87 protein-coding genes and 1 pseudogene are annotated in these 88,859 nt (G+C 59.4%); 42 read left to right on the top strand and 46 right to left on the bottom strand.

Annotated features, from left to right (window positions below):
• Positions 1-278: 278 nt before the first annotated feature.
• The 4 genes from AC3WWR_RS16000 to AC3WWR_RS16015 all read right to left on the bottom strand — a co-directional run bounded on the left by AC3WWR_RS16000 (position 279) and on the right by AC3WWR_RS16015 (position 4,440).
• Positions 279-1,043: an amino acid ABC transporter ATP-binding protein gene (locus AC3WWR_RS16000; RefSeq protein WP_007905492.1), complete on the bottom strand. Its 765-nt coding sequence runs from the start codon at positions 1,041-1,043 to the stop codon at positions 279-281.
• Between the two features lie 10 nt (positions 1,044-1,053).
• Positions 1,054-2,151, bottom strand: coding sequence for an amino acid ABC transporter permease (locus AC3WWR_RS16005; protein WP_020796719.1), 1,098 nt, complete (start codon positions 2,149-2,151; stop codon positions 1,054-1,056).
• Positions 2,152-2,161: 10 nt separating this feature from the next.
• Entirely contained in the window at positions 2,162-3,343 is a 1,182-nt protein-coding gene (locus AC3WWR_RS16010; protein WP_020796718.1) for an amino acid ABC transporter permease, read from the bottom strand.
• Between the two features lie 65 nt (positions 3,344-3,408).
• Positions 3,409-4,440, bottom strand: coding sequence for an amino acid ABC transporter substrate-binding protein (locus AC3WWR_RS16015; protein WP_020796717.1), 1,032 nt, complete (start codon positions 4,438-4,440; stop codon positions 3,409-3,411).
• A 468-nt stretch (positions 4,441-4,908) separates the two neighbouring features.
• On the opposite strand from AC3WWR_RS16015, the gene AC3WWR_RS16020 reads away from it, so the two are divergent.
• The 5 genes from AC3WWR_RS16020 (at position 4,909) to AC3WWR_RS16040 (ending at position 10,235) form a co-directional block, all read left to right on the top strand.
• Positions 4,909-5,565, top strand: coding sequence for an alpha/beta hydrolase (locus AC3WWR_RS16020; protein WP_033044035.1), 657 nt, complete (start codon positions 4,909-4,911; stop codon positions 5,563-5,565).
• A gap of 98 nt (positions 5,566-5,663) precedes the next feature.
• Positions 5,664-7,154 carry an ATP-dependent RNA helicase RhlB gene (rhlB, locus tag AC3WWR_RS16025; protein WP_033044034.1) on the top strand — a complete coding sequence of 497 codons (1,491 nt, stop codon included), beginning with the start codon at positions 5,664-5,666 and terminating at the stop codon, positions 7,152-7,154.
• 125 nt (positions 7,155-7,279) lie between these two features.
• Positions 7,280-8,224 (top strand): ornithine cyclodeaminase family protein, encoded by a 945-nt coding sequence (locus tag AC3WWR_RS16030; protein ID WP_492598871.1) that lies wholly within the window; start codon positions 7,280-7,282, stop codon positions 8,222-8,224.
• A 150-nt stretch (positions 8,225-8,374) separates the two neighbouring features.
• Complete coding sequence (locus AC3WWR_RS16035; RefSeq protein WP_168757254.1) at positions 8,375-9,502, top strand: NAD(P)/FAD-dependent oxidoreductase; 1,128 nt, start codon at positions 8,375-8,377, stop codon at positions 9,500-9,502.
• 91 nt (positions 9,503-9,593) lie between these two features.
• The gene (locus AC3WWR_RS16040) at positions 9,594-10,235 is read left to right on the top strand and encodes a helix-turn-helix transcriptional regulator (protein ID WP_008054465.1); all 642 of its coding nucleotides are present in this window, start codon (positions 9,594-9,596) and stop codon (positions 10,233-10,235) included.
• A gap of 137 nt (positions 10,236-10,372) precedes the next feature.
• On the opposite strand, the gene hmpA is transcribed toward AC3WWR_RS16040, so the two are convergent.
• Positions 10,373-11,554, bottom strand: a complete 1,182-nt coding sequence (hmpA, locus tag AC3WWR_RS16045; RefSeq protein ID WP_020796709.1) for an NO-inducible flavohemoprotein — start codon at positions 11,552-11,554, stop codon at positions 10,373-10,375.
• Positions 11,555-11,709: 155 nt separating this feature from the next.
• Between hmpA and norR the strand changes: the two genes are divergently transcribed.
• The gene (gene norR, locus AC3WWR_RS16050) at positions 11,710-13,260 is read left to right on the top strand and encodes a nitric oxide reductase transcriptional regulator NorR (protein ID WP_020796708.1); all 1,551 of its coding nucleotides are present in this window, start codon (positions 11,710-11,712) and stop codon (positions 13,258-13,260) included.
• Between the two features lie 105 nt (positions 13,261-13,365).
• Complete coding sequence (locus tag AC3WWR_RS16055) at positions 13,366-14,115, top strand: YkgJ family cysteine cluster protein (protein WP_020796707.1); 750 nt, start codon at positions 13,366-13,368, stop codon at positions 14,113-14,115.
• A gap of 59 nt (positions 14,116-14,174) precedes the next feature.
• Here the strand turns inward: AC3WWR_RS16055 and AC3WWR_RS16060 are convergent, their stop codons facing one another.
• Positions 14,175-14,432, bottom strand: a complete 258-nt coding sequence (locus AC3WWR_RS16060) for a hypothetical protein (RefSeq protein WP_492598872.1) — start codon at positions 14,430-14,432, stop codon at positions 14,175-14,177.
• A gap of 198 nt (positions 14,433-14,630) precedes the next feature.
• Between AC3WWR_RS16060 and AC3WWR_RS16065 the strand changes: the two genes are divergently transcribed.
• A complete protein-coding gene (locus tag AC3WWR_RS16065) occupies positions 14,631-15,605 on the top strand; it encodes a 2-hydroxyacid dehydrogenase (RefSeq protein ID WP_020796705.1) in 975 nt (324 codons plus the stop codon).
• A gap of 174 nt (positions 15,606-15,779) precedes the next feature.
• On the top strand, positions 15,780-16,289 hold the full coding sequence (locus tag AC3WWR_RS16070) for a DUF2165 family protein (RefSeq protein WP_042955299.1): 510 nt from the start codon (positions 15,780-15,782) through the stop codon (positions 16,287-16,289).
• Between the two features lie 12 nt (positions 16,290-16,301).
• On the opposite strand, the gene AC3WWR_RS16075 is transcribed toward AC3WWR_RS16070, so the two are convergent.
• A complete protein-coding gene (locus AC3WWR_RS16075) occupies positions 16,302-17,204 on the bottom strand; it encodes a DMT family transporter (RefSeq protein ID WP_020796703.1) in 903 nt (300 codons plus the stop codon).
• 138 nt (positions 17,205-17,342) lie between these two features.
• On the opposite strand from AC3WWR_RS16075, the gene AC3WWR_RS16080 reads away from it, so the two are divergent.
• Positions 17,343-18,218 carry a helix-turn-helix domain-containing protein gene (locus AC3WWR_RS16080; protein WP_020796702.1) on the top strand — a complete coding sequence of 292 codons (876 nt, stop codon included), beginning with the start codon at positions 17,343-17,345 and terminating at the stop codon, positions 18,216-18,218.
• Positions 18,219-18,347: 129 nt separating this feature from the next.
• Here AC3WWR_RS16080 and AC3WWR_RS16085 read toward each other — a convergent pair whose 3' ends face one another.
• The 5 genes from AC3WWR_RS16085 to AC3WWR_RS16105 all read right to left on the bottom strand — a co-directional run bounded on the left by AC3WWR_RS16085 (position 18,348) and on the right by AC3WWR_RS16105 (position 24,354).
• On the bottom strand, positions 18,348-20,774 hold the full coding sequence (locus AC3WWR_RS16085; protein ID WP_033038555.1) for a TonB-dependent siderophore receptor: 2,427 nt from the start codon (positions 20,772-20,774) through the stop codon (positions 18,348-18,350).
• 213 nt (positions 20,775-20,987) lie between these two features.
• Positions 20,988-21,977, bottom strand: a complete 990-nt coding sequence (locus tag AC3WWR_RS16090; RefSeq protein WP_033045644.1) for a FecR family protein — start codon at positions 21,975-21,977, stop codon at positions 20,988-20,990.
• Positions 21,974-22,540, bottom strand: coding sequence for an RNA polymerase sigma factor (locus AC3WWR_RS16095; protein WP_033045642.1), 567 nt, complete (start codon positions 22,538-22,540; stop codon positions 21,974-21,976). Before AC3WWR_RS16095 ends, AC3WWR_RS16090 begins: the two co-directional genes overlap by 4 nt.
• Positions 22,541-22,781: 241 nt before the next feature.
• Positions 22,782-23,192, bottom strand: a complete 411-nt coding sequence (locus AC3WWR_RS16100) for an HPF/RaiA family ribosome-associated protein (protein ID WP_008054445.1) — start codon at positions 23,190-23,192, stop codon at positions 22,782-22,784.
• Between the two features lie 214 nt (positions 23,193-23,406).
• Complete coding sequence (locus AC3WWR_RS16105) at positions 23,407-24,354, bottom strand: LysR substrate-binding domain-containing protein (protein WP_033039325.1); 948 nt, start codon at positions 24,352-24,354, stop codon at positions 23,407-23,409.
• A gap of 135 nt (positions 24,355-24,489) precedes the next feature.
• Between AC3WWR_RS16105 and AC3WWR_RS16110 the strand changes: the two genes are divergently transcribed.
• Positions 24,490-25,866, top strand: a complete 1,377-nt coding sequence (locus tag AC3WWR_RS16110; protein WP_083348239.1) for an L-serine ammonia-lyase — start codon at positions 24,490-24,492, stop codon at positions 25,864-25,866.
• Between the two features lie 301 nt (positions 25,867-26,167).
• Positions 26,168-26,485, top strand: a complete 318-nt coding sequence (locus AC3WWR_RS16115; RefSeq protein WP_020796696.1) for a DUF3509 domain-containing protein — start codon at positions 26,168-26,170, stop codon at positions 26,483-26,485.
• On the opposite strand, the gene AC3WWR_RS16120 is transcribed toward AC3WWR_RS16115, so the two are convergent.
• The gene (locus tag AC3WWR_RS16120) at positions 26,482-26,982 is read right to left on the bottom strand and encodes a phosphate-starvation-inducible protein PsiE (protein WP_008054441.1); all 501 of its coding nucleotides are present in this window, start codon (positions 26,980-26,982) and stop codon (positions 26,482-26,484) included. The genes AC3WWR_RS16115 and AC3WWR_RS16120 overlap by 4 nt on opposite strands.
• A 291-nt stretch (positions 26,983-27,273) precedes the next feature.
• Between AC3WWR_RS16120 and AC3WWR_RS16125 the strand changes: the two are divergent.
• A pseudogene (locus AC3WWR_RS16125) lies at positions 27,274-27,513 on the top strand (YebG family protein); the annotation flags it as partial.
• A gap of 161 nt (positions 27,514-27,674) precedes the next feature.
• Here the strand turns inward: AC3WWR_RS16125 and AC3WWR_RS16130 are convergent.
• Positions 27,675-28,694, bottom strand: a complete 1,020-nt coding sequence (locus tag AC3WWR_RS16130) for a Glu/Leu/Phe/Val dehydrogenase family protein (RefSeq protein WP_020796694.1) — start codon at positions 28,692-28,694, stop codon at positions 27,675-27,677.
• Between the two features lie 183 nt (positions 28,695-28,877).
• Between AC3WWR_RS16130 and AC3WWR_RS16135 the strand changes: the two genes are divergently transcribed.
• Positions 28,878-29,681, top strand: a complete 804-nt coding sequence (locus AC3WWR_RS16135) for a SirB1 family protein (protein WP_020796693.1) — start codon at positions 28,878-28,880, stop codon at positions 29,679-29,681.
• A 62-nt stretch (positions 29,682-29,743) separates the two neighbouring features.
• Here AC3WWR_RS16135 and maiA read toward each other — a convergent pair whose 3' ends face one another.
• The 3 genes from maiA to hmgA are packed head-to-tail and all read right to left on the bottom strand — an operon-like array spanning position 29,744 to position 33,004.
• On the bottom strand, positions 29,744-30,379 hold the full coding sequence (gene maiA, locus AC3WWR_RS16140; protein WP_020796692.1) for a maleylacetoacetate isomerase: 636 nt from the start codon (positions 30,377-30,379) through the stop codon (positions 29,744-29,746).
• Between the two features lie 12 nt (positions 30,380-30,391).
• Positions 30,392-31,696, bottom strand: a complete 1,305-nt coding sequence (fahA, locus tag AC3WWR_RS16145) for a fumarylacetoacetase (RefSeq protein WP_492598873.1) — start codon at positions 31,694-31,696, stop codon at positions 30,392-30,394.
• Between the two features lie 3 nt (positions 31,697-31,699).
• Entirely contained in the window at positions 31,700-33,004 is a 1,305-nt protein-coding gene (hmgA, locus tag AC3WWR_RS16150) for a homogentisate 1,2-dioxygenase (protein ID WP_020796690.1), read from the bottom strand.
• Between the two features lie 165 nt (positions 33,005-33,169).
• On the opposite strand from hmgA, the gene AC3WWR_RS16155 reads away from it, so the two are divergent.
• Complete coding sequence (locus AC3WWR_RS16155; RefSeq protein ID WP_020796689.1) at positions 33,170-33,964, top strand: IclR family transcriptional regulator; 795 nt, start codon at positions 33,170-33,172, stop codon at positions 33,962-33,964.
• A gap of 5 nt (positions 33,965-33,969) precedes the next feature.
• Here AC3WWR_RS16155 and AC3WWR_RS16160 read toward each other — a convergent pair whose 3' ends face one another.
• From AC3WWR_RS16160 to AC3WWR_RS16180, 5 genes are all read right to left on the bottom strand, one after another.
• Positions 33,970-36,411, bottom strand: a complete 2,442-nt coding sequence (locus tag AC3WWR_RS16160) for a dermonecrotic toxin domain-containing protein (protein ID WP_020796688.1) — start codon at positions 36,409-36,411, stop codon at positions 33,970-33,972.
• A gap of 186 nt (positions 36,412-36,597) precedes the next feature.
• Positions 36,598-39,153 carry a LuxR C-terminal-related transcriptional regulator gene (locus AC3WWR_RS16165; RefSeq protein WP_042955298.1) on the bottom strand — a complete coding sequence of 852 codons (2,556 nt, stop codon included), beginning with the start codon at positions 39,151-39,153 and terminating at the stop codon, positions 36,598-36,600.
• Positions 39,154-39,293: 140 nt separating this feature from the next.
• Positions 39,294-40,664 carry a DUF1329 domain-containing protein gene (locus AC3WWR_RS16170; protein WP_033039341.1) on the bottom strand — a complete coding sequence of 457 codons (1,371 nt, stop codon included), beginning with the start codon at positions 40,662-40,664 and terminating at the stop codon, positions 39,294-39,296.
• A gap of 24 nt (positions 40,665-40,688) precedes the next feature.
• A complete protein-coding gene (locus AC3WWR_RS16175) occupies positions 40,689-42,482 on the bottom strand; it encodes a DUF1302 domain-containing protein (protein WP_020796685.1) in 1,794 nt (597 codons plus the stop codon).
• Between the two features lie 369 nt (positions 42,483-42,851).
• On the bottom strand, positions 42,852-43,040 hold the full coding sequence (locus AC3WWR_RS16180) for a hypothetical protein (protein WP_083348235.1): 189 nt from the start codon (positions 43,038-43,040) through the stop codon (positions 42,852-42,854).
• A gap of 543 nt (positions 43,041-43,583) precedes the next feature.
• On the opposite strand from AC3WWR_RS16180, the gene AC3WWR_RS16185 reads away from it, so the two are divergent.
• Together AC3WWR_RS16185 and AC3WWR_RS16190 are read left to right on the top strand one after the other, a co-directional pair.
• Positions 43,584-45,227, top strand: a complete 1,644-nt coding sequence (locus AC3WWR_RS16185) for an S-type pyocin domain-containing protein (protein ID WP_492598874.1) — start codon at positions 43,584-43,586, stop codon at positions 45,225-45,227.
• On the top strand, positions 45,224-45,481 hold the full coding sequence (locus tag AC3WWR_RS16190; RefSeq protein WP_168757247.1) for a hypothetical protein: 258 nt from the start codon (positions 45,224-45,226) through the stop codon (positions 45,479-45,481). The genes AC3WWR_RS16185 and AC3WWR_RS16190 overlap by 4 nt, the downstream gene beginning before the upstream one ends.
• 50 nt (positions 45,482-45,531) lie before the next feature.
• Here AC3WWR_RS16190 and AC3WWR_RS16195 read toward each other — a convergent pair whose 3' ends face one another.
• The 4 genes from AC3WWR_RS16195 to AC3WWR_RS16210 form a co-directional block, all read right to left on the bottom strand.
• On the bottom strand, positions 45,532-46,443 hold the full coding sequence (locus AC3WWR_RS16195; RefSeq protein WP_020796681.1) for an SDR family oxidoreductase: 912 nt from the start codon (positions 46,441-46,443) through the stop codon (positions 45,532-45,534).
• Between the two features lie 372 nt (positions 46,444-46,815).
• Complete coding sequence (locus AC3WWR_RS16200) at positions 46,816-47,718, bottom strand: alpha/beta fold hydrolase (protein WP_020796680.1); 903 nt, start codon at positions 47,716-47,718, stop codon at positions 46,816-46,818.
• On the bottom strand, positions 47,718-48,503 hold the full coding sequence (locus tag AC3WWR_RS16205) for a class II aldolase/adducin family protein (RefSeq protein WP_020796679.1): 786 nt from the start codon (positions 48,501-48,503) through the stop codon (positions 47,718-47,720). Before AC3WWR_RS16205 ends, AC3WWR_RS16200 begins: the two co-directional genes overlap by 1 nt.
• A gap of 167 nt (positions 48,504-48,670) precedes the next feature.
• Positions 48,671-49,126, bottom strand: a complete 456-nt coding sequence (locus tag AC3WWR_RS16210; protein WP_033044534.1) for a flavodoxin — start codon at positions 49,124-49,126, stop codon at positions 48,671-48,673.
• A 102-nt stretch (positions 49,127-49,228) separates the two neighbouring features.
• Between AC3WWR_RS16210 and AC3WWR_RS16215 the strand changes: the two genes are divergently transcribed.
• Together AC3WWR_RS16215 and AC3WWR_RS16220 are read left to right on the top strand one after the other, a co-directional pair.
• The gene (locus AC3WWR_RS16215) at positions 49,229-49,693 is read left to right on the top strand and encodes a PAS domain-containing protein (RefSeq protein WP_020796677.1); all 465 of its coding nucleotides are present in this window, start codon (positions 49,229-49,231) and stop codon (positions 49,691-49,693) included.
• 67 nt (positions 49,694-49,760) lie between these two features.
• Entirely contained in the window at positions 49,761-50,366 is a 606-nt protein-coding gene (locus AC3WWR_RS16220) for a hypothetical protein (protein WP_020796676.1), read from the top strand.
• Positions 50,367-50,369: 3 nt separating this feature from the next.
• Here the strand turns inward: AC3WWR_RS16220 and AC3WWR_RS16225 are convergent, their stop codons facing one another.
• Positions 50,370-51,329 (bottom strand): MerR family transcriptional regulator, encoded by a 960-nt coding sequence (locus AC3WWR_RS16225; RefSeq protein WP_020796675.1) that lies wholly within the window; start codon positions 51,327-51,329, stop codon positions 50,370-50,372.
• A gap of 240 nt (positions 51,330-51,569) precedes the next feature.
• On the opposite strand from AC3WWR_RS16225, the gene folM reads away from it, so the two are divergent.
• The 6 genes from folM (at position 51,570) to AC3WWR_RS16255 (ending at position 55,425) form a co-directional block, all read left to right on the top strand.
• A complete protein-coding gene (gene folM, locus AC3WWR_RS16230) occupies positions 51,570-52,280 on the top strand; it encodes a dihydromonapterin reductase (protein WP_492598875.1) in 711 nt (236 codons plus the stop codon).
• Positions 52,281-52,298: 18 nt separating this feature from the next.
• Positions 52,299-52,874 (top strand): GTP cyclohydrolase I FolE, encoded by a 576-nt coding sequence (folE, locus tag AC3WWR_RS16235; protein ID WP_020796673.1) that lies wholly within the window; start codon positions 52,299-52,301, stop codon positions 52,872-52,874.
• Positions 52,875-52,876: 2 nt separating this feature from the next.
• Complete coding sequence (folX, locus tag AC3WWR_RS16240; RefSeq protein WP_020796672.1) at positions 52,877-53,248, top strand: dihydroneopterin triphosphate 2'-epimerase; 372 nt, start codon at positions 52,877-52,879, stop codon at positions 53,246-53,248.
• 81 nt (positions 53,249-53,329) lie between these two features.
• Positions 53,330-53,626: a DUF1244 domain-containing protein gene (locus AC3WWR_RS16245; RefSeq protein ID WP_492598876.1), complete on the top strand. Its 297-nt coding sequence runs from the start codon at positions 53,330-53,332 to the stop codon at positions 53,624-53,626.
• The gene (locus AC3WWR_RS16250) at positions 53,619-53,957 is read left to right on the top strand and encodes a HopJ type III effector protein (protein WP_432669010.1); all 339 of its coding nucleotides are present in this window, start codon (positions 53,619-53,621) and stop codon (positions 53,955-53,957) included. Before AC3WWR_RS16245 ends, AC3WWR_RS16250 begins: the two co-directional genes overlap by 8 nt.
• Before the next feature lie 217 nt (positions 53,958-54,174).
• Entirely contained in the window at positions 54,175-55,425 is a 1,251-nt protein-coding gene (locus AC3WWR_RS16255; protein WP_033042618.1) for a 2-aminoadipate transaminase, read from the top strand.
• 162 nt (positions 55,426-55,587) lie between these two features.
• On the opposite strand, the gene trxB is transcribed toward AC3WWR_RS16255, so the two are convergent.
• Positions 55,588-56,544: a thioredoxin-disulfide reductase gene (trxB, locus tag AC3WWR_RS16260; protein ID WP_033042914.1), complete on the bottom strand. Its 957-nt coding sequence runs from the start codon at positions 56,542-56,544 to the stop codon at positions 55,588-55,590.
• A gap of 314 nt (positions 56,545-56,858) precedes the next feature.
• Between trxB and cysZ the strand changes: the two genes are divergently transcribed.
• Together cysZ and AC3WWR_RS16270 are read left to right on the top strand one after the other, a co-directional pair.
• Positions 56,859-57,611: a sulfate transporter CysZ gene (cysZ, locus tag AC3WWR_RS16265; protein ID WP_020796667.1), complete on the top strand. Its 753-nt coding sequence runs from the start codon at positions 56,859-56,861 to the stop codon at positions 57,609-57,611.
• 40 nt (positions 57,612-57,651) lie between these two features.
• Positions 57,652-58,851: a glycosyltransferase family 4 protein gene (locus tag AC3WWR_RS16270; RefSeq protein WP_492598877.1), complete on the top strand. Its 1,200-nt coding sequence runs from the start codon at positions 57,652-57,654 to the stop codon at positions 58,849-58,851.
• A 118-nt stretch (positions 58,852-58,969) separates the two neighbouring features.
• On the opposite strand, the gene AC3WWR_RS16275 is transcribed toward AC3WWR_RS16270, so the two are convergent.
• The 3 genes from AC3WWR_RS16275 to AC3WWR_RS16285 form a co-directional block, all read right to left on the bottom strand.
• On the bottom strand, positions 58,970-60,073 hold the full coding sequence (locus AC3WWR_RS16275) for an NADH:flavin oxidoreductase (protein ID WP_492598878.1): 1,104 nt from the start codon (positions 60,071-60,073) through the stop codon (positions 58,970-58,972).
• Positions 60,074-60,289: 216 nt separating this feature from the next.
• Positions 60,290-60,772, bottom strand: coding sequence for a glutathione peroxidase (locus tag AC3WWR_RS16280; RefSeq protein WP_020796663.1), 483 nt, complete (start codon positions 60,770-60,772; stop codon positions 60,290-60,292).
• A 122-nt stretch (positions 60,773-60,894) separates the two neighbouring features.
• The gene (locus tag AC3WWR_RS16285; RefSeq protein ID WP_008054392.1) at positions 60,895-61,380 is read right to left on the bottom strand and encodes an FKBP-type peptidyl-prolyl cis-trans isomerase; all 486 of its coding nucleotides are present in this window, start codon (positions 61,378-61,380) and stop codon (positions 60,895-60,897) included.
• On the opposite strand from AC3WWR_RS16285, the gene AC3WWR_RS16290 reads away from it, so the two are divergent.
• The 3 genes from AC3WWR_RS16290 to yihG are packed head-to-tail and all read left to right on the top strand — an operon-like array spanning position 61,349 to position 64,738.
• Positions 61,349-61,675, top strand: coding sequence for a DUF3565 domain-containing protein (locus tag AC3WWR_RS16290; RefSeq protein ID WP_042955296.1), 327 nt, complete (start codon positions 61,349-61,351; stop codon positions 61,673-61,675). The two genes, AC3WWR_RS16285 and AC3WWR_RS16290, sit on opposite strands and share 32 nt — an antisense overlap.
• Positions 61,676-61,735: 60 nt before the next feature.
• Positions 61,736-63,835, top strand: a complete 2,100-nt coding sequence (pta, locus tag AC3WWR_RS16295) for a phosphate acetyltransferase (RefSeq protein ID WP_020796661.1) — start codon at positions 61,736-61,738, stop codon at positions 63,833-63,835.
• The gene (gene yihG, locus AC3WWR_RS16300) at positions 63,836-64,738 is read left to right on the top strand and encodes a 1-acylglycerol-3-phosphate O-acyltransferase, YihG family (RefSeq protein WP_492598879.1); all 903 of its coding nucleotides are present in this window, start codon (positions 63,836-63,838) and stop codon (positions 64,736-64,738) included.
• A gap of 114 nt (positions 64,739-64,852) precedes the next feature.
• On the opposite strand, the gene AC3WWR_RS16305 is transcribed toward yihG, so the two are convergent.
• The 4 genes from AC3WWR_RS16305 to AC3WWR_RS16320 form a co-directional block, all read right to left on the bottom strand.
• The gene (locus tag AC3WWR_RS16305; protein WP_492598880.1) at positions 64,853-65,923 is read right to left on the bottom strand and encodes a YopJ family acetyltransferase; all 1,071 of its coding nucleotides are present in this window, start codon (positions 65,921-65,923) and stop codon (positions 64,853-64,855) included.
• Between the two features lie 290 nt (positions 65,924-66,213).
• Positions 66,214-68,112 (bottom strand): sulfate adenylyltransferase subunit CysN, encoded by a 1,899-nt coding sequence (gene cysN, locus AC3WWR_RS16310; RefSeq protein ID WP_020796658.1) that lies wholly within the window; start codon positions 68,110-68,112, stop codon positions 66,214-66,216.
• A 9-nt stretch (positions 68,113-68,121) separates the two neighbouring features.
• Entirely contained in the window at positions 68,122-69,039 is a 918-nt protein-coding gene (gene cysD / locus AC3WWR_RS16315) for a sulfate adenylyltransferase subunit CysD (protein WP_020796656.1), read from the bottom strand.
• A gap of 250 nt (positions 69,040-69,289) precedes the next feature.
• Positions 69,290-70,048 carry a Nif3-like dinuclear metal center hexameric protein gene (locus tag AC3WWR_RS16320; protein ID WP_248678167.1) on the bottom strand — a complete coding sequence of 253 codons (759 nt, stop codon included), beginning with the start codon at positions 70,046-70,048 and terminating at the stop codon, positions 69,290-69,292.
• 103 nt (positions 70,049-70,151) lie between these two features.
• On the opposite strand from AC3WWR_RS16320, the gene algW reads away from it, so the two are divergent.
• Entirely contained in the window at positions 70,152-71,312 is a 1,161-nt protein-coding gene (gene algW / locus AC3WWR_RS16325) for a Do family serine endopeptidase AlgW (protein ID WP_020796654.1), read from the top strand.
• 61 nt (positions 71,313-71,373) lie between these two features.
• On the opposite strand, the gene hisC is transcribed toward algW, so the two are convergent.
• From hisC to AC3WWR_RS16375, 10 genes are all read right to left on the bottom strand, one after another.
• Complete coding sequence (hisC, locus tag AC3WWR_RS16330; RefSeq protein ID WP_492598881.1) at positions 71,374-72,426, bottom strand: histidinol-phosphate transaminase; 1,053 nt, start codon at positions 72,424-72,426, stop codon at positions 71,374-71,376.
• Between the two features lies 1 nt (position 72,427).
• Complete coding sequence (gene hisD, locus AC3WWR_RS16335; RefSeq protein WP_020796652.1) at positions 72,428-73,753, bottom strand: histidinol dehydrogenase; 1,326 nt, start codon at positions 73,751-73,753, stop codon at positions 72,428-72,430.
• A 125-nt stretch (positions 73,754-73,878) separates the two neighbouring features.
• Complete coding sequence (gene hisG, locus AC3WWR_RS16340) at positions 73,879-74,514, bottom strand: ATP phosphoribosyltransferase (protein WP_008018703.1); 636 nt, start codon at positions 74,512-74,514, stop codon at positions 73,879-73,881.
• A 127-nt stretch (positions 74,515-74,641) separates the two neighbouring features.
• Positions 74,642-75,907 (bottom strand): UDP-N-acetylglucosamine 1-carboxyvinyltransferase, encoded by a 1,266-nt coding sequence (gene murA, locus AC3WWR_RS16345; protein ID WP_020796651.1) that lies wholly within the window; start codon positions 75,905-75,907, stop codon positions 74,642-74,644.
• A gap of 22 nt (positions 75,908-75,929) precedes the next feature.
• Positions 75,930-76,169: a BolA family protein gene (locus AC3WWR_RS16350; RefSeq protein ID WP_020796650.1), complete on the bottom strand. Its 240-nt coding sequence runs from the start codon at positions 76,167-76,169 to the stop codon at positions 75,930-75,932.
• Between the two features lie 114 nt (positions 76,170-76,283).
• Positions 76,284-76,589, bottom strand: coding sequence for an STAS domain-containing protein (locus AC3WWR_RS16355; RefSeq protein WP_033044847.1), 306 nt, complete (start codon positions 76,587-76,589; stop codon positions 76,284-76,286).
• On the bottom strand, positions 76,586-77,239 hold the full coding sequence (locus AC3WWR_RS16360) for an MlaC/ttg2D family ABC transporter substrate-binding protein (RefSeq protein ID WP_020796648.1): 654 nt from the start codon (positions 77,237-77,239) through the stop codon (positions 76,586-76,588). Before AC3WWR_RS16360 ends, AC3WWR_RS16355 begins: the two co-directional genes overlap by 4 nt.
• 11 nt (positions 77,240-77,250) lie before the next feature.
• Positions 77,251-77,718, bottom strand: a complete 468-nt coding sequence (gene mlaD, locus AC3WWR_RS16365; RefSeq protein ID WP_008054374.1) for an outer membrane lipid asymmetry maintenance protein MlaD — start codon at positions 77,716-77,718, stop codon at positions 77,251-77,253.
• Positions 77,718-78,515: a lipid asymmetry maintenance ABC transporter permease subunit MlaE gene (gene mlaE, locus AC3WWR_RS16370; protein WP_020796647.1), complete on the bottom strand. Its 798-nt coding sequence runs from the start codon at positions 78,513-78,515 to the stop codon at positions 77,718-77,720. The genes mlaD and mlaE overlap by 1 nt, the downstream gene beginning before the upstream one ends.
• The gene (locus AC3WWR_RS16375) at positions 78,515-79,324 is read right to left on the bottom strand and encodes an ATP-binding cassette domain-containing protein (RefSeq protein WP_020796646.1); all 810 of its coding nucleotides are present in this window, start codon (positions 79,322-79,324) and stop codon (positions 78,515-78,517) included. Before AC3WWR_RS16375 ends, mlaE begins: the two co-directional genes overlap by 1 nt.
• A 274-nt stretch (positions 79,325-79,598) precedes the next feature.
• Between AC3WWR_RS16375 and AC3WWR_RS16380 the strand changes: the two genes are divergently transcribed.
• The 10 genes from AC3WWR_RS16380 (at position 79,599) to AC3WWR_RS16425 (ending at position 86,628) form a co-directional block, all read left to right on the top strand.
• Positions 79,599-80,573, top strand: a complete 975-nt coding sequence (locus tag AC3WWR_RS16380) for a KpsF/GutQ family sugar-phosphate isomerase (RefSeq protein WP_020796645.1) — start codon at positions 79,599-79,601, stop codon at positions 80,571-80,573.
• Positions 80,573-81,097 carry a KdsC family phosphatase gene (locus AC3WWR_RS16385; protein WP_020796644.1) on the top strand — a complete coding sequence of 175 codons (525 nt, stop codon included), beginning with the start codon at positions 80,573-80,575 and terminating at the stop codon, positions 81,095-81,097. The genes AC3WWR_RS16380 and AC3WWR_RS16385 overlap by 1 nt, the downstream gene beginning before the upstream one ends.
• A gap of 8 nt (positions 81,098-81,105) precedes the next feature.
• Positions 81,106-81,678, top strand: a complete 573-nt coding sequence (gene lptC / locus AC3WWR_RS16390; RefSeq protein WP_020796643.1) for an LPS export ABC transporter periplasmic protein LptC — start codon at positions 81,106-81,108, stop codon at positions 81,676-81,678.
• Positions 81,665-82,213 carry a lipopolysaccharide transport periplasmic protein LptA gene (lptA, locus tag AC3WWR_RS16395; RefSeq protein WP_033044848.1) on the top strand — a complete coding sequence of 183 codons (549 nt, stop codon included), beginning with the start codon at positions 81,665-81,667 and terminating at the stop codon, positions 82,211-82,213. Before lptC ends, lptA begins: the two co-directional genes overlap by 14 nt.
• On the top strand, positions 82,213-82,938 hold the full coding sequence (lptB, locus tag AC3WWR_RS16400) for an LPS export ABC transporter ATP-binding protein (RefSeq protein ID WP_008054366.1): 726 nt from the start codon (positions 82,213-82,215) through the stop codon (positions 82,936-82,938). The genes lptA and lptB overlap by 1 nt, the downstream gene beginning before the upstream one ends.
• A 184-nt stretch (positions 82,939-83,122) precedes the next feature.
• On the top strand, positions 83,123-84,616 hold the full coding sequence (locus AC3WWR_RS16405) for an RNA polymerase factor sigma-54 (protein WP_033044849.1): 1,494 nt from the start codon (positions 83,123-83,125) through the stop codon (positions 84,614-84,616).
• Positions 84,617-84,691: 75 nt separating this feature from the next.
• The gene (hpf, locus tag AC3WWR_RS16410) at positions 84,692-85,000 is read left to right on the top strand and encodes a ribosome hibernation-promoting factor, HPF/YfiA family (protein WP_020796640.1); all 309 of its coding nucleotides are present in this window, start codon (positions 84,692-84,694) and stop codon (positions 84,998-85,000) included.
• 12 nt (positions 85,001-85,012) lie between these two features.
• Complete coding sequence (gene ptsN, locus AC3WWR_RS16415; protein WP_151140482.1) at positions 85,013-85,477, top strand: PTS IIA-like nitrogen regulatory protein PtsN; 465 nt, start codon at positions 85,013-85,015, stop codon at positions 85,475-85,477.
• A gap of 2 nt (positions 85,478-85,479) precedes the next feature.
• The gene (gene rapZ / locus AC3WWR_RS16420) at positions 85,480-86,337 is read left to right on the top strand and encodes an RNase adapter RapZ (protein ID WP_020796638.1); all 858 of its coding nucleotides are present in this window, start codon (positions 85,480-85,482) and stop codon (positions 86,335-86,337) included.
• 15 nt (positions 86,338-86,352) lie between these two features.
• A complete protein-coding gene (locus AC3WWR_RS16425; protein ID WP_020796637.1) occupies positions 86,353-86,628 on the top strand; it encodes an HPr family phosphocarrier protein in 276 nt (91 codons plus the stop codon).
• Positions 86,629-86,812: 184 nt separating this feature from the next.
• Here AC3WWR_RS16425 and pmbA read toward each other — a convergent pair whose 3' ends face one another.
• The gene (pmbA, locus tag AC3WWR_RS16430) at positions 86,813-88,159 is read right to left on the bottom strand and encodes a metalloprotease PmbA (protein WP_492598882.1); all 1,347 of its coding nucleotides are present in this window, start codon (positions 88,157-88,159) and stop codon (positions 86,813-86,815) included.
• A 108-nt stretch (positions 88,160-88,267) separates the two neighbouring features.
• Here pmbA and yjgA point away from each other — a divergent pair, with 108 nt between their 5' ends.
• Positions 88,268-88,792, top strand: a complete 525-nt coding sequence (gene yjgA / locus AC3WWR_RS16435; protein ID WP_008054354.1) for a ribosome biogenesis factor YjgA — start codon at positions 88,268-88,270, stop codon at positions 88,790-88,792.
• Positions 88,793-88,859: the final 67 nt, after the last annotated feature.

Consider the following 88,859-nt stretch of genomic DNA (forward strand, 5'->3'; position numbering starts at 1 on the left):
CGGTTTAGCCGCGCTGGGCCATGGATGGCCCATCGCGGCGACCCACGGAGCAGGACCGGAGCGAGGGTATGCCGAGCATTAGCGAGGCACCGAACGCCAGGGGCAAGAGCCCTTGGTTACTTGGGGCCGGGCGGCGTTCCGTGCTTCCAAGTGACTCGCTGTAAGAGCGAAACCATAGGCCGCCGTTACCGCAGCAATGGATATACACCCAATCCAAATGCCACCAACCTAAAGAACAGCATTACTGCCGAGGCCGGTTTTTTATGGCCTGGGCTAGATCAATGCAAGATCTGGCTCAGGAACAGCTTGGTGCGTTCGTTCTGCGGATTGTCGAAGAAGTCGTTCGGCGCCGCCTGCTCGACGATTTCGCCCTTGTCCATGAAGATCACCCGATTGGCCACGGTGCGGGCAAAGCCCATTTCGTGGGTCACGCAGAGCATGGTCATGCCGTCTTCAGCCAGGCCGATCATGGTGTCCAGAACCTCCTTCACCATCTCGGGGTCGAGTGCCGAAGTCGGTTCGTCGAACAACATGATTTTCGGCTTCATGCACAGCGCACGGGCAATCGCCACGCGCTGTTGCTGACCGCCGGACAGCTGCCCCGGGTACTTGTGCGCCTGCTCCGGAATGCGTACGCGTTCCAGGTAGTGCATGGCGATTTCCTCGGCCTTGCGCTTGGGCATCTTGCGCACCCACATCGGCGCCAGGGTGCAGTTCTGCAGGATGGTCAGGTGCGGGAACAGATTGAAGTGCTGGAACACCATGCCGACTTCGCGGCGGATCGCTTCGATCTGCTTGAGGTCATTGGTCAGTTCCACGCCATCGACCACGATGCGGCCCTGCTGGTGTTCTTCCAGGCGATTGAGGCAGCGGATAGTGGTGGACTTGCCCGAACCCGACGGCCCGCACAGGACGATCCGCTCGCCCTGCTTGACGTTGAGGTTGATGTCCTTGAGTACGTGGAACTGACCGTACCACTTGTTCACGCCCTGCATCTGGATAATGCCTTCAGGGCTCACAGGCTTCTTGATTGCTTCGCTCATTACAGAACTCCTAACGCTTGTGGCCAGTGTCGAGCTTGCGTTCCAGATGCATGGAATAGCGCGACATACCAAAACAGAAAATCCAGAACACCAGGGCCGCGAACACATAGCCTTCAGTGGCCATGCCCAGCCATTTCGGGTCGGCGGCGGCTTGCTTGACGCTGTTGAGCAGGTCGAAGAGGCCGATGATGATCACCAGGCTCGTGTCCTTGAACAGCGCGATGAAGGTGTTGACGATGCCGGGGATCACCAGCTTCAGGGCTTGCGGCAGAATCACCAGGCCCATGCTGCGCCAGTAGCCCAGGCCCATTGCCGCGGCCGCTTCGTACTGTCCTTTAGGGATCGCTTGCAGGCCGCCACGCACCACTTCGGCCACGTAGGCCGACTGGAACAGGATCACGCCGATCAGCGCCCGCAGCAATTTGTCGAAGTTCATGCCTTCAGGCAGGAACAACGGCAGCATCACCGAGGACATGAACAGCACCGTGATCAACGGCACGCCGCGCCAGAATTCGATGAAGGTCACGCAGACCACGCGAATTGCCGGCATGTTCGAACGTCGGCCCAATGCCAGGACAATCCCCAGGGGCAACGCACCGGCAATACCGACGGTGGCGATCACCAGGGTCAGCATCAGGCCGCCCCATTGGCTGGTCGCCACTTGGGTCAGGCCAAAGACGCCGCCGTGCAGCAGGCACCAGGCAATGATCGGGTACAGCACCAGGAAGCTCAGGCCATACACGGCTTTATGATGAAAGCGCGAGATGAACAACGGTGCCACGCCAATGACCGCCAGCCACACCGTCAGGTCGACGCGCCAGCGCAGTTCCGGCGGGTAATAGCCGTACATGAACTGGCCGAAGCGCTGCTGGATGAACACCCAGCAGGCGCCCTCCTTCGTGCAGTCGGCGCGGGTGGTGCCCACCCAGTTGGCATCGATGATCGCCCAGCTCAGGATCGGCGGTATCACCAGGTAGATCAGGTAGAACGCGAACAAGGTCAGCAGGGTGTTGAGCCAGCTGGAGAACATGTTCGCGCGTATCCACGCCATCGGGCCGAAGACCTTGGCCGGCGGTGGCATGTCGGGTTTGAAAGTATGAGTACTCATGCGCTATTCCTTACCGCTCGATCAGCGCAATGCGCTTGTTGTACCAGTTCATCAGCAGGGAAATGCTGATGCTGATCGCCAGGTAAACGCTCATGGTGATGGCAATCACCTCGATCGCCTGGCCGGTCTGGTTGAGCACCGTGCCTGCGAACAGCGAGACCATCTCCGGATACCCGATACCGGCCGCCAGCGAGGAGTTCTTCGCCAGGTTCAGGTATTGGCTGGTCAGCGGCGGAATGATCACGCGCAGGGCTTGCGGGATGATCACCTTGCGCAGGGTCGGACCGTTGCGCAGGCCGAGCGAATGCGCGGCTTCGGTCTGGCCGTGGCTGACCGACTTGATGCCCGAACGCACGATCTCGGCGATGAACGCTGCGGTGTACACCGTGAGCGCCAGGGTCAAGGCCAGCAGTTCCGGGATCAGTACCCAGCCGCCGACGAAGTTGAAGCCTTGCAGCTTGGGCATTTCCCAGTGCACTGGCGCACCGAAGATCAACACGCACAGCGCCGGGATCGCCAGGAACAACGCCAGGCCAACCCAGAACTTGTGGAACGGCTCGCCCGTGGCTTCAAAGCGCTTGTTGGCCCAGCGGGTCATCAGCACGATGGCGACAATGGCCACGACGATGCTGATCACGAACGCCCAGAAACCATCGGCCATCAGCGCCGCCGGCATGTTCAGGCCGCGGCTGCTGACGAAGAAGGTGTCGCCGAAGTTGTGGCTGTTGCGCGGCCCCGGCATGGTCAGGAACACCGCGAAGTACCAGAACAGGATCTGCAGCAGAGGCGGAATGTTGCGGAAAACCTCCACGTACACGGTCGCCAGCTTGGCGATGATCCAGTTCTTCGACAGTCGGGCCACGCCGACGATGAAACCGAGGATCGTCGCCAGGATCACGCCGATGAAGGTCACCAGCAAGGTGTTGAGCAAGCCGATGACAAACACTCGGGCATAGCTGTCCGCTTCGGTGTAGTCGATCAGGTGTTGGGCGATGCCGAACCCGGCACTGCGCTCCAGAAAGTCAAAACCGGAGGTAATGCCCCGGTGTTGCAGGTTGGTCTGTGTGTTGTCGAACAGATACCAGCCTAGCGAGACCACCCCGATAATGGTGATGATCTGGAATACCCACGCACGCACTCGTGGATCGCTGAGGCTGAGCCTCTGCTTTGGTGCGCCGATTGAATTTTGCATGAAGTGCCCCGCAAAGAATGGAACAGAACATCACCCGGTGGTTGGCCCACCGGGTGATAGAACCATCAGCGCACTGGTGGTGCGTATTGAATGCCGCCAGCGTTCCACAAGGCGTTCAGCCCGCGGTCGATCTCCAGCGGAGTGCTCTTGCCGAGGTTTTTCTCGAACACTTCACCGTAGTTGCCGACTTGCTTGACGATCTGCACGACCCAGTCTTTCTTCACTTTCAGGTCTTTGCCGTATTCACCGTCAGTGCCCAGCAGTCGAGCGACGTCCGGGTTCTTGGTGGCCTTGGCTTCGGCTTCGACGTTTTTCGAGGTGATGCCGGCTTCTTCAGCGTTGAGCATGGCGTAGCCAACCCAGCGCACGATGGCCAGCCACTCGTCGTCGCCGTTACGCACGACCGGGCCCAGTGGTTCCTTGGAAATGGTTTCCGGCAGCACCACGTAGTCCTTCGGCGAGGCCAGCTTGCTGCGCTGGGCAAACAGTTGGGACTTATCGGAGGTCAGTACGTCGCAACGACCGGATTCAAGCGACTTGGCGCTCTCGTCGGAGGTGTCGAAAGTGATCGGGGTGTATTTCAGACCGTTGCCACGGAAGTAGTCGGAAACGTTCAGTTCGGTGGTGGTACCGGCCTGGATGCAGATGGTCGCGCCATCCAGCTCTTTGGCGCTCTTGACGCCCAGCTTGTTGTTGACCAGGAAGCCGATGCCATCGTAGTAAGTGATGAAGCCAGGGAATTTCAGACCCATGCCCGCGTCACGGGAGCTGGTCATGGTGGTGTTGCGCGACAGGATGTCGATCTCGCCGGACTGTAGCGCGGTGAAACGCTCCTTGGCGTTCAACTGGCTGAACTTGACCTTGGTCGCGTCGCCGAATACGGCAGCGGCCACGGCACGGCAGTAGTCTGCATCGATACCGACGATCTTGCCGGTGGAATCTGGAACCGAGAAGCCAGGCAGGCCATCGCTGACGCCGCACTGTACGAAACCTTTCTTCTGTACTGCATCCAGGGTCGCGCCCGCCTGAGCGAACCCACTGACGCCGAGTACCGCGGCTGCAGTCACGACTGCCAGGGTGGATTTCAACATCTTCATTCAAACCTCCAGTTTTGCTCTTGTTGTGTCGGAGCGTGAGTCCAGTCGCACCCTTTTGAGGCGTTGGTGACCCTTGTTGGCTTTTTATAGGGTCAACCGACGTAGGACCGTAGCCATGAGTCTAGTAGGAGAAAATCCATATAAAGGACAACTCACTTCTCACCAATCGGCCGAACGGGCTGTAGCCCTTTCTCGTTCGCGAAGCCCGTAGCGGCCATTGGCGAACATCCATTACCGGATTTTTTTGCTATCCCACTGCCAACAATGGCCTGATAGTGTTACCGACAGATGTGGGATTTTCGTACCAGCTTGCGTATAGCAAAGCCCGTACCACACCGACCGCTTAAGCGGTTAAGCGACAGGTCAATAGCAAAACTTGTAACCTTGCGACATCTTCGTAACTGATCAACCAGAGACGCCCTCAGACCTCGCACTCAATGAGAGCGCCCGCACATGTTTGGAGCAGCCATGACCAACCCTTTGATTCTTGAACCCATCAAGACCGCAGATGCCTGCGTTATCTGGCTCCACGGCCTGGGCGCCGATCGATACGACTTCCTGCCGGTGGCCGAAGCCCTGCAGGAGACTTTGCTCAGTACACGATTCGTCTTGCCCCAGGCACCGACCCGCGCCGTCACCATCAATGGCGGTTACGAGATGCCGAGCTGGTACGACATATTGGCCATGAGCCCGGCACGGGCGATCAATCGCGAGCAGCTGGAAGAGTCGGCCAACTGGATAATCGAATTGCTCGAACAGCAGCGCGCCACCGGAATAGACGCTTCGCGAATTTTTCTCGCCGGCTTTTCCCAGGGCGGCGCCGTGGTTCTACACACCGCGTTTCTGAAATGGCAGGGCCCGCTGGGTGGCGTACTTGCCCTCTCGACTTATGCACCGACCTTCAGCGACGCGCTGGAACTGTCCGCCAGCCAGCAGCGCATTCCGGTGCTTTCGCTGCACGGGCAGTACGATGACGTGGTGCAGAACTCGATGGGACGTAGCGCCTACGAGCATTTGAAACAGCGTGGTGTCACCGTGACATGGCAGGAATACCCAATGGGCCATGAAGTGTTACCTGAGGAAATTCGCGACATCGGCGTGTGGCTCGACGAGCGCCTGCGGTAAACAATGACGTTTAAAAACGCCCTTTGATCCATCCCTCTACGCCGCGCCCGATTCTTGCATTACACTGGCCGGCGTACATTCCTTAACCAATTGATGAGATGACCGTGCTCAAAGCACTCAAGAAAATGTTCGGTAAAAGCGAGACTGAGCAACTCGCGCCAGTCCCCAGCGCTCCTTCTCACGCCCCCAGCCACCGCACCGACGGTAGTCAGCCTGGCCGTACCGCTGCCGTCGCGGCACCGAAACATGAGCCCGCGAGCACGGCGGCCGTCCAACCTGCGGTGGTCACTGCCCCCGAGCAGCCACACAGCGAAACGCCGAAACCCGCCAAACCCCGCCGCGAACCGAAGCCCAAAGCGCCGGTCATCCCGTGGAAACTCGAAGACTTCGTCGTCGAACCCCAGGAAGGCAAGACCCGTTTCCACGATTTCAAACTTGCCCCCGAACTGATGCACGCCATCCAGGACCTGGGCTTTCCGTACTGCACGCCGATCCAGGCCCAGGTGCTGGGTTTCACCCTCGCCGGCAAAGACGCCATCGGCCGCGCGCAGACCGGTACCGGCAAGACTGCGGCATTCCTGATATCGATCATCACCCAGCTGCTGCAGACCCCGCCGCCGAAAGAGCGTTACATGGGTGAGCCGCGCGCGCTGATCATCGCACCGACTCGCGAACTGGTGGTACAGATCGCCAAGGACGCGGCGGACCTGACCAAGTACACCGGCCTGAACGTCATGACGTTTGTGGGCGGCATGGACTTCGACAAGCAGCTCAAGCACCTCGAGGCTCGCCATTGCGACATTCTCGTGGCCACCCCGGGTCGCCTGCTGGACTTCAACCAGCGCGGCGACGTGCACCTGGACATGGTCGAAGTGATGGTGCTGGACGAAGCCGACCGCATGCTCGACATGGGCTTCATCCCGCAGGTGCGCCAGATCATTCGCCAGACCCCGCCGAAGAATGAGCGTCAAACGCTGCTGTTCTCGGCGACCTTCACCGATGACGTGATGAACCTGGCCAAGCAGTGGACCACCGACCCGGCCATCGTCGAGATCGAGTCGCAGAATGTGGCCAGCGAAAACGTCGAGCAGCACATCTACGCGGTGGCCGGTGCCGACAAATACAAACTGCTCTACAACCTGGTCACCGACAACGGCTGGGAGCGGGTCATCGTCTTCGCCAACCGCAAGGATGAAGTGCGCCGCATCGAAGAACGCCTGGTACGCGACGGGGTCAATGCCGCGCAGCTATCGGGTGATGTGCCGCAACACAAGCGCATCAAGACCCTGGAAGGTTTCCGCGAAGGCAAGATCCGCGTGCTGGTCGCCACCGACGTGGCAGGTCGCGGTATCCACATCGACGGCATCAGCCACGTGATCAACTTCACCCTGCCGGAAGTCCCGGACGACTACGTGCATCGCATCGGCCGTACCGGCCGTGCCGGTGCCGACGGCGTTTCCATCAGTTTTGCCGGTGAAGACGACTCCTACCAGCTACCGGCTATCGAGGAAAAACTGGGGCGCAAGATCAGCTGTGAAACACCGCCGACGCATCTATTGCGGGCGGTTGAGCGCAAGCGGCCGCACTGAGCCCCCTTGCAGTAACAAGCGCAGCCGGAAACGGACTGCGCTTTTTTTTCGCCCGGAGATTGCCAGAGATATCTAAAAGTCCATAATAGACAAATTAGTTTACATTCCAGCGCCCGGAGCCGACCATGCCCAGCACCCCTTACGTGATCAATCAGACCCAGGCCCGCGAGTTGCTGGCACAGGTGGACGTGCCGCAAATCCTGTGCAAGCTATTCCGCGACCTGGCCGCCGGGCAAGCGGTGCAGCCGGCACAGCAACTGGTGGAGTTTCCACAGGGTGCCGGCGACTTCATCAATTACCTGGGCGTGCTGGCCGAAGACGGCGTGTACGGAATCAAGACTTCGCCATACATCGTCCGTGAACAGGGGCCATTGGTAACGGCGTGGACGTTGTTGATGTCGATGCAAACCGGGCAGCCGCTGATGCTTTGCGATGCGGGCGAACTGACCACGGCCCGCACCGCTGCAACCACCGCCGTGGCGGTCGATGCCCTCGCGCCGCACACCGCCAATCGGCTGGCAATCATCGGCAGCGGCAAAGTGGCCCAGGCGCACCTGCATTACGTGAAAGGCCTGCGCGACTGGCAAAGCATCAGCCTGTTCTCGCCGAGCCTGAGTGAAGACCTTGAAACGGTGAGCCTGCTGAAAACCATCGAGCCGCGCCTGACCATCGCGCAAAGTCTCGAGGCCGCCATCAGTGACGCGGATGTCGTCATGCTCTGCACCTCGTCCGCAGGTCCGGTGATCGATCCGTCGAGCCTGAGTAAACCGGCGCTGATCACCTCCATCAGCACCAACGCGCCACGCGCCCACGAGGTGCCGCCGCAGAGCCTCAATGACATGCAGGTATTTTGCGACTACCGCCTGACCACCCCGGGTTCGGCCGGTGAGATGCTGATTGCAGGCGAGCAGCATGGCTGGGATAAAAGTGCGATTGTTGGCGACTTGGCCGACCTGCTGAGCGAGAAAGTGCAGCGCCCCGACTATGAGCGTCATGTGTTCTTCCGCTCGATCGGCCTCGGTCTGGAGGACATTGCGCTGGCCCATGCCATCTACCGCTTGCACCCCTGACACCCCAGTCCACTTGTGGGAGCGAGCCTGCTCGCGAATACGATCTTTCATTCAACGTTGATGTTGACTGATACGACGCTTTCGCGAGCAGGCTCGCTCCCACAGAGAATCTCGACAACATTGGCATTTGCGCCCCATCAGGAGACGTTCATGAGCCAGGCAGACTTCATCATCATCGGCGGCGGGATTGCCGGCGCTTCCACCGGTTTCTGGCTGTCGCAGCACAGTCGCGTGATCGTGCTCGAACGCGAGTCCCACCCGGCCTATCACTCCACCGGTCGTTCCGCGGCGCTGTACACCGCCGCCTACGGAACACCTCAGGTGCGTGCGTTAACCCAGGCCAGCCGCGACTTCTTCGACAATCCGCCAAGCGGCTTCTGCGAACATCCGCTGCTGACCCCGCGCGGCGAGATGACCGTGGACTTTACCGGCGACCCGGCCGAACTGAACAATCAATACCTGAGCGCCAAAGCCACGGTCCCTGAAATGCAATTGCTGAGCGCCGATGAGGCCTGCGTGCGCGTGCCGATCCTGCGCCGGGAAAAAGTCCACGGCGCGATCTACGATCCGACCGCCAGCGACATCGACACCGATGCCCTGCATCAGGGCTACCTGCGTGGCATCCGCCGCAACCAGGGCGAAGTCCATACCGACAGCGAAGTCCTGAGCCTGAGCCGCGATGCCGCAGGCTTGTGGCAAGTACAAACCCAGGGTCAGACCTTCAGCGCGCCGGTCATCATCAACGCCGCCGGCGCCTGGGCCGACAAGATCGGTGAAATGGCCGGCGCCCGGCCCCTGGGCCTGCAACCCAAGCGCCGCGCGGCCTTCATCTTCGCCGGCCCCGAGGGCGTGGACATCCACCATTGGCCGATGCTGGTGAGCCTCGACGAATCCTTCTATATGAAACCCGATGCCGGAATGTTCCTCGGCTCGCCGGCCAACGCAGACCCGGTCGAACCCCACGACGTACAGCCCGAAGAACTGGACATCGCCATGGGCATCTACCAGATCGAGGAAGCCACCACCCTGACCATCCGCCGCCCGACCCGAACCTGGGCCGGCCTGCGCAGTTTTGTCAGCGATGGTGACTTGCTGTCCGGTTTCGATCCGCAGGTGCAGGGATTGTTCTGGGTGGCGGCACAAGGCGGCTACGGCATCCAGACCTCGCCCGCCATGGGCCAGGCCAGTGCCGCGCTCGTACGCGGTGAACCCCTGCCCGAACCCCTTACCCGCTTCGGCCTGAATGCCGGAATGCTGTCCCCTGCCCGCCTGGGTTGAATGTAGTCCTCAGGTGACGCGCCGATTCGATTGCGGCACACTTTCAGCGTCCTGGTTGACGGGGCGCTGAAGCTGCCCGGAGCCCCACTGTATGAACGCACCTGAACAAGATCCGGTCCTGAACGAGACGTCCCTGGACAACTTCCGGGCCATCGCCGATGCCATCGCCACGCTGTTTTTCCCCCACGCCGAAGTGGTGCTGCACGATTTGCGCACGCAAAAGGTCGACTACATCGCCAACAACCTGTCGAAACGGGAAATCGGTGACGACTCGGCCCTGGAGGACATGCTCAGCGACGATGTCAGCGAACGCAACATCGGGCCCTACGAAAAGCTTAATTGGGATGGTCAGAAGATTCGCAGTCTCAGCACCGTGTTGCGCGACCGCGAGGGACACCCGCTGGCGGTGCTGTGCATCAATCTGAATATTTCGCTGTTCGAGAATGCCAAGGCCGCGCTGGACTTGTTCCTGTCGCCGACCAAGCTGATTCCGCAGCCCGATTCACTGTTTCGCGATGACTGGCAGGAGCGGATCAACACCTTCCTCCACGCCTGGCTGCGCGAACGCCAACTGAGCCTGAACCTGCTCACCCGCGACCACAAACGAGAACTGGTACTGGCCCTGCACGCCGAAGGCGCCTTCAAGGGCAAGAGCGCATCGAACTATGTGGCCAATGTACTGAACATGGGGCGGGCGACGGTGTACAAGCATTTGAAGGAACTCAAAGGCTGAGCAACTGACACCAAGACACCGAAGGGCCACGGCCGCCAACGATAACGCGGGAAACCTGACACCCCGCCGCGACCTCAGGTTCATCTGTAGGAGCGAGCATGCTCGCTCCTACAGATGGCGCGTCCCCAGCCCCCTCGTTATTCCAGCGCCGCAGCCGGGCCGAAGAACTCGTAGCGGCTCTGCTTTTCCGGTACGCCCAACGCCTTGAGGTGGCGCTTGACCGCCGCCATGAAGCCTTTAGGCCCAAGGAAGTAAGCATCCAGGTCGCGCTCTTCGGGCAACCAGGCGGCCAGTTGTTCCTGGCTCAACAGCCCGACCTTGTGCGCTGCCGGGCTGACACCGTCATCTTCGGCATAGCAGTAGAAACGCTTGAGTTGCGGGTGACGCTCGGCCAGCCCGTCGATCCAGTCGCGGAACGCGTGGACGCTGCCATTGCGCGCGCAGTGGATGAAGTGCACCGGCCGCTCGGTTTCCAGCGCCGCTTCCAGCATGGCCAGGGTCGGGGTGATGCCGACGCCACCGCTGATCAGCACCAGCGGTTTGTCACTGGCGCTCAGGGTGAACTCGCCCGATGGCGGGAACAGCTGGATGCTCGCCCCTACATGCAATTGATCGTGCAAGTGATTGGAGGCTCGCCCGCCATCTTCACGCTTGACGCTAATGCGGTATTGGCCCTTGTTCGCCAACGCCGACAGCGAATAGTTGCGGCGAATCTCTTCGCCATCGAGGATCAGTTTCATGCCGATGTACTGGCCTGGCTCGGCGGCGAGGATAGGCCCCTTGTCAGCCGGTTCGAAATAGAAAGAGGTGATTTCCGCACTTTCCTCGACCTTGGCCGCCACGATGAATTCCCGCGCCCCGCGCCAGCCGCCCGGTGCCTGCTCTTTCTGGTCGTAGATGCTGGTTTCGGCACCGATCAGGATGTCCGCCAGTTGACCGTAAGCCGCTCCCCATGCCGCAATCACTTCAGGCGTGGCGATTTCTTCGCCCAGCACCTCGGCAATGGCCCGCAGCAGGCAGCTACCTACAATCGGGTAGTGTTCCGGCAGAATCTGCAGGGCCACGTGCTTGTTGATGATCTTGGCCACCAGGTCGCCCAACTGATCGAGCTGGTCGATGTGGCGGGCGTACATCAATACACCGTTCGCCAGGGCGCGCGGTTGGTCACCGCTGGCCTGGTGAGCCTGGTTGAACAGAGGACGGACTTGCGGATATTCGGACAACATCATCCGGTAGAAGTGAGTGATCAGCGCTTCGCCACCGCTTTCAAGCAATGGCACAGTGGACTTGACGATGGCACGGTCTTGAACGCTCAGCATAAGGTGACTCCTGGGTAACGGGTTTTTTTAACAGTTGCCTTAGACTTATCAGTTTCCGTGCCAACTATTAAAACATTAAAAATCAATTACTTAATTGCACAGTAGTCATTACGACACACAGCAGGTTATAGTCTTATCGACTACACGGAGTCACTATGACTGCAAAATCCTTGCTCACTGCGCTGTTGCCACTGGTGGCGGACCTGTCCCGCGAACTCCCCGAGGGCGAACGCTATCGACGCTTGCTGGAAGCCATGCGCGCCCTGCTCCCCTGTGATGCCGCCGCCCTGCTGCGCCTCGATGGTGAATGGCTGGTGCCGCTGGCTGTCGATGGCTTGAGCACCGACACCCTAGGCCGGCGCTTCAAGGTCAGCGAACACCCACGTTTTGAGGCACTGCTCAGCAGCACCGGCCCCACGCGGTTTGCCGCTGACAGCAATATGCCCGACCCGTATGACGGCCTGGTCGATGGCCTGGACGATCATCTGGAAGTCCACGATTGCATGGGTTGCCCGCTGTTTATCGATGAGCGACCGTGGGGCCTGCTGACACTCGACGCCCTCAACCCGGAACAGTTCGAACCGATCGAGCTGGATGCCCTGGAGGCCTTCGCCAGCCTCGCGGCGGCTACCGTCAACGCCGCTGAACGTATCGAGCGTTTGAACAACAGGGTCGAAGACGAACACCAGCGCGCCGAGGTGTACCGTCAGGCCAGCGGCCAGCAAAGCCGCGAAATGATTGGTCAAAGCAAAGCGCACAAACGCCTGGTGGAAGAGATCAACCTGGTGGGCGGCAGCGATCTGACGGTGCTGATCACCGGGGAAACCGGGGTGGGCAAGGAGCTGGTGGCCCAGGCTATCCACGCCGCCTCGCCGCGTGCCGACAAACCCATCATCAGCCTCAACTGTGCTGCCTTGCCGGATACGCTGGTGGAGAGCGAGCTGTTCGGGCACGTCCGCGGGGCCTTCACCGGGGCGCTGAACGACCGACGCGGCAAGTTTGAACTGGCCAATGGCGGCACGCTGTTCCTGGATGAGGTGGGCGAGCTGTCGCTGACCGTGCAGGCCAAATTGCTGCGCGTGCTGCAAAGCGGTCAGCTACAGCGACTGGGTTCGGACAAGGAGCATCAGGTCGATGTGCGACTGATCGCAGCGACCAATCGCGACTTGGCCGAAGAAGTGCGCAGTGGTCGCTACCGCGCCGATTTTTATCACCGGCTCAGCGTTTACCCGTTGCTGGTACCGGCACTGCGTGACCGTGGGCGAGATGTGTTGCTGCTCAGCGGTTACTTCCTCGAGCAGAACCGCTCGCGCATGGGCCTCAACAGCCTGCGCCTGAGCACCGATGCCCAAGCGGCGTTGTTGGCCTACGGCTGGCCCGGCAATGTGCGCGAGCTGGAACACCTGATCGGCCGCAGCGCGTTGAAGGCGCTGGGCAACTGCAAGGAGCGACCGAAAATTCTCAGCTTGAGTGCCGCCGACCTCGATCTGCCCCATGGCAACGTCGAAGTCAGCGCCGAGCAACCCACCGCTGCAGCCGTGGAAACGGTGACCGGGGATTTGCGCGAAGCCACCGAGCGTTATCAGCGCCAATTGATCGGCGCTTGCCTTGAACGACACCACCACAACTGGGCGAGCGCTGCCCGAGAGCTGGGCCTGGATCGGGCCAATCTCGGGCGGATGGCCAAGCGCCTGGGGATGAAATAGGCACCAGGGGCAATCGTTGCGAGTGGCGCATAACTTGCTTCGAGAGCCACCTTCGCGGCGACATTCTGTCGCCGCTGCCTGCCCCCGGATGCGACTGACCGCCCAATGAATACGACGTTTTCCTGTGTAGGCTGTGGCAAATGCTGCAATGATCACCACGTGCCCCTGACCCTGCAAGAAGCCCGGATGTGGGCGGCCGACGGTGGCCAGGTCATCGTGTTGGTGGAAGCCTTCCTGGGCAATGGCCTGGGCCTGTCGGCGCAGCAACGCGAGCACGCCGAACGGCGCTCGGCAGTGGTGCGCAGCGGCACCTGCGAGGCTTTCGTTGCCATCACTTTTGCCGCCTACAGCACCGGCGCCTGCCGCCATCTTGACGAGGACAACCTGTGCCGCATCTACGAGCGCCGGCCGCTGGTGTGCCGCATCTATCCGATGGAGATCAATCCGCACATTCCCCTGAACATCGCTGCCAAGGAATGTCCGCCGCAATCATGGGAACAGGGACCGCCACTGATTGTCGGTGGCGAGCTGGCGGACCCGCAACTGGCGGACCTGATCCAGCGCTCTCGCCAGGCGGATCGCGATGACATCCACATCAAGGATGCGATATGCGCGCTATTGGAGATTCGAACCACTGCACTCAAGGGCGACGGGTTTACCGCTTACCTGCCGGACATGACCGCGTTCGCCACGATCATCGACGAATTGGCCGGACAGACGTTACCGGCGTGGGAAAGCGAATGGCAGTTTCATGTGTCGGGGGACGATGTCGCCGGCCCCCTATTGGCAGCGGGTGCGCAGGTGGCGACCGAGTCGCCCGCTCACTATGCTTTCATTTCGTTGCGAACGGCTTGAGCCCACCAGGCGACACCTGTATTCGCCCCTTCGCGAAGCACACTGGATAAACCTGAGACCTAACGCTTGCCCATCGAACGGCGTGTCCCCGGAGGCGCCATCCCCGGCGTCTTGGTGTGGCCATTCTTGGCGCCGTTCTTGTACCACGGCTGGCTGGCGTCCTTGGTGGCCTGCAGCTCACCGGGCTTGAACGGGAACTTGAACGCCGGGATTGCGGTTTTGGTCTCGCTGTCAGCGCTGGAGTCGACGCTGTCTGGCAGCTCTGCCAGTTCGTCGCTCAAGGCGTCGGCTACCGGCGGTTGTTTCGGGGAAGTCATGAAAAGCTCCGGGTGATGCACACTGTGTCGGGCCCGTTCAGCGAGCCACGAAAGACGCCAGTATAGCGGAAGGGCAGGTACAGGCTTCAAGCTGCAAGCTTCAAGTTAAACGCGCTGCGGGTAGCTTTTAACTTGCGGCTTGGCGCTTGAAGCTTGTAGCTTTCCTTCCATTCTCTCCGCCCGACGAGCCCTGCGCCCATGAAAAAGACTGTTCTCGCCTTCAGCCGCGTCACGCCAGAAATGGTTGAACGCCTGCAACAAGACTTCGACGTCATCGTGCCGAACCCGAAAAAGGGTGATATCAACGCCCAGTTCAACGAAGCCCTGCCCCATGCCCACGGATTGATCGGGGTCGGCCGCAAGCTCGGTCGTGCACAACTGGAAAACGCCGCCAGTCTGGAAGTCGTGTCCAGCGTTTCGGTGGGCTATGACAACTACGACGTGGACTATTTCAACGAGCGCGGGATCATGCTCACCAACACGCCGGACGTGCTCACCGAAAGCACCGCCGACCTGGCCTTCGCTTTGTTGATGAGTAGTGCACGCCGCGTCGCCGAGCTCGACGCCTGGACCAAGGCAGGCCAGTGGCAAGCCACCGTCGGTGCACCGCTGTTCGGCTGCGATGTCCACGGCAAGACCCTGGGCATCGTCGGCATGGGCAACATCGGCGCGGCCATCGCGCGCCGAGGTCGGCTGGGCTTCAACATGCCAATCATCTACAGCGGCAACAGCCGCAAGACTGCGCTGGAACAGGAACTCGGTGCGCAGATGCGTAGCCTGGACGAGCTGTTGGCTGAAGCCGACTTCGTCTGCCTGGTGGTTCCGCTCAGCGAGAAGACCCGGCACTTGATCAGCCATCGCGAACTGGCCCTGATGAAGCCGAGCGCGATCCTGGTGAACATCGCCCGGGGTCCGGTGGTGGACGAGCCGGCACTGATCGATGCGCTGCAAAACAACCGCATTCGTGGTGCCGGGCTGGATGTGTATGAAAAGGAGCCGCTGGCCGAGTCGCCGCTGTTTCAGCTGAAAAACGCAGTGACCTTGCCGCATATCGGTTCGGCCACCCATGAGACCCGCGATGCCATGGCCAACCGCGCCTTGGCGAACCTGCGCAGCGCATTGCTAGGTGAGCGTCCACAAGACCTGGTCAACCCGCAGGTCTGGAAAGGTTGAATGAACGAAGGCACGTTGGGTTGGACGTGCCATTTTTTCATAACTTCAAGCGACGTGCTATTAAATAGTACAGACGACATAACTCGCAACGTAGTCTCCGACTGAACTTTCCCGAACAACTATAAACTTCGAGTCATTAAAAAAGCACCCAGCGTGCACTCGGAGAACACCCCAATGAATAAACTCACCACCGCCTCCGTGATAAGGCGGAGCAAAGTACTTATTGTTTTAACTGCTACATTATTCGGCTTGATGACGTTGGCCAACAATGTTACCGATTATGCGGCATACGCCGAATACATCGGGCGCATCATCAGCATGAGCGACACCACGGGCAACGACTCACGGCGCTACAGGTCCATTACGTCCAACATGTTTCATCATCGTTTTTACTGGGCAATCATTTCACTCGAAATTATTTTTACTTTTAGTTGCCTGGTGGGAACCTGGCAGCTCTATCGAAAACTCGACGCACCACGCAACGAGTTTCACGAAGCAAAAAAATTCGCGATCGCTGGCCTTGTGACAGGTATTTTTGTTTATCAGGCATTATACGTCACCATACTCAATGAATGGTTCGACATGGATTACTCCGTTCATCGCAACACCTATATTTGGGCACAAAACAATATTGAATACATGTTTTTCGGCCTGATCTTTCTCACGGCAATAAAAGACAGCTGAACAGCCTGCTGCTCAGGCCAGCTTCCCCGCCACGGGTTTGGTGCTCATGCCAGGCTTGCGAAACACCAACACGTTACCCAGCATGACCAGTACCAGGCCCACGAGTGCCGGGGGAGTCCATTGGTAGCCTTCGGCGAACGCCGAGACATTCAGCGCCACCACCGGAAACAGAACGGTGCAATAGGCTGCGCGCTCGGGGCCCATGCGCCCGACCAGGGTCAGGTAGGCAGTGAAACCGATGACCGAACCGGGAATCACCAGGTACAACAGCGAGCCGATGTAGCGAGCGTTCCATTCCATGTCGAACGGGATCCCCTTGACCAGGCACCATACCGACAACATCGCCGCGCCATAGGCCATGCCCCAGGCATTGGTCGTCAGCGGTTTGAGCCCGGCCTTTTGTTGCAGGCTCGACAGCATGTTCCCGGCCGAGAAACACAGCGTGCCGCACAAGGCCAGGCCAAGGCCAAGCAAGGTTTGCGGGCTGGCGGTGTGACCCGCCAGCTCGGGCCAGAACAGCAGGCCCAGACCGAGCAAGCCCAGCGCGCCGCCCATCAGCACATTGCGGGCGATTTTCTGAGCGAAGAACACCCGTGCATTCAGCGCATTCCACAGCGTGGCCGTGGAAAACACCACGGCGACCAGTCCGCTGGGGATCCACTGACTGGCGGTGAGGAAACACATGAAGTTGACGCAGAACAGGCATAACCCTTGCGCCAGGCAAATCAAGTGCCCGCGGCGGTTCATCAATTGCAGGCGGCGGCTAAGCAGCAGGATCACGAACAGCACCAGCGCCGCCAAGCCAAAGCGATAGACAATGGACACGGGAATCGCCACCACGCCCAGTTGCCATTTCAGGGCGATCCAGGTGGTGCCCCAGATCAGCACGGTCAGCAGGTACAACGAAAGGTTCATGGCAAAGGCTCCTTGATAGGCGACCAGTGTCCTGCGCCGCGTTGCGCCGCACTTGCATAATCTTGCGCTTTTGTCAGTCGACGGGCTGTCAGGCGAAGGCCTACGGAGTAGGATGCAAGGCGTTGGAGAGAAACGATCATGCCCGCACTGGAATCCCTGCAAGTGTTTCAAGCCCTCAACCGCTCGCCCAATGCTCGCCTGGAGCACAGCGCCGAGCTCGGTGACGGATTGGCAGCAGCCTTGTGGAACAACCACCACGATGCCCAGGACTACGAAGCGCCGAGCCACCACACGCTGTCCTGCTACATCGCTGGCGGCACCGGGACCTTCCGGCGCGACCAGCCCGGCACCAAGGGCGGTCCGGACAAGCTGTGCATCCTGCCGGCCGACCATCAGTCAGGCTGGGTGATCAATGGCGACATTCGCCTGGCCCACCTGTATTTCAGCCCGGAACAATTTGCCCTCGGCTGCGTCACCCTGCTCGATCGCGAGCCACGGCAACTGCAGTTGCGTGAGCAAACTTTTCTGGATGACCCACAACAGGCGTTGCGCTTTCGGCACTTGATCCGCCTCAACTGGGACGAACCGGGAGAACGTCTGCTCACCAGCAGCCTGGCCCATGAAATGCTCGCCCACGCCCTGCTCAGCCAGGTCAGCGTACGTCCCGGCTTGCGACTCAAGGGTGGCCTGGCCGCGCATCAGCGACGGCATCTAGTGGAGTTCATCGACAGTCAATTGGCTGAAGCCATCAGCCTGGGGCAGTTGGCTGCTCTGTGCGCATTATCCGAGTACCACTTTGCGCGGATGTTTCGTGAGAGCTTCGGTTTGCCGCCCCATCAGTATGTACTGGCGCGGCGCTTGAGCCGGGCGCGGGAGTTGCTGCGCAGCACCTCGCAGCCGTTGGGAGAGATTGCATTGGCGTGCGGGTTTGCCAGTGCCAGTCACTTCACCAATCGATTCAGGCAGGCGCTAGGTGGAACGCCGGGAGAATATCGGCAGGCGTTTTTGCGTTAATGCCGGGATATTCATTGCCTGTCAGGCCGCCATCGCTGGCAAGCCAGCTCCCACAGCTTTCGGTGTCGATTGCATACACAACCCTGTGGGAGCTGGCTTGCCAGCGTTGAACGATGACGCGATTTCTAATCAGAACTCCAGGGTGCTCGACAACGTCACCTGCCGCGAATCCCCCATCGACACAAATAACCGGCTCGCCGCCGAGGTGTAATACGTACGGTCAAACAGGTTTTTCACGTTGAGTTGAAACTTGACCCGCTGCCCATCGAGTTGGGTGTCATAGGTGGCGAACGCGTCGGCGACGGTGTAGCTCGGCAGGTCGAAATCATTCACGGCATTGCCCGCTCGTTCGCCGACATAGCGTGCTCCAGCGCCAACCCGCAGCTGATCGCCACCGACAATCGTGCCGAAGTCATAGACCGCCGACAGTGAGCCACTATTCTTCGCGACGTTCTGCAGCTGTTTACCTTTGTAGACCGGGTCCTGCGTCACTTCGGCATCGGTGTAGGCATAACTGCCGATCATGCTCCAGCGGTCGCTGAGCTGGCCGCTCAAGTCCACTTCCAGGCCACGGGAACGCACTTCACCGGCCGCACTGTAGAGGGTCACCGGGCCTTCGGCGTTAGCCACCAGGACGTTGCGTTTCTTGATGTCGAACAGCGCAAGGCTGCCCGTTACGCGGCCCGGCATTTCCAGCCTGGCCCCCACTTCCCACGACTTGGCTTCTTCCGGCGCAATGCTGCCGTCGAGCACGGCGCTGCTGCCGCTCAACGGCGCGATGGTCGAGTTGGGTTTGAACGATTCGGTGTAGCTGCCATAGAACGACAGTTCATTGGTATAGCGGTAGACCAGGCCGGCGCGCGGCACCCATTTTTGCCCGTTGCTGTCGGTGTTGGCCTTGAACGGCACGCCTTTGCCGGCGTACTGGTCGTACTCCTGGAAACGTCCGCCAGCGACCAGGATCCATTGGTCGGTGAGGTGGATCGAGTCCTGCAAGAACACCGAATCGCTACGCAGGATATCGGTCTGCGCACTGTCGGCCGCGCTGACCGTGGTGCCCGGGACTTCGCGGCCGTATACCGGGTCGAGGTAGCTGAAGGTTGTCAGGCTTTTCTGACGGATCAGGTCGGCGCGGTAGATCTTGCGGTACTCGTCATCGACCCCGAGCACCAGGTCATGTTGCATGCCGGCGACATCGATCTTGCCTTCGAGGCTCGCAGTCGTGAAACGGTCCGTACTGATAGCATTCTGCGTGCCGTCCATGCTGCGTGTGAGCGTGCCATTGCTGGTGTCGACGGCGGTCACACGCACCTGGCTGGCGTCATAGGTCTCACGATTCCAGCTGTAGCCGAAATGGGCTTTCCAGTTGTCGTTGAGGTCGTGATCGGCCTGGAAGTGATACAGGTCGGAGCGCCCTTCCATGTTGTTGAACGGTTCGTCGAGCCGGCGATCACGGGGGATGTCCAGCGGATGATTATCCCGCGGATCGATCACCGTGCCACGGTCGAACGGGGTCAGGAACTCCCGGTGTTCATAGGCGAACGTCAGCTGGGTGCTTTCACCAAACCAGGCCAGCGACGGCGCCACCAGCGTCTCGCGATGCACACCGTAGTTGCGCCAGTAATCCTCGTCTTCGTGGTCCAGCACCAGACGGTAGGCCAACCCGGACTCACCCAGGGCACCCGTGCTGTCAAAGGTGCCGCCGCTGCCGTTCTTGCCCTCGCCATAAGTCGAGCCACGCAGGGTCAGGGCATTGTAGGGATCAAGCTCCGGCTGCTTGCTGACCATGTTGACCACGCCGCCGGGATCCTGGATACCATAGAGCAGCGAGGCCGGGCCCTTGAGCACTTCGACCCGGTCCACCGTTGCGTTCAAGCCCCGCCCCTGCACCACCGGCATGCCGTCACGCATGATCGAGCCGTTGCGGTTGTCGCCGAAACCGCGGGTCATCACCGAATCCTGGGTGCTGCCCAGCGTGTTGCCCTGGGTGATACCGCTGACGTTCGCCAGCGCGTCATCCAGGTTACGCGGAGCCTGGTCGCGAATGACCTGGGCCGGGACGACGTTGACCGTCTGGGGAATTTCCTGAAGCGGCGTCGAGGAACGCATCACCGAGCTGGTAGGCGGAGGCTGGTAGCTTGTGGAAGGTTCCATCACCGAGGTGATGGTGGTAGCGCCCAGATTCAACGCGCCCTCGGTCGGTAGCGGTTCCAGGACCATGGTGTGGCCATCGATGCGCCGCGTGGTCAAGCCGGAACCGCCGAGCAACCGCTGCAGGGCCTGTTCGGCACTCAACTGGCCATTGAGCGCCGGGGCATTGAGGCCATACGGCGCCTCATCGGTATAGACCACGCTGATACCGGTGACGTGACTGAAGTCGCTCAACGCCTGGGGCAAGGGTTTGGCGACCATCGAAAAGCTGAATAGCGCACTTTGCGGGGTGCTGGCAGACGCGGCCAGTGCCCCGTTCAGCGGCAGCAGCGCCAACGCCGCGAAGCTCAACGCAGACACACCCAACCATTGTTTGACCGAACCCGGTATTGCCCTGGACTTCATGACTCATGACCTGTGTAGAACCACGACGGATGCGAATGACTCGCAGTTTCAGTCACTACACGGATGGCGTTCGGTTTTACCTCAGCAGAAAGTTGAAAATAATTATTCCAAGAGGTGTGGTGTTAGATTCGCCCCTTCGCGAGCAGGCTCGCTCCCACATTTGGAATGCGTTCTCCTGTGGGAGCGAGCCTGCTCGCGAAGGGGCCAATCGTCTCAGCGCAAAATAATCAGATGTCCCAGAACCTGGTGTTGCTCAAAGCCCAACACCCCCTGCAATGAACTCAATACCGCCTGCGGGTCCTTGCTCGGAAAGCTGCCGCTGATCTGCCGCTGTGCCACGTCATCATTGAGCACCACGATCCTCCCCGGGTAGTAACGGCGCAAATCCTCGACCACATCAGCCAGCGTCGCCTTGTAGTAAGTCAGCCATCCCTGGCGCCACGCCAGTTGCGCTTCGCTGTCCACCGCATGAAGTTTTCCCGCTGAGCCTTCGCCGTAAGCCACTTGCTGGCCGGCCGTCAGGATCTGCTGGTCCGCGTTCTTTTGCGCCCTCACGCCAACCCGGCCAGACAACACCGTCACCTGCGCCCCACGAGGTTGCAGTCGCACTTCGAACTGTGTGCCGAGCACCCGCGCCTGGCCCTTCCCGGCGTCCACCACAAATGGCTCGCCGGTATGGGTCACACTGAAAAATCCGGCACCGCGGCGCACTTGCACACGCCGCTCCCCCTTACTGAAATCCACCGCAATCGCACTGTCGGCATCAAGAGTGACCTGCGATTGATCGGCCAGGGTGATGGTGCGGACTTCCCCCGGTGCCGAGACATAATCGGCGCCCAGGTCGTCGATCCAACGCAACGGCTGCCAACCGCCACCGAGGCTGATCATCAGCAGCAGGGAAGCCGCCATGGCCAGCGCGCCCGACCAGCGCCGAACGCTGCTGCGACGTGAGCGATTCATGGCGTTGAGGTAACCCTGCAAGGCCAGCGCGTCCTCGTCGGCGAGCCTGCGCGCCGGCACTTCACTCAACTCCCACAACACTTGCGCACGGGCATAAGCCTGCGCATGCGCGGGGTCGGCCTGCAACCATTGACTGAAGGTGGCTTGGTCACCGCTGCTGGGCTGGTCATGCAACAGACTTAACCAGGCCAGCGCTTGCTGTTCCTGAGCAGGCGTCGGCCTGACGCGTTCGATGCTGTTCACAGTGCTTTCCCTGGCATACGCGGCTCGCATTCGCGCAGGCTGGCTTTGCAGGCCTCGAGCGCGCGCATCATATGTTTTTCCACGGCACTCTGGGACAGGCCCATGGCCTTGGCGATCTCGGCGTACTTGCGACCATGGATGCGGTTGAGCAAAAAGATCTGCCGCGTGCGTTCCGGTAACGCGCGTAACGCCGCTTCGACGTGGCGCAGATCGTTGCCTGCTTCCAGCGCCGCTTGCGGCTCGCCGCCCATACAGTGCGCCGGTTCGGCCATTAAACCTTCGTTGGCCCGCACCCGCGTACCTTCGCTGCGCAAGTGGTCGATGGCGATGTTGCCGGCGCAGCGCAACAGATAGGTGCTGAGTTCTTCAACTTGTACCAGGGGGCGTCGCCAGAACCGCACGAACAAGTCTTGCACCAGGTCCGCCGCCGTGGCCCGGCAACCCACGCGACGACTCACCAACGCTTCCATTTGCGAACGCTGGGAGAGAAATACCTGGAGAAAATGCGCACGATCGCCGCGTGGTTCGCCGTGCTCGATCTCGGGAGATTCGGGAGTAGTCATTGATTCAATACTGCGCCATAGCGGCAATCGGGCCGGCCAACAACCGGGTGTGTACCCAGCAAGGCGCAATACTAATGATAAATATTCTCATAAGCAAAGCTGTCGAGGGAGATCACTTATCTTGACAGCAGCTATCAGTGCGACCAGTTCGACGAGTGCGGCGGTTCACTGAATCCCTTGGCCACAAAACAAAACGGGCCTGCATTGCAGGCCCGTTTTCATTGGGAGGGTCAATCAGGCATCAAGCGTTTTGCGCAGCCTGTTCGTTTTCAAGAAACTCTTCTTCCAGCAGCTTGTCGGCGTGAGGCCTGCGCTCGAAGGGCACCACGGCAGCGCGTGGTTTGCCGCGCAGTTTGCCGAACAGGTGTTCAAGGGCGTGTTCGAGTTTCTCGGCAGCTCCGTCGATCGCCAGTTCCAGGCTGGCGGCTTTATGGGTGACAGAAATCGGTTGGTGGCCTTTTGGCCGCGCTTCCAGCTGGCAGCGCAAATCATGGGGACCAGGCTTGTCGCCATTCTCGTCCCGCAGGTGAACCTCGACGCGGGTCAGGTCCTCCTCATAACGTTCGAGCGTGCTCTCAATGGTGGTTCGTACCCACTCCTCCAGTCGGATGCTGCTTTGAATATGGTTATCGCTATTGACTTGGATTTGCATAGTTCATCCCTTATTTCAGCTAGCTCGCGAGAGGCCGGTCAGCTAAGCCCTTGGGCGTCATCACCGTGACCTCTTACTTACACAATCGGTCTGTACGATGAACAATTCAACCCCTAAAAAAAGATAAATATCTAATCGCAAAAAAAGCCGGACAACCGGCAAAAGCGCTGTTAAGGTCGGGAGTTGGGTCGCCCCTCTCTTACGAAATAATTGCTCACATCTGCCGCTCCCCCAGCGGGTGCAGGCCGCGAAAAATCGCCGCCTCCTCCACCAGCCAGTCATGTACCGCCCGCACGCCCGGATGGCTCAGCGCCCCCGGCGCGTAGAGCACCATGTAGCGCTTGTGATTGGGCACCGCCAGGCCGAACGGTACGATCAATGCGCCCCGCTCCAGCTCGTCATTGAGCAGCGTACGCCGTGCAATCGCCACGCCCATCCCGGCGATGGCCGCTTCGATGGTCAGGTGATTGCGATTGAAGGTATGCCCGCGCCGCACATCGGCACCTTCAAAGCCGATGGCATCGAGATAGAACTCCCATTCCGCGTATTCGTAGCTGCCGCGCCAGGCAGTAATGTCATGCAGCAACGGAAAATGCAGCAGGTCCGCCGGGCCATGCAACGGCGGACGCCCGCGTAACAGGCCCGGGGCACACACCGGGAAAATCTGCTCATCGAGCAAGGCTGTGGATAACAATCCGGGGTAGCTGCCGTCATTCAGGTCGATGGCCAGGTCGAAATCGCCTTCGTGCAACGGCACGCTGCTGTCTTCGGCGACCAGGCGTAGCTGGATGTCCGGGAAGCGCTGCTGCAAGCGTGGCAGGCGCGGCGTCAGCCATTTGCTCAGGAAAGAAGGAATCGAACGCACCCGCAGTGTGCCGCTGATCATCCCCGCGTCCAGCCGGCGCAATTCGGCATCGATGCTGCCGTAGGCCTCGTTGACCGTAATGGCCAGTCGCTGGCCTTCGGCGCTCAGTTCCACGCCCCGGGCACGCCGGTGAAACAGTCGAAAACCAAGGCGCTCTTCCAGGTGTCGGATCTGCTGGCTGACCGCCCCCGGAGTGATGTGCAGCTCTTCGGCGCAACGGGTGAACGACAAGTGCCGCGCGGCACAGGAAAACACCTGTAGCCAGACGTAAGTCTGGGCGTGTAATTGGCGGCTCATGGTTTAGTCCTGCTAAAGGCTGTCTTAGGAAGTTTCGTTGGTCACGTAGGACTGAGAGAGGCAGTATCGCTGAAAGTGCGCTTGTCCTACAAAAATGGCAGCGATTCATCTTCCATTGCAGGAATAGGCTTTAGCATGGCTATCAGTGTTTTCGATCTCTTCAAAGTCGGCATCGGTCCATCCAGCTCCCACACGGTCGGCCCCATGCGTGCTGCCGCGACCTTCGCCCAGGCGCTGGTGGACCAGGGTTCAGTGACTGACGTACGGCGGGTGGAAATCCGCTTGTACGGCTCCCTGTCGGCGACCGGTGTCGGTCATGCCACCGACCGAGCTTGCGTCATGGGCTTGATGGGCGAATGGCCAGACCGTATCGATCCCTCCACCATCGACAGCCGGATCCATACCCTGCGTGAGACCGGCGAGTTGTTGCTGGCAGGCCAGGTGAGCATTGCGTTCAACTGGTCGCGCGATCTGCTGCTGCTCGACGAGAGTTTGCCCTACCACCCCAACGCCATGTCCCTGACTGCCTTCGGCGAAACCGGCGAACTGTTCGAACAGACGTACTACTCGGTCGGTGGTGGGTTCATCATTGAGGCGGCAGAAGCCGAGTCCGGGCTATCACCTGCCCGAGACGTGGTTTTGCCCTACGACTTTTCCAGTGCCGTCGAGCTGCTCAAGCTCTGCAACCAGCACGGTCTGCGTGTCAGCGAGCTGATGATGGCCAACGAACGGGCCTGGCGCAGTGACGAAGAAATACGCCAGGGCTTGCTGCATATCTGGTCGGTGATGCGCGAGTGCGTCGAGCAGGGGCTGGAGCACGAAGGCATCCTCCCCGGTGGCCTGAACGTGCCGCGACGTGCGGCGAAATTGCACCGCAGCCTGTTGGAAATCGGCAAGCCGAACGTCATCACTTCGACCCTGTCGGCCATGGAATGGGTGAACCTTTTCGCCCTCGCCGTGAACGAAGAAAACGCTGCCGGCGGTCGCATGGTGACAGCACCGACCAACGGTGCAGCGGGGATTATTCCGGCGGTGCTGCACTACTACATGAAATTCAACCCCGATGCGTCGGACGATGACGTCGTGGCGTTCTTTTTGGGTGCCGCCGCCGTCGGCATCCTGTGCAAGAAAAACGCCTCGATCTCTGGTGCCGAAGTCGGTTGTCAGGGCGAGGTCGGCTCTGCCTGCGCCATGGCCGCCGCCGGCCTGGCAGAAGTCCTCGGCGCCACGCCGGAGCAATTGGAAAACGCCGCCGAAATCGGCCTTGAACACAACCTCGGACTGACCTGTGACCCGGTCGGCGGGCTGGTGCAAGTGCCATGTATCGAGCGCAACGCAATTGCTGCCGTAAAGGCGATCAACGCCACGCAAATGGCCCTGCGTGGCGACGGCAAGCACTTCATCTCCCTGGACCGGGTGATCCGCACCATGCGCGACACGGGCGCCGACATGCACGACAAATACAAGGAGACATCCCGAGGCGGTCTGGCGGTGAACTGGGTAGAGTGCTGACCGGTTTGGTGGCATGCAGGCGCAAATTGCCCTGAAACGGGCAGCCCCCTGTAGGAGCGAGCCTGCTCGCGAAAAACCTGAGAGCGCCGCGTGGCGCCAGATATCCCGCGTCATCGTTGACCTGCATCGCGAGCATGCTCGCTCCTACAATTCGTGCTTCTTGTCCGGCATGCCCTTTGCTACATCCCGTTTGGAACATTGATGGCGATATTGACGAGAGAATGGCCGATGGTCCGGCGTTGCGAACCAACCCGATCACGGCCGGTCAACAACTGCACGTTCAATCAAGCGGTGACGCATCATGGACAACCCTTTCCAGCTCATTACCGATGCTTTTGCAGCGGACTATCAGATCAACCTGAGCATTCAGGGTCTTGATGGCAGCATCATGCTGACCCTGTCCAACAATGGCCGAGTAGTCGCAAAGCGCATGATCAGTGCCGAACAACGCAACGATCCACAACGGCTCAAGCGCCTGGTGCAAAGCATCCAGTTCGGCATCGCCATCGAACAGGGGCACAGCGCGGTGGCCATCCTCGAAGCCATGACCGATGGCGGCACGCACAGCCTGCCGCCACCCTCGATAAAAAACCGCCCGCGCCCGGCCATCAGGCTTTAAAGCTCGCCCTTCTCCACTTCCGGATGTTCACCCGAGCCCGCACCTGTCTTACGGTGCGGATGCTCGATCTTCACCGAAGGAAATTGCGAGGAGGCGTAGCGCACTACCAGGATCGCAAACGCCAGCAACAGGATCCCGCCGCACAGGTAGATGATCCCCAAGTCGGGTGGATTGTGATGGGACACGTTGGAAATCAGCAGCCGCGTGAGCGCCGTGATCGCCACGTAGATCAGGAAACGTACCGGCATGTGGTTGGTCTTGAAGTAAATCCCGACCATCGCCCCCAGTTCCAGGTAGATGAACAGCAGCAGGATGTCGTCGATCTTGATATGCCCCTGCTCGAGCATCCCGAGAAACTCCATCACCGCAGCCCACGCGGTCACCGCACCAATGGCAAACAGCGCCAGGTAGTGGAAAGTTTCGACGAACAGGTTGCCCAGTGACTCGGCCAGTTCATGCACGTTCTGCCGCAGCTTTTCGGCCCAGTTGATTTTCACGATGATGCTTCCTTAGGTCGACTCGACCGGATAATGCAGGTTGGACGTGACGGTTGTTCTGCATGCAGAAACAAGGCCACGTCCATGATGGCGAGACGCCTTGGATTGCGCTCCGTGACGTTTGGTCGCAGCTATCTTTACCCAGCTACCAAAACCCGACGCCTGACAAATCCCGAAACCGGCCTACATTAAAAAGCCACTACCCAAATCCGAGAGATTCGCTTATCCTTTGCTGTATATAGATACAGTAGTCGAGTCAGACTAATAATTTGAAGGCATGTGAGGTGGTGAATGGCCGTCGAAGTGGTATACCGCAGCAGCCGAGATCTGGAGCGCTTGTTCATGGATAAAGCCGAAGCTGACCGTCATGACAAAATGCTCGAGCTGGCGGAGTTGCTGGCTGACGTATTGCAAAAAGCTGTTCCGTCCTTGACCGAACAGCAAGTGGAAGAAGTCGGGATCTACATGGCGAAAAACCGCGACGTGTTCGCCAAGGCGTTCAAGAGCCAGCCGGACGCCTTGTCCGAACTGCTCACAGCGCCAGCGCAGGTCGTAGAGTCGGTTAAAGAGGCAATACCCGTTGAAGAGGCAATCGCTGAGCCGGTGGCCCCGACGAAGCCTGCCAAAGCCGCGAAAACCCCGAAGTAAGCAGCCCCCGTAGGAGCTGCCGCAGGCTGCGATCTTTTGATTTTTTATCGATACAGCACCTTCTCCGCCAACTCGTCTGCCACGCGAGCCGGAGAGCGTTTTTCCGCCTGGGCGTGGGCGAAGACTTCGGTGAGCCGCGAGCTGATTTTCGACAGGTGCGCGGTGATGGTCCCCAAGTCTTCGCCACGATGCTTGAGCGAAACATAGATCAATCCGCCGGCATTGATCACGTAGTCGGGCGCATACAGGATGCCCCGCCTTTCCAGCTGGTCGGCGACGTCCAGATGGGTCAGTTGATTGTTCGCCGAACCGGCCACTGCCGAGCAGCGTAGTTGCGTCACGCTGTGGCTGTTCAGCACCCCGCCCAGACCGCACGGCGCGAGAATGTCGCAAGGTGTGCTTAGCAATGCGTCGTTGGCTATCGGGTGCGCGCCAAGTTGCTCCATCGCCAGTTGTACCTTGCCGTGGTCGATGTCGCTGACCAGCAGCTCGGCGCCGGCGGCGTGCAGCTGCTCTGCCAGGGCAAATCCAACGTTGCCCAGGCCTTGGATGGCGACGCGTAGGCCTTCGAGGTTATCGCTGCCCAACCGGGCCATCGCCGTGGCGCGGATGCCGGTAAACACGCCCATCGCCGCGTGAGGCGCGGGGTCGCCGGCCGATGTGGTGCTGGTGACGTGTTGGGTCTGTTGGGCAATGCAATCCATGTCCGCCACCGAGGTGCCACTGTCGATGGCGGTAATGTAGCGCCCGTCGAGTTGATTGATACAACGCCCGAACGCTTCAAACAGTGCAGCGCGATTGGCCACGTGAACGGGGCGAATGATCACCGCCACGCCGCCGCCCTGGGCCAGGCCGGCCAAGGCCGCCTTGTAACTCATGCCTTGGGCAAGGCGCACCGCATCCTCGACTGCAGACTCGTCGCTGGGATAGGCAAGGTAACGGCAACCGCCCAGAGCAGGCCCCAAACGGCTGTTATGAATGGCAATCACCGCCTTCAACCCGGTGGCCGGGTCGACGCTCAGATGCAGCGATTCAAGGCGAGTGCTTTGCATGAGAGCGAACATCGTAAGGCTCCCGAATCACTTCTTGTAGTCGCCAGTATAGGCTTGTGCACAAAAATTGCAGAAGCGCACCGGAATAAGCAAAAGCGCCATGCAAGCTTTAGGAAATAACCGAAACTAGCCCCTGTGCGGTACTGGACGAATGGCAAAGACCGGTCTAAAACGAGGCATAGCCCGGAGATTTTCATGACGCCGCGCCAATCTTTTTTCGCCTGCCTGCAACGATCACCGCCTGCGCTGTTCGAGGCGGCGCTGTGGATCGCCGTCGAACATGACAAGCAGGTTAACCCCGAGGCAGTGTTGGCGCACTTCAAGGAGCTGCAACTGCGGGTCAGTAGCGGCTTGCCGATGTTACCCGTGAGCGAGTTGGCGCAACCGTTGCTCAGGCGCATGGTCGAATTGGGGTTCGCCCAGGATGACTTCGCCCCCTTGCGGCCGCAAGTGGCATTGCTCGATAAGGTCCTGGTGCGTCGCCGCGGGCAGCCATTAGCCTTGGCGATGATAGCCCTGGAACTGGCCAGAGGCCTGGAGATTCCGCTGGTCGGCGTCAATTTCCCGGGGCATTTCCTGCTGCGGGTGCCAGGTGCCGATCATCTGCTCGACCCCTGTGGCGGCCGGCGCCTTTATCCCAACGATTGCCGGGAGCTGCTGCATCGCCAGTATGGCCCGAACATGCAACTCAACGCTGAGCAACTGGTCACGGCCACACCCGCGCAAATGCTTCAACGCCTGTCACGCAACCTGCGCCAGCTACATCTTTCCCACGACGATTACATTGGCGCGTTGATCGACGCCGAACGCGTACTGGAACTGGGCAACGCCAGCGCCTCCGACTACTTGGCCCGGGCCAGCCTGTACCAACGGCTGGACTGCCCGAATGCCGAGCGCTTCGACCTGGAACATGCATTGCTGCTCAGCGACGATCCGATCCAGCGGATTCGCCTGACCGAGCGACTTGGGCATTTGCCTCCTAATTCCATCGTCCACTGAACCCTACAGCACCGCGTTATCGTTCTTCGCGGGCAAGCCTCGCTCCTACGGGTATATGCAAATCAAGGCGTGTCAGGCTGGTTAGCTGGATGCGCCTTGATGAACGCCGGGTGGCTGGCGACCAGCGTCGCTACCCGGCGGATTCGCGGATAAGCCTCAAGGGAAATGTTGAAGCGTTCGGCGGCATACAACTGTGGAATCAAGTACACATCCGCCAACCCGGGCTGCGAACCAAAGCAGTAACCCTCATCACCAATCAGCTGCTCCACGGTCGCCAGCCCCTGGTTGATCCAGTGCGCAATCCACTCAAGAACCTGCGGTTCATCAAAGCCCAACTGGCGCAGCCGATTGAGCACGCTGACATTGTGCAGCGGATGTACATCGCAGCCGATCAGCGCCGCCACGCCACGCTCATGGGCGCGGGCAACGAGATCCTTGGACAGCAGCGGTACCTGTGGATAACGCTCCTCCAGGTACTCGATGATCGCCGGTGACTGAATCAGCAGCTCGCCTTCGTCGGTGCGCAATGCCGGCACGCGGCCTTGCGGATTGATGCCCAGGTACGCTGGCTGGCGATGCTCTCCACCCGGTGGCGCAATCAGGTTGATTGGCAGCGCCTGGTAATCCAGGCCCTTGAGCGCCAACGCGATACGCACCCGATAGGACGACGTTGAGCGGTAGTAGGTATAGAGTTCCATGAACCGATCCCCTTAGCGAGCCGGCAACACTTTGCCGCGGCATTCACCGAAGCCGATGGAGGCAAACCCTTCGCGGCTGCAACGGCCACGCAAGATGATTTCGTCGCCGTCCTCGAGGAATTTACGCACTTCGCCCGAGGCCAGTTCGATCGGCTTCTTACCGCCTTCGGTGATCTCCAGCAGGCTGCCGAACTGGCCGCTTTGAGGACCGGACAAGGTGCCCGAACCGAACAGATCACCGGCCTGCAACTGGCAGCCATTGACGCTGTGATGCGCCACCATTTGCGCCACGGTCCAATACATGTGTTTCGAGTTGCTCCGGGTCAGGCGATGGGCCGGCAGGTTCTGCTCGCGCATGGCTTCGGTGAGCAGCAGGACTTCCAGTTCGATGTCGAATGCGCCAGCGGCTTGATCGCGTTTATCGAACAGGTACGGCAGCGGCTGTGGATCGCCTTCCGGACGTGCCGGCTGGGCAAGACGGAACGGCTCCAGCGCTTCGGCCGTCACGACCCACGGAGAAATACTGGTGATGAAGCTCTTCGACAGGAATGGCCCCAACGGCTGGTATTCCCAAGCCTGGATGTCACGTGCCGACCAGTCATTGAGCAGGCAGAAACCGGCGATGTGATCAGCGGCGTCACCAATGGCTATGGAGTCGCCCATGTCGTTGCCCTGACCGATCCAGATGCCCAGTTCCAGTTCGTAGTCCAGGCGTGCACAGGGGCCGAATGTTGGTTCAGTCTGACCGGCCGGCAGCGTCTGGCCCTTGGGACGGCGCACGTCGGTGCCCGACGGGCGGATGGTCGAGGCGCGGCCGTGATAGCCGATCGGCACGTACTTGTAGTTGGGCAGCAACGGGTTGTCCGGGCGGAACAGTTTGCCAACGTTTTGAGCGTGCTCGATGCCGACGTAAAAGTCGGTGTAATCATTGATTTTCGCTGGCAGATGCATCTGGCAATCGGCAGCCAGAGTCAGCAACTTCGCGCCCTGTGCTTCGATCTTGCCGCGCAGGGTGCTGCCCTCCTTGAGCAATTCGATCAAACGCTCACGCAAGGCTACGCGAGCTTCGCGACCCAATTCGAAGAACGCATTCAACTGACCGCCACGGGTGGCTTCGACCGCAGCCTTCGCAGCGCCATCGAACAGGCCGGCATCGAGTGCCGCTTCCAGATCGAAGATATGCTCGCCAATGGCCACGCCACTACGGGGCGCTGCCCCCTTCACGCTGAACACGCCCAGCGGCAGGTTTTGCAGCGGGAAATCCTCGTGGCCGTTGGCCGAAGCAACCCAGCTGCGAGTAATGGAAGTTTGCGTCATGGGTTATCTCCGGGTCGGGTCGAAAGTGGCTGGGAAGGTAGCCCAGCAGGCATCGTAGTTGTCTTGCAGTTGCGGGCAATCGAGGGCGAACGTGCTCGGGCGCAGCACCTGGCTGGTCTCGAACATGAAGGCCATGGTGTTGTCGATTTTCGAAGGTTTCAGGTCGACGTTGATCGCTTTGGTGCAGGTCTCACCATCTGGCCCATGAGCGCTCATGCAGCTGTGCAGAGAAGCGCCACCGGGCACAAAACCTTCGGCCTTGGCGTCGTATTCGCCCTGGATCAGGCCCATGAATTCATTCATCAGGTTGCGGTGGAACCACGGTGGACGGAAGGTTTTCTCAGCGACCATCCAGCGTGGCGGAAAGATCACGAAATCGAGGTTGGCCAAGCCGTGGACGCTGGTCGGCGAGGTCAGCACCGTGAAGATCGACGGGTCCGGGTGGTCGAAGCTGACCGAGCCGATGGTGTTGAAACGGCGCAGGTCATATTTATAAGGCACGTTGTTACCGTGCCAGGCGACCACGTTCAACGGTGAGTGATCGAGCTCGCAACCCCACAACTGGCCGAGGAACTTCTGCACCAGTGTCGTGGGCTGTTGAAGGTTTTCGTAGCAAGCCACCGGCGTCAGGAAATCACGCGGATTCGCCAGGCCGTTGCTGCCGATCGGCCCCAGATCCGGCAGGCGCAACGGCGCACCGTGGTTCTCGGCGATGTAACCGCGCGCTTGTGGGTCGAGTAGTTCGATGCGCCATTTCAGCCCGCGAGGTAATACCGCAATTTCCAGCGGCTCTACTTCCAGTACGCCCAGTTCGGTGGCGATGCGCAGACGCCCCTGTTGCGGCACCAGCAGCATTTCGCCGTCGGCATTGAAGAATACGCGCTCCATGGAACGGTTGGCGCGGTACTGGTAGATGCTGATCCCCGCCGGTTTATCCGCGCTGGAGTTGGCCGCCATGCTCACCAGGCCATCGATGAAATCGGTTGGCTCGGCGGGAATGTCCAACGCGTTCCAGCGCAGGCGATTGGGGGTCACTTCACCCAATGGGCCGCCGGCCAATTGCCGATCGAGCTTGATAAATGCCGGGTGATTGGCCGAAGGCTGAATCCGGTACATCCACGTCCGCCGTGCTTCGCTGCGTGCCATCGTGAACGCAGTGCCGGAGAACAGTTCGGTGTAGAGGCCGTAAGGCGCTTTTTGCGGGGAGTTCTGGCCAACGGGAAGTGCCCCAGGCAATGCCTCACTGCAAAATTCGTTGCCGAAGCCTGACTGATAGGCCAGCGCTGGCGTCGTTGAATCGGAGTTCATGGAGCCTCCTGAACAGGGAGTCGACAGTGGCCGGTCGCTCTGTTGCAGAGTTCGTGGCACGTCGGGGTTATTTTTATCGTAATTCAATTACGCTTAACGTAATTTGATTGGGATTGACCGTCAAGCTATAAAGACGCCCATTCGTCCCGGGATCACAACGCCTCCATGGAAAAGCCTGACAGCAACGGTAAACAGAAAGTCCGCTCGGCCGAGGTGGGTACTGACATCCTCAAGGCCTTGGCCGAGTTGTCGCCCTCGACTTCACTCTCGCGCCTGGCCGAGCACGTGCAAATGCCAGCGAGCAAGGTTCACCGCTACCTACAGGCGTTGATCGCCAGTGGCTTTGCCGAACAGAATGCGGCGACCAATCATTACGGCCTGGGCCGTGAAGCCTTGCGCGTCGGATTGGCGGCACTCAACAGTATGGACGTGCTGAAAGTCGCCGCCCTACCGTTGGCCGAGTTGCGCGACGACTTGAACGAAACCTGTTTCGTGGCGGTGTGGGGCAATCAGGGAGCGACCGTGGTGCACATCGAACCGGCGGTGCGGGCGGTGACGGTGGTGACACAGTTGGGGTCGGTGTTGCCCTTGCTCAGCTCCTCCACGGGCCTGGTGTTTGGCGCGTACCTGCCCAAGCGTGAAACCGTGGAGTTGCGTGAGCAGGAACTGCTGTCGGCCGGCGCTCACGCCCTCAGCGATGATCAAGTCTATGAAACGCTATGTGGGCAGATCCGCGGCCGCGGCTTGCATCACGTGCACGGTTTACTGATGCCTGGTGTCGATGCATTGTCGGCACCGGTGTTCAACGCCGCCGGGCATGTGGTGGCAGTCATTACCATTGTCGGCCCGACCTCGTTGTTTCATGCCGACGAAAACGGCCCGGCGGCGCAGCGCTTGCTGGCGGCGACACGGGCCGTAAGTTGGCGGATGGGCTATGAACCGCCCACGATCACCGGCTAGCCGGATTACATCAAAATCGTTTGCTCGCTGGAGTCAGGCTCGGCGAGCGACTGCTTTATCAGTTCGCTGACGACGGCCAGGTCCACCGTTTTGCCGGTGCACGCAGAGATTACGCCCATGCAGGTATTAACATTGCCGACCTGCTTGGCAATGGCCTTCTGCGCCATTGAAAAACCTAGCTTTCCGATGCGCATCGTAGCCAGCTCCAACAGGCAATCGAGGTAACTCGAGAACATCTTCTCGTGGTCCCCTTCCATGTACGCCTTCGCCCCCTCAAACACCGCGTTGGTCATCACCACAGCACTCAAGGCGAGTCCGATAGGTGCGAAAGGGAGGCTAAAAACGGTGACTGCCACGATTGCATTATCGTAGATCAGCTTGCTGACAATCTCCCCAAGACTGGTGGTCTTGGCATCCACGTCGTCAACGATCTGAGCCATTGCATCGGTGTAGCAACGGGAGAAATCTCGGACTCGGCTATCGGACTGCAAATGAGGGATGTCCTCGATACTACGCAGCTTCACTTTCTCAAGGTATGCACTGACAACTTTCTGCTGCGTGAACTTGACTCGCTTGCTGTAATAACTGCCAAGTTCTGCCGTTTTCACCGATCTGGCAAACTCGGCCAAGGGTCTGAACGATCGGCAATCCGGCGCATGTGGGGTATACAGCAAATCATCCGCAGCGCCATTGCGCATGAGGCGGAACACATAAATGCCGTCAACCCGGCAGTTCTGAAGATAAAACCTGTAGAGACCCTCGCGTTGAGGAGACTCGGGATCTTCAACATGCGAGATTGGATCAGGTTCCACTTCGCGCGACTGCTCAATGAGCTGTTCAATCTGCTCATATTGCTTGCGTTCAATATGACCACAGAACAGCGCTTCCAACGCTGAACGATGCATTTCATGGCGCCGCAGATCGACGTAGACGTCACGTTTCAAGGCATAGTCCGGGGCATCCTGGTCCAGGTAATCGGCCTTTAACATGGCGAGATACTGCTCACCTGGGCGCAACGTTCTTGACCAGCCTGGCACATATTTGATCAGCAGATCGGAAACGGGTGGATGGCCGGGTGATAGACGAATGGACGGGTAAATTCCGCGGTTATGAGTCGGACCACTTTCTTCGGTAATGTGATGTTCATCGATGATCATCCGGGACAAGGTCATCTCTTTGGAATCATCAAGCCTCACCACAATCAGGTCAGGATCTATGTCGACGGTTTCGCCGTGTTGCGCCAGGACTTCCTCTGCACGCTTCTTGATCAGCTTGCAGGCGAAGTCCTCGTAACTGATCAACGCTGCCTCGCGGCCTGCAAGTTTGGTTAAACCCTTGAGCTCAATGTTCAACCGCGCAAAACATTGTCGCTGGGCGGCGGTGGCCGAGCGATACCCGGCAGGAACGACCGCTTGCATTTCCCCGCGCAACCAATCGACATGCAGCATAACCGCCTGGCGCAATGCACCCTCTGCGCTGTTTGGCCAAGGGCTGCGCTGAATACCGCACCACTGGCTCGGCAGGTCCTGGAGACGTCTCATGTACGCGTCCAGGCTGGCGCGTTCACTGGCCAATGCCTGGCGGCTCAGATAACTGCGCCCTTCGGGTTTTGCGGTCCAATCGAACAAATGGAAATTCAACTGCCTGAAGCTCGCGAACTCATACCAGCTCCTGCCACCCGGAGCCTGCGGTGCATACAGCACACAAAGCCCTTCTTCGCCCTGCGGCCCGCAGCAGACAATCATCCCCTCGAAAGCGCCTTTCGCATCACCGAACGAGAGCGCTCCCATGGAACAACGCTCATCACCTTGCGAGGAGATAGCGACGATCTGCAGGCTCTCGTCACTGATATGGCCCTGCAGCTTCGCGCTGAATGAACTCAGACCTATACGACTACTCAACAGAATTTGTTGCGCTTGAAGCACCGCTTCGTCCGTGTACTTCTTTTCGAATTTTTCCGCATGGAATTTGCGCATGCTCGCGCCGACCATCACCTCCAGAATATCGTCTGCGGTCACGCCGGACGGCAGCGCGTCCCCTTCCAGTTTGATCTCCAGCGCAATGGTGGTGGAGCCGTACAAATCGTTGAGCATGAATTCGGGAAGCGTCAAGCGATTGCTCTGCACAACCTTTTGCTCGCCGACGAAGAAAGTATAGTGAGTGCGGACGAAAATATGGTCCGGGTCCACCACTTCACCGCTGAGTAGTCGAACAACTTCCCGCGCTTGAAACCTGGCGAACGCCTTCAGCGACTTAACTTCTCCAAGCAGTGCATCCAGCGCCTGTTCGCTTTCAGTCAGGGACTGCTCAGCATCAAAGTAGTACTGGCGATCCTCCTCACTTGCACGTTGCAGCCAATCCGGCAGCTGTGGTGTTTTCCTGGAGGGGCGTAAAACTTCTTCTTGAAGCTTGTACGCGGACTCATTGGTTAATCCATTAATTTCCATGCACTGTCCTTTTTGCATAAATTATTATGTTGGTCGTTATTGCGCCCCTATTAACTTGTATAAAAATTAAACTGAGAAACTGAAACTATCGGGGCGATTCCAGACATATAAACACTACAGCCATGGAAGCACACCCCGAAACTTGTGTGCATTCATGAACAAACAAAACGCCTTAGAATTCGTACATCAAGTAACAATACCCAATACTTTCGCCTTGGCCACGGCTTGCGTCCTGCGCTCCACACCCAACTTCCCATTGATACGTCGCGCATGGGTCTTGACCGTGTGCAAGGAAATGAACAACAGATCAGCAATCTGTTGATTGGAGTTGCCCTGCGCCACTAACCGCAGCACCTGTATTTCCCGTTGGCTCAAACGGTTTTGCGGTGCACCCGGCGCCTGGTGATCATCGCCTAACCCGGTCAACCCAATGGCTTGCGGCAGTAGCGGCTGGCGCAACTGCAAATCGCACAAGGCCTGTTGCAGGTTGCACCGTTCAACCAATGCCAATCCTTGCGCCAGCGATTGCCGGGCAGCGTCCGGATCGCCCTTGAGCCAGGCGACTTCAGCCACGGCAAGGTGCAATTGCGCTTGCAGTGCCACCATTCCCCGCTGACTGACCCGTTGCAGTTGGGCTTCAAGCCGCTCCAGAGGCGCTTGTGCCCGCCCCAGGTAAACCTCGGCCAGGACCAGCAGATACTCCAGGCTGTCAACCAGCTCCAGCGTTGCCGGTGGAGCCTGGCGTGCACAAGGCCCGCGATAGTGACGCAGCACCCGTATCAGGGCCTCATGAGCCAGTTCCGATCGCCCTTGTTGCAACCAGAATTGGATACTGGTGTGCAGCAAGGCACTGCGATACACCGTTTCGGGAATCCGCCGTTGCTGCATCATCCGCTCGGCGTCACGCAGCAGGTCGAAAGCCTGAGCGTAATCCAGGCGATTGGCCGCCAGTTGCGCCAACCCCAGAAAACCATAAAGCGCTCGTTTGTCCTGGCTGCGCAGACAGATCTGCAGGCCGCTCTCGAAGTAAGTGGCAGCTTGTTGCGCCCGGCCCAGACTCAAGTTCAATCGGCCACGACGCAGGGCGATCCGTCCCAACAAGGGTTCGGCGTTCGCATGCTGCTGGCAAAGCAGGCCGTGCATGTTGGCGAGCAGGTCATCAGCCCTGCAGGACGCGCCCCGCTGCTCGAGCAATTGAGCGTGATCGAGTTCCAGCAACCCTTCGAATACCAGTGAACCTTGCGCCCGGGCCAGGCACAACGCCTCGCGGTTGAGCGCCTGTGCGACGTCGAGTTCGCCCCGCAGCAAGGCCTGTTGCGTCAAGCCGGACAGGCACATCAGCCGAGCAGGCCAGCACTCCAGGTCGAGCTCGCCCAGCGCCTCGAGAAAGTGTGCCCGTGACGCTTCCATGCGCCCCAGCAAATGCAGGAGCCAACCCTGTTGAGCCTGCCAACGGGCGATCAATTGCCTTTGCAGGGTTGCCGACGGCTGGGGCGTGAAGCGTGACAACTGTTCGATGCATTCGGCCGCCTGCTCGAAACGCCCGGCAAACAACAGGGCCGCGGTGATCAGGCCGACCAGTTGCGGCGAGCCGAACAGCAGTTCATCACCGCGTTGCTCGTGCAAACGCAGCAGCAGTACCACGGTCTGTTCTTCGAACAACTGCTCGAAACTGAAATGCTGCAACAGGCTGACCGCAACCTCGAATTCTTGCGCCAGCAAAGCCTGTTCGAACGCGGCCTTCCAGTCCTGTTCAGCGACGAACCACTGACAGGCACGACGATGCCAGAAGCGCGCGGCTGGCCATGGCTCATCGCGCATCAACAGGGCCAGGGGGGCGAAAACCTGCAACCAGTCTGTCGAGTCTTGCCAGGGTTCGATGAAACAGCCCAGCGCCTGCAACACACTCAAGTATTGCGCGCCCTCGCCCGCTCCGAACAGGTGATCGCTGAGCCGGGCGTTGAATCGCGGCAACAGTGCCAGCACCCGCCAAGCCTCGGCAAGTTCCGGTGTCAGGTTGGCGAAGAGCTCATGCTCGAGGTAGTCGTGCAGGGTGTCCGGTCGACCGCAGAGGGTGTCGTGACGCGTCCAGTCGCATTTTTGCAGCAGCGCGATCCGCACCCCGGCGCACCAGCCACCGCTGTGACGCAAAATCCTCTCGGCACCTTTCGCGGCCTGGGCCGGTTCCAGGTGATGCAACAGCTTTTCGATTTCCCCTTGATTGAACGCCAGCGCAGCGCGATCGCCATCGTACAATTCATCATCGAGCAGTAACCGTGGCCAGTTGCACTGCGGACGCCGCCGCCCACTCAGCCACCAGGTGACCATCGGGCTGCTGCTGGCCAACAACCGGTCGAGCAACAGGTCCAGTTCCGGGTCAGGGACACGGCAATAGTCATCGATAAACAACCAGGTGGCTGTCGGTAATCGAGCCAGATATTCCAACAATTCGGACTCATCCGAGGTTTTCAGTCCCAGCGTTCGCGCCAGGCGCTGGCAAAAGCCACCCACACTGATCGCCTCACCCGCCAAGGGCAGCCAGCGCACCTCACAGGTTGCCGGCGCGCTCAACATGCATTCTGCGAGCAGTGCACTCTTGCCACTGCCGGGCGGTGCACAGAGCAATTTCACCCGCGCCGTCGAGGCCAGCAACGGTTCAACCAGGCGCGCGCGATACAAGTGATGGGGAGACAATCGGGGCAGGAGTCCAGGACGGTCCAGACACGTCGTCATGGCAGTCATAGTGGTGCGCCTTTTTTATTTTTGTGGCGCCACCCTAGTCCTCTGTTGAGCGCTTGTTGAAGAAGTATTCAACACACTGATCAAGCCCTATAAAAAAGGTGACCAAAAGGTCACCTTTTTGTGTAACAGCTGTAGGAAATCTACCTCACACCTGTGCTCCGTAGCGCCGCTGGCGTGTAGTCCCCAGCTTTTGCAGCAATGTTGAATTCGAAACTGCGTTTCTCCTCATTCTTCATCCCCAAGGCTATGTAGCGACCGGCGATCAGGTCGTACAGCGCTTCGACCGTGTAGGCCGGGACCTGATGATCGTAGTAGAACTGCGCGTGCCCTTCTGCCACTCGCCAGAGCTGGCCACGACCGTCGTAGTGGTCAGCCAGGGCAACCTGCCAGGTGTCTTCGTCGATGTACATGTGACGCTTGGCGTACACGTGCCGCTCATTGGGCTTGACCGTGGCGACGACCTCCCAGACCCGATGCAACTCATAACGGGTGAGGTCCTGATTGATGTGCCCGGCCTTGATCACATCCGTGTACTTGAGGTCGGGCGAGTCAAGTTTGTAGCTGTTGTAGGGTATGTACATCTCTTTCTTGCCGATCAGTTTCCAGTCATAGCGATCCGGCGCGCCGGAAAACATGTCGAAGTTGTCGGTGGTGCGCAAACCGTCGGAAGAGGTGCCCACACCGTCGTAGGCCACTTGCGGCGCCCGTCGAACACGGCGCTGACCTGCGTTGTAGATCCAGGCCTTACGGGGTTCCTGGACCTGGTCAAGGGTTTCGTGAACCAGCAGCACGTTGCCCGCCAGACGGGCCGGCGCGGTGACTTCCTGCTTGAAATAGTTGAGGACGTTTTCATCGCTGCCTGGCTTGAGGTCACCCAGCAGCGACGGCACCGCCACTTCGTCCTTGAAGCGGATGACCGTGAAATCGCCATTGGACTGTGGCGTTGCCTGGGTAATGGTGCGACGCAGGTTACCGCCGTGATAACGGGTGATGTGGTTCCAGATCACCTCGACCCCGTTCTTCGGAATCGGAAAGGCGTAGTAGCGATTGCCGGTGAAGTTGGCCAGGCCGTTGCCGTCGTTGGTGGGTGTCACATTCAGTGCGCTGCGTTTGGCCGCTTCATACACTTCCGGTGGCAGCGCTGCCGTGCGATGGCTCGGATAGACCGGGATCCGGTAGGTCTCCGGGTAGCGCTTGAACATCGCGACCTGGCCATCGGACAGCTTGTCCTTGTACTGGTCAACCGTGGCTGCGGTGATGATGAACAAGGGCTTTTCGTTGGCGAACGGATCGGCCAAAAAGCCCTTGCTGTCCACTGCGCCCGCATTTTTAGCAATGCCGCCGGTCCACGCTGGAATCGATCCAGCGGCATTGCCGGCCTTCTCGGCGCCCAGCGGTGTGAGGCTGGTACCAAGCTTGTTCGCTTCCTCCACCGATACCGCCGCCATCACGTTGACGGCCAGCAAACTCAAGGCCAGGGCGGAGCCCAATTGCAGAATCATCTTGCGCATCGAATTCATCCTCTTTCAGCCAGGTCAGAAGTTCACGCCAAAGCTCAACGCCACGAAATCGCGGTCTTCGAGCACGTTGTAGTCACCCCCGAAAAAGTCGGTGTAACTGAGGCTTGCGGTATAGGTGTTGCGGTAGTCCGCATCGACGCCGAGGCTGACGGCCTTGGCACCTTCGTTGAACAGCCCGTTGGGGCCGTAGCCGGCGACGTCGTGGGACCACGACAGGTTGGGCCGAAAATTGATCCCGGCGATGACGTTGTTGTAATCGAGGATGGCGCGGGCACGATAACCCCAGGAGGTCGAGGTCACGAAACCATCGGTATCGCCGCCAAAACCGTATTGCCCGTACACCGAGTCGCGGCCGTAGCGCAACTTGCGGCGCGACTCCAGGCCACCGACGTGAACCACCGCGGCTTCACCGACCAGGGTCAGGCGATCCGCGCCTGCGACCTGATCGACGAAGTGCGTCAGGGTGCTCTGGACCTGGGTCACTTCCTTGCGTCGGTAGCCCTTGTTATCGGCCCCAGGCGAGGTCGCAATCGGTGACGCCGCGCCACCGGCGATAGGGTTGAGCATCGCCAGGGTCAGGTCGTTGGTGTTGACCTGCACCGGCGCGTTGGGGCGATAGCTGATCTCGCCGGTCCACGCCGTACCAGTGGGCAAGGTGGTGGAAAAACTCGCGCCATACAGGCGAATGTCTTCTGGGTACTCAAGGTAATACTGGCCGCGACCGAGCATCACGCTTTGCGCCAGGCCCGAACCGCTACCGGGAGCGATACGGTTGGCGGTCGCGACAATTGCCGGAATGCTCGCCAGGGTGGACAGGCCAGCCGTGGTGGTACCGACGTTGGGCGTGCGACTGTGATAGTTCATGAAGTACAGACCGTACTCGGTGTCGTCCCCCAGCCAGCGCAACGCCGTGCCCCACTGCCCGGAATCCCGGGCATCGCGGTCTTGGCCGCGAGGAACGACCACCCCTTCGCGGGTAACCTCGAAGCCCTGGCCAAAGGCGGCGGCAATCGGCTGCAATGGCGCAATCGCCGGGCTGGCCACGGTGTAGCCCTTGTTGCAACCATCGGCCACCACGTCGACGCCGAAGAAGGTGCCGCAGTTATCGACGACGGTCTGGTCCCACTCCAGTTGATAGAAGCCTTCCACCGTCAACTTGTCGGTCAGGCCTTGGGAGGCGAACAGCATGTTGACCGGAATCAGGCCCTCCTTGATCTCGGCACCGGGACGGCGAAAAGCGGACACGTCGACCGGGTTGATGCTGTTGATCGAGTTGCCGATGAAGGTGCTTTCGCCCCAACTGACCACCTGCTTACCGGCGCGCACCGTTCCTGGCAAGTCGGCGATGGAGTAGTTGTGATAGACGAAGGCATCGAGGATTTGCCCACCGGACGATTTGGAACCTTCCTTACGATTGTGATCGCTGATCGGCTTGAACGGCCGGTCTTCGTCCTTCAATTCGAAGTCGTACCAGTACTTACCCCGGACGAACACGCCGGTGTCGCCGTATTTAAGTTCGAGGTCGTGAATGCCCTTGAAGATCTTCGAGAAGGTTTCACCCTTCTTGAAATTCTGTCGCCCGTCGTCACCGGTCGACGCCTGCCCGCTGCCACCGTTGACGATACCGACCAGGGCATCATCGGCATCGCGCATGCCCCAGCTCGCACCGACCGACAGCGAAGAGTCGAACGTGCCCTCGATTTCGCCAATGTTGAATGACAGAGCCTGCGCCTGGGCACAGCACCCCAAGGCCACCGCAGCGGCCAGCGCCTGCGGAGTGAAGATGGCGCGCATTGTTGTTTTTGTCATGCGTCTTCCCCGGTGAGTGACAGAAGGCCACACCCTAATGCCGCACGCCGGGAGCGATAAGCGCACCAAGGAGGTATTCGTGGTGTCGCTCGAAAGGATGACTGGTTGCATGGCACGGGGGATCAGGCGGGGGCATAGATGCACTGGATGTGGCGGCATCAATTGGAAATATGGTCTAGGCTGCTGCCAGGCAGGACTGTTGCGCCAGCGGTAACGGTGCATCTCCCTGATCGCTATTTTTCCCTTGCCGGCAAAGACTTATCCTTGCCCTGCGCTTTGGGGACAACAGCCGCAAAGCGCGAAGCAACGGAAGGTGTTCCCCTCCCGCCGTTCGCGACAGACTTCAGATGATTTGAACGTATCGAGTCATCACCCCGTGTACATCGACGTTGATTTGTAGCTCCTGGATCCAACGTCTTCTTTGGCCGCTGCGTTTGCAGCGGCCTTTTTTATTTTCGGGCTTTTTTCCCCTGTAGGAGCGAGCATGCTCGCGATGAATTCAAAGACGCCGCTGGGTGTCAGACTTCCAGCGTCATCGTTGACGACCATCGCGAGCATGCTCGCTCCTACCGGGATATAAACGATCTCAACGGATCGGCGTTCTTGTTTTTTATGTTTCCCAAGCTTGAGTAAAGAACCTTTTTATGGGTGGCGGTTTTTGCGGTACCGTCCAACCTTATAGTTGAAAACACGTCCTACAAAATACTTCCTATAACTGCATAAGAAATTTCTTTTAATGCGCGGGAGTTTCCTGCTTGCGCATCTAATACCGCGAAACCCCTTTCAATTTTATATGTAATAGCTCACAACCACCTCAGACCCGTCCCAAACATTCCTGGCGTAGCATTATTCGGCAGCATCGATTAATCACGCACAAGGAAGAATAACCAATGTCAGAGAAACAAGGACCACCGTTGCCCCTGCCGCCAATTGATATCCGAGGAGAAGATCGCACAGTTTATTTAGAAACAACTCATGTAGGACATTTTAACTCAGCAGAAGACGACTCAACTGCACACGCAGACGTCACTCGCCGACTCCTTTTACGGGCTCAGCCCACTCAACTCAACCATTGGTGATTACCTTGCCAGAGCTCAAGCTTTGGATGGGGCAGTAACGCCCTATGGTCCTGCCTATTCAAAATGGGTTGCGTCTTTTAAAGCTGGCTACTCCGCAAAGCTGCTGACAGAGCACATTCAACTTTTGAATAGTCAGCAGGTACACGTACAGAATCTACTTGCCGGTGCGCAAGCTGAAGAACGCCGGGTTGCCGCGGAGCAGCAAGCACAACGCGTCGCTGCCGAACAGTCACGCATCAGGGCAGAAGCTGAAGCACTCGCCCATGCTCAAGAGCAGGTCCGATTAGCAGCATTGGCAGAAGCCGAACGAGTGGCTGCCGAGCAAGCGCGGCTTGCCGCTGAAGCTGCCGCACGCTTCATCGCAGCTGAACAGGCTCGTCTGGAAGCCGAGGCCGAGGTTCAACGGCAAGCCGAGCAGTTGCGGCTCGAAAATCAACGGAAAGCGGAGGAGCAAGCGCTCCGGGATGCAATGGCGGCTCTTGACGCCGCAAAGGGCAGTCGTCCATTTCGAGTATCGGGCGCGGCGGCGGCAAGCGGTCCGGTGTTCACCGTTGCAGCAGGAACCCTGGCAGTCGATGCGGTCACCAACCTCGCGATCAGGACTGCTCTGCGTTCGGCCGCAGCCACTGCAATCTCGGCGTTGGCAGCAGCCGTCGGGACAGCGTCAGGCGTCATGATAGTTGTTGGCGTCGCAGCGCTTGTTTATTACGCACTGCGGGACAACAAAGAACCGTACGCCTTGAGCCTGCCGCTCTCGGATTTAACGACCTACGACGCCGGCGCACTGAATGCCATCGCCCAGGCCAATGGAGACATCGAACTGCCGGTCGCGATCGGCTCCCGGTCTGTGGATAACACCACAGAGTTTTCCGTCGCTGCCACGAATGGCACCTCGGTGTCGCGCAAAGTACCGGTGCGTTTCGCGACCTACGATCCGGCTCTGAATGTTTACAGGAGCGAGAGCGCAACCGCCCAGTCGCCCGGCATGACATGGACGCCAATTGTCAGCCCGGGCGATGCATCAACAGCTCTTCCTGCGGCACAACCGGACGTCGCGCCCTACACCGGAGCTACCGCAACCGCCCTCGAGGGAAGGATCGATCCAAACCCGCAGCTGGATCTCTACAGTTTTGGAGGCTTTATCTACGTATTCCCGGTCGAATCGGGGATTCCGCCTCAGTATGTGATTTTCCACAGCCCATATGAGGGTGCAATAGCCGAAGGTGAGCACAGTGGCCGCGATTTCAACCCTGAGCAATCAGGTGGACCAATTTTAGATATGAAATGGAACGATGCAATCGTTTCACAAGAAGGATCCAATATCGTGAAACGGCATACATCAAAATTTATTCAATCCGATGCCAATAAAGTGATGATTGACCGTCTGGATCGAATTCTCCGTGGGGAGCTAGAGATGACCGATACCGATAAACGCTTCTATACTCACGAGATCAGGGAATTTGAAAGATTTAAGGCTTTGGGATATGGAGACACCGAAATGCCGGATCCCGATTCCCCGGCATGGAACAATGTTCACACTGCAACTTTGGAAGACTTCAAGCTGAAAGATGATCCTTCTCTACTCTACACGCCAGAAGCACTAGCAGCTGCTGCGGAACAGGATGAGTGTGACTATCAACGTTTTTTGAAGGAAATCTTGAAATGAGCAATATTGAGCAGTTAGTTAAAGGTGAGTCCCTGGACGATATCGTTACCGTTTTCGCCTTGATCAAGGCTCCACCTTACTTAGACATGATGATCAGTCGCTACAAGCCCGAAACAATCAGACACGGGGAACTTCAACTGACCTACACGCGACTGTTCGAAAAGGGTGTATTAGAAAAAGGAGAAATGGGATTGGCGAAAAAAGGCCCTAACTGGAAAGCTCCTAAATTCGTGACAGAAAACAAATACGGCTGATAGCAAAAATGCCCCAAGCCTCACCCAGAGGGTTTGGGGCTTCACGGCCCTTACAACGAATACTTCTGCAAATTCCCCATCATCTCCTTCAGCGCCTCAATGTTGTCCTTCGGATGCGCCGCCCCTTCGAAATCACAAATCTGCTGCCAATGCGCCGCCACGTCTTCCGGGGAGAACCCCACCCGCGGATCGAAACCGGCGCCGAGGCTGCGTTCCCAGCGCACCTTGCCCATCCAGCCGCCGCCCACTTCGAACAGCCCGGAGGTTTCCTGGCAGTTTTCGCTGGCCAGGTACACCACCAGCGGGCTGACGAGTTCCGGTTTGAGTTGTTCGAACACTTGCGGCGGGATCAGGCCTTCGGTCATGCGGGTGCCCCCGGTGGGGGCGATAGCGTTGACCAGGATGTTGTTCTTGCGACCTTCGATGGCCAGGGTACGGGTCAGGCCGTAGAGGCCGAGTTTGGCCATGCCGTAGTTGGACTGGCCGAAGTTGCCGTAGATGCCCGAGGTGGACGCTGTGAAGATCACTCGCCCGTAGTTTTGCTGGCGCAGGTGCGGCCAGGCGGCGCGGGTGACTTTGTAGGCGCCTTCGACATGGACGCGGTAAACCAGGTCCCAGTCGGCGTCTTCCATTTTGTGGAAGGTCTTGTCCCGCAGGATGCCGGCATTGTTGACCACTACATCGACGCGGCCAAAGGCGTCGAGGGCGTGTTGGACGATTTTGTCGCCGTCGGTGACCGAGTCGTGGTTGGCCTCGGCGGTGCCGCCCGCGTCGCGGATTTCGTTGACCACGCGGTCTGCCGCCGAGGCGTTGGCGCCTTCGCCCTGGGTCGAACCGCCGAGGTCGTTGACCAGTACCTTGGCGCCCTGCTTGGCGAACAGCAGTGCGTGCGCCCGTCCCAGGCCGCCACCCGCACCGGTGATGATCACGACTTTATCTTCGAAACGCACAGACTCATTCATGGGGAACTCCAGCAGGCCAGGACATTGCCTTGGAGTTTCAGGCACGGCGCTACGGGTCACAATGAACAGGGGGGAGGCTGAATGGTGTGCGATAAGGTAGGGGGATGATGAACACGAGGCGGCCTGGCGGCCGACCTGTTGTTTGTCGACCGCGTAGATATCCATTGCTGCGGTAACGGCCACCTATGGCTTCGCGGCGGGTGGGAACCTGTAGGAGCGAGCATGCTCGCGATGGTAGCCAACAATGACGCGGGGAGCCTGACACCCCCAGGTGCTCTCAGGTTTTTCGCGAGCATGCTCGCTCCTACGGGGGTGAGAGCGCCCGGAAAGGCGGCGCCGTGCTCAAGGGCGCCTTCGCCGGCAAGCCGGTTGCTACGAACAAGCCACCTTGAGCGGCGGTGAGGTCGTCCGGTCGCGGAATGCCAGGTAGTGCTTGAGCACCTGGCAGGGCGCCTCGATCTGCGGGTAATGACCGATGTCGCTGAGCAGGACCGTGTCCGGGTTGGGTATCAGCTCACGGTAGCGCGCGATCATGTGGGCACCGGAGATCGGGTCGACCTCGCCATCGATCACCCGCAGCGGCACCTCGCCGCGCTGCATCGCGCCGACCCAACGCTCGCGCTGGGTTCGCCGCTCGGGGATGTAGGCAATCAATTTATGCATGACCCGTGGCCCGTGATTGCTTTCGACGAGGCTCCAGAAATCGTCCATCTGGCTCTCGCTGGGACGAGTTTGCGGGCCGAAGATCTGACGGAAACTCTTTACCAGGCCATCACGGCTAAAAGCACGGCCGATCATCCATCCCAACGGGCTGAGCAGGAGTTTTTGCACCAGCACCGGGCGATGGGTTTCGGGGAACAACCCGCCATTGAGGAATACGCAACTGGCGAGGTCGATGCGCGCTTCGTAATGCCGGGCCAACAGTTCCTGGGCCACGCTGTCGCCGTAGTCATGGGCAAGCAGGTGCAGCGGTTGCTCGACGTTGAGATGAGCCAGCAGCGCCTGCTGCAAATCGGCCTGTTCCAGCAAACTGTACTCGTGATCCACCGGTTTGGCCGAGTCGCCGAATCCGAGCATGTCACAGGCAATTACCCGATAGCGCTGGGCCAGTGGTTGCCAAAGGTAATGCCAGTCCCAACTGGCGCTGGGAAAGCCATGGATGAGCAACAACGGCTCACCCTGCCCCGCCGTCCAGTAACGGATAGCTTGGCCATGGAACATGAAAGTCTGGCCGCGCTTGCGCCAGACACTCAGGGGAATCTCGGCGAGTTGCATTAGAGTTTGTACCCCGGGTCCAGTTTATCGAGCTTGCGCAGCAACGCCGGCCAAGCCAGCGCTCCGCCCATTCCTTGAGCACTTTTGGTGACACCGGCGATCATCGCCTTGGCACCCGCCAGAATCTGCGGTTCGATGGCAATCAGTTCAGCCCCTCCGTTCTGCGCCATGACCTGGATGTCGCAGGCACGTTGAAAGATAAACATCATCAGGAAGGTGTCGGCGATGCTGGGGCCACAGGTCAGCAGACCGTGGTTGTGCAACATCAGGAAGTTATTTTCTCCGAGGTCGGCTTGCAGCCGCGCTTTTTCCTCATGGTTGAGCGCAACACCTTCGTAGGCGTGATACGCCAGGCTGGAAAGAACAAACAGCGACTGTTGGCTGATCGGCAAAATGCCTTGTCGCTGCGCCGACACCGCCACGCCCGAAGCGGTATGGGTATGCAGCACGCACACGACATCGTGACGAACCTCATGCACCGCGCTATGGATGGTGTACCCCGCCGGATTGATCTCGTAGGGGCTGTCCATCAACTTGTTGCCGGACTGATCGACCTTGACCAGGCTCGACGCAGTAATTTCGTGAAACATCAGACCGTATGGGTTGATCAGGAAATCTTCGGTGCCCGGCACCTTGGCGGAGATGTGCGTGAAAATCAGATCATCCCAGCCATGCTGGGCGACCAGACGGTAGCAGGCAGCGAGGTCGACGCGGGCCTGCCACTCGGCAGCGCTGACCTGGTCTTTGACACAGGAGGAGGACGACTGGACGGGGGCTACGCTCACGGCAAGGAACCTCGGTTCTTATTATGGAGTGTTTCCAATGACTACCGAGTCTAGTCACCCTCCGAGCTTCGCGTAGTTGCATTGGCAGCCAGCTTGATGGCCGAGCGAGTCAGCGGCCCGAAGAGTTTGGATCCATGGCCTGGCTGCCGGTGCACCCGCGTTACCGATCAGCCCCGCAGCGCGTCGACCAGTTCCGCCAGCCAGGGCTCGGCATCCGCTTCAGGGGTCACGCTTTCACTGGCGTCCAGGCGCAGCATCGGCAGGATTTCGCGAATGCCCAGCTCACCGAACAACTCCCGCATTAGCTCGCCACCGCCGCAAAAGGTATCGCCATAGCTTGCGTCGCCCAGGCCGATGACGGCCCCTGGCAAGCCTCGCCAGGCGGCGGGCAACTGGTCTCGAATCGTCGAGTACAGGGGTTGCAGGTTGTCCGGTAGCTCGCCCATGCCGGTGGTCGACGTTACCGCGAGCAAGGCTTCGGGAGCGAAGGCCTGAATATCCGCGAGGCTTGCCCGCGGGTTGTGGAAGGTTTCGAAACCGGCGTTTTTCAAAATACTGGCGGCGTGGCGGGCAACTTCTTCAGCCGTGCCGTATACCGAGCCGGAAATGATGGCGACTTTCATCAATCTGATCCTGACGCTGAATAAAAGACCGGGATATTAACAGCACGGTCTGCATTGTTCTTTTAGAATCCCACAGACAACCAACAAGGAAGGGTGTCACCGATGATCAACGCGAAACTGCTGCAGTTGGCGATCAATGCCTCCAACGACGGTATCGTGATTGCTGAGAAAGAAGGCGATCAAGACAAGATCCTGATTTACGTCAACCCGGCCTTCGAACGCCTGACCGGTTACACCAGCGAGGAAATCCTCTACCAGGATTGCCGCTTTCTGCAATCAGGCGACCGTGATCAGGATGCCCTGGCGAAAATTCGTGACGCATTGAACAGTGAAGGCTCCTGCCGGGAAATCCTGCGCAATTATCGCAAGGATGGCACCCCATTCTGGAACGAGCTGTCGCTTTCGACGGTGAAAAATCCGAATGACGGGCAGGTTTATTTTATCGGAGTGCAGAAGGACGTGACCCTGCAGGTCAAGGCGCAGCAGCGAGTGACGCAGCTTGAAGCGCAACTGGCAGAGGTCCAGGCGGAGCTTGCTGCGCTCAAAGCGACGAACGGCAAAAACTAAACAGTGAATTAATTGTCATTAACTACAATCACCAGAGCCTCTGTAACTAAATTTTTCGAGCCTAACCATGCAACGCGACGCGCTCCTGACCCAGGATGAGCTGGATTTTATCCAGACCATGCAACACAACCCGCAACTGAACGTGCGGGATGCGACGTCGAGTCTGCTCGTTAATGGTGGATCGCAGATCCGTGACCTGCTCACGCGCCTGGCCGCGCATGAACAGGTTACCCTTCAAGCCAACTTCGAAAACCAGCAAATGACCTTCCCCCTGCACTTGGTGGAAGACGAGTTTCATGCCATGCACCTGCGCCTGGGCGTGCCGAGTATTTATGAAGGCGGGCCATCGGTCCGGCCGTGGCGACTGGTGCTCGACGAGCCGGTTGCGCTGGAAAACGCCAAGGGTCAACCCGGCACCCTGTGGGTGCACGAAGTATCGTTCAAAGGGGTTTTGCTGGAGATTCGCAACAAGACCAAGGCACCCAAGCACTTCGCCCTGTGGTTCAGCCCCTCAGGCTATGAGCGCATCGCCTTGCGCGGGACACTCGAAAAAGAAACCAAACAGGGTTTCTACGCCTACCAGTTGAGCCAGAACGACCTGGACGAAACCGAGCGCCTGCGTCAATTCATTCTGCAACAGCATCGCCTGGCGCATCCAACCCTGCACCTCTGACCTTCAGGTATCCAGGCTGCCGGCCAGAAACTGGCTCAGGCGCTGGCGCATCACCGTACCTTCGTTGCCCAGGCAACCGATCGATGACCCGGCGAGGCTTTCCTGCGCCAGGTCACTGGCATCCCCAGCCAGGAGCAAGGGGCAATCCAGGCTCATCGCCAGGCGATTCAGGCGCCGGGGCAAGTCGGGGGTGGGGACGTGATTGGAAACCAGCACCAGCGCCCTTGGCTTGATCCGCTCGCAGACCAGCGTCAGTTCGTCGAACGGTTGGCCGGTGGTCAGCACCCGCACCCCCATTTGATCGTTGCCGAGGAACAGGGCGGCGATCAGCAACTCAAGCTCGCGACACTGGCCCGCCAAGGCGCTGACGATGACTCGCCGGGGGTGACGGTCACGGATCAACAGCAGGCGCTGTACCACCCGCGAGCGCAGAAAACCATCGAGGAACAGCCACTCGCTGGCCCGGCCGAACGTATCCTGGCGCTGCAGCAATTGCCTCCACAGTGGAAGAATAATGTCCTGGAAAACCACCGGTTGGGAGTAGCTGGAAAAAATCTGCCCGTAGACCTGCTCCAGCCGGATATCGTCAAACGCACTGACCGCGGCTGCAAGCTGTTGCTGCCACTGTGCGTAATCCGCCTGCACCAGATCGCTGGGGATGATGTGAGCCAATACCTGTAGCGGCTCTGCCTTGGCCAGGATCTTGCCGATCTTGCTGACCGCCACACCGCGTTCGATCCAGTTGAGGATGCTTCGGACCCGCTCAATGTCCTGCATCGAATACAGGCGATGCCCGCTTTCGGTGCGAGTGGGCACGATCAGGCCATAACGACGCTCCCATGCGCGAAGCGTGACCGGGTTCACACCGGTCAGGCGCGCCACTTCGCGAATCGGGAAAAGCTCTTCCCGTTCCAGGGAGAGCGCTGGCGACACACCCGGGGCAACGTCGGTCAAGACAGGCATTTATAGGCCTACATCCATGTAATTATCTGGGCCCATTCTACCTCCCCTGTACCTCAATCATTCAAGAAATAGATTGTTACCAAGGTCACCGGCCTGGCAGGGAAATCAGGAATAGTACTTGCTTGCCCCAAAATACAGCCGCCACCACGGCGCTGCGCCTGCGCAACCGAAGACCCGAAACCTGCAGGTTCACGGCTCGTCGCTGGTATAGTTTTGCTCTTACCGCGATGCGAGCCGTTCATGACCTCTTCTGCAGCCCCCATTCTGATCACCGGTGCCGGCCAGCGTGTCGGCCTGCATTGCGCGCAGCGATTGCTCGAGGATGGCCATCGCGTGATTTTCAGTTACCGCAGCGAACGTCCCGGTGTACAAACCCTGCGCGATTTGGGCGCGATCGGGCTGTTCGCGGATTTCTCCAGTGAAGCCGGGATCGTCACCTTCATCAGTCAACTGAAAACCCACACCGACAGCTTGCGGGCAATCATCCATAACGCTTCCGAATGGCTGGCCGAGACGACGGACACCGATGCCGCCGCATTCACCCGCATGTTCAACGTGCACATGCTGGCGCCCTACCTGATCAACTTGCATTGCGCCGACCTGCTCGAACGCTCAAGCCCCGCCGACATTGTGCACATCAGCGATGATGTGACCCGCAAGGGCAGCAGCAAGCACATCGGCTACTGCGCCAGCAAAGCCGGGCTCGACAGCCTGACCCTGTCCTTCGCCGCCCGATACGCGCCCGGCATCAAGGTCAACACGATCGCACCCGCCCTGCTACTGTTCAATGCCGACGACGATGCCGACTATCGCGCCAAGGCACTGGCCAAATCCGCGCTGGGCATCGAACCTGGCAGCGAAGTGATCTACCAGAGCTTGCGTTATCTGCTCGATAACCCCTATGTCACCGGCACGACCCTGACCGTCAACGGCGGAAGGCACATCAAATAAGTGTCCCGAGGATCTTCCATGACGCTTTCCCTACATCAGAACTGCCTGTCACAGAGCTATCGCGAGATCCTCATCGGTCTCGGTGAAAACCCCGAGCGCGAAGGCCTGCGTGACACCCCGCTGCGCGCCGCCAAGGCCATGCAGTACCTGTGTCACGGTTACGAGCAAAGTGTCGAGGAAATCATCAACGGCGCCCTGTTCGCCTCCGACAACGATGAAATGGTGATCGTCGACAACATCGAACTCTATTCCCTCTGCGAACATCACCTGCTGCCCTTCATCGGCAAGGCGCATGTGGCTTATATTCCCACGGGCAAGGTGCTGGGTCTGTCGAAGATTGCCCGGCTGGTGGACATGTTCGCCCGTCGCCTGCAGATCCAGGAAAACCTCACCCGGCAAATCGCCGACGCCGTGCAACAGGTAACCGGCGCGGCAGGCGTTGCCGTGGTCATCGAAGCACAGCACATGTGCATGATGATGCGCGGCGTCGAGAAACAGAATTCGACCATGAACACCTCGGTGATGCTCGGCGCCTTCCGCGAGTCGAGCAATACCCGCCAGGAGTTCCTGCAATTGATTGGACGGAGCAAGTAGCAATGCCACAACTTCAACCAGGCATGGCGCGCATCCGGGTCAAGGACCTGTGCCTGCGCACCTACATTGGCATCAACGAAGACGAGATCCTCAACAAGCAGGATGTGTTGATCAACCTGACCATCCTCTATGCAGCCCAGGAAGCGGTGCGCGACAACGATATCGATCACGCGCTGAACTACCGCACCATCACCAAGGCGATCATCGCCCACGTGGAAGGCAATCGCTTTGCCCTGCTCGAACGCCTGACCCAGGAGCTGCTGGACCTGGTCATGGCCAACGCGTCGGTGCTGTACGCCGAGGTCGAAGTCGACAAGCCCCACGCCTTGCGCTTCGCCGAGTCGGTGTCGATAACGCTCGCGGCAAGCCGCTAAGCTTCAAGCTTCAAGCAGCAAGCTGTAAACTTCGACTCACCGCCATCCATCTTGCAGCTTGAAGCTGTCTCAGAGAGACCTATGACCGATCAAGAACGCCTTGAGCTCGAAGCCGCCGCCTTCCGCCGGCTGGTGGCCCACCTGGACAGCCGCAAGGATGTGCAGAACATCGACCTGATGAACCTCTCGGGCTTCTGTCGCAACTGCCTGTCCAAGTGGTACAAGGCAGCGGCCGATGAACGCCAGATCGAGGTCAGCCTCGATCAAGCCCGCGAAGTGGTCTACGGCATGCCGTACGCCGAGTGGAAAGCCCAATATCAGCAAGAAGCCAGCGCCGAACAACAATCGGCGTTCGCCAAAGGAAAACCCAATGAGTGATTTGAACACCCTGCGCGCCAGCCTCAAGAGTGGCGAACACGCTTTCGCCGATACGCTGGCATTCATTGCCGCCGGCTACGATTACCAGCCCCAGGCCTTCACCAATGGCGGCGTGGAAAACGCCGCCGGGCAGAACGAAGGTTCGTGCAAGACGCTGGGCCTGGCCCTGCTGGAAGGCCTGAGCGATGAAGAAGCGCTGCTGGCGTTCGGCGAGCATTACCGCTCGGTGCTGGCGACGCCCGAGGGCAGCGATCACGGCAATATCCGTGCGTTGATCGAGCATGGCCTGGCCGGTGTGAAATTCACCCGACGGCCGCTGACCCGCCGCTGATTCAGACGCAAAAGATCGCAGCCTGCGGCAGCTCCTACAGGATCTAGTTCATTCGCAACATGGCGGTGCGCCCGTAGGAGCTGCCGAAGGCTGCGATCTTTTGATCTTTTGCACATCCCGACTTTAAAGATTAACCCGGCGACTTTATTTCGTTTGCCGGGCACCGCTGCTCCCGGCTTAGATAAAAACAATCTTCCTTCTTCCGAGCCGGTCAGCCATGCGCAGCGAAACCATCAGCCAGTCGATCAATATCGTCCACCCTGTCACGCTCAGCCACGGCAAAAATGCCGAGGTCTGGGACACCGACGGCAAACGTTACATCGACTTTGTCGGCGGCATCGGCGTACTGAATCTAGGTCACTGCCATCCCCGTATCGTCGAAGCCATTCGCGAACAGGCCACGCGGCTGACCCACTACGCCTTCAACGCCGCGCCCCATACCCCCTACCTTGAGCTCATGGATCGCCTGGCGGCGTTCATTCCGGTGGATTACCCGGTCAGCGGCATGCTCACCAACAGCGGCGCCGAAGCAGCGGAGAATGCACTGAAGATCGTCCGTGGCGCGACTGGTCGCACAGCCGTGATTGCCTTCGATGGCGCCTTTCATGGCCGCACGCTGGCCACTCTCAACCTCAACGGCAAGGTTGCCCCCTACAAACAGAAAGTCGGCGTGTTGCCGGGGCCGGTGTATCACTTGCCGTTCCCCAGCCGGGACAACGGCGTGACCTGTGTCGAGGCGCTCAAGGCCATGGAGCGCCTGTTCAGCGTCGAGATCGACGTCGAGGACGTGGCCTGCTTTATCGTCGAACCCGTGCAGGGCGAAGCGGGTTTCCTGGCCATGGATGTCGAGTTCGCCCAGGCGCTGCGCACGTTTTGCGACGAAAAAGGCATCGTACTGATTGCCGATGAAATCCAGTCTGGTTTTGGCCGCACTGGCCAGCGGTTTGCGTTCTCGCGCCTGGGCATCGAACCGGACCTGATCCTGTTGGGCAAAAGCATTGCCGGCGGCATGCCGCTGGGTGCGGTGGTCGGGCGTAAGTCGCTGCTGGATAACTTGCCCAAGGGTGGGCTTGGCGGTACTTATTCCGGCAACCCGATCGCCTGTGCCGCTGCGCTCGCGACCCTGGATGAAATGACGGACGCCAATCTGCGAGCCTGGGGCTCACAACAGGAGGAAGCGATAGTCAGTCGCGTTGAAACCTGGCACGCGAACAAGCTGTCGCCGTACCTGGGTCGCCTGACCGGCGTGGGCACGATGCGCGGCATTGAGCTGATCAAGACCGACGGCACACCCGCTTCGGCGCAGTTGACGCAACTGCTGGCCCTGGCCCGGGACGCCGGGTTGTTGCTGATGCCCAGCGGAAAATCGCGGCACATCATTCGGCTGTTGGCGCCGTTGACGATTGAAGCGGCTGTGCTTGAAGAAGGCCTCGACATCCTTGAGGCGTGCCTGCAGAAGTTAACCTGAACATACGGTCCCCTGTAGGAGCTGCCGAAGGCTGCGATCTTTTGATCTTGCTTTGTATAAGATCAAGATCAAAAGATCGCAGCCTTCGGCAGCTCCTACAGGGGGGCATTTGTGTTGCCCACAAAAAAACCGGCAGAAGCCGGTTTTTTCTTTTCTACAGAATCAAGCGTTCTGCAGGTTGTCCAGGTAACGCTCGGCATCCAGTGCCGCCATGCAACCGGCGCCAGCGGAGGTGATCGCCTGGCGGTAGACGTGGTCAGCCACGTCACCGGCGGCGAAGATGCCTTCGAGGTTGGTCGCAGTGGCGTTGCCGTCACGGCCGCCGTGTACGACCAGGTAGCCGTCTTTCAGCGTCAACTGCCCTTCGAACAACGAAGTGTTCGGGGTGTGGCCGATGGCGATGAACACGCCATCGACTTTCACTTCGTCGAAGCTTCCGTCGTTGTTCTTCAGGCGGGCACCGGTCACGCCCATGTTGTCGCCCAGGACTTCGTCCAGGGTCGCGTTCAGCTTCAGGATGATCTTGCCTTCGGCCACGCGAGCGTTGAGCTTGTCGATCAGGATCTTCTCGGCGCGGAAGGTTTCGCGACGATGGATCAGGGTCACGGTGCTGGCGATGTTGGCCAGGTACAGGGCTTCTTCGACAGCGGTGTTACCGCCACCGACCACAGCCACGGGCTTGTTGCGGTAGAAGAAACCGTCGCAGGTCGCGCAGGCCGAAACGCCTTTGCCCATGAACGCTTCTTCCGATGGCAGGCCCAGGTAACGAGCGCTGGCGCCGGTGGCAATGATCAGGGCGTCGCAGGTGTAGGTCGCGCTGTCGCCGGTCAGGGTGTACGGCTTGGCGGCGAAGTCCACGGCATTGATGTGATCGAAAACGATCTCGGTTTCAAAGCGCTCGGCGTGCTCACGCATCCGCTCCATCAACGCCGGGCCGGTCAGGCCGTGGACATCACCCGGCCAGTTGTCGACTTCAGTGGTGGTGGTCAGTTGACCGCCGGCCTGCATGCCGGTGATCAAAAGTGGCTTGAGGTTGGCACGGGCGGCATAGACGGCGGCGCTGTAACCGGCAGGGCCGGAACCGAGAATAATCACTCGCGAATGACGAACTTCAGACATGACCTGCTCCTGTTGACCGGCCCGGAATACCTGGCGCGGAACGCCGGCTGACCGGCGGGAATAAAAAAGGACCATTGAAAGCACTTGGGGAAGGCTTGAACTCGACAGTCCTGTAAAAAGATTGGGTGCAGCGTATCGAGGGGGCGAAGATTAAGGAAATACGGTTTAACAATCCAGCTCATAGGTGGTCTCTATCCCCACAGAGTGTTTCCCAGGACGCCTTTGTTACAGTTAATGTCGATGTCGCTGTCGCGCTTTCGCCGGTCAGGCAAAGCCGGTAAGGTCGGCGCGTTTCCCACTGCCCGGAGCCTGTTATGCCCGCCCCTGTTCTGTCCGGCCCGCAATACTTGCGCGAAGGCCTCAAGCTGGTCCTGAGCCCCAGTTTGCGTTTGTTCGTATTGTTACCGCTGGCAATCAACCTGGTGCTGTTCGTCGGATTGATCTACCTGGCCGGCCATCAGTTCAGTCTGTGGGTCGATACACTGATGCCGTCCCTGCCCGAGTGGCTGAGTTTTCTCAGTTACATCCTGTGGCCGATTTTCGTCGTGCTGGTGGTGTTGATGGTGTTCTTCACCTTCACCATGCTGGCCAACGTCATCGCTGCGCCGTTCAATGGTTTTCTCGCAGAGAAAGTCGAAGTGGTGGTGCGCGGCACCGACGACTTCCCGGCCTTCAGCTGGGGTGAGCTGATCGCCATGATCCCCCGTACCCTCGCACGGGAAATGCGCAAGCTCGGGTATTTCCTGCCCCGGGCGCTCGGGTTGTTCATTCTTTCGTTCATCCCGGTGGTGAACATCATCGCGGCACCGCTGTGGCTGGTGTTCGGCGTGTGGATGATGGCGATCCAGTACATCGACTACCCGGCGGACAACCACAAGCTTGGGTGGAACGAGATGCTCGCCTGGTTGCGCGAAAAGCGCTGGCAGAGCATGAGTTTCGGCGGGAGTGTTTACTTGGTGCTGCTGATTCCGGTGGTCAACATCCTGATGATGCCGGCGGCGGTGGCCGGGGCGACTTTGTTCTGGGTGCGCGAGCGTGGGGCGGAGAATCTGGTGACCCAACGCTAGATCGGTCACAAATCCATCATCTCGTCGTCACAACGCCGACATGGCCTCAGCCGACACTGGGGCCATGACGACAGCCCTGCATATCACCCTGATCACCGAAACCTTCCCTCCGGAAATCAATGGCGTGGCCAATACCCTTGGCCGCCTGTGCGACGGTTTGCGCGCGCGCGGGCACCAGGTGGAATTGGTGCGACCACGCCAGGGTTGCGATCAATCGGCGAGCAGTGACGATGAGTTGTTGCTGTGCCGGGGCTGGCCGCTGCCGGGCTATCCCGGATTGCAATGGGGGCAGTCGTCGATGCACAAGCTGCTGCGGCGCTGGAAGCGTCATCGCCCGGATGTGCTGTACATCGCCACCGAGGGTCCTTTGGGATTGTCGGCATTGCGCGCGGCACGACGCCTGGGTATTTCAGTGGTGAGCGGCTTTCACACCAACTTCCAGCAGTACTCCAGCCAGTATGGATTCGGCATGCTGACTCGATTGCTGACCCATTACCTGCGTTGGTTCCACAATCGCTCGAACCTGACGCTGGTGCCCAGTGTCAGCCAGCGCATGGAGCTGGAACGTCGGCATTTCGAGCGCCTGGCATTGCTGTCCCGCGGCGTCGACAGCCAGCTGTTTCACCCAAGCAAACGCTTGAATGCGCTGCGTGAGCAATGGGGGCTGGGCGAGAAGGACATTGCCGTTATCCATGTAGGCCGTTTGGCACCGGAGAAAAACCTCGGTTTGCTCAAACGCTGTTTCGACACGCTCAAGGCCACTTATCCACAGCGCATTCTGAAACTGATCGTGGTGGGCGATGGTCCGCAACGACAGCTGATGGAAAGCGAGTTACCCGAGGCGATTTTCTGCGGGACACAACGCGGTGAAGCCCTGGCCAGTCACTATGCGTCCGGGGATGTGTTTCTGTTCCCAAGCCTGACCGAGACCTTCGGCAATGTGGTGCTTGAGGCATTGGCCTCTGGACTGGGGGTGGTGGCTTACGACCAGGCGGCAGCGGCGCAGCATATTCGTCATGGCTACAACGGCGTGCTGGCGATGCCGGGGGATGAAGCGGCATTTTGTGATGCCGCGACGTGGTTGCTGGAGAAGCGCGAAACCTTGCGCTGTGTGCGGCTCAATGCGCGCCAGCATGCCAGTCGGCAAGGGTGGGCGGCGATTGTCGAGCAATTCGAGGGGCAGTTGCGGGGGGCCTGTGTTGGGGAGGTGGTGGTGCCGAATGCACCGACTCTGCCCTGAGATATTGGGTGCCATTCAGTCAGTCTTCGCGAGCAGGCTCGCTCCCACAGGTTTTGTGTACAACGCATAACCACTGTGGGAGCGAGCCTGCTCGTGAAAGCATTCTTCCAGACGCCGCTTAAACCAGCGTCATCAACGCCTCACGACTGAACGGCAGGATGTCTTCCTCGCGACCGTCACGTACTTTCTGCGCCCAGTCGGGGTCCACCAACAGTGCACGGCCGACCGCCACCAGATCGAACTCGTCGTTGTTCAGGCGCTCCAGCAGTTTTTCCAGGCTGGCCGGCTGCGCCACCTTGTCGGTGTTGACCATGAACTGCAGGAACTCACCGTCCAGGCCTACGCTGCCTACGGTGATGGTCGGCTTGCCAGTGAGCTTGCGGGCCCAGCCCGCCAGGTTCAGCTCGGAACCGTCGAACTCCGGCTCCCAGAAACGGCGTGTCGAACAGTGGAAAATATCCACCCCGGCATCGGACAATGGCTTGAGGAATTCGCCCAACGCCTCAGGTGTTTGCACCAGGCGCGCGGTGTAGTCCTGCTGCTTCCACTGGGAGAAACGGAAGATGATCGGGAAACCTTCGCCGACCGCTGCACGCGTGGCCTGAATCAATTCAATGGCGAAACGCGAACGGTTGGCCAGGCTACCGCCGTATTCGTCGGTGCGCTGGTTGCTGCCTTCCCAGAAGAACTGGTCGATCAGGTAGCCGTGGGCACCATGGATTTCCACGCCGTCCATGCCAATGCCCTGGGCATCCTTTGCCGCCTGGGCGAACGCGGCGATCACGTCCTGAATGTCCTGCTTGGTCATACCGTGAACCACGACCTGACCGTCCTTCACTTTTTCCGACGGGCCATAACCCGGCACGCTGGCGTCCGGCTCGGTGCCGATACGGCGCACACTGCCGACGTGCCACAGTTGCGGAACGATCTTGCCACCCTCGGCATGAACCGCATCCACGACTTTTTTCCAGCCCGTCAGCGCCGCTTCGCCGTAGAACTTCGGAACGTTCGGGTAGCCGTTGGAAGCCTTGTGCCCGACAGTGGTGCCTTCGGTGATGATCAAGCCCACGCCGGCCGCAGCGCGACGGCGGTAATACTCGATCACTTTGGAATTCGGTACGCCGCCTGGCGAAAACGAGCGGGTCATCGGCGCCATGACGACGCGGGTCGGCAGTTCGAGGGTGCCGAGGTGGAACGGTTTGAACAAGGCTTTGACGGGCATGGGGACGCTCCACGGGAATAGACTTTATGACGGCTATAATATGGAGGCTTGCACGCGCTGAACAGCACTATTGATATGGGTGATTAAACATCAGAAGGGGGGATGTTGTAGGAGCCGGCTTGCTGGCGATGGACACGAAAACACCGCGTGGTGTCAGGCAATGCGCGTCATCGTTGACGACCATCACCAGCAGGCCGGCTCCTACGAAGGGGTATGTCAGGCCAAGGCTTTTTCGATTGCCTGAACCACACTCGGATCATCCGGCGCCGTACGCGGTGAAAACCGCGCCAGCACACGACCATCTTTACCCAGCAGGAACTTCTCGAAGTTCCAGGTGATGTCACCAGGAAACTCCGCGCCCTCGCCTGCCAGCAACTTGTACAGCTGGTGACGCTCGTGACCGTTGACTTCCAGCTTGCTGGACAACGGAAAGGTCACGCCATAGTTGAGGCTGCAGAAGTTCTTTATTTCCTGCTCGGTACCGGGTTCCTGACCGGCAAACTGGTTGCATGGCAAGCCCAGCACGCTGAAGCCTTTACCTTTGTATTGCTGGTAGAGGTTTTCCAGCGCCGCGTACTGTGGCGTCAAGCCACATTTGGAGGCCACGTTGACCACCAGCACGACTTGCCCCTTGAAAGGTGCCAGAGGCAGCACCTGGCCATCCAGGGCTGTCAAATTAAGTTCGTGAAAAGCACTCATGACGTACTCCAGATTCCCGTGTTCTTCTCGAAACAGCCACTTGGTGGTGTCGCCTGGAACAGCCGCAGACTAAAAAGGCGCCCTCGGGGCGCCTCTCCAGCTATCTGAGCTTAGCGCAGAAATCAGTGGTGATGGCCACCTTCGCCATGGACGTGGCCATGAGCGATTTCTTCCTGGCTGGCATCACGAATGTTGATGATCTTGACCTGGAAATTCAGGCGCTGACCCGCCAATGGGTGGTTGCCGTCTACGGTGACGTCGTCGCCGTCCAGATCGCGGATGGTCACGATCTGCATTTGGCCGTCCGGAGCGGAAGCATGGAACTGCATGCCCACTTCCAGCTCGTCGACACCTTCGAACATGCTGCGGCTCAGGGTGCTGACCAGTTCGGCAGCGTACTCGCCATAGGCATCTTCCGGTTCAACGGCTACGGTCAGCTCGTCGCCGACTGCTTTGCCTTCCAGCGCCTTTTCCAGGCCCGGGATGATGTTGCCTGCGCCTTGCAGGTAGACCAGCGGCGCGCCGCCGGCGGAGCTGTCGATGACCTCACCAGCGTCGTTGGTCAGGGTATAGTCGATGGAGACAGCCTTATTGGCGGCGATCAGCATGGGGCGAGACCTTTTGCATAAGAATATAGAAAGACCCAGTTTAGCGAAGCAATCGCCCGAAAGCGAACACAACCCGGACAGACGGGGTGCGACGATCACAGGCTTCCATCAGGACGAGGACGGCCACTGGGTGGCCGAGCTTTCGTGCGGCCATACCCAACACCTGCGCCATCAGCCACCCTGGCAATCGCGGGCCTGGGTCATGGACCCTGCGCAGCGCCAGGAAAAAATAGGCCAGCCCTTTGATTGCGGTTGGTGCGCACAAGGCTCGGTTAGCGATAACCTTGGCGACTGAATTTCGGTAGTTGGCCAGTTATAGGCCGGCACCATTGCCATGCACCTTTAGAGAATCCGCATGCAAACTTTTTTTATCGCACCCACCGATTTTGGCGTGGGCCTGACCTCCATCAGCCTCGGGCTGGTGCGCACTCTCGAGCGGGCCGGCCTCAAGGTTGGCTTTTTCAAGCCGATTGCCCAGCCCCATCCAGGTGACACCGGCCCTGAACGCTCCACCGAGCTGGTGGCGCGTACCCACGGCCTGAAACCGCCGCAACCCTTGGGCCTGGCCCATGTCGAGCGCATGCTCGGCGACGGCCAGCTCGATGAGTTGCTCGAAGAAATCATCACCCTTTATCAGCAGGCCGCCATCGGCAAGGATGTGTTGATCGTCGAAGGGATGGTCCCGACCCGCAGCGCCAGCTATGCCGCGCGGGTCAACTTGCACCTGGCCAAGAGCCTCGATGCCGAAGTGATCCTGGTTTCGGCACCGGAAAACGAAGTACTGACCGAATTGTCTGGTCGAGTGGAACTGCAAGCGCAATTGTTCGGCGGCCCCAAGGATCCGAAAGTCCTCGGCGTGATCCTCAACAAGGTCAAGACCGAGGAAAGCATGGAGGCCTTCGCCGCACGCCTGAATGAACACTCGCCGCTGTTGCGCAGTGGCGACTTCCGTCTGCTCGGTTGTATTCCATATCAGCCGGAACTGAATGCGCCGCGCACTCGAGACGTGGCGGACTTGATGGGCGCACAGGTGCTCAACGCCGGCGACTACGAAACCCGGCGCATGACCAAGATCATCATTTGCGCGCGTACCATGCGCAACACCGTGGAGCTGCTCAAGCCCGGCGTGCTGGTGGTGACCCCTGGCGATCGTGACGACATCATCCTCGCCGTGAGCCTCGCGGCCATGAACGGCGTACCCCTGGCCGGCCTGTTGCTGACCAGCGACACCCTGCCCGACCCGCGCATCATGGACTTGTGTCGCGGCGCCCTGCAGGCGGGCTTGCCCGTGTTGTCGGTGAGCACCGGGTCCTATGACACCGCCAACCAGCTCAATGGCTTGAACAAGGAAATCCCGATCGACGACCGCGAGCGCGCAGAAATCATCACCGATTTCGTCGCCAGCCACCTCGACGCCAACTGGCTGCACCAGCGCTGCGGTACCCCTCGGGAAATGCGCCTGTCGCCAGCGGTGTTCCGTTATCAATTGATCCAGCGCGCCCAGTCCGCCAACAAGCGCATCGTCCTGCCGGAAGGTAGCGAACCGCTGACCGTACAAGCCGCCGCCATCTGCCAGGCCCGTGGCATTGCCCGTTGCGTGTTGCTGGCCAAGCCTGCAGATGTCGAAGCCGTGGCCCGCGCGCAAGGCATCGAACTGCCGCCGGGGTTGGAAATTCTCGACCCTGACCTGATTCGCGAACGCTACGTCGAGCCGATGGTCGCCCTGCGCAAGAGCAAAAGCCTCAACGCCCCGATGGCCGAGCAGCAACTGGAAGACACCGTGGTGATCGGCACCATGATGCTGGCGCTGGATGAAGTCGACGGCCTGGTGTCGGGCGTCATTCACTCCACCGCCAATACCATCCGCCCGGCACTGCAACTGATCAAGACCGCACCGGGCTGCACCTTGGTGTCGTCGGTGTTCTTCATGCTGTTTCCCGAAGAAGTGCTGGTCTATGGCGACTGCGTGATGAACCCGCACCCGAGCGCCGTCGAACTGGCCGAGATTGCCCTGCAAAGCGCAGACTCGGCGGCGGCATTCGGCATCACTCCGCGCGTGGCGATGATCAGTTATTCCAGCGGTGAATCAGCCAGTGGCGAGGAAGTCGAGAAAGTACGCGAGGCGACGTTGCTTGCCCATGAACAACAAAACTCGTTGCTGATCGACGGCCCGTTGCAGTATGACGCCGCTGCCAACGAAACCGTGGCCCGGCAACTGGCACCGAACAGCCAGGTGGCCGGTCGCGCCACTGTGTTCGTATTCCCCGACCTGAACACCGGCAACACCACCCACAAAGCCGTACAGCGCAGCGCCGACTGCGTCAGCCTCGGCCCGATGCTGCAGGGACTGCGCAAACCGGTGAACGATCTGCCGCGCGGCGCGCAGGTCGACGACATCGTCTACACGATTGCCCTGACCGCGATTCAGGCGGCCAACCGACCTATGGATGTGTAAATGCTGGATTTTCTACCTGCCCCGGCGCGCGGCGTGATCGCCGCGCTGCTGCTGGCGCTGAACACGATTTTGCTGTGCTCGTTCCTGTTCTGTGTGGCGCTGATCAAGGTCCTGCCGTTCGCATTCACCCAACGCATTGCACACTGGTTGATGAGCCATACCCACGAAGCCTGGATCAGCGTCAATAAAGGCTGGATGAACCTGGTCCGTCGCACGCGCTGGCACGTCAGCGGCCTGCAAGGCCTGGACTATCAACACTCGTACCTGGTCACCAGCAATCACCAGAGCTGGGTCGACATCCTGGTGCTGCAATATGTGCTCAATCGACGTATCCAGCCGCTGAAGTTCTTTCTCAAGCAGGAGTTGATCTGGGTACCGGTGATCGGCCTGGCCTGGTGGGCACTGGGCTTTCCGTTCATGAAGCGCTACTCCAAGGCCTACCTGGAAAAGCACCCGGAGAAGAAAGGCAAGGACCTGGAAACCACGCGCAAGACTTGTGCGAAGTTTCGCAACAACCCGGTGGGTATTTTCAATTTCGTTGAAGGCACGCGCTTCACCGAAGGCAAGCATGCCCAGCAGAAATCGCCGTTCAAGTACCTGCTGAAACCCAAGGCCGGTGGGATTGCGTTTGTGCTAGATGCCATGGGTGAACAACTGGAATCCATCGTCAACGTGACGATCCATTATCCAGCCGGGCGCCCGGGTTTCTGGGATTTGCTGTGCGGGAATGTTGCGGATGTGGTGGTGCACTTTGAAGAGCTGAAGATTCCGCCGCAGTTCATAGGCAAGAACTACGACCAGGACGGTGAGTATCGCCTGCAGTTCCAGGGCTGGATCAACCAGATGTGGCAGGACAAGGATGCTCTGCTTGCGCAGATGCACCGCGAGTATCCAGCGCAGTAACTGTATTCAATCCGACCCAGCACCTGCGACTGGGCACTGGTTTGCAAAACCTCGGGAATACCCTGCCCCAAGTAACTGTCTGGGGTAGGGTACGTTGCGAGCAGTTTGATTACACTACGGGTTGTTTTTTAGTTGCCCGACAACATGCTGATAATAATCAATACGCTTGTGTTCGATTGAGTTTGAGTAGGCCCGACCGTCCCTTTGCACCTTAAACTGCTCTGCACGCCGACTAACACTTTCATTTCTTTTATTAACACTACTATCATCCATCTCCTTCAGGGTAGATATAGAGTGGCCGTGCTTATGAAAGTTTGACGGCAGCGTGACACCCACCTTTATCCTTATGTTTTTTATGTACTCAGATGCACTTTCATCATAAAATCTGGTCATGGTCTGACCACCAGCATCCATTTGTTTCAACAAGGACTCCGTTACGCTTTCATCCTTGAAATTTTGTATCGCGGTGCTGAGGGCAAAAATCGCACAATCGAACTGTGATTTTTGACCATTAATCTCAACAAACCCCACTTTAGGGACTGGCACCTTCAGGTGCTCTGTTTGGAATTTAATTCCTTCCACTAAGCTTGAGAATCCATGATTAACTGGGGCGTTTTTGTCGCCGTGTAAAAATGCAGGTTCATAGATCACCATAGAGCGCAATCCGTTAGAACTGATCCGAATATCAACAGCAGCAAAATGCGGCTCGGCTTTCTCATTGCTCCTAACCATCTTCACAACGGCTTGCCCTTTGTATGGCCCCGTTTTTTCCAATACAAATCTGGTTAAGTCATCAGTACTGCAAAAATATTTAAGCTCAATGCCTCTATGTAAACTACTTTCAGCATTGACCATCGACGACATCAACCTTTCATCGGCGTAACCCATTAGATAATCCGGTTGATTGTTGGCCTCCACTGTTTTGACCGCAAACGCCAGCGCCGCGGCTGGATAGTTGGCCAACAGCAGTTTCTGCATTTTCACCTGTGCAGGCGTGCTTTTTATCGAGTCTACATGCTGCATTGCTTGCTCTAATGTTTTAAGGGTGAGCTTCACATCACCACAATTTCGAACACCCTTGATTATCTTACTCAACTTACTAACAGTCTTTGATGAGATGTCACTCTGATTTGATTTGAGTGATATAGCCTGCGCCAATGTATGACCAGAATTAATCCTACCCATCGTAATGCACCTTTCATTTGCGCTATTCAGCCGCCAGCTCATCGACAGCCATTTAAAATTTACTTCCTCACAAATTAAAGAGCCATCAATTGATGACTAGACTTGCCTGGAGCAGGTAGTTTTTTTGAGTATAAATAAAATTATTGATTTTCGATTACAAAAAACGCTCAAAAAGCGAGAATGGGGAGCAGCTTGCTGGCGATGGCGATTCAAAAACACAAAAAAACCCGCAGACGATCACTCATCTGCGGGTTTTCTATTGCAGTTAGAAGTTTGTCGCTACTCCTGCTTTAGATCGCGCCACGCTTGCGCAGCAATTCCAGCACCTGCTTCACGCCGTCTTCCAGCGACACGGACTGGGTGTCGATCACCAGATCGGCATCCAGCGGCACGTCGTACGGGAAGGACTCGCCCGGGATGTTATCCCCGGCCGCCGCGTACAAACCCTGCGGGTCACGTTCGGCACAGACCGTCGGCGAGGCCTGGACGTAGACCGTCAGCAGGCGTTCTTTGCCGATCAGCTCCCGAGCCTGTTCACGACCTTCGGCACTCGGAGCAACGAACGCTGCCAGGGTCAGCAGACCGGCTTCGTTGAACTGACGCGCCACGTGCGCGGCACGACGCCAGTTCTCGGTGCGCCCGGCGCGATCCTGCGGCAGACCTTTGTTCAGGTCGTGACGCAGGTTCTGGCCATCGAGCACGTACACCGCACGACCCAGGTCGAACAGTTTGCGCTCGACTGCATAAGCCAGGGTGCTTTTGCCCGCGCCCGACAAGCCACTGAACAGCACGGTGGCGGGTTGCTGGCCAAAGCGCTGCGCGCGCTCTTCGGTAGCGACGTGGGCCAGCTTGCCGTGGTGGGTGCTGGTGCCATGCGCCAACGGCTGCGCGACGATCATGCCGGCACCGACGGTGCCGTTGGTCAGGCGGTCGATAATGATAAATGCACCGGTGGTGCGGTTGCTGTCGTAACCGTCGAGGGCGATCGGCGCGTCGAGCGCGATCTTGACCTTGCCGATTTCGTTCAGCTGCAGCGCACTGGCCGGGCCTTCTTCCAGGGTATTCACGTCGACCTTGTTGACGATGCTGGCGATGGAACCCGGCACGTAACTGGTGGCGCGCTTGATGTCGTATTTCTTGCCTGGCAGCATCGGCTCTTCAGCCATCCACACCAGCATCGCTTCGAAGCTGTCGGTGACTGGCGGCACGTTGTCGGCATGCACCAACAGGTCGCCACGGGAGATGTCAATCTCGTCTTCCATGGTCAGGGTTACCGCCTGACCTGGACCAGCGTGCTCCAGTTCACCTTCGAAGGTGACGATGGATTTCACGCGGCTACTCTTGCCCGACGGCAGCACCACGACTTCGTCGCCCTTCTTGACGATGCCGCTGGCCAGGGTGCCGGCGAAACCGCGGAAGTTCAGGTTTGGACGGTTGACGTATTGCACCGGGAAACGCAGGTCGGTGAAGTTGCGGTCGCCCGCCACTTCCACGGTCTCGAGGATTTCCATCAGCGACTGGCCGGTGTACCACGGCGAGCGCTCGGATTTGTTCACCACGTTGTCGCCTTTGAGCGCAGACATCGGCACGAAGTGCATCGTGGTGGGCTTCATCTTCAAGCCTTCGGCGAACTGCAGGTAGTCAGCCTTGATCGACTCGAACACGCCCTGGTCGAAGTCCTTGAGGTCCATCTTGTTGATGGCAACGACGATATGCTTGATGCCCAGCAACGAGGCGATGAAGCTGTGGCGACGGGTCTGGGTCTGCACGCCGTAGCGGGCGTCGACCAGGATGATCGCCAGGTCACAGGTGGAGGCACCGGTGGCCATGTTGCGGGTGTACTGCTCATGGCCGGGGGTGTCGGCAATGATGAATTTGCGTTTGGCGGTGGAGAAATAGCGGTACGCGACATCGATGGTGATGCCTTGCTCACGCTCGGCCTGCAGGCCATCGACCAGCAGTGCCAGGTCGATGTCTTCACCGGTGGTGCCGACTTTTTTCGAGTCGCGGGTAATCGCTTCAAGGTGATCTTCGTAGATCATCTTGGAGTCGTGCAGCAGGCGCCCGATCAGGGTGCTCTTGCCGTCGTCGACGTTACCGCAGGTCAAAAAGCGCAGCAGCTCTTTACGTTCGTGCTGGCCCAGGTAGGCGAGGATGTCCTCGCTGATCAAATCAGATGCGTGCGACATGACAGCCCCTTAGAAATAACCTTGACGTTTTTTGTCTTCCATCGAGCCTGCGCCATCGTGGTCGATGACACGGCCCTGGCGCTCGGAAGTTCGCGTCAGGAGCATTTCCTGAATGATGTCCGTGAGGCTTTCGGCCTCGGACTCCACCGCGCCCGTCAACGGATAGCAGCCAAGGGTACGGAACCGCACTTTCTTCTTGACGATGCGCGCTTTGTCTTCATCGCTCAGGTGTTCGAGGATGCGCTCGTCGTCGATCATGATCAGGGTGCCGTTCTTCTCGATGACTTCACGCTCGGCGGCGAAGTACAGCGGGACGATCGGGATGCCTTCCAGATAGATGTACTGCCAGATGTCCAGCTCGGTCCAGTTCGACAACGGGAATACGCGGATGGATTCGCCCTTGTTGACCTTGCCGTTGTAGACGTTCCACAGCTCGGGGCGCTGGTTTTTCGGGTCCCAGCGGTGCTTGCTGTCGCGGAACGAGTACACACGCTCTTTGGCGCGAGACTTCTCTTCGTCGCGGCGGGCACCACCGAAGGCGGCGTCGAAACCATATTTGTCCAAGGCCTGCTTCAGGCCTTCGGTCTTCATGATGTCGGTATGCTTGGCACTGCCGTGGGTGAACGGATTGATGCCTTGTGCCACGCCGTCGGGGTTCACATGGGTGATCAGGTCCAGGCCCAGCTCGGCGACCATCTTGTCGCGGAACCTGTACATCTCCTGGAATTTCCACTGGGTGTCGACGTGCATCACCGGGAACGGCAGCTTGCCGGGGAAGAACGCCTTGCGTGCCAGGTGCAGCATCACGGCGGAGTCTTTACCGATGGAGTACAGCATCACCGGGTTGTCGAACTCGGCGGCCACCTCGCGGATGATGTGGATGCTTTCCGCCTCCAGCTGTTTCAGATGCGTCAGTTTGTCGACCATGGCTACTCACGAAAACATTCTTATGAACGGCCAGCGGGCCGTGTTCGAGCGGGGAATCCTAGCACAGCGCCCCCTTCTAATGAGGACGCGAACTAGATCGAAAGAGCATATGAATATGCCCGCCTGTTTGGGCGTTCATCGGCGAACTCATCTCTGTAGGAGCTGCCGCAGGCTGCGATCTTTTGATCTTGATCTTGAAAAAGCAAAATCAAAAGATCGCAGCCTGCGGCAGCTCCTACAGGGGGGCCTCTCAGATGGGGTTCGGGCAATCGATGAAGATGTGCTCAAGGGCAAACCGTTTCGCCAGGTAATCACCCAGCGCCTGCACGCCGTAACGCTCGGTGGCGTGGTGCCCGGCAGCAATGAAGCTGATGTCGTTTTCACGGGCGCTGTGGAAGGTTTGCTCCGAGGCTTCGCCGCTGAGGTACAGATCGACGCCCGCCAGTATCGCCTGGTCGATGTAGCCCTGACCGCCACCGGTGCACCAGCCAACGCGGCGGATCATTGCGCTGCCTTCAATCAGCAATGGCTCGCGGCCCATGACTTCTTGCACACGGCGGGCGAAATCCCGGGGGGAGGCAGGCTCGTTCAACGAACCAACCAGGCCGACGATCTTCAGGTTGTCCGGGTCCAGCGGACCTTCGACGGTAATGTCCAGTTGCCGTGCCAACTGCACGTTGTTGCCAACATCAGGGTGCAGGTCCAGCGGCAGGTGATAGGACAGCAGGCTGATGTCGTGCTTGAGCAGGGTCTTGAGGCGGCGCTGCTTCATGCCGGTGATGCACGGGTTCTCGCCTTTCCAGAAGTAGCCGTGATGCACCAGCACCAGATCCGCGTTGGCCTCCACCGCAGCATCGAGCAAGGCCTGGCTGGCGGTAACGCCGCTGACGATGCGCATCACCTGCGGCCGGCCCTCGACCTGCAGGCCGTTGGGGCAGTAATCGGCAATTTTCGAACTAGCGAGGTAACGGTCGGCTTCTTCGACCAGGGTGCTCAGGGCGACGGCCATAAAAGACTCCTAAATATCCCGTTCAGAGGCACGCGCGGCCTCGTATAATGCGCGTCATTATGAGCGGTCTCATACCGCCTGCAACTCTCTCAGGACGTGTTTAATGCTCAAGGCGCTGCGTTTTTCCGGCTGGCCGCTGTTGGCCGGCGTGCTTGTCGCTCTGTTAATCATCCAGCGTTACCCGCAGTGGGTCGGGCTTCCAAGCCTCGACGTCAACCTGCAACAGGCCCCGCAAACCACCAATATGCAGCAAGGCCCGGTGTCCTATTCCGACGCGGTGACCACCGCCGCGCCGTCGGTGGTGAACCTGTACACCACCAAAGTCATCAACAAACCCAATCATCCGCTGTTCGAGGACCCGCAGTTTCGTCGATTCTTCGGCGACAACTCGCCCAAGCAGAAACGCATGGAGTCGAGCCTGGGCTCCGGCGTGATCATGAGCCCGGAAGGCTACATCCTGACCAACAACCACGTGACCAGCGGTGCCGACCAGATCGTGGTGGCGCTCAAGGACGGCCGTGAAACCCTGGCTCGGGTGATTGGTAGCGACCCGGAAACCGACCTCGCGGTCCTCAAGATCGACCTGAAGAAACTGCCTTCGATCACTGTCGGCCGCTCGGACAACATCCGCATCGGCGACGTGGCCCTCGCCATCGGCAACCCGTTCGGCGTCGGCCAGACCGTAACCATGGGCATCATCAGTGCCACCGGGCGTAATCAGCTGGGCCTGAACAACTACGAAGACTTCATCCAGACCGACGCCGCGATCAACCCCGGCAACTCCGGCGGTGCGCTGGTGGACGCCAACGGCAACCTGACCGGCATCAACACGGCGATCTTCTCCAAGTCCGGAGGCTCGCAAGGCATTGGCTTCGCGATTCCGGTGAAGCTGGCCATGGAAGTGATGAAATCGATCATCGAACACGGCCAGGTGATTCGCGGCTGGCTCGGTATTGAAGTGCAGCCATTGTCCCAGGAACTGGCGGAGTCGTTTGGCTTGTCGGGGCGTCCGGGCATCGTCGTCGCCGGGATTTTCCGCGACGGTCCGGCGCAGAAAGCCGGCCTGCAACTGGGCGACGTGATTCTCAGCATCGACGGCGAACCGGCTGGCGATGGCCGACGCTCGATGAACCAGGTCGCGCGGATCAAGCCGACCGATAAGGTCACGATCGAGGTGATGCGCAACGGCAAGGAACTCAAGCTCACGGCGGAAATCGGCTTGCGCCCGCCACCGGCGCCGGTCAAAGAGAAAGAAGAAAACTAAAGCAGTCGAGGTACATGATCGTTCCCACGCTCTGCGTGGGAACGATCAGTGTGACGGAGGTTTAGAGGTCGCCGAGGCCGTCGATCAGGGCCTGGTTTTGCTCAGGCGTGCCGATCGAAATCCGCAGGAATTGGGCAATCCGCTCCTGTTTGAAGTGCCGGACGATCACGCCTTGCTCGCGCAGTTTAGCTGCCAGGCCTGCCGCATCGTGCTTGGGGTGACGGGCGAAAATGAAGTTCGCGGCCGACGGCAGCACTTCAAAGCCCTTCGCCTGCAACTGCGCGACCACCTTGTCGCGGCTCTCGATGACCAATCGGCACGTCTTGTCGAAGTACTCACGATCCTCGAACGCCGCCGCCGCGCCGACGTTCGCCATGCGATCGATCGGATAGGAGTTGAAGCTGTTCTTGATCCGCTCCAGCGCCTCGATCAGGTCCGGATGGCCCACCGCCAGGCCAACCCGCAGGCCCGCCAGGGAACGGGATTTTGACAGGGTCTGGGTCACCAGCAGGTTCGGATAACGGTCTACCAACGTGATTGCCGTCTCGCCACCGAAGTCGATGTAAGCCTCATCCACCACAACCACCGAGTCCGGGCTGCCCTTGAGGATTTGCTCGACCGCGTCCAGCGCCAACAGGCAACCGGTCGGTGCGTTCGGGTTGGGGAAAATGATCCCGCCGTTCGGTTTTGCGTAGTCCGCAGGATTGATCTGGAACTGCTCGTCGAGCGGCACCGCATCGAACTTGATGCCGTACAGCCCGCAATAGACCGGATAGAAGCTGTAGCTGATGTCCGGGAACAGCAGCGGCTGATCGTGCTGCAGCAACCCGTGGAAGATGTGCGCCAGCACTTCGTCGGAGCCGTTGCCGAGAAATACCTGGTTACTCTGCACGCCGTAGTACTTGGCCACGGCATTTTTCAGCAGATCGCTGTTCGGGTCCGGGTACAGGCGCAGATTGTCGTTCAGTTCGGCCTGCATCGCAGCCAAGGCCTTGGGCGATGGACCGTACGGGTTTTCGTTGGTGTTGAGCTTCACCAGTTTCGCCAGCTTTGGCTGCTCGCCCGGTACGTAAGGCACCAGGTTCTTGACGAACGGGCTCCAGAATTTACTCATCTCAGTTCCCCTGCTTGTCGTCGATGATGCGGTATTCGGCACTGCGGGCGTGGGCAGTCAGCGACTCGCCACGGGCCAGCACGGAAGCGGTTTTACCCAGGTCGGACGCGCCCTGTTCAGAGCAAAAAATGATCGACGAACGTTTCTGGAAGTCGTATACGCCCAGCGGCGACGAGAACCGCGCCGTGCCGGAAGTCGGCAATACGTGGTTCGGGCCTGCGCAGTAGTCGCCCAGTGCTTCGCTGGTGTGGCGACCCATGAAGATGGCGCCGGCATGACGGATCTGTGGAAGCCAGGCTTGCGGATCGGCAACCGACAACTCCAGGTGCTCCGGCGCGATGCGGTTGGCCACTTCGATGGCTTGCTCCATGTCACGCACCTGGATCAGCGCACCACGGCCGTTGATCGAGGTTTCGATGATCTCGGCGCGCTCCATGGTCGGCATCAGTTTGGCAATGCTCGCGGCGACCTGATCGAGAAAGGCCGCATCCGGGCTGACCAGGATCGCCTGGGCGTCTTCGTCATGCTCGGCCTGGGAGAACAGGTCCATGGCGATCCAGTCAGGATCAGTCAGGCCGTCACACACCACGAGGATCTCGGACGGGCCGGCAATCATGTCGATACCCACCTGGCCAAACACGTGACGCTTGGCGGTGGCGACATAGATGTTGCCCGGGCCAACCACTTTGTCGACTTGCGGCACGCTTTCGGTGCCATAAGCCAGCGCGGCAACAGCTTGGGCGCCACCGATGGTGAACACACGGTCAACGCCCGCGATGCAGGCAGCAGCCAGCACCAGCTCGTTGATTTCGCCGCGCGGGGTCGGCACCACCATGACCACTTCGGTCACACCGGCAACCTTGGCCGGAATCGCGTTCATCAACACGGAAGAAGGGTACGACGCCTTGCCGCCCGGCACGTACAGACCGGCGCGATCGAGCGGCGTGACCTTCTGGCCCAGCACGGTGCCGTCAGCTTCGGTGTAGCTCCAGGAGTCCTGCTTCTGCTTCTCGTGATAGCTGCGTACGCGGGCCGCGGCTTTTTCCAGGGCCTCGCGCTGTGGCACGGTAATGCGGGTCAACGCCAGTTCCAGGCGCTCGCGCGGCAGGATCAGGTCGGCCATGGAGGCGACGTCCAACCCGTCGAACTGTCGGGTGAACTCCACCAACGCGGCATCGCCACGCTCGCGCACGGCCTTGATGATGTCCAGCACCCGCTGATTGACCGAGTCGTCAGACACACTTTCCCAGCTCAGCAGATGATCCAGATGATGTGCGAAATCCGGGTCAGCAGCGTTGAGTCGGCGAATTGCAGTCGGTGCGGTCATAGCGAGAGCCTCATAGGATTGGCAAAAAACTCAGGCGCCCGAAGCTAACATTCGATCCGCTTGGGCACCTGAGAATTCTGGCTATGAGGCGGATAGACGGCGCAACTCAAAGTCGCGCGGGTGAATCAGCCGCGGTGTCGAGACTCCACTGCCTTGCGCAGGGTGTCGATCAACGCCTGGATACGGGCGTGCTGCATTTTCATCGAAGCTTTATTGACGATCAGCCGGGAGCTGATGGCCGCGATGAAATCCTGTGGCTCCAGGCCGTTGGCCCGCAGCGTGTTACCGGTGTCGACCACGTCGATAATCTTGTCGGCCAAGCCGATCAGCGGAGCCAGCTCCATCGAGCCGTAGAGCTTGATGATGTCGACCTGACGGCCCTGCTCGGCATAGTAGCGCTTGGCAACGTTGACGAACTTGGTGGCGATACGCAGGCGACCCTTGGGCTCGACCGCGCCGACCTTGCCGGCGGTCATCAACTTGCACTGGGCAATCTGCAAGTCCAATGGCTCGTACAGGCCTTGACCGCCGTATTCCATCAGCACGTCTTTACCAGCAACACCGAGGTCGGCGGCACCATGCTCGACATAAGTCGGCACGTCGGTGGCACGCACGATCAACAGGCGTACATCTTCCTGGGTCGTGGGAATGATCAGCTTGCGACTCTTGTCCGGATTCTCGGTCGGCACGATGCCCGCTTCAGCCAGAAGCGGCAGGGTGTCGTCAAGGATGCGGCCCTTGGACAGTGCGATGGTCAACATGGGAAACGTCAGTCCTTATCAAGGTACTCATGTCCGGTCGCAAATGGCGCCGGACACACATCGAGCCGGAAACCGGCTCGACTTACAACAATTCAACGGGCACGTCCCTGCGCCCATGCAGCAGAAACTAGCCCGGAACGCGGCGGATCTTGGCGCCCAGCATCTGCAGTTTCTCTTCGATGCACTCGTAACCACGGTCTATGTGGTAGATGCGGTCGATCAGGGTATCGCCGTCGGCAATCAGCGCCGAAATCACCAGGCTGGCCGAAGCCCGCAGGTCGGTGGCCATCACTGGCGCGCCCTTGAGCTTCTCGGTGCCGGTAACGATGGCGGTGTTGCCCTCGACCTGGATCTTGGCGCCCATGCGGTGCAGTTCGTACACGTGCATGAAGCGGTTTTCGAAGATCGTCTCGATCACAGCGCCCGTGCCTTCGGCAATGGCGTTGAGGGAGATGAACTGCGCCTGCATGTCGGTCGGGAACGCCGGGTACGGAGCGGTTCGCACGTTCACGGCTTTAGGCCGCTTGCCGTGCATGTTCAGCTCGATCCAGTCTTCACCGGTGGTGATTTCGGCGCCCGCTTCGCGGAGTTTCTCCAGCACGGCTTCGAGAATGGTCGGATCGGTGTCCTTGACCTTCACACGCCCGCCGGTCACGGCTGCGGCCACCAGGTAGGTGCCGGTTTCGATACGGTCCGGCATCACCTTGTAGGTGGTGGTGTGCAGACGCTCAACGCCATCGATGGTGATGGTGTCGGTACCAGCGCCGGAAACCTTGGCACCCATCGCGTTCAGGAAGTTCGCCAGGTCGACGACTTCAGGCTCGCGCGCGGCGTTCGCCAGGACACTGCGTCCCTTGGCCAGGGCTGCAGCCATCATGATGTTTTCGGTACCGGTCACACTGACGGTGTCGAAGAAGAAATGCGCACCGCGCAGGCCGCCTTCTGGCGCCTTGGCCTTGATGTAGCCGCCTTCGACGTCGATGATCGCGCCCATGGCCTCCAGGCCACGGATGTGCAGGTCCACCGGTCGCGAACCGATGGCGCAACCGCCAGGCAACGCGACTTCGGCTTCACCGAAACGGGCAACCATCGGGCCCAGCACCAGGATCGACGCACGCATGGTCTTAACCAGTTCGTACGGAGCGATCAGGGTCTTGATGGTCCGCGGATCGATTTCGACGGCCAGTTTCTCGTCGATCACCGGCTCGATCCCCATGCGACCGAACAATTCGATCATGGTGGTGATGTCGTGCAGGTGTGGCAGGTTGGCAACGGTCACCGGACCATCGCACAGCAGGGTAGCCGCCAGGATCGGCAGGGCAGAGTTCTTTGCCCCGGAGATGCGGATCTCGCCGTCAAGACGAGCACCGCCAGTAATAATCAATTTATCCATAAGAATCTCTACGCCCGTGGGCTCAGGTGCGCTCGGCCCAGGCCGCGCTGCTGAAAAATTTCATAGTGACCGCATGGATGCTGCCATCGGTGATCCATGGGTTCAAATGGGCATAGACCTGCTGCTGACGCTTCACCGGGCTCAACGCCGCCAGTTCATCGCTAATCACGTTCAGCTGGAAATTGCAGCCTTCGCCCTCGACTTCTACCTTCGTTCCGGGCAGCTTTCCTTCAAGAAAGCTCTTCACTTCGTTGGCCTGCATGCTCAACCTCAATCGGCGCCCTGTGCGCGCGGGTCGGACATCATACAAAAAAGCCCCGCGCCTGCGAACCCCGGGAAGCAGGACTCTGACGGGGGGCTTCTTTATAGATGCGGGTTAGGGATGCGCCAACAGCTCAGTCAGTTCACTGACCTGAGCGATTTCGCGCATGTCTTCTGGCATCCCGCGGATGCTCAGCGCCTTGCCGGCCGCCTGGGCATCTCGCATGAAACACAACAGCAACGACAGACCGACGCTGCTGGATTTCTCCACCGCCGAACAATCGACTACCACGGCCGCAGCCTTGCTGGCCTTGATCAGCGCCTGCCCCTGCTCGCGCAATTGAGGGCCGGTGCGATAATCCAGCACACCGCTGAGCCGCAGCTCGCCGGCGTCGTCCATCTGGACCGCCGCCTCACTCATTGGGTCTGTTTCTCGGTGGATTGCTCAGCGGTTTCCTTGGCCTTGGCGACTTCCCCGGCCCAACCATTGATGGTTTTGTCCAGGTCGTTGCCATTGCGCTGCATCGCATCAGCGAACTGATCACGGAACAGCTTGCCAATGTTGATACCGTTGATGATGACGTTGCGCAGCTTCCACTCGCCGCCGATCTTTTCCAGTGTGTAGGACACAGGATAGATCGCGCCGTTGCTGCCCTTGACTGTCATGCCGACGCTCGTACGGTTGCCCGACTCGTCCTTGGCAGGATCAACGGTGATGCCCTGGTTGTTGTACTCAAGCAAGGCATTGCCATAGAACTGGAACAGACCCTTCTTGAAGTTTTCTTCAAAGGTCTTCATCTGCGCAGGGGTCGCCTTGCGCGAGTACTTGACCGTCATGATGCTCTTTGAAATACCTTCGGCATCCACTACAGGCCCGACAATGCTGTTGAGCGCCGCGTAGAAGTCCTGCGGATCCTGCTTGTACTTCTCTTTGTTGGCGGCCAGGTCGGCCAGCAGCCGGTTGGTGGTGTCCTGGACCAGCTCGTGCGCGCTAGGCGCCGCCACGGCATGGGCCATCATCGGCAAGGCCGCGAGCAAAACCAACAGGCCACGTCGTAAGGTAGAGATCATTCAAAAGCTCCTCATTTGGCGTCTTTGCTAACGGTATTGAGCAGGAATTTACCGATCAGGTCCTCGAGCACCAGCGACGACTGGGTGTCGTGGATGGTCCCGCCATCCTTGAGCAGGGCCTCTTCCCCGCCCACACTGATGCCGATGTACTTCTCGCCCAACAGGCCAGCGGTCAGGATAGATGCAGTGGAATCTGCCGGTAGGTTATCTACGCGCTTCTCCAGTTGCATGGTTACCCGACCGGTGAAACTGTCGCGATCCAGATCGATTGCCGTGACCTTGCCGATGGTCACACCGGCCATGGTCACTTTAGCTCTGACAGTCAAACCGGCGATATTGTCGAAATACGCATAAAGTTTATAGGTTTCGGTGCTCGGGCTCGGGGACAGTCCACTGACCCGCAACGCCAGCAACAGCAAAGCCAGGATGCCAGCCAGCAAGAAAAGGCCGACACCGATTTCCAGGGTGCGGTTTTGCATCAGAAATCTCCAAACATCAAGGCGGTCAGAATAAAGTCCAGGCCGAGCACAGCCAAAGAGGCATACACCACGGTCTTGGTAGTGGCACGACTGATCCCCTCTGAAGTGGGTTCACAGTCATAGCCTTGGAATACGGCGATCCAGGTCACGACAAAGGCGAAGACAATGCTTTTGATGATGCCGTTGAGCACATCGTCGACAAAGGTCACGCTGTTCTGCATGTTCGACCAGTAGGAGCCTTCATACACGCCCAGCCAGTCGACGGCCACCCAGGAACCGCCCCAGATACCCACCACGCTGAAGATCATCGCCAGCACCGGCAAGGAAATGAAGCCGGCCCACAGGCGCGGGGCAATGATGTACTTGAGCGGGTCCACCCCGATCATCTCCAGGCTGGAGAGCTGTTCGGTGGACTTCATGTTGCCGATTTCCGCGGTCAGTGCCGAACCGGCACGCCCGGCGAACAGCAATGCCGTGACCACCGGCCCCAACTCACGCAGCAGCGTCAGCGCCACCATCTGCCCCACCGCCTGCTCCGAACCGTAGCTGGACAGGATGTTGAAGCCTTGCAGCGCCAGCACCATGCCGATGAATATCCCGGAGACCACGATGATCACCAGGGACATCACGCCCACCGAATGCAGTTGCTTGACCAGCAGGCCAAACCCGCCACCGATGCCACCACGCCCCAGCAGTGCGTGAAACAGAAACAGCGAAGAGCGCCCGAACACCGCCAGCACGTCGATGCCGCCCTGGCCGAACCGGCGCACCCTTTCCAAAAGTGAAATCTTGCGCATCAACGCTTCCCCAGGAGATCTGCGCGGTAATCCGTCGCTGGAAAGTGATAGGGGACCGGACCGTCGGGCTCGCCTGTCATGAATTGACGGATACGCGGATCGTCCGAGTTCATCAGCTCGTCGGGCGAGCCCTGCCCCAACACCTGCCCGTCGCCCACGACATAGATGTAGTCGGCGATGCTGGCGGTTTCGGCCAGGTCATGGGAAACCACGATACTGGTAATGCCCAGCGCATCGTTGAGCAAGCGGATCAGGCGCACCAGCACGCCCATGGCAATGGGGTCCTGGCCGACGAAGGGCTCGTCATACATGAGAATCTGCGGATCGAGCGCAATCGCCCGCGCCAGTGCGACACGACGCTTCATGCCGCCGGACAGTTCGTCGGGCATCAGGTCGATCGCACCGCGCAATCCCACGGCCTGCAATTTGAGCAGGACGATGTCGCGGATCATTTCTTCGGGCAGCTCGGTGTGAACGCGCAACGGAAACGCGACGTTCTCGAAGACATCGAGGTCGGTAAACAGTGCGCCACTCTGAAACAGCACACCCATGTGCTTGCGTGCATCGAACAGATCACTGCGCGACAACGCCGGCAGGTTCTGACCATTGACCCATACTTCGCCACTGGCAGGCCGCAACTGCGCGCCCATCAAGCGCAACAGCGTGGTCTTGCCACACCCGGAAGGCCCCATGATGCCGGTGACCTTGCCGCGCGGGATGCGGATATCAATGTTATTGAAAATGCTGCGCGCACCGCGCTTGAAGGTCAGTCCCTTCAGCTCGACCGCGTAGGCGTTATCGGCACTCATCTAAACTCCTTGCGATGCAGCCTCACACTCGGACGCCGGGCTTCCTGACAAAAGCACATACTCCTGGGCGGGCCGAACTGGCGGCGAACTATATCACTGCAAGCGTCACGCGCCCAAGGCCAATGCCAGACCATGTTCAGCGACATGACAGCCAGAAAGCTCCATCTAGAGGGGATTCGGTAACAACAGATGACGATGGGCAGCGAACTTGCGTGAGGGTTTCAACCATACCGGCTATAATCGCCGCCTTTTCATCAGGCCAAACATTTTCAAAATGAGCCAATCCAGCGACCTGATCAAGTCAGCACAACGCACCATTCGCCTCGAACTGGAAGCCGTAAAAAGCTTGCTGCCCCGTATCGACAAGGATTTCGTGCGCGCCTGCGAAATGATTCTGGCCAGCAAAGGCCGCGTCGTCGTGGTCGGCATGGGCAAATCGGGGCACATCGGCAACAAGATCGCCGCCACCCTGGCCAGTACCGGTACCACGGCCTTTTTCGTGCACCCGGCCGAAGCCAGCCATGGCGACATGGGCATGATTACCCGTGATGACATCATCCTGGCACTGTCGAACTCCGGCTCGACCAATGAAATCATCACCCTGCTGCCGCTGATCAAGCGCCTGGGCATCCAGCTGATCAGCATGACGGGCAAGCCCGACTCGCCGCTGGCCAAGGCGGCAGAGGTCAACCTGAATGTACAGGTCGACCACGAGGCCTGCCCATTGAACCTGGCGCCCACCTCGTCGACGACCGCGGCACTGGTCATGGGTGACGCCCTCGCCGTCGCGCTGCTGGAAGCTCGCGGTTTTACCGCTGAGGATTTCGCCTTTTCCCATCCGGGCGGTGCGCTGGGCCGACGCCTGCTGCTGAAAGTGGAAGACGTCATGCACGCCGGGCAAGAGCTGCCGCAGGTACAACGCGGCACCCTGCTCAAGGATGCGCTGATGGAAATGACCCGCAAGGGCCTGGGCATGACCGTGATAATGGAGGCCGACGGCAAGCTGGCCGGGATCTTCACCGATGGTGATTTACGCCGCACGCTGGACCGCAGCATCGACATCCACACCGCCACTATTGATCAGGTCATGACGGCCCATGGCAAGACGGCCCGTTCCGAAATGCTCGCCGCCGAGGCCCTGAAAATAATGGAAGATCACAAAATCAACGCGCTGGTCGTGGTCGACAGCGAAGATCGCCCGGTCGGTGCCCTGAACATGCACGACTTGCTGCGTGCGGGAGTAATGTAATGAGCACGGACCTGCTGCAACGCGGCCAACAGATCAAACTGGCGGTGTTCGACGTCGACGGCGTCCTGACCGACGGGCGCCTGTACTTCCTCGAAGACGGTAGCGAATTCAAGACGTTCAACACCCTCGACGGCCAGGGCATCAAGATGCTGATGGCCGCCGGCGTACAGACCGCGATCATCAGCGGCCGCAAAACCCCGGTAGTCGAACGACGCGCGAAGAACCTCGGCATTCCCCACCTGTACCAGGGCCGCGAAGACAAACTGGTGGTACTCGACGAGCTTCTTGCGCAACTCGGCCTAAGCTATGAACAGGTCGCCTACCTCGGTGACGACCTGCCGGACCTGCCGGTGATCCGCCGCGTCGGCCTGGGCATGGCAGTGGCCAACGCCGCCAGCTTCGTGCGCGAACACGCACATGGCATCACCCTGGCCCGTGGCGGCGAAGGTGCTGCCCGCGAGTTCTGCGAATTGATCCTGCGCGCCCAGGGCCGCCTCGATGCGGCCAATGCCGCGTACCTGTGAGCCAAATCATGTTCAGCAAAAAAGTTCGCAAGACATTGGTGGTCAGTTGCATCGTGGCGATTTTCGCCGCGGTCGGCTACTGGAACATCAGCCCGGAACGCTTTCTCGACAAGCCACCGGCCAAGACTGAAGAAAGCCCGATCGACTGGTACGCGACCAACACTCACACCTTGCAGTACCTCGAAGACGGCAAGGTGCAATACGAAATGACGTCGGAAAAAGCCGAGCACGTCAAGGCAACCGACATCACGCTGGTGACCAAACCCGACCTGAACATGTACCGCGGCACTGATTTTCCGTGGCATGTGACCAGCGATCACGGTGAGGTGAACTCCGGCGGGACCGAGGTCGAACTGATCGACAACGTGCGCGTCAAGCGTACCGACGAAAAGAACCGCGACACCCTGATCACCAGTACTCGCATGACCGTGTTCCCGCAGCAGCAATATGCGCAGACCCAGCAACCCGTTAGAATCGACGGCGCTGGCGGTGTATCGACTGGTGTCGGCATGAAGGCGTATTTGAAAGAAAGCAGGATACACCTGCTATCGAACGTAAGAGGACAGTATGAGGCTCGTTAAAACCCTCCCTATTTTGCTCAGTCTGGGCGCAGCACTGGGAAGCGTGAGCGCCTGGGCTCTGCCGGACGATCAGCAGCAACCCATCCGCATCCAGGCCGACGACGCCCAACTGGACGACAAGAACGGTGTGGCCACCTATACGGGCGATGTGGTCATCACCCAGGGCTCGATCATTGTCAAGGGCAACAAGGTGACCATGACCCGCGCCCCCGATGGCGACGTCGACGTGGTGACCTCGGTGGGTAACCTGGCCTACTTCGAGCAACTGCAGACCGCAGGCGACACCAAGCCCGTGCAGGGATGGGGCGTGACCATCCAGTACCTCGCCAAGCAAAATCGTGTCGTGCTGATCGACCGCGCCAAGGTCATCGACAAGGACAGCAACGTCACTCAAGGCGAGAAAATCGTCTATGACACCGAGAAAAAGCTGGCCAGCGCCGGTCGCGCAACGGGCAGCAAGGTGACCGAGTCGCGTCCGCGCATCGACATGGTGATCCAGCCGAAAAAGAAAACCGACGAGCAAAAGGCCCCTTAATGGCAACTCTGAAAGCCCAGCACCTGGCCAAGAGCTACAAGAGCCGCCAGGTCGTGCGAGACGTCAGCCTGTCCATCGACAGCGGCCAGATCGTCGGCCTGCTCGGCCCCAACGGCGCCGGCAAGACCACCTGCTTCTACATGATCGTCGGCCTGGTACAGGCTGATCAGGGGCGCGTGCTGATTGATGACCTCGATGTCAGCCACCAGCCGATGCACGGTCGTGCCAAGGCGGGTATCGGTTATCTGCCGCAAGAAGCGTCGATCTTCCGCAAACTCTCCGTGGCCGACAACATCATGGCCATCCTCGAGACCCGCAAGGAACTCGACAAGGCCGGTCGCCGCAAGGAACTGGAAAGCCTGCTGCAGGAGTTCCACATCAGCCACATCCGCGACAACCTCGGCATGAGCCTGTCCGGTGGCGAACGCCGTCGCGTGGAAATCGCCCGGGCACTGGCCACCAACCCGAAATTCATCCTGCTCGACGAACCGTTCGCCGGCGTTGACCCGATCTCCGTGGGTGACATCAAGCAGATCATCCACCACCTCAAGGCCAAGGGCATCGGCGTACTGATCACCGACCACAACGTCCGCGAAACCCTGGATATCTGCGAAACCGCCTATATTGTCAACGATGGTCAACTGATCGCCGAAGGCGACGCTGAAACCATCCTGGCCAATGACCTGGTGAAAGAAGTGTACCTGGGGCATGAATTCCGCCTGTAAGCATCGCGGTGTCCGGCGAGTCGGCAGAGCGCTTGGCGCAATAAAAAATCAACCTTTTTTTATTGTTACAGCGCTCTAGGCAAACGCCGCGGTTTCGGGCATATAATTTGCTTATGTTTGGCGCTCCGGCGCCCTGTAGTGGATGGCGCATGTGCGCCGGCGAATAAGGTGTTAAGCCCCTGCCATGAAACCATCGCTAGTCTTGAGAATGGGCCAGCAGCTGACGATGACACCGCAGCTGCAACAGGCCATCCGCCTGCTCCAATTGTCGACCCTGGACCTGCAACAGGAAATCCAGGAGGCCCTGGAGTCCAATCCGATGCTCGAGCGCCAGGAAGAAGGCGACGACTTCGACAATTCCGACCCGCTGGCCGACAACGCCGAACACAAACCCAGTACCGACACCCAGGAACCCTCCTACCAGGAAAGCGCCACGACCGTCGATAATATCGAGGAAGGCGACTGGAACGAGCGCATTCCCAACGAACTGCCTGTCGACACCGCCTGGGAAGACGTCTACCAGACCAGCGCCAGCAGCCTGCCGAGCAACGATGACGACGAGTGGGATTTCACCACCCGCACATCAGCCGGCGAGAGCCTGCAAAGCCACCTGCTGTGGCAATTGAACCTGGCACCGATGTCCGACACCGATCGCCTGATCGCCGTGACCCTGATCGACTGCATCAACAACCAGGGCTACCTGGACGAGACGCTGGAGGAAATCCTCGAAGCCTTCGATCCGGAACTGGACATCGAACTGGACGAAATCGAAGCCGTCCTGCACCGCATCCAGCAATTCGAACCTGCCGGCATCGGCGCACGCAACCTGGGTGAATGCCTGCTGTTGCAATTGCGCCAACTGCCCGCCAAGACGCCTTGGCTGGCCGAAGCCAAGCGCCTGGTCACTGACTATATCGACTTGCTCGGCAGCCGCGACTACAGCCAGCTGATGCGCCGCATGAAGCTCAAGGAAGATGAGCTGCGCCAGGTGATCGAGCTGGTCCAGAGCCTCAACCCGCGCCCGGGCTCGCAAATCGAGTCGACCGAAGCCGAATACGTGGTTCCGGACGTGATCGTGCGCAAGGATAACGAACGCTGGCTGGTGGAGCTCAACCAGGAGTCGGTGCCCCGCCTGAGGGTCAACGCCCAGTATGCGGGCTTCGTTCGTCGTGCCGACACCAGCGCCGACAACACCTTCATGCGCAATCAACTGCAGGAAGCCCGCTGGTTCATCAAGAGCCTGCAAAGCCGCAACGAAACCCTGATGAAAGTGGCCACGCAGATCGTCGAGCATCAGCGCGGCTTCCTGGAGTATGGCGACGAAGCCATGAAGCCATTGGTCCTGCATGACATCGCCGAAGCGGTCGGCATGCATGAGTCGACGATTTCGCGGGTTACCACGCAGAAATTCATGCATACCCCTCGGGGCATTTATGAACTGAAATACTTTTTCTCCAGTCACGTCAGCACCTCCGAGGGCGGAGAATGCTCGTCCACGGCGATTCGCGCGATCATCAAAAAACTGGTGGCGGCGGAAAATCAGAAAAAGCCGTTGAGTGACAGCAAGATCGCTGGTTTACTGGAGGCACAAGGCATTCAGGTGGCTCGCCGCACCGTCGCCAAGTACCGCGAATCCCTCGGGATCGCGCCTTCGAGCGAACGCAAGCGGTTGATGTAGGGCCACGCCACAGCGTTCCAGTGGCAGATCATCTGGATCTGCCGCTTTATGCACTGGCAACGAAGGAGAAGCTGTATGCAAGTCAACATCAGTGGACACCAACTGGAAGTGACCAAGCCCCTGCGTGAATACGTCGAGCTCAAGTTCAAGAAGCTCGAGGGGCATTTCGACAAGATCACCAACGTGCAAGTCACGATGTGCGTCGAAAAGTTGAAGCAGAAAATCGAAGCCACGCTGCATATACCCGGCAATGAGGTCGTCGCCAACGCGGAACATACCGATATGTACGCGGCAATCGACGCACTGACCGACAAGCTGGATAAACAACTCAAAAAGCATAAGGAAAAGACTCAGAGCCTCCTCCAGGGCGCTACGGGTCGTTAACACTCCCAACCCATGATCCGACTTGAAAGCATCCTGACCCCCGGCCGTTCCCTGGTGAACGTGCCGGGCGGCAGTAAAAAGAAAGCCCTCGAGCAAATTGCCAACCTCATCCATCGCGAAGTGCCGGATCTGGCCATGCAGGATGTTTTCGAGAGCCTGGTCGCCCGTGAAAAACTCGGCTCCACCGGCTTTGGTAATGGCATCGCCATTCCCCACTGCCGTCTAAAGGGCTGTGATGCGCCCATCAGTGCCTTGATGCATCTGGACGCCCCTATCGATTTCGACGCCATCGACGGCGCTCCGGTTGACCTGTTGTTCGTGCTACTGGTCCCGCAAGCCGCTACCGATGCGCACCTTGAGTTGTTGCGCCAGATTGCCAGCATGCTCGACCGCAAGGACGTGCGCGACAAACTGCGCAACGCTGCGAGCAATCAAGCCTTGTATCAGGTTGTCCTGGACGAGCAAAACGGGCAGTAATCATGCGCTTGATCATCGTCAGCGGCCGCTCCGGCTCAGGTAAAAGTACCGCCCTCGACGTCCTCGAGGACAACGGCTACTACTGCATTGACAACCTGCCTGCCGGGTTGCTGCCTGAACTGGCCGAGCGAGCGCTGATACACACCGAACTGGCACAGCCACTGGTTGCCGTGTCCATCGATGCTCGCAACCTGCCAAGCCACTTGTCGCGGTTCCCCGAGTTACTGGCAGAAGTGCGCAGTCGCCACATCCAGTGCGATGTCCTCTACCTGGATGCCGACGAAGAAACCCTGCTCAAACGTTTCTCGGAAACCCGTCGGCGTCACCCGCTGAGCAACGCCAACCGCTCGCTGGCCGAAGCGATCAACGACGAGACCACCCTGCTCGGTCCGATTGCCGACCTTGCCGATCTCAAGCTCAACACCACCAGTCTGAATTTGTATCAACTGCGCGATACCATCAAGCTGCGCCTGCTAAACCAACCGGAACCCGGTACGGCGTTTCTCGTGGAGTCGTTCGGGTTCAAGCGTGGTATGCCGGTCGACGCCGACCTGGTATTCGATGTGCGCTGCCTGCCCAATCCTTATTGGAAGCCTGAGCTGCGCGAGCAGTCCGGGCTCGACCAACCGGTGGCCGAGTACCTGGCTGCGCAACCCGATGTCGAGGAAATGTTCCAGGACATTTCTACCTACTTGCTCAAATGGCTGCCACGCTTTGCCGCCAGCAACCGTGCCTATGTCACCATAGCCATTGGCTGCACCGGCGGCCATCACCGCTCCGTCTACCTGACTGAACGTCTTGGCCAGGTCCTGCAGCAATCCCTGAAGAATGTCCAGGTCCGCCACCGCGACCTCAGCTAAAGGATTCACACCGCGATGCCTGCTCTGGAAATCGAAATCATCAACAAGCTGGGCCTGCATGCCCGCGCTTCGGCAAAATTCGTTGGGGTTGCCGGTCAATACAAGGATTGCACGATCAGGGTAGGACGCACGCCGGAAACCACCGTCGATGGTAAAAGCATCATGGCGATGATGATGCTGGCCGCCGGCAAGGGCACCAAGATTCATTTGAGCACCGAAGGCGAGCAGGCACAGGAAGCGCTGGATGCGCTGGTGGCGTTGATCAATAACTATTTCGACGAAGGCGAGTAAAGCTCAAGGACCGTCCGAACCCGGCTCGAGCCGGGGCTTGCTGGCGAAGGCGGCCTTGAACATCAGGATGATCTTTCTGGCGCCATCGCTGGCAAGCCAGCCCCCACACGCTTGGCCAAAGCTCGACAAAAAAAGGCGCGCCACCCAATGGGTGGCGCGCCTTTTTTTGTCCAACGGGCGAAGCTTAGCTGCCCGCCACCGTCATCCGCTCGATCAACACCGAGCCCGTGCGAATGTTGCTGCGCAGTTCCAGGTCATTGCCCACGGCAACGATCTGCTTGAACATGTCTCGCATGTTGCCGGCGATGGTCACTTCCTGGACCGCGAACTGGATTTCGCCGTTCTCGACCCAGTAACCCGCCGCGCCACGGGAGTAATCACCGGTGACCATGTTCAGGCCTTGGCCCATCAATTCGGTGACCAGCAGGCCGCGCCCCATACGACGCAGCAGGACAGCCTGGTCCTCATCGCCATGGGTAACGAACAGGTTGTGCACGCCACCCGCATTGGCGGTGCTCGGCATGCCAAGCTTGCGGCCTGAGTAGGTGCCGAGGATGTAGGACACCAACTCGCCCTTTTCGACAAACGGCTTGGCGTAGGTTGCCAGGCCATCCCCATCGAACGCTGCACTGCCCATGGCCCGCATCAGGTGCGGCCGCTCGTCGATGGTCAGCCATTCCGGAAACAGCTTCTGCCCCAGCGTACCTTCGAGGAACGAGGATTTACGGTACAGGCTGCCACCGGAAATCGCCGAGAGGAAACTGCCGAACAAGCCGCCGGCCAGTTCCGCGGAGAACAGTACCGGCACTTCACAGGTCGGCACCGGACGCGCACCCAGACGGCTTGCGGCGCGTTGCGCAGCACGCTGGCCGATGCTCACCGGGTCCGCCAGCAGATTGCCCTGGCGGTTCACGTCATACCAGTAATCGCGCTGCATCTGGCCATCAGCCTCGGCGATCATCACGCAACTCAAACTGTGCCGGGTCGACGCATAACCGCCGATAAACCCGTGGCTGTTGCCGTAGACGCGGCAGCCCTGATGCGTGCTCAGGGTGGTGCCATCGGCATTGCTGATCCGGCTGTCGGCGGCAAACGCTGCGGCCTCACAGGCCAGCGCCTGCTCAATCGCCTGTTCCGGGGTAATGTCCCATTGGTGGAACAAATCGAAGTCCTGAACATCCCTGGCCATCAGCGCGGCATCCGCCAGGCCCGAGGCTTCGTCTTCAGAGGTGTGCTTGGCGATAGCCAGGGCAGCGGCAACGGTTTCGCGAATCGCCTCTGGCCCACTGGCCGACGTACTGGCCGAGCCCTTGCGCTGACCGACATACAAGGTGATGCCAAAACCCTGGTCGCGGTTGAACTCGACGGTTTCGACTTCGCGCTGGCGAACGGTGGTCGACAGGCCCTGCTCAAGGGACACCGCCACTTCACAGGCACTGGCGCCCTGTCGCTTGGCTTCAGCGATGATTTGCTCGACTTGTTCTTGCAGTGCCGGCAACGCTTGTGGGCCGACGCTTTCAACTGCACTCATGCTGTTCTCCACTCAAATTCTGCTTTCGGTAACGGTCATCGAGCGACCGGGCCGGACAAGCGGCCCCCGACTGGTTATCATGGCGGCGTTTCTTTGCGGACGGCCACCATGGTTGATTCTTACGACGACTCCCTCGATACGGGAGAAAAAAGCAAATCCCAGGTTAAACGCGAGCTGCATGCTCTGGTTGACCTCGGCGAGCGCCTTACAACGCTCAAGCCTGACTTGCTGGCAAAACTGCCGTTGACCGACGCCTTGCGCCGGGCCCTGGCCGATGCGCCCAAGCACACCGCGAACATCGCGCGTAAACGGCACCTGCAGTTCATCGGCAAACTGATGCGCGATCAGGACACTGACGCAATTCTGGTTTTGCTCGATCAACTCGATGCCTCCACTCGCCAGTACAACGAACGCTTCCATAACCTGGAACGTTGGCGCGATCGCCTGATCGCCGGCGACGATGCCGTACTGGAAAAATTCGTCGTCGACTACCCGGACGCGGACCGCCAGCAATTGCGTTCCCTGATCCGTCAGGCGCAGCACGAGGTTGCGCAAAACAAGCCTCCTGCATCCAGCCGTAAAATCTTCAAGTACATCCGTGAGCTGGACGAAACTCAACGCGGTCTGCGTTGATTCTCGTCCATCCCCTGTAGGAGCTGCCGCAGGCTGCGATCTTTTGATCTTTTAAAAAGCAAAAGAT

This window comes from Pseudomonas sp. EB271-G4-1 (assembly GCF_058791355.1).

Bases quoted from the DNA above. Each gene is read 5' to 3' on its own strand.
- AC3WWR_RS16105 (WP_033039325.1), bottom strand. From the start codon at position 24,354: ATGAGCCGCCAATTACACGCCCAGACTTACGTCTGGCTACAGGTGTTT.
- AC3WWR_RS16155 (WP_020796689.1), top strand. From the start codon at position 33,170: ATGGAAAAGCCTGACAGCAACGGTAAACAGAAAGTCCGCTCGGCCGAG.
- AC3WWR_RS16100 (WP_008054445.1), bottom strand. From the start codon at position 23,192: ATGCAAATCCAAGTCAATAGCGATAACCATATTCAAAGCAGCATCCGA.
- AC3WWR_RS16255 (WP_033042618.1), top strand. From the start codon at position 54,175: ATGCGCAGCGAAACCATCAGCCAGTCGATCAATATCGTCCACCCTGTC.
- AC3WWR_RS16030 (WP_492598871.1), top strand. From the start codon at position 7,280: ATGCCCAGCACCCCTTACGTGATCAATCAGACCCAGGCCCGCGAGTTG.
- AC3WWR_RS16075 (WP_020796703.1), bottom strand. From the start codon at position 17,204: ATGAACCTTTCGTTGTACCTGCTGACCGTGCTGATCTGGGGCACCACC.
- pta (WP_020796661.1), top strand. From the start codon at position 61,736: ATGCAAACTTTTTTTATCGCACCCACCGATTTTGGCGTGGGCCTGACC.
- hmpA (WP_020796709.1), bottom strand. From the start codon at position 11,554: ATGCTGAGCGTTCAAGACCGTGCCATCGTCAAGTCCACTGTGCCATTG.
- AC3WWR_RS16200 (WP_020796680.1), bottom strand. From the start codon at position 47,718: ATGCAACTCGCCGAGATTCCCCTGAGTGTCTGGCGCAAGCGCGGCCAG.
- AC3WWR_RS16065 (WP_020796705.1), top strand. From the start codon at position 14,631: ATGAAAAAGACTGTTCTCGCCTTCAGCCGCGTCACGCCAGAAATGGTT.
- AC3WWR_RS16175 (WP_020796685.1), bottom strand. From the start codon at position 42,482: ATGACAAAAACAACAATGCGCGCCATCTTCACTCCGCAGGCGCTGGCC.
- AC3WWR_RS16085 (WP_033038555.1), bottom strand. From the start codon at position 20,774: ATGAAGTCCAGGGCAATACCGGGTTCGGTCAAACAATGGTTGGGTGTG.
- hisD (WP_020796652.1), bottom strand. From the start codon at position 73,753: ATGACCGCACCGACTGCAATTCGCCGACTCAACGCTGCTGACCCGGAT.
- AC3WWR_RS16195 (WP_020796681.1), bottom strand. From the start codon at position 46,443: ATGAATGAGTCTGTGCGTTTCGAAGATAAAGTCGTGATCATCACCGGT.
- trxB (WP_033042914.1), bottom strand. From the start codon at position 56,544: ATGTCTGAAGTTCGTCATTCGCGAGTGATTATTCTCGGTTCCGGCCCT.
- AC3WWR_RS16425 (WP_020796637.1), top strand. From the start codon at position 86,353: ATGCCTGCTCTGGAAATCGAAATCATCAACAAGCTGGGCCTGCATGCC.
- AC3WWR_RS16405 (WP_033044849.1), top strand. From the start codon at position 83,123: ATGAAACCATCGCTAGTCTTGAGAATGGGCCAGCAGCTGACGATGACA.
- rhlB (WP_033044034.1), top strand. From the start codon at position 5,664: ATGACCGTGCTCAAAGCACTCAAGAAAATGTTCGGTAAAAGCGAGACT.
- lptA (WP_033044848.1), top strand. From the start codon at position 81,665: ATGAGGCTCGTTAAAACCCTCCCTATTTTGCTCAGTCTGGGCGCAGCA.
- yjgA (WP_008054354.1), top strand. From the start codon at position 88,268: ATGGTTGATTCTTACGACGACTCCCTCGATACGGGAGAAAAAAGCAAA.
- AC3WWR_RS16375 (WP_020796646.1), bottom strand. From the start codon at position 79,324: ATGAGTGCCGATAACGCCTACGCGGTCGAGCTGAAGGGACTGACCTTC.
- lptC (WP_020796643.1), top strand. From the start codon at position 81,106: ATGTTCAGCAAAAAAGTTCGCAAGACATTGGTGGTCAGTTGCATCGTG.
- hisC (WP_492598881.1), bottom strand. From the start codon at position 72,426: ATGAGTAAATTCTGGAGCCCGTTCGTCAAGAACCTGGTGCCTTACGTA.
- AC3WWR_RS16270 (WP_492598877.1), top strand. From the start codon at position 57,652: ATGGCCTCAGCCGACACTGGGGCCATGACGACAGCCCTGCATATCACC.
- AC3WWR_RS16035 (WP_168757254.1), top strand. From the start codon at position 8,375: ATGAGCCAGGCAGACTTCATCATCATCGGCGGCGGGATTGCCGGCGCT.
- AC3WWR_RS16285 (WP_008054392.1), bottom strand. From the start codon at position 61,380: ATGCTGATCGCCGCCAATAAGGCTGTCTCCATCGACTATACCCTGACC.
- AC3WWR_RS16320 (WP_248678167.1), bottom strand. From the start codon at position 70,048: ATGGCCGTCGCCCTGAGCACCCTGGTCGAAGAAGCCGACCGTTACCTC.
- AC3WWR_RS16190 (WP_168757247.1), top strand. From the start codon at position 45,224: ATGAGCAATATTGAGCAGTTAGTTAAAGGTGAGTCCCTGGACGATATC.
- AC3WWR_RS16010 (WP_020796718.1), bottom strand. From the start codon at position 3,343: ATGCAAAATTCAATCGGCGCACCAAAGCAGAGGCTCAGCCTCAGCGAT.
- mlaE (WP_020796647.1), bottom strand. From the start codon at position 78,515: ATGCGCAAGATTTCACTTTTGGAAAGGGTGCGCCGGTTCGGCCAGGGC.
- hpf (WP_020796640.1), top strand. From the start codon at position 84,692: ATGCAAGTCAACATCAGTGGACACCAACTGGAAGTGACCAAGCCCCTG.
- AC3WWR_RS16220 (WP_020796676.1), top strand. From the start codon at position 49,761: ATGCAACGCGACGCGCTCCTGACCCAGGATGAGCTGGATTTTATCCAG.
- AC3WWR_RS16115 (WP_020796696.1), top strand. From the start codon at position 26,168: ATGGACAACCCTTTCCAGCTCATTACCGATGCTTTTGCAGCGGACTAT.
- AC3WWR_RS16165 (WP_042955298.1), bottom strand. From the start codon at position 39,153: ATGACTGCCATGACGACGTGTCTGGACCGTCCTGGACTCCTGCCCCGA.
- AC3WWR_RS16005 (WP_020796719.1), bottom strand. From the start codon at position 2,151: ATGAGTACTCATACTTTCAAACCCGACATGCCACCGCCGGCCAAGGTC.
- murA (WP_020796651.1), bottom strand. From the start codon at position 75,907: ATGGATAAATTGATTATTACTGGCGGTGCTCGTCTTGACGGCGAGATC.
- lptB (WP_008054366.1), top strand. From the start codon at position 82,213: ATGGCAACTCTGAAAGCCCAGCACCTGGCCAAGAGCTACAAGAGCCGC.
- AC3WWR_RS16020 (WP_033044035.1), top strand. From the start codon at position 4,909: ATGACCAACCCTTTGATTCTTGAACCCATCAAGACCGCAGATGCCTGC.
- rapZ (WP_020796638.1), top strand. From the start codon at position 85,480: ATGCGCTTGATCATCGTCAGCGGCCGCTCCGGCTCAGGTAAAAGTACC.
- fahA (WP_492598873.1), bottom strand. From the start codon at position 31,696: ATGACGCAAACTTCCATTACTCGCAGCTGGGTTGCTTCGGCCAACGGC.
- AC3WWR_RS16130 (WP_020796694.1), bottom strand. From the start codon at position 28,694: ATGTTCGCTCTCATGCAAAGCACTCGCCTTGAATCGCTGCATCTGAGC.
- yihG (WP_492598879.1), top strand. From the start codon at position 63,836: ATGCTGGATTTTCTACCTGCCCCGGCGCGCGGCGTGATCGCCGCGCTG.
- algW (WP_020796654.1), top strand. From the start codon at position 70,152: ATGCTCAAGGCGCTGCGTTTTTCCGGCTGGCCGCTGTTGGCCGGCGTG.
- AC3WWR_RS16210 (WP_033044534.1), bottom strand. From the start codon at position 49,126: ATGAAAGTCGCCATCATTTCCGGCTCGGTATACGGCACGGCTGAAGAA.
- AC3WWR_RS16080 (WP_020796702.1), top strand. From the start codon at position 17,343: ATGCCCGCACTGGAATCCCTGCAAGTGTTTCAAGCCCTCAACCGCTCG.
- AC3WWR_RS16350 (WP_020796650.1), bottom strand. From the start codon at position 76,169: ATGCAGGCCAACGAAGTGAAGAGCTTTCTTGAAGGAAAGCTGCCCGGA.
- folE (WP_020796673.1), top strand. From the start codon at position 52,299: ATGACGCTTTCCCTACATCAGAACTGCCTGTCACAGAGCTATCGCGAG.
- AC3WWR_RS16305 (WP_492598880.1), bottom strand. From the start codon at position 65,923: ATGGGTAGGATTAATTCTGGTCATACATTGGCGCAGGCTATATCACTC.
- AC3WWR_RS16160 (WP_020796688.1), bottom strand. From the start codon at position 36,411: ATGGAAATTAATGGATTAACCAATGAGTCCGCGTACAAGCTTCAAGAA.
- AC3WWR_RS16070 (WP_042955299.1), top strand. From the start codon at position 15,780: ATGAATAAACTCACCACCGCCTCCGTGATAAGGCGGAGCAAAGTACTT.
- AC3WWR_RS16110 (WP_083348239.1), top strand. From the start codon at position 24,490: ATGGCTATCAGTGTTTTCGATCTCTTCAAAGTCGGCATCGGTCCATCC.
- hmgA (WP_020796690.1), bottom strand. From the start codon at position 33,004: ATGAACTCCGATTCAACGACGCCAGCGCTGGCCTATCAGTCAGGCTTC.
- cysZ (WP_020796667.1), top strand. From the start codon at position 56,859: ATGCCCGCCCCTGTTCTGTCCGGCCCGCAATACTTGCGCGAAGGCCTC.
- AC3WWR_RS16015 (WP_020796717.1), bottom strand. From the start codon at position 4,440: ATGAAGATGTTGAAATCCACCCTGGCAGTCGTGACTGCAGCCGCGGTA.
- AC3WWR_RS16055 (WP_020796707.1), top strand. From the start codon at position 13,366: ATGAATACGACGTTTTCCTGTGTAGGCTGTGGCAAATGCTGCAATGAT.
- norR (WP_020796708.1), top strand. From the start codon at position 11,710: ATGACTGCAAAATCCTTGCTCACTGCGCTGTTGCCACTGGTGGCGGAC.
- AC3WWR_RS16170 (WP_033039341.1), bottom strand. From the start codon at position 40,664: ATGCGCAAGATGATTCTGCAATTGGGCTCCGCCCTGGCCTTGAGTTTG.
- AC3WWR_RS16180 (WP_083348235.1), bottom strand. From the start codon at position 43,040: ATGCTCGCGATGGTCGTCAACGATGACGCTGGAAGTCTGACACCCAGC.
- AC3WWR_RS16095 (WP_033045642.1), bottom strand. From the start codon at position 22,540: ATGACTACTCCCGAATCTCCCGAGATCGAGCACGGCGAACCACGCGGC.
- AC3WWR_RS16290 (WP_042955296.1), top strand. From the start codon at position 61,349: ATGGAGACAGCCTTATTGGCGGCGATCAGCATGGGGCGAGACCTTTTG.
- AC3WWR_RS16250 (WP_432669010.1), top strand. From the start codon at position 53,619: ATGAGTGATTTGAACACCCTGCGCGCCAGCCTCAAGAGTGGCGAACAC.
- maiA (WP_020796692.1), bottom strand. From the start codon at position 30,379: ATGGAACTCTATACCTACTACCGCTCAACGTCGTCCTATCGGGTGCGT.
- AC3WWR_RS16245 (WP_492598876.1), top strand. From the start codon at position 53,330: ATGACCGATCAAGAACGCCTTGAGCTCGAAGCCGCCGCCTTCCGCCGG.
- AC3WWR_RS16275 (WP_492598878.1), bottom strand. From the start codon at position 60,073: ATGCCCGTCAAAGCCTTGTTCAAACCGTTCCACCTCGGCACCCTCGAA.
- hisG (WP_008018703.1), bottom strand. From the start codon at position 74,514: ATGTTGACCATCGCACTGTCCAAGGGCCGCATCCTTGACGACACCCTG.
- AC3WWR_RS16355 (WP_033044847.1), bottom strand. From the start codon at position 76,589: ATGAGTGAGGCGGCGGTCCAGATGGACGACGCCGGCGAGCTGCGGCTC.
- AC3WWR_RS16000 (WP_007905492.1), bottom strand. From the start codon at position 1,043: ATGAGCGAAGCAATCAAGAAGCCTGTGAGCCCTGAAGGCATTATCCAG.
- AC3WWR_RS16040 (WP_008054465.1), top strand. From the start codon at position 9,594: ATGAACGCACCTGAACAAGATCCGGTCCTGAACGAGACGTCCCTGGAC.
- AC3WWR_RS16215 (WP_020796677.1), top strand. From the start codon at position 49,229: ATGATCAACGCGAAACTGCTGCAGTTGGCGATCAATGCCTCCAACGAC.
- AC3WWR_RS16225 (WP_020796675.1), bottom strand. From the start codon at position 51,329: ATGCCTGTCTTGACCGACGTTGCCCCGGGTGTGTCGCCAGCGCTCTCC.
- AC3WWR_RS16360 (WP_020796648.1), bottom strand. From the start codon at position 77,239: ATGATCTCTACCTTACGACGTGGCCTGTTGGTTTTGCTCGCGGCCTTG.
- cysN (WP_020796658.1), bottom strand. From the start codon at position 68,112: ATGTCGCACGCATCTGATTTGATCAGCGAGGACATCCTCGCCTACCTG.
- cysD (WP_020796656.1), bottom strand. From the start codon at position 69,039: ATGGTCGACAAACTGACGCATCTGAAACAGCTGGAGGCGGAAAGCATC.
- AC3WWR_RS16060 (WP_492598872.1), bottom strand. From the start codon at position 14,432: ATGACTTCCCCGAAACAACCGCCGGTAGCCGACGCCTTGAGCGACGAA.
- AC3WWR_RS16280 (WP_020796663.1), bottom strand. From the start codon at position 60,772: ATGAGTGCTTTTCACGAACTTAATTTGACAGCCCTGGATGGCCAGGTG.
- folM (WP_492598875.1), top strand. From the start codon at position 51,570: ATGACCTCTTCTGCAGCCCCCATTCTGATCACCGGTGCCGGCCAGCGT.
- AC3WWR_RS16135 (WP_020796693.1), top strand. From the start codon at position 28,878: ATGACGCCGCGCCAATCTTTTTTCGCCTGCCTGCAACGATCACCGCCT.
- AC3WWR_RS16380 (WP_020796645.1), top strand. From the start codon at position 79,599: ATGAGCCAATCCAGCGACCTGATCAAGTCAGCACAACGCACCATTCGC.
- folX (WP_020796672.1), top strand. From the start codon at position 52,877: ATGCCACAACTTCAACCAGGCATGGCGCGCATCCGGGTCAAGGACCTG.
- pmbA (WP_492598882.1), bottom strand. From the start codon at position 88,159: ATGAGTGCAGTTGAAAGCGTCGGCCCACAAGCGTTGCCGGCACTGCAA.
- AC3WWR_RS16385 (WP_020796644.1), top strand. From the start codon at position 80,573: ATGAGCACGGACCTGCTGCAACGCGGCCAACAGATCAAACTGGCGGTG.
- ptsN (WP_151140482.1), top strand. From the start codon at position 85,013: ATGATCCGACTTGAAAGCATCCTGACCCCCGGCCGTTCCCTGGTGAAC.
- mlaD (WP_008054374.1), bottom strand. From the start codon at position 77,718: ATGCAAAACCGCACCCTGGAAATCGGTGTCGGCCTTTTCTTGCTGGCT.